Origin of the sequence: Adlercreutzia equolifaciens DSM 19450 (assembly GCF_000478885.1) — a bacterium.
Classification (GTDB): Bacteria; Actinomycetota; Coriobacteriia; order Coriobacteriales; family Eggerthellaceae; genus Adlercreutzia; species Adlercreutzia equolifaciens.
Window position 1 is genome coordinate 2,130,024 of record NC_022567.1, and the last position, 115,343, is coordinate 2,245,366.

General features: G+C 62.5%; 102 protein-coding genes and 1 riboswitch (2 of these 103 cut by a window edge). Of the genes, 42 read left to right on the forward strand and 60 right to left on the reverse strand.

The window, feature by feature from the left end; all coding sequences use genetic code 11:
- A protein-coding gene (locus AEQU_RS08480) for a DEAD/DEAH box helicase (protein ID WP_022740514.1) crosses the window boundary here: on the forward strand, positions 1-617 show its 3' end. 2,071 nt of this gene lie to the left of the window's left edge; the window shows 617 of its 2,688 coding nt (coding positions 2,072-2,688); the start codon falls outside the window, past its left edge; its stop codon occupies positions 615-617.
- Positions 618-770: 153 nt separating this feature from the next.
- Here AEQU_RS08480 and AEQU_RS08485 read toward each other — a convergent pair whose 3' ends face one another.
- Positions 771-2,447, reverse strand: a complete 1,677-nt coding sequence (locus AEQU_RS08485; protein WP_022740515.1) for an FAD-dependent oxidoreductase — start codon at positions 2,445-2,447, stop codon at positions 771-773.
- A 142-nt stretch (positions 2,448-2,589) separates the two neighbouring features.
- Here AEQU_RS08485 and AEQU_RS08490 point away from each other — a divergent pair, with 142 nt between their 5' ends.
- Positions 2,590-3,651 (forward strand): response regulator transcription factor, encoded by a 1,062-nt coding sequence (locus tag AEQU_RS08490; protein ID WP_022740516.1) that lies wholly within the window; start codon positions 2,590-2,592, stop codon positions 3,649-3,651.
- Positions 3,652-3,788: 137 nt separating this feature from the next.
- On the forward strand, positions 3,789-5,120 hold the full coding sequence (locus tag AEQU_RS08495; RefSeq protein ID WP_244874819.1) for an ATP-binding protein: 1,332 nt from the start codon (positions 3,789-3,791) through the stop codon (positions 5,118-5,120).
- A 2-nt stretch (positions 5,121-5,122) separates the two neighbouring features.
- On the opposite strand, the gene AEQU_RS08500 is transcribed toward AEQU_RS08495, so the two are convergent.
- The 14 genes from AEQU_RS08500 to AEQU_RS08565 form a co-directional block, all read right to left on the reverse strand.
- The gene (locus AEQU_RS08500) at positions 5,123-5,368 is read right to left on the reverse strand and encodes a hypothetical protein (RefSeq protein ID WP_022740518.1); all 246 of its coding nucleotides are present in this window, start codon (positions 5,366-5,368) and stop codon (positions 5,123-5,125) included.
- Between the two features lie 338 nt (positions 5,369-5,706).
- On the reverse strand, positions 5,707-6,498 hold the full coding sequence (locus AEQU_RS08505) for a PHP domain-containing protein (protein ID WP_022740519.1): 792 nt from the start codon (positions 6,496-6,498) through the stop codon (positions 5,707-5,709).
- Positions 6,498-7,196, reverse strand: coding sequence for a phosphonate C-P lyase system protein PhnL (locus AEQU_RS08510; protein ID WP_022740520.1), 699 nt, complete (start codon positions 7,194-7,196; stop codon positions 6,498-6,500). The genes AEQU_RS08505 and AEQU_RS08510 overlap by 1 nt, the downstream gene beginning before the upstream one ends.
- A gap of 1 nt (position 7,197) precedes the next feature.
- Positions 7,198-8,517 carry an alpha-D-ribose 1-methylphosphonate 5-triphosphate diphosphatase gene (locus AEQU_RS08515; RefSeq protein ID WP_022740521.1) on the reverse strand — a complete coding sequence of 440 codons (1,320 nt, stop codon included), beginning with the start codon at positions 8,515-8,517 and terminating at the stop codon, positions 7,198-7,200.
- Between the two features lie 49 nt (positions 8,518-8,566).
- Positions 8,567-9,451, reverse strand: a complete 885-nt coding sequence (locus AEQU_RS08520) for an ATP-binding cassette domain-containing protein (protein WP_022740522.1) — start codon at positions 9,449-9,451, stop codon at positions 8,567-8,569.
- A complete protein-coding gene (locus tag AEQU_RS08525) occupies positions 9,441-10,304 on the reverse strand; it encodes an alpha-D-ribose 1-methylphosphonate 5-phosphate C-P-lyase PhnJ (RefSeq protein ID WP_022740523.1) in 864 nt (287 codons plus the stop codon). Before AEQU_RS08525 ends, AEQU_RS08520 begins: the two co-directional genes overlap by 11 nt.
- Complete coding sequence (locus AEQU_RS08530) at positions 10,288-11,463, reverse strand: carbon-phosphorus lyase complex subunit PhnI (protein ID WP_022740524.1); 1,176 nt, start codon at positions 11,461-11,463, stop codon at positions 10,288-10,290. The genes AEQU_RS08525 and AEQU_RS08530 overlap by 17 nt, the downstream gene beginning before the upstream one ends.
- On the reverse strand, positions 11,451-12,074 hold the full coding sequence (gene phnH, locus AEQU_RS08535; RefSeq protein ID WP_084280595.1) for a phosphonate C-P lyase system protein PhnH: 624 nt from the start codon (positions 12,072-12,074) through the stop codon (positions 11,451-11,453). Before phnH ends, AEQU_RS08530 begins: the two co-directional genes overlap by 13 nt.
- A complete protein-coding gene (gene phnG, locus AEQU_RS08540) occupies positions 12,071-12,514 on the reverse strand; it encodes a phosphonate C-P lyase system protein PhnG (RefSeq protein WP_022740526.1) in 444 nt (147 codons plus the stop codon). Before phnG ends, phnH begins: the two co-directional genes overlap by 4 nt.
- An 83-nt stretch (positions 12,515-12,597) precedes the next feature.
- Positions 12,598-13,482, reverse strand: a complete 885-nt coding sequence (locus AEQU_RS08545) for a PhnE/PtxC family ABC transporter permease (RefSeq protein ID WP_022740527.1) — start codon at positions 13,480-13,482, stop codon at positions 12,598-12,600.
- Positions 13,479-14,273, reverse strand: a complete 795-nt coding sequence (locus AEQU_RS08550) for a PhnE/PtxC family ABC transporter permease (RefSeq protein WP_022740528.1) — start codon at positions 14,271-14,273, stop codon at positions 13,479-13,481. The genes AEQU_RS08545 and AEQU_RS08550 overlap by 4 nt, the downstream gene beginning before the upstream one ends.
- Positions 14,273-15,172 carry a phosphonate ABC transporter ATP-binding protein gene (gene phnC / locus AEQU_RS08555; RefSeq protein WP_084280597.1) on the reverse strand — a complete coding sequence of 300 codons (900 nt, stop codon included), beginning with the start codon at positions 15,170-15,172 and terminating at the stop codon, positions 14,273-14,275. The genes AEQU_RS08550 and phnC overlap by 1 nt, the downstream gene beginning before the upstream one ends.
- Positions 15,172-16,332, reverse strand: coding sequence for a phosphate/phosphite/phosphonate ABC transporter substrate-binding protein (locus AEQU_RS08560; RefSeq protein ID WP_022740530.1), 1,161 nt, complete (start codon positions 16,330-16,332; stop codon positions 15,172-15,174). Before AEQU_RS08560 ends, phnC begins: the two co-directional genes overlap by 1 nt.
- A 547-nt stretch (positions 16,333-16,879) precedes the next feature.
- A complete protein-coding gene (locus tag AEQU_RS08565) occupies positions 16,880-17,089 on the reverse strand; it encodes a hypothetical protein (RefSeq protein WP_022740531.1) in 210 nt (69 codons plus the stop codon).
- Positions 17,090-17,356: 267 nt separating this feature from the next.
- Positions 17,357-17,466, forward strand: a riboswitch (glycine riboswitch).
- A gap of 63 nt (positions 17,467-17,529) precedes the next feature.
- On the opposite strand from AEQU_RS08565, the gene AEQU_RS08570 reads away from it, so the two are divergent.
- Positions 17,530-19,005: an alanine/glycine:cation symporter family protein gene (locus tag AEQU_RS08570; protein WP_022740532.1), complete on the forward strand. Its 1,476-nt coding sequence runs from the start codon at positions 17,530-17,532 to the stop codon at positions 19,003-19,005.
- Between the two features lie 267 nt (positions 19,006-19,272).
- Here AEQU_RS08570 and AEQU_RS08575 read toward each other — a convergent pair whose 3' ends face one another.
- The 3 genes from AEQU_RS08575 to AEQU_RS08585 all read right to left on the reverse strand — a co-directional run bounded on the left by AEQU_RS08575 (position 19,273) and on the right by AEQU_RS08585 (position 27,390).
- Positions 19,273-22,764 carry a DEAD/DEAH box helicase gene (locus tag AEQU_RS08575; protein ID WP_022740533.1) on the reverse strand — a complete coding sequence of 1,164 codons (3,492 nt, stop codon included), beginning with the start codon at positions 22,762-22,764 and terminating at the stop codon, positions 19,273-19,275.
- A gap of 74 nt (positions 22,765-22,838) precedes the next feature.
- The gene (locus tag AEQU_RS08580; protein ID WP_022740534.1) at positions 22,839-23,297 is read right to left on the reverse strand and encodes a hypothetical protein; all 459 of its coding nucleotides are present in this window, start codon (positions 23,295-23,297) and stop codon (positions 22,839-22,841) included.
- Positions 23,298-23,457: 160 nt separating this feature from the next.
- Positions 23,458-27,390, reverse strand: coding sequence for an efflux RND transporter permease subunit (locus AEQU_RS08585; protein WP_022740535.1), 3,933 nt, complete (start codon positions 27,388-27,390; stop codon positions 23,458-23,460).
- A 202-nt stretch (positions 27,391-27,592) separates the two neighbouring features.
- Here AEQU_RS08585 and AEQU_RS11930 point away from each other — a divergent pair, with 202 nt between their 5' ends.
- Both AEQU_RS11930 and AEQU_RS08595 read left to right on the forward strand, forming a co-directional pair.
- Positions 27,593-28,234, forward strand: coding sequence for a MarR family winged helix-turn-helix transcriptional regulator (locus AEQU_RS11930; protein ID WP_022740536.1), 642 nt, complete (start codon positions 27,593-27,595; stop codon positions 28,232-28,234).
- 135 nt (positions 28,235-28,369) lie between these two features.
- A complete protein-coding gene (locus AEQU_RS08595) occupies positions 28,370-28,870 on the forward strand; it encodes a hypothetical protein (RefSeq protein WP_022740537.1) in 501 nt (166 codons plus the stop codon).
- A 9-nt stretch (positions 28,871-28,879) separates the two neighbouring features.
- Here the strand turns inward: AEQU_RS08595 and AEQU_RS08600 are convergent, their stop codons facing one another.
- From AEQU_RS08600 to AEQU_RS08610, 3 genes are read right to left on the reverse strand one after another with little or no spacing between them, the layout of a single operon-like run.
- Positions 28,880-30,664, reverse strand: a complete 1,785-nt coding sequence (locus AEQU_RS08600; protein ID WP_022740538.1) for an ABC transporter ATP-binding protein — start codon at positions 30,662-30,664, stop codon at positions 28,880-28,882.
- Positions 30,665-30,666: 2 nt separating this feature from the next.
- On the reverse strand, positions 30,667-32,952 hold the full coding sequence (locus AEQU_RS08605) for a HelD family protein (protein ID WP_022740539.1): 2,286 nt from the start codon (positions 32,950-32,952) through the stop codon (positions 30,667-30,669).
- Positions 32,945-33,364: a peptide deformylase gene (locus AEQU_RS08610; RefSeq protein WP_022740540.1), complete on the reverse strand. Its 420-nt coding sequence runs from the start codon at positions 33,362-33,364 to the stop codon at positions 32,945-32,947. Before AEQU_RS08610 ends, AEQU_RS08605 begins: the two co-directional genes overlap by 8 nt.
- Positions 33,365-33,605: 241 nt before the next feature.
- Between AEQU_RS08610 and AEQU_RS08615 the strand changes: the two genes are divergently transcribed.
- Positions 33,606-34,598 (forward strand): hypothetical protein, encoded by a 993-nt coding sequence (locus tag AEQU_RS08615; protein ID WP_022740541.1) that lies wholly within the window; start codon positions 33,606-33,608, stop codon positions 34,596-34,598.
- Positions 34,599-34,603: 5 nt separating this feature from the next.
- Here AEQU_RS08615 and AEQU_RS08620 read toward each other — a convergent pair whose 3' ends face one another.
- Complete coding sequence (locus AEQU_RS08620) at positions 34,604-35,413, reverse strand: MBL fold metallo-hydrolase (protein ID WP_022740542.1); 810 nt, start codon at positions 35,411-35,413, stop codon at positions 34,604-34,606.
- A 434-nt stretch (positions 35,414-35,847) separates the two neighbouring features.
- Between AEQU_RS08620 and AEQU_RS08625 the strand changes: the two genes are divergently transcribed.
- Positions 35,848-37,110, forward strand: coding sequence for a RidA family protein (locus AEQU_RS08625; RefSeq protein ID WP_022740543.1), 1,263 nt, complete (start codon positions 35,848-35,850; stop codon positions 37,108-37,110).
- A 61-nt stretch (positions 37,111-37,171) separates the two neighbouring features.
- Here AEQU_RS08625 and AEQU_RS11935 read toward each other — a convergent pair whose 3' ends face one another.
- The gene (locus AEQU_RS11935) at positions 37,172-39,487 is read right to left on the reverse strand and encodes an ATP-binding response regulator (RefSeq protein WP_022740544.1); all 2,316 of its coding nucleotides are present in this window, start codon (positions 39,485-39,487) and stop codon (positions 37,172-37,174) included.
- Positions 39,488-39,705: 218 nt separating this feature from the next.
- Positions 39,706-40,161 (reverse strand): hypothetical protein, encoded by a 456-nt coding sequence (locus AEQU_RS08635; protein ID WP_022740545.1) that lies wholly within the window; start codon positions 40,159-40,161, stop codon positions 39,706-39,708.
- 403 nt (positions 40,162-40,564) lie between these two features.
- On the opposite strand from AEQU_RS08635, the gene AEQU_RS08640 reads away from it, so the two are divergent.
- Both AEQU_RS08640 and AEQU_RS08645 read left to right on the forward strand, forming a co-directional pair.
- Complete coding sequence (locus AEQU_RS08640) at positions 40,565-41,035, forward strand: MGMT family protein (protein WP_022740546.1); 471 nt, start codon at positions 40,565-40,567, stop codon at positions 41,033-41,035.
- A 207-nt stretch (positions 41,036-41,242) separates the two neighbouring features.
- A complete protein-coding gene (locus tag AEQU_RS08645) occupies positions 41,243-41,560 on the forward strand; it encodes a hypothetical protein (RefSeq protein WP_022740547.1) in 318 nt (105 codons plus the stop codon).
- Between the two features lie 67 nt (positions 41,561-41,627).
- On the opposite strand, the gene AEQU_RS08650 is transcribed toward AEQU_RS08645, so the two are convergent.
- Complete coding sequence (locus tag AEQU_RS08650; protein ID WP_022740548.1) at positions 41,628-41,861, reverse strand: hypothetical protein; 234 nt, start codon at positions 41,859-41,861, stop codon at positions 41,628-41,630.
- 10 nt (positions 41,862-41,871) lie between these two features.
- Positions 41,872-42,552 carry a hydrogenase nickel incorporation protein HypB gene (hypB, locus tag AEQU_RS08655; protein WP_041714656.1) on the reverse strand — a complete coding sequence of 227 codons (681 nt, stop codon included), beginning with the start codon at positions 42,550-42,552 and terminating at the stop codon, positions 41,872-41,874.
- 468 nt (positions 42,553-43,020) lie between these two features.
- Here hypB and AEQU_RS08660 point away from each other — a divergent pair, with 468 nt between their 5' ends.
- Positions 43,021-43,569, forward strand: a complete 549-nt coding sequence (locus AEQU_RS08660) for a phosphatase PAP2 family protein (RefSeq protein WP_022740550.1) — start codon at positions 43,021-43,023, stop codon at positions 43,567-43,569.
- Positions 43,570-43,621: 52 nt separating this feature from the next.
- Here the strand turns inward: AEQU_RS08660 and AEQU_RS08665 are convergent, their stop codons facing one another.
- The 4 genes from AEQU_RS08665 to AEQU_RS08680 form a co-directional block, all read right to left on the reverse strand.
- A complete protein-coding gene (locus AEQU_RS08665; protein WP_022740551.1) occupies positions 43,622-44,077 on the reverse strand; it encodes a hypothetical protein in 456 nt (151 codons plus the stop codon).
- Between the two features lie 258 nt (positions 44,078-44,335).
- On the reverse strand, positions 44,336-45,532 hold the full coding sequence (locus AEQU_RS12135; protein WP_022740552.1) for a DNA-deoxyinosine glycosylase: 1,197 nt from the start codon (positions 45,530-45,532) through the stop codon (positions 44,336-44,338).
- Positions 45,533-45,600: 68 nt separating this feature from the next.
- Positions 45,601-46,728 (reverse strand): DUF1648 domain-containing protein, encoded by a 1,128-nt coding sequence (locus AEQU_RS08675; RefSeq protein ID WP_022740553.1) that lies wholly within the window; start codon positions 46,726-46,728, stop codon positions 45,601-45,603.
- On the reverse strand, positions 46,725-47,255 hold the full coding sequence (locus tag AEQU_RS08680) for a GntR family transcriptional regulator (RefSeq protein ID WP_022740554.1): 531 nt from the start codon (positions 47,253-47,255) through the stop codon (positions 46,725-46,727). Before AEQU_RS08680 ends, AEQU_RS08675 begins: the two co-directional genes overlap by 4 nt.
- A 233-nt stretch (positions 47,256-47,488) precedes the next feature.
- Here AEQU_RS08680 and AEQU_RS08685 point away from each other — a divergent pair, with 233 nt between their 5' ends.
- From AEQU_RS08685 to AEQU_RS08730, 9 genes are all read left to right on the forward strand, one after another.
- On the forward strand, positions 47,489-48,481 hold the full coding sequence (locus AEQU_RS08685; RefSeq protein WP_022740555.1) for a CPBP family intramembrane glutamic endopeptidase: 993 nt from the start codon (positions 47,489-47,491) through the stop codon (positions 48,479-48,481).
- An 88-nt stretch (positions 48,482-48,569) separates the two neighbouring features.
- Positions 48,570-48,950, forward strand: a complete 381-nt coding sequence (crcB, locus tag AEQU_RS08690) for a fluoride efflux transporter CrcB (protein WP_022740556.1) — start codon at positions 48,570-48,572, stop codon at positions 48,948-48,950.
- Positions 48,951-49,191: 241 nt separating this feature from the next.
- Positions 49,192-49,620, forward strand: coding sequence for an MOSC domain-containing protein (locus tag AEQU_RS08695; RefSeq protein ID WP_022740557.1), 429 nt, complete (start codon positions 49,192-49,194; stop codon positions 49,618-49,620).
- Between the two features lie 665 nt (positions 49,621-50,285).
- The gene (locus AEQU_RS08700; protein ID WP_022740558.1) at positions 50,286-51,041 is read left to right on the forward strand and encodes a carboxymuconolactone decarboxylase family protein; all 756 of its coding nucleotides are present in this window, start codon (positions 50,286-50,288) and stop codon (positions 51,039-51,041) included.
- 476 nt (positions 51,042-51,517) lie between these two features.
- Positions 51,518-52,693 carry an SLC13 family permease gene (locus AEQU_RS08705; RefSeq protein ID WP_022740559.1) on the forward strand — a complete coding sequence of 392 codons (1,176 nt, stop codon included), beginning with the start codon at positions 51,518-51,520 and terminating at the stop codon, positions 52,691-52,693.
- A gap of 186 nt (positions 52,694-52,879) precedes the next feature.
- Positions 52,880-53,098, forward strand: a complete 219-nt coding sequence (locus AEQU_RS08715; RefSeq protein ID WP_022740560.1) for a type II toxin-antitoxin system Y4mF family antitoxin — start codon at positions 52,880-52,882, stop codon at positions 53,096-53,098.
- 2 nt (positions 53,099-53,100) lie between these two features.
- On the forward strand, positions 53,101-54,375 hold the full coding sequence (locus AEQU_RS08720) for a HipA domain-containing protein (RefSeq protein ID WP_022740561.1): 1,275 nt from the start codon (positions 53,101-53,103) through the stop codon (positions 54,373-54,375).
- Positions 54,376-54,630: 255 nt separating this feature from the next.
- Positions 54,631-55,083: a hypothetical protein gene (locus AEQU_RS08725; RefSeq protein WP_022740562.1), complete on the forward strand. Its 453-nt coding sequence runs from the start codon at positions 54,631-54,633 to the stop codon at positions 55,081-55,083.
- A 148-nt stretch (positions 55,084-55,231) separates the two neighbouring features.
- Positions 55,232-55,984, forward strand: a complete 753-nt coding sequence (locus AEQU_RS08730) for an SDR family NAD(P)-dependent oxidoreductase (protein WP_022740563.1) — start codon at positions 55,232-55,234, stop codon at positions 55,982-55,984.
- A 263-nt stretch (positions 55,985-56,247) separates the two neighbouring features.
- Here the strand turns inward: AEQU_RS08730 and AEQU_RS08735 are convergent, their stop codons facing one another.
- A complete protein-coding gene (locus tag AEQU_RS08735) occupies positions 56,248-57,732 on the reverse strand; it encodes a S10 family peptidase (RefSeq protein ID WP_022740564.1) in 1,485 nt (494 codons plus the stop codon).
- A gap of 165 nt (positions 57,733-57,897) precedes the next feature.
- Positions 57,898-59,745, reverse strand: a complete 1,848-nt coding sequence (locus AEQU_RS08740) for a flavocytochrome c (RefSeq protein WP_022740565.1) — start codon at positions 59,743-59,745, stop codon at positions 57,898-57,900.
- Between the two features lie 348 nt (positions 59,746-60,093).
- On the opposite strand from AEQU_RS08740, the gene AEQU_RS08745 reads away from it, so the two are divergent.
- A complete protein-coding gene (locus tag AEQU_RS08745) occupies positions 60,094-61,791 on the forward strand; it encodes an FAD-dependent oxidoreductase (protein ID WP_022740566.1) in 1,698 nt (565 codons plus the stop codon).
- Positions 61,792-61,865: 74 nt separating this feature from the next.
- Here AEQU_RS08745 and AEQU_RS08750 read toward each other — a convergent pair whose 3' ends face one another.
- A complete protein-coding gene (locus tag AEQU_RS08750; RefSeq protein WP_022740567.1) occupies positions 61,866-62,660 on the reverse strand; it encodes a ZIP family metal transporter in 795 nt (264 codons plus the stop codon).
- Positions 62,661-62,893: 233 nt separating this feature from the next.
- On the opposite strand from AEQU_RS08750, the gene AEQU_RS12630 reads away from it, so the two are divergent.
- Positions 62,894-63,115 (forward strand): 4Fe-4S binding protein, encoded by a 222-nt coding sequence (locus AEQU_RS12630; protein WP_022740568.1) that lies wholly within the window; start codon positions 62,894-62,896, stop codon positions 63,113-63,115.
- Between the two features lie 177 nt (positions 63,116-63,292).
- Here the strand turns inward: AEQU_RS12630 and AEQU_RS08760 are convergent, their stop codons facing one another.
- Positions 63,293-64,336 carry a deoxyguanosinetriphosphate triphosphohydrolase gene (locus tag AEQU_RS08760; protein WP_022740569.1) on the reverse strand — a complete coding sequence of 348 codons (1,044 nt, stop codon included), beginning with the start codon at positions 64,334-64,336 and terminating at the stop codon, positions 63,293-63,295.
- 189 nt (positions 64,337-64,525) lie between these two features.
- Here AEQU_RS08760 and AEQU_RS08765 point away from each other — a divergent pair, with 189 nt between their 5' ends.
- The 3 genes from AEQU_RS08765 (at position 64,526) to AEQU_RS08775 (ending at position 68,989) form a co-directional block, all read left to right on the forward strand.
- Positions 64,526-65,176: a putative ABC transporter permease gene (locus tag AEQU_RS08765; RefSeq protein WP_022740570.1), complete on the forward strand. Its 651-nt coding sequence runs from the start codon at positions 64,526-64,528 to the stop codon at positions 65,174-65,176.
- A gap of 132 nt (positions 65,177-65,308) precedes the next feature.
- A complete protein-coding gene (locus tag AEQU_RS08770) occupies positions 65,309-67,219 on the forward strand; it encodes a fructose-bisphosphatase class III (protein WP_022740571.1) in 1,911 nt (636 codons plus the stop codon).
- Positions 67,220-67,561: 342 nt separating this feature from the next.
- Complete coding sequence (locus AEQU_RS08775) at positions 67,562-68,989, forward strand: APC family permease (protein ID WP_158318408.1); 1,428 nt, start codon at positions 67,562-67,564, stop codon at positions 68,987-68,989.
- Between the two features lie 29 nt (positions 68,990-69,018).
- On the opposite strand, the gene AEQU_RS08780 is transcribed toward AEQU_RS08775, so the two are convergent.
- Both AEQU_RS08780 and AEQU_RS08785 read right to left on the reverse strand, forming a co-directional pair.
- Entirely contained in the window at positions 69,019-69,546 is a 528-nt protein-coding gene (locus tag AEQU_RS08780; protein WP_022740573.1) for an adenine phosphoribosyltransferase, read from the reverse strand.
- Positions 69,547-69,676: 130 nt separating this feature from the next.
- Positions 69,677-69,997 carry a rhodanese-like domain-containing protein gene (locus AEQU_RS08785; protein WP_022740574.1) on the reverse strand — a complete coding sequence of 107 codons (321 nt, stop codon included), beginning with the start codon at positions 69,995-69,997 and terminating at the stop codon, positions 69,677-69,679.
- A 113-nt stretch (positions 69,998-70,110) separates the two neighbouring features.
- On the opposite strand from AEQU_RS08785, the gene AEQU_RS08790 reads away from it, so the two are divergent.
- Positions 70,111-70,464: a GIY-YIG nuclease family protein gene (locus AEQU_RS08790; RefSeq protein ID WP_041714664.1), complete on the forward strand. Its 354-nt coding sequence runs from the start codon at positions 70,111-70,113 to the stop codon at positions 70,462-70,464.
- A 156-nt stretch (positions 70,465-70,620) separates the two neighbouring features.
- Complete coding sequence (locus AEQU_RS08795; protein ID WP_022740576.1) at positions 70,621-72,387, forward strand: bifunctional aspartate transaminase/aspartate 4-decarboxylase; 1,767 nt, start codon at positions 70,621-70,623, stop codon at positions 72,385-72,387.
- A gap of 3 nt (positions 72,388-72,390) precedes the next feature.
- On the opposite strand, the gene arcC is transcribed toward AEQU_RS08795, so the two are convergent.
- Positions 72,391-73,356, reverse strand: a complete 966-nt coding sequence (gene arcC, locus AEQU_RS08800; protein WP_022740577.1) for a carbamate kinase — start codon at positions 73,354-73,356, stop codon at positions 72,391-72,393.
- 286 nt (positions 73,357-73,642) lie between these two features.
- Here arcC and AEQU_RS08805 point away from each other — a divergent pair, with 286 nt between their 5' ends.
- Positions 73,643-74,287 carry a GyrI-like domain-containing protein gene (locus tag AEQU_RS08805; protein WP_022740579.1) on the forward strand — a complete coding sequence of 215 codons (645 nt, stop codon included), beginning with the start codon at positions 73,643-73,645 and terminating at the stop codon, positions 74,285-74,287.
- A 67-nt stretch (positions 74,288-74,354) separates the two neighbouring features.
- Here AEQU_RS08805 and AEQU_RS08810 read toward each other — a convergent pair whose 3' ends face one another.
- Entirely contained in the window at positions 74,355-74,795 is a 441-nt protein-coding gene (locus AEQU_RS08810) for a GNAT family N-acetyltransferase (RefSeq protein ID WP_022740580.1), read from the reverse strand.
- 602 nt (positions 74,796-75,397) lie between these two features.
- Here AEQU_RS08810 and AEQU_RS12760 point away from each other — a divergent pair.
- The gene (locus AEQU_RS12760) at positions 75,398-75,613 is read left to right on the forward strand and encodes a helix-turn-helix transcriptional regulator (RefSeq protein ID WP_022740581.1); all 216 of its coding nucleotides are present in this window, start codon (positions 75,398-75,400) and stop codon (positions 75,611-75,613) included.
- Between the two features lie 141 nt (positions 75,614-75,754).
- Complete coding sequence (locus AEQU_RS08820) at positions 75,755-76,318, forward strand: hypothetical protein (protein WP_022740582.1); 564 nt, start codon at positions 75,755-75,757, stop codon at positions 76,316-76,318.
- Positions 76,319-76,391: 73 nt separating this feature from the next.
- On the opposite strand, the gene AEQU_RS08825 is transcribed toward AEQU_RS08820, so the two are convergent.
- The 4 genes from AEQU_RS08825 to AEQU_RS08840 form a co-directional block, all read right to left on the reverse strand.
- Complete coding sequence (locus AEQU_RS08825) at positions 76,392-78,476, reverse strand: SulP family inorganic anion transporter (protein ID WP_022740583.1); 2,085 nt, start codon at positions 78,474-78,476, stop codon at positions 76,392-76,394.
- A gap of 521 nt (positions 78,477-78,997) precedes the next feature.
- The gene (locus AEQU_RS08830; protein ID WP_022740584.1) at positions 78,998-80,722 is read right to left on the reverse strand and encodes an FAD-dependent oxidoreductase; all 1,725 of its coding nucleotides are present in this window, start codon (positions 80,720-80,722) and stop codon (positions 78,998-79,000) included.
- Positions 80,723-80,849: 127 nt separating this feature from the next.
- The gene (locus tag AEQU_RS08835; RefSeq protein WP_022740585.1) at positions 80,850-82,322 is read right to left on the reverse strand and encodes a helix-turn-helix transcriptional regulator; all 1,473 of its coding nucleotides are present in this window, start codon (positions 82,320-82,322) and stop codon (positions 80,850-80,852) included.
- A gap of 189 nt (positions 82,323-82,511) precedes the next feature.
- Positions 82,512-83,201, reverse strand: coding sequence for a hypothetical protein (locus AEQU_RS08840; protein WP_022740586.1), 690 nt, complete (start codon positions 83,199-83,201; stop codon positions 82,512-82,514).
- A gap of 271 nt (positions 83,202-83,472) precedes the next feature.
- Here AEQU_RS08840 and AEQU_RS12635 point away from each other — a divergent pair, with 271 nt between their 5' ends.
- The 4 genes from AEQU_RS12635 to AEQU_RS08860 are packed head-to-tail and all read left to right on the forward strand — an operon-like array spanning position 83,473 to position 86,879.
- Positions 83,473-83,904: an NAD-binding protein gene (locus tag AEQU_RS12635; protein WP_022740587.1), complete on the forward strand. Its 432-nt coding sequence runs from the start codon at positions 83,473-83,475 to the stop codon at positions 83,902-83,904.
- Positions 83,901-84,482: a potassium channel family protein gene (locus AEQU_RS08850; RefSeq protein WP_022740588.1), complete on the forward strand. Its 582-nt coding sequence runs from the start codon at positions 83,901-83,903 to the stop codon at positions 84,480-84,482. The genes AEQU_RS12635 and AEQU_RS08850 overlap by 4 nt, the downstream gene beginning before the upstream one ends.
- Before the next feature lie 5 nt (positions 84,483-84,487).
- Positions 84,488-86,023 (forward strand): TrkH family potassium uptake protein, encoded by a 1,536-nt coding sequence (locus tag AEQU_RS08855; RefSeq protein ID WP_244874846.1) that lies wholly within the window; start codon positions 84,488-84,490, stop codon positions 86,021-86,023.
- Positions 86,013-86,879 (forward strand): DUF4118 domain-containing protein, encoded by an 867-nt coding sequence (locus AEQU_RS08860; RefSeq protein WP_022740590.1) that lies wholly within the window; start codon positions 86,013-86,015, stop codon positions 86,877-86,879. The genes AEQU_RS08855 and AEQU_RS08860 overlap by 11 nt, the downstream gene beginning before the upstream one ends.
- Positions 86,880-86,935: 56 nt before the next feature.
- Here AEQU_RS08860 and AEQU_RS08865 read toward each other — a convergent pair whose 3' ends face one another.
- From AEQU_RS08865 to AEQU_RS08885, 5 genes are all read right to left on the reverse strand, one after another.
- Positions 86,936-87,229 carry a ferritin family protein gene (locus AEQU_RS08865; RefSeq protein WP_022740591.1) on the reverse strand — a complete coding sequence of 98 codons (294 nt, stop codon included), beginning with the start codon at positions 87,227-87,229 and terminating at the stop codon, positions 86,936-86,938.
- Positions 87,230-87,506: 277 nt separating this feature from the next.
- Entirely contained in the window at positions 87,507-87,983 is a 477-nt protein-coding gene (locus AEQU_RS08870) for a YbaN family protein (RefSeq protein WP_022740592.1), read from the reverse strand.
- Between the two features lie 319 nt (positions 87,984-88,302).
- Entirely contained in the window at positions 88,303-89,031 is a 729-nt protein-coding gene (gene nagB, locus AEQU_RS08875) for a glucosamine-6-phosphate deaminase (RefSeq protein ID WP_022740593.1), read from the reverse strand.
- A 76-nt stretch (positions 89,032-89,107) separates the two neighbouring features.
- Positions 89,108-90,808 (reverse strand): SulP family inorganic anion transporter, encoded by a 1,701-nt coding sequence (locus tag AEQU_RS08880; protein ID WP_022740594.1) that lies wholly within the window; start codon positions 90,806-90,808, stop codon positions 89,108-89,110.
- 206 nt (positions 90,809-91,014) lie between these two features.
- Positions 91,015-91,815 carry an SDR family NAD(P)-dependent oxidoreductase gene (locus AEQU_RS08885; protein ID WP_022740595.1) on the reverse strand — a complete coding sequence of 267 codons (801 nt, stop codon included), beginning with the start codon at positions 91,813-91,815 and terminating at the stop codon, positions 91,015-91,017.
- Positions 91,816-92,095: 280 nt separating this feature from the next.
- Between AEQU_RS08885 and amrS the strand changes: the two genes are divergently transcribed.
- The 3 genes from amrS (at position 92,096) to AEQU_RS13055 (ending at position 95,248) form a co-directional block, all read left to right on the forward strand.
- Positions 92,096-92,998 carry an AmmeMemoRadiSam system radical SAM enzyme gene (amrS, locus tag AEQU_RS08890; RefSeq protein ID WP_244874820.1) on the forward strand — a complete coding sequence of 301 codons (903 nt, stop codon included), beginning with the start codon at positions 92,096-92,098 and terminating at the stop codon, positions 92,996-92,998.
- A gap of 175 nt (positions 92,999-93,173) precedes the next feature.
- Positions 93,174-93,623, forward strand: a complete 450-nt coding sequence (locus AEQU_RS08895; protein WP_022740597.1) for a hypothetical protein — start codon at positions 93,174-93,176, stop codon at positions 93,621-93,623.
- A gap of 104 nt (positions 93,624-93,727) precedes the next feature.
- On the forward strand, positions 93,728-95,248 hold the full coding sequence (locus AEQU_RS13055; RefSeq protein WP_022740598.1) for an ATP-binding protein: 1,521 nt from the start codon (positions 93,728-93,730) through the stop codon (positions 95,246-95,248).
- Between the two features lie 201 nt (positions 95,249-95,449).
- On the opposite strand, the gene AEQU_RS08905 is transcribed toward AEQU_RS13055, so the two are convergent.
- Positions 95,450-96,421, reverse strand: coding sequence for a hypothetical protein (locus AEQU_RS08905; RefSeq protein ID WP_022740599.1), 972 nt, complete (start codon positions 96,419-96,421; stop codon positions 95,450-95,452).
- Between the two features lie 125 nt (positions 96,422-96,546).
- On the opposite strand from AEQU_RS08905, the gene AEQU_RS08910 reads away from it, so the two are divergent.
- Positions 96,547-97,002, forward strand: a complete 456-nt coding sequence (locus tag AEQU_RS08910) for a DUF6998 domain-containing protein (RefSeq protein ID WP_022740600.1) — start codon at positions 96,547-96,549, stop codon at positions 97,000-97,002.
- Positions 97,003-97,374: 372 nt separating this feature from the next.
- Complete coding sequence (locus tag AEQU_RS08915) at positions 97,375-97,707, forward strand: CdiA C-terminal domain-containing protein (protein WP_144079483.1); 333 nt, start codon at positions 97,375-97,377, stop codon at positions 97,705-97,707.
- A gap of 391 nt (positions 97,708-98,098) precedes the next feature.
- Here AEQU_RS08915 and AEQU_RS08920 read toward each other — a convergent pair whose 3' ends face one another.
- Entirely contained in the window at positions 98,099-98,605 is a 507-nt protein-coding gene (locus tag AEQU_RS08920) for a hypothetical protein (protein ID WP_022740602.1), read from the reverse strand.
- 146 nt (positions 98,606-98,751) lie between these two features.
- Positions 98,752-99,975, reverse strand: coding sequence for a hypothetical protein (locus tag AEQU_RS08925; RefSeq protein ID WP_022740603.1), 1,224 nt, complete (start codon positions 99,973-99,975; stop codon positions 98,752-98,754).
- A 171-nt stretch (positions 99,976-100,146) separates the two neighbouring features.
- Here AEQU_RS08925 and AEQU_RS08930 point away from each other — a divergent pair, with 171 nt between their 5' ends.
- Entirely contained in the window at positions 100,147-101,280 is a 1,134-nt protein-coding gene (locus AEQU_RS08930; RefSeq protein WP_022740604.1) for a hypothetical protein, read from the forward strand.
- A gap of 149 nt (positions 101,281-101,429) precedes the next feature.
- Here the strand turns inward: AEQU_RS08930 and AEQU_RS08935 are convergent, their stop codons facing one another.
- From AEQU_RS08935 to AEQU_RS08960, 6 genes are all read right to left on the reverse strand, one after another.
- On the reverse strand, positions 101,430-103,004 hold the full coding sequence (locus AEQU_RS08935) for an ImmA/IrrE family metallo-endopeptidase (protein ID WP_041714667.1): 1,575 nt from the start codon (positions 103,002-103,004) through the stop codon (positions 101,430-101,432).
- Positions 102,994-103,737, reverse strand: a complete 744-nt coding sequence (locus AEQU_RS08940) for a M48 family metallopeptidase (protein WP_022740606.1) — start codon at positions 103,735-103,737, stop codon at positions 102,994-102,996. Before AEQU_RS08940 ends, AEQU_RS08935 begins: the two co-directional genes overlap by 11 nt.
- Positions 103,727-106,858, reverse strand: coding sequence for a type I restriction endonuclease subunit R (locus AEQU_RS08945; RefSeq protein WP_022740607.1), 3,132 nt, complete (start codon positions 106,856-106,858; stop codon positions 103,727-103,729). Before AEQU_RS08945 ends, AEQU_RS08940 begins: the two co-directional genes overlap by 11 nt.
- A 1-nt stretch (position 106,859) precedes the next feature.
- Positions 106,860-108,068 carry a restriction endonuclease subunit S gene (locus AEQU_RS08950; protein WP_022740608.1) on the reverse strand — a complete coding sequence of 403 codons (1,209 nt, stop codon included), beginning with the start codon at positions 108,066-108,068 and terminating at the stop codon, positions 106,860-106,862.
- Entirely contained in the window at positions 108,062-110,575 is a 2,514-nt protein-coding gene (locus AEQU_RS08955) for an N-6 DNA methylase (RefSeq protein ID WP_022740609.1), read from the reverse strand. The genes AEQU_RS08950 and AEQU_RS08955 overlap by 7 nt, the downstream gene beginning before the upstream one ends.
- A gap of 67 nt (positions 110,576-110,642) precedes the next feature.
- Positions 110,643-110,855 (reverse strand): helix-turn-helix domain-containing protein, encoded by a 213-nt coding sequence (locus AEQU_RS08960; protein ID WP_022740610.1) that lies wholly within the window; start codon positions 110,853-110,855, stop codon positions 110,643-110,645.
- 551 nt (positions 110,856-111,406) lie between these two features.
- Here AEQU_RS08960 and AEQU_RS12505 point away from each other — a divergent pair.
- Entirely contained in the window at positions 111,407-111,742 is a 336-nt protein-coding gene (locus AEQU_RS12505) for a hypothetical protein (protein ID WP_144079484.1), read from the forward strand.
- A 16-nt stretch (positions 111,743-111,758) separates the two neighbouring features.
- Here the strand turns inward: AEQU_RS12505 and AEQU_RS08965 are convergent, their stop codons facing one another.
- The 4 genes from AEQU_RS08965 to AEQU_RS08975 form a co-directional block, all read right to left on the reverse strand.
- A complete protein-coding gene (locus tag AEQU_RS08965) occupies positions 111,759-111,971 on the reverse strand; it encodes a hypothetical protein (RefSeq protein ID WP_041714668.1) in 213 nt (70 codons plus the stop codon).
- Positions 111,972-112,041: 70 nt separating this feature from the next.
- Positions 112,042-112,182: a hypothetical protein gene (locus tag AEQU_RS12640; RefSeq protein ID WP_022740611.1), complete on the reverse strand. Its 141-nt coding sequence runs from the start codon at positions 112,180-112,182 to the stop codon at positions 112,042-112,044.
- Positions 112,183-112,227: 45 nt separating this feature from the next.
- Positions 112,228-113,388, reverse strand: coding sequence for an IS256 family transposase (locus AEQU_RS08970; protein WP_022740612.1), 1,161 nt, complete (start codon positions 113,386-113,388; stop codon positions 112,228-112,230).
- Between the two features lie 167 nt (positions 113,389-113,555).
- Complete coding sequence (locus tag AEQU_RS08975) at positions 113,556-114,920, reverse strand: KAP family P-loop NTPase fold protein (RefSeq protein ID WP_022740613.1); 1,365 nt, start codon at positions 114,918-114,920, stop codon at positions 113,556-113,558.
- 265 nt (positions 114,921-115,185) lie between these two features.
- On the opposite strand from AEQU_RS08975, the gene AEQU_RS08980 reads away from it, so the two are divergent.
- A protein-coding gene (locus tag AEQU_RS08980; RefSeq protein WP_041714669.1) for a hypothetical protein crosses the window boundary here: on the forward strand, positions 115,186-115,343 show its start. 391 nt of this gene lie beyond the right edge of the window; only the first 158 of its 549 coding nucleotides appear in the window; its start codon is at positions 115,186-115,188; its stop codon lies off the right edge, out of view.

Here is a 115,343-nt window from a genome sequence, read left to right on the forward strand (position 1 = left end):
ACGGCATCGCGAAGTCGGAGGGGACGCTTCTGCGCTACCTGTCCGACGCCTTCCGCGTGCTCGTGCGCACCCTGCCGCCCGATCGGCTGGACGACCGACTGCGCGATATCATCGCCTGGCTCGGCTTCATGGTGCGCACCACCGACTCGTCGCTGGTGGACGCGTGGGAGAGCGCCGGCGAGCTGCCCGAGGCCGGCGCGCCCCCGCAGGCAGCCGATGCCGTGGTGGCCGACCGTCACGGCATGGAGGTCATGGTGCGCAACGCGCTCTTCGCCCGCGTGCGCCTGGCCGCACTCGATCGCACTCGCGAGCTGGGCAACCTGGACGAGGACTGGGGCATGAGCGAGCGCGCGTGGAACGCGGCTTTGGACGACTACTTCGCCGAGCACAACGAGATCCGCCTCGACGGCGACGCGCGATCCGCCGCCTACCTGATGATCGATGAGGGTCCCGAGCAGGAATCGCACACCTGGCACGTCCGCCAGATATTCCTGGACGAGGAAGACGCCGGCGACTTCCGCATAGAAGCCGATGTCGACCTAGACGCCACCCAAGAGCAAGGCGAGGTAATCTTCCGCAACTACCGCGTCGGCTTCGTGGAGGATTTGGCGGAGTAAGCATATCGACAAGGAGCCAGACTCCGGACGGCGCGGCGCTGCCGCAACGCAAAGGGACCCTCGTCGAAACGAGGGCCCTAAGGGGAGGGCGTGATTCGCAACGAACAAAGCCCGGGCAGACAACCTTTGCGCAAACAACCCGCTGTCGCGCCGCTACGCTCCCAGGGCGCGGTCGGCAGCGAACTGGCCAGCGCGGCGACCGCCGGTGCAGGCGCGACCGTGGCTGACGCCCGAGATGGTGATGGGATAATCACCAAAGAAGAAGTTGCCGGAGCAGTTACCGGCGGCCCACAGGCCCTCGATGGGATGGGCATCGGCATCGATGACCTGCTGGTTCTCGTTGATCTTCAGGCCGCCCATGGTCACCAGAAGCGTCGTACCGGAATGCACGCCGTAGAAGGGAGGCTCCGTCAGCGAGCTTAGGCACTGCTTGCGCTTCCCGAAGTCCTCGTCGATGCCGGCGGCGCACAGCTCGTTGTAGCGCTCGATGGACGCCTTGGCCGTCTCCACATCGATGCCCTCCATCTTCGCCAGCAGGCCGTCGATGGTGTCGGCCGAAAGAATGGTGCCCTCCTCGATGAACTGCTGGATCTCCTCGGGGTTGTGCAGCGGCGAGCGGAAGTCCTTGCAGACCACCATGCCCATTGCCGGGCCGTCGGTCTCCCACTTGCTGTCCCAGAACACCCATTTCATGTGGCGCGGCTGGGCGTTGTGGGCGCGGCAGACGAAGGCGTAGGGCATGTCCTCGCTGCAGAAGCGCTCGCCCAAGTCGTTCAGGTACAGCCACGGCTGACGCGTCAGCGGGATGGAGGGCATGTACTCCAGGCCTTCCACGCCCTCGTCGAAGTACATGGGGCAGTGGGGCGCCTCGTCGATGGCACCGCCCACCCAGGCGCCCATGCGGATGCCGTCGCCGGTGTTGTGGGGCGGCGTCGAGATGTTGTGGACGTCCTCGGCATGGCCGGGAATGAAGGCATCCATCATCTCCTCGTCGTTGCCGTAGCCGCCGGTGGCGAGCACCACCGATTTCGCATTGATGCGCACGACGCCCGCATCGCCCTCGCAAACCACGCCGGCCACCGCGCCGACCTCGTCCCGCACAAGCTGTAGCGCCTCGGTGTTGAAGCGCACGTCGACGCCGAGCTCGCCCGCATAGGCAGTGAACGCCTTGGCCCAACCGATGGCGAAGGGGGGCTCGTAGCCGGCCTCGCCGCCCTCGGCCATAAGCGTGTCGTCGGGCACGATTTGGAAGGCGTCAGTGGCGTAGTGCTCGTACCAGGCATCGGGAATGACCTGCATCTCCATGGGCATAGGGGCGATGGTGATGCCGTGGCTCGTCAGCATGTCGGCAGCCCAATCGAGTGCCTCGGCGGAGTTGTCGACCCAGGCCTTTACCACGCGGTAGTCGCCCCGATGATCGCCCCAGCGCAGCACCTCCTGCAGCACGTCCTGCTTGCGGTCGCGCAAATCGATGCCGGCTTCCAGCTGGATCTTGCCGCCGATGGCGCCGTAGTCGATGCCGCGGAACTGGCCCGCGCCGGTCTTCTCCAGAAGCACCACCTTTGCGTCCTTCTCGGCCGCCGAGCAGGCCGCCGAGAAACCGGCCATGCCGCCGCCGATGACGACGACGTCGGCAGACTCGGTAGCATCTACCTCGGTGATGGGCTCGGGCGCAATCTCCCACGTATAGCCCTCAGGCTCGGCCGGCCCCGTCTCGGCCATGGTGCGGGGCGCGCAGCCCGCAAGCCCGGCCGCGGCTGCGGCAGCGGTGGCAGCGGCTCCCAGTCCCAAAAAGCCACGGCGGCTCAGCTTCATGTTCTCGGTAGTCATGATGTCCCTCCTTTTCGGTTGGTCGATGGCTCCCATCATGGGCCCGAAAAGCACTTCCGTCTATCGGTGCGAAACGAGTATTCCCACGTCAGGGCTATCGGTAAAAAGTGATGATTGACGGGAAAAGCCCCGATGTGACACTATGGCCCCGGAGGTGGTGGCCGTGTTCGCCCGCTGGTGGGACAACTTTCAGGAAAGCTGCGATGTGCGCTTGGCCGTCGGCTGCGGATGCGCCGTGGCCTGGGTGCTGCTCGTCGCCGTCTCGCCGGTGGTCTCCACCGCGTCCACGTTTCTCGAGGGCGGTCTCACCTGGCGAAGCGGCCTCGTCTACGGCGCCCTGTTCGTACTCGCCGGCCACGTCCTTCCCGAAATCGAGGGCACCTGGATGGCCTCCGCGCTGCCTGGGCTTGCCAACGTGGGCGCCTTCCTCGTTTCGGAGGTCGCCATCACGCTCTACATGGTGAAGCGCATTCGCCGCGAGAACCCGCGCGTCGCCTACCGACCCGCCACCATCCTCGTGGCCACAGGCTTCCTGCTGCTTCCCTTCATCGGCGAGGGCGGCGCCTTGCTCTGCATGGCCATCGCCTTCGCAGGCTTCGGCTGCTTCCTCGTCTATTTGTGGATCGTGTTGGGGAACCTCTGCCAACGCTGGGGCGCGCTGCCGCTGCCCACGGTCGCCTTCGGCTTCGCGCTGGTGTTCGCGGGCATCGTCGCCGGAGAGATGACCACATGGGCCTTCTATCGCGCGCCGATCGCCCTCGGATACCTGGCCACCGTCAGCATCGTGTCGCTGTTCGCGCTCGTCCTTCTGGCGTGGAACATGACCGACGGCTCCCGCTACGCCCAGGAGACCGTCGCCATGGGAGGCATCCCCGCCGACCACAGCGGCCCTAGCGGCCTCTGCGATCGCAGCGACGCGGACGGCTCCCGCAATGCCGACGCCGGCACGGGCCCCGATGACATCCCGACCACCGCCGATGACGCCAAGCTGCGTGCCGCCGCCGCAACTTACGGCCTGTCCCCGCGTGAGGTGGAGGTGGCAGCGCTCCTTCTGCGCGGCCGCTCCATTCCCTACATCTGCGACGAGCTGTTCATCGCCAAGAGCACTGCGCAAACCCATGTGCGCCACATCTACGCCAAAATGGATATCACCGGCGGCCGCCAGGAACTCATCGACCGTCTGGAGAGCGCGGAGTGCTCGTAGCGCCACTCACGCCGCCCACGTAGCGTTCGACCAGGCCGACGATTTCCTTGAAGCTATGGACGCAGCAACTTCGACAGACTTAATCGTCAAATACGCTTATCACCCTACCCCCTCTAATCGCATAGTGTAAACTACGATTGACACTTTTAGTTCCAGATATTAAAGTGACAAACGTAATTAGCACTAGGCAAAGGCAGCAAGCAATGAGAGAAATCGAAAACGGCCTCATTCCCCGACCGACCTACGACGCCCTTCTCGACTCGTATTTGGACACCGCGCCCATCAAGGTGCTCAGCGGCGTTCGGCGCTGCGGGAAGTCGTCGCTGCTGCGCATGCTCGCGAATCGACTGCGGGCGAAGGGCATCCCCGAAAGCAACATCCTCTACAAGAAACTCGACAGCTTCGATGTGCCACTCGAGCCGACGAGCGCTTGGCTCGACGATCTCCTTCGCCGCGCACTCGCGGATCGCGAGCAAGGCAGCCCCCTCTACGTTTTCCTCGACGAAGTACAGGAAGTGGCCGGCTGGGAGAAAGCGGTGCGCAGGTTGCATACCGAGCAGGCGGCGGACATCTATCTCACTGGCTCGAACGCGTTTCTACTCTCATCCGATCTCGTCACGTACCTCTCTGGCCGCTACATAGAAGTGCCCGTGTGGCCCCTATCCTTTCCCGAATATTTGGAGTTCTCGCGCGTCGCCGACCCTCGCTCGAGCGAGCTCTCGCGAGACGAGCTCTTCGCGCGCTTCGTTCGGTTCGGGGGAATGCCCGGCCTCTTCGACAAAACAAGTTTTAAAGAAGAGTTCGTCATGAAGGAGCTGACAGCCATCCGCGACACGGTCATCCTCAACGACGTCGCCAAGCGATTCGATCTGCGCAACATCGATCTTCTGGAAAAACTCGTCCGCTACGTATACTCGACATCGGGAAACCTCTTCTCGGCTCGCAAGATCGCCGACACCCTCACGAGCATGGGCCGAAAGACCAACCCCACCACCGTCGATACCTACCTGAGCGCGCTGCGCCGAGCCTTCCTCGTGCTGCAATGCGAGCAGGAGGGCATCGCGGGCAAGACTGTCCTCCAACCGCTACAGAAGCTGTACGCCCCCGACACCGGTCTGCGAAATCGCGAAATCGGATTCACCTCGCGTGATATCGGATACCAGCTGGAGAACATCGTGTTCTGCGAGCTGAAGCGACGCGGATACGATATCCACGTGGGCGCTGGTGCTTCTGGCGAAGTGGATTTCGTGGCCGATCGAAGCAGCGGGCGGCTCTATGTGCAAGTGAGCAGCAATGTCGTCGAAGGGGACACGCTCGAACGGGAGCTGAGAAGCCTTGAAGCCGTTCGCGACTCCTTTCCGAAGATCATTCTCACGCGCGACTCGCTCCATTGGGGAACCACGGGCACCGGTATTGAAATCGTCAGCCTCGTTGATTGGCTCTGCGCTGAGGAGCCAAAAGGTCGCTGAGCTCACCCCTCGGTGGCCGCGGCGCTTCCGGAAAGCGAGACGGGGTCGCCCAGAAACGTCGGGGACGGCTGCATGATCGCTGTGAGGAAATCCTTGTTCCGGGCCAGCACCTCGCGGGCCTCTTGCCCGGCGTAGGGGCGCAGGTCGGCGGACACTCCGTAGGCATCCAGCCCGAGGCGCTCCGCCACTGTGCCGAAAATGGCAATCATCAGAACGCCCAGCCCGATTCGCTTCAGCCACGTGCCCATGCCTCGTCCTCCTTTGCCGATTGAAACGAATATACCGTGCCCACGCGGCAAACGGAATCAAGTTAAGAGAAATGTAAGCAACCTCTGGGGCCCTTCCGGAAAACTTCCGCACCTCCTCTCAGCAGGAGATGGACCGCATAAGAAGCAGACGCCCAACTTCAGTAAATGAGAAAGGCCGTTTGCGCATGAGACCCCAGGGCCCGTCCGGACGAGCGAACACTCGCTTGGAAGCCGCCTGGGACGGGCGGGCGCCATCCTCGCGGGCGGCCTTCCGCCTCGGGAGCCGGCCGCCCGCCGCCAAAAAAGCCCTGCCCGCTTCCCGGCTGCGGAGCTGGAGGCTAAGCAGGTGCGGGAATCCCGTAGCCCAGGTGGGGAACGGATCCGAAGGCGCCGTGGTAATCGGAGCCGGACGTTCGCATGAGGCGGTAGCGGTCGGCTATATCGTCGCACCGTCGGCGATCAGAAGGCCCATGATCGGGGTGATCGCGCTCGATGCCCGACAAGCCGCAGGTCACCAGCTCGGGCACGATCCCGTAGCTGTTCAGCTGACCGGGATGGGCCAGCACCGCCCGCCCGCCGTCCTCCACGATGGCTGCCACCGCATCGCGGGCGTCCACGTAGGCGATATCGCGGGCGCAGATGCCGTCGCCTTTGAACAGCTGCCGGTAGAGCCCCTGGTACTCGGCGCTGCCGTAGGGGGCGTCGGTCAGAGCCGCCATGAGATGCTGCTTGTACAGGGCCGTCGAGGCCGCCGCAAGCTCCAGGGCCCGCTCCACGTCCACCGCAAAACCCGCCTCGAGCAGCCGGTCGAGCTGCCAGCGGGAGTTCGCGTCGCGGGCCGCGAGCGTGGGCGCGCACAGGGCGTTCACCGCCGGGGAGTCCTCGGAAAGGCCCAGGCCCAGTACGTGCACCTTGGCATTGCGCGTCGCGTCCCAAGCGCTTATCTCGATGCCGCCCACCACCTCCACACCGAAGGCGCGACCGGCCTCAACAGCCGCCGTGAGCCCCGCGGTGGTGTCGTGGTTCGTGACGGCCACCGAGGCGATGCCCTGATGCACGGCCTGGGCGAGCACTTCCCCCACGGTGCACGAGCCGTCCGAGATCGTCGTGTGCACATGCCAGTCGCGCATCAGGACATCGCCCCTTCCTGCATGTTGTACTCGCGATCGCACAGCCCCTCCATGAACTCCAGATCGTGGAAGATGCCGAGCATCGTGGTTCCCTCGGCCTTCAACTGCTCGATCAGCGATCGCACTTTGACCTTCGAGGCGTTGTCCAGCGAGGCCGTCGGCTCATCGAGCAGCAGCAGGCGCGGGCGCTTGATCATAGCCGCCGCTATATTCAGCCTGAGTTTCTCGCCGCCGGAGAAGGTGCGCGGGTACAGCTCCCAAAGGTTCTCGTCGATATCAAAGTGGCGCAGCATCGCCTCGCTGGCCCGCTCCGCCTCGCCGCGACGCTCCTCGCCGTAGGTTTCCAGAGCGCTCCTCATCACGATGTCGTAGGCAGTTTGGCGCGGCAGGGCGCTCAGGAACTGCGACACGTAGCCAAGCTCGCAGGTGCGCAAATACAGCATCTGGCGCTGCGTGGCGCGCGCCAGATCGAGGGTGCCGTAGCGCGCCGACTCGTACAGAATGCGGCCGTCCTGCGGCAAGTTCGTCCGCCAGATGCAGCGCAAGATAGTCGATTTGCCCGACCCGGAGCGTCCCGTGATGCCCACGAACTCGCCTGGATCGACGGCGAAGGATATGTCGCGGCAGCCCTGCACCCACCGGTTCACCCGGTGCAGGTAGAACGACTTGGAAAGGCCCTCGATCGTCAGCAGCGCCATGCTACGCCTCCTCTCCCGCGCCGGCGGCCGCGCGGGCACGGGCACGGCGCACGCGCAGCGTCTCGTGAAGGTCGCGCCCGTAGCCCAAGGGCTGGTCGGGATAGTGGGAGCGGAACACCGAATGGCCGCCCACGAACGCGCGCGTGACCACGGGCATCGTGCGCTCGGCGCAGGCGATTTCGCGCACGAGCAGCACATCGGCCCGCTTGCCCACTTCAAGGGATCCGACTTCTCCATCGATGCCCGCGGCCCGGGCCGGGTTCACTGTCACGAGGGCGAAGGCCTGCTCGATGGGCACCCCGCACTCGTCCCGCAGCGCGAAGACCGCGTCCAGCAGCGCCGCCGGGTAGTAGTCGCTGCACAGCATGTCCACCGCCCCGGCCGTCACCGCCTCGCGCGCCGACAGGTTGCCCGAATGGCTGTGCCCCAGCATGACGTTCGGCGCGCCGGCCAAGGTGTGCATCCCGCGCTCGCGCGCCCCGTGCGCCACCTCCAGCGAAATGGGGAACTCCGAAATGGAGGCGTCGAGCGCGGCCATGGCCTCCACTTTCCCAATGCTGTCGTCGTCGTGGGAGGCCACCGACACGCCCTGGGCGCGGGCGAGCGCCGCCAGAGCCGCCATCTGGGCGGCCGTGAGCTTGTCACTCTCCTGCTGCTGGCGGGCTATGCACGCCACCTCCTCGTCGGTCAGGTCGCGGTAGCCCTTCAGCGTTTCGCTGAACACCGCCATATCGCGGTACTGGCCCTGGCCCGGCGTGTGGTCCATGAACGACAGCAGATCGACCTTGCCCGAGCGCAGGCAGCGCTCAACATCGTCGTACAGATCCACCGAGTCCACTTCGACGCGCATATGGAGGCGGTGGCGGATGAGGTGGTCGCGCTCCTCGCCGCCGCGCAGGCGCGCGACCGCCTCGATGAGGGCGCTCACATTGGAGAAGTCGCGGATGGGCTTATGATCGAAGATGTGCGCACCGTACACGGAAAGCGAGTGGAAGATGGTGGTCACCCCGTGGGAGACCAGCTCGCGATCCGCCTTGTAGAGCGAGGCGTTCAGATCCATCACCACGCTGGGCCTGGGCGAGGCCACGTTCTCCACGTAGTCGGAATGCACGTCCACCATGCCCGGCGTCACGAAGGCTCCGCAGGCGTCCACGATGGGCAGCACGCCCGCCGAGGCGTTGGGCTCGCCGTCAAGCTCGCCGGCCGCCCGCGGCGCGATGGCCGCGATGCACCCGTCGATGACCACCACGTCGTGGTCGGGCAGCACCCGATCGGGGCACACCACCGTGCCGCCGCGGATAATGCAGGAATCGTTGTCCATTGGTTCTCAGTCCTTTCAAGGGCCCGCGAATAAGCGCGGGAAGCGGCAGTTACAGCAGGGAGTACACGAGCTGCTGGGTGTAGGCGTGCTGGGGGTCCTCCAGAATCTGATCGGTCAGGCCGCTTTCCACCACCTGTCCGTCCAGCATGACCAGGGTGCGGTCGGCCAGCATGCGGATGACCCCCAAATCGTGGCTCACTACCAGCATGCTCGCCCCCCATTCGCGGCGGATCTGCAAGATCAGGTCGAGCACGGCGGCCTGCACCGAAAGATCGAGCCCCGTGGTCACCTCGTCCAGCAAGAGCAGCGGAGGGTTGTTGGAGAGGGCCTTGGCTATCTGCACGCGCTGCTGCATGCCGCCCGAGAACAGCTTCGGCGCGTCGACGGCGCGCGAGAGCGGGATGCTCACCTTGCCGAGCAGCTCCTCGCCGCGCCCGCGCATGGCGGCCACTTCACGGCACGAGGCCGCGATCATCTGCTCCGCGATGTTGGACAGCGAGGAGAAATCCATGCGCAGGCCCAGGTAGGGGTTCTGGTACACCATGCCGAACACGTTGTTGCGCACGGCGCGGCGCTGCTGGGGCGACAACTCGAGCAGGTTGGCGACTCCCCCGTCGAAGGGGACGGCGCGCACATCGCCCTCGGTGGCCTCCTCGTCGAAGTACAGGCACTTCATGAACGTTGATTTGCCTGATCCCGACTCGCCCACGATGCCCACGATCTCGCCGGGATACACCTCCAGGCTCACGTCGCGCACCGCGTGCACGGTGCCGCATTCGGGGCAGATGTTGCGGTCGAGCACCGCCTGGGGCGCCAGGCACCGGGCGCACCCCTTCCCGTAGCGCTTGGAAACGTGGCTCGCCGCCAGCGCGGGCCGCTCGTCGTCGGCAAAACGCGCGGTTTTCGCGGCGGTCCCCCCAAAGCTACTCGTCATCGGGGCCTCCTTCCCTCATTTGGGCTTCGCGCCGGGCGGCGCACCATGCCGTGTCGTTGCACTGGTAGTACGTGCTCCCGCTCGCCTCGTCCACCAACTCGTCGAGGTAGACTTCCGTCGCGCCGCACAGCGCGCACTGCTTCCCTGTGAAATCCTCCACGGTGAAGGGGTAGTCCTCGAAATCGAGCGAGACGACGTCGGTGTAGGGCGGCACGGCGTAGATCTTCTTCTCGCGCCCGGCACCGAGCAGCGTCAGATGCTCGGCCTGGTTGAGCTTGCCGTTGTCGAAGCGCGGAATGGGAGAGGGCGCCATGACGTAGCGGCGGTTCACGAGCACCGGGTGATCGGCCCCGGTGGTGGCCACGCCGAAGCGGACGATCTGGTCGAACAGCTCCAGCCACGCGCCCGTGTAGTCGGCCTCGGCATGCAAACGGCGCGTCACCGTCTCGCTGGCCTCGAAGGTGCGCAAAGGCTCGGGAGTGGGCACTTGCAGCACGAGGATCTGGTCGGCGCGCAGCGCCTTCTCGGGAATGCGGTGGCGCGACTGGATGAGCGTGGCGGCCTCGGTCTCATCGGTGATGGGCACGTCGGTGGTATCGGCCACGAGCTTCTTGATGTTCACCGCGTTCACGCTGTCGTCGGATCCCTGGTCGATCACCTTGAGCACGTCCGAGCGGCCGATGAGCGAGAGCGTCAGCTGAAGGCCGCCGGTGCCCCACCCCCGCCCGATGGGCATCTCGCGGGAGGCGAAGGGGACTTGGTAGCCGGGAATACACACCCCCTTGATGGCGGCGCGCCGGATCTCCCGCTTCGATGCCTCGTCGAAAAAAGCGTAATTATAGCTGCGCTGCATGCGTTTCCTCCTTCGACTCCGCGGCCAGCTCGGCTTCGCCCCCGTCCCGCGTGGAGCGCACGCTCGAGAGCTTCGATTGGAACGTCACGTAGTGGGGCAGCTTCAAATGGGAGATGAAGCCCGACGCCTCCACGCCATCGACGTGGTAGAGCACGAACTCCTCGTCCTCGGTGGGATAGCGGACCTCGGGCGCGTCGAGGCAGCGGTCGAGCACGCTCATGGCAATGGCCTTGGTCTCGGCGCCGCCCATCACGCATCCGTAGCCGATGGCGAGCGAAAGCTCCCCGCCCGATGCGCCGTCGTCGGTGAAAACGCTCTCCACCTCCGTGATGGGGAGGGATCCCACGTAATAGGCGTCGTCCTTTCCCGCCCCGTCGGCGGCCGCCGGCGCGGCGTCCACCGCGATCGGCACGAGCCCGTGGCGCAGCTCGCCCACGGTGGGATGCGCCGGGCCGAAGCCGCGGATGGCCGCGTACCCCAAAGCCTCCACGGCCTGGGTCATGCCGCGGGCCAGCGTCTGCAGGCGCACCGAGCGCGGGGCGGGAAACGTCAGCGGCGCCATGGTGGCATCCACCGGGTCGCCGTCCTCCTCGGCCGCGTCGCGGGAACGCACCAGGCCCTGCTCCCGCAGGTAGTCGAGCACCCGCGGCAGCGTCATCGCGGCATCGGGCGCCCGATCGGGGGCCTGGTCGCGCGCAACCTCGTCGAAGTGGGCGGCGAGCGCCTCCCTCTTCTCGTCCAGGGCCCGCTGATCCTCGCATTCCAGATCGAAGGCGAGGAGCCGATGGCTGTAGTCCCGCGTGGCCCCCAGCACCTGACCGCCCGGCACGTCCTTGAACGCCGCCGAGATGCGCCGGTCCGCCCACATGGCCCCCGTGTCGACGGGCCGGGACACATAGGGGCGCTCCAGCGTCGAGCGGAAGGCGCGCAGGAGGAACACCGCCTCGTCGGGCAGCCCACGCGCCTGTTTGAGGGCGAGCGCGGCCAGGCGCGGGGCGTAGAGCGACGCCTCGCCCATCACTTGGTCGATCAGCTCGGGGAACGTGCCGGCGATCTGGTCGACGTCCAAGGGAGCCGAGGCGCTCACCCGGTCATATTCCAAAAGCCGCAAGCTCTCCTCGATGGCCGCCCCGCCTCCGCGAACTGCTACATAGCCCATGGTTCGCCCGCCTCCTTCCCGCATCGCACCTGGGACGTGCGGGGAAGCGCCACCACACGGGCCCCATCGTCCACCAGAAGCACATCTACGCCGCAAGGGAACTCGTCGCACCGGTCGTTGCGGGCGGCGAGCCATGCCACATCGTCGACGTAGAACCGGTTCTCGTCCCTGACGCCCGGGCCGCTCACCGAGCAGGAAACCAGTCCGTCGCCGGGGCCCTCGCTCACGCGTCCCGTCAAGATGATCACCGTCGCCCCCTTCTCGGGGGAAAGCGGCGTCCCGCCGCCAGCGCCGCGCACGGCCTCGGCGCTTGCGGCCGCACCACCGCTCGCGATGACGAAATCGGCCCGCGGCAGCGCCGTGGCCGCGGCGCGGGTGCCCGCCGCGAGGGCCTCCTCCGCCTGATCGGACCCATCGCCCGCAACGGCGAACGTCACCGCCTGGTCGACGAACAGCTCCACGGCGGCGGCGAGGGCGCCGCCCAGATGCGCGGCCGCCGGCCCATCGCCGGCAACCTCGATCTCGCGCACCGTGCCCGGGCGCGCAAAGGCGTCCAGCACCTTCCGAAACGCCCGCTGCGCACGGTGCAGCCGGGCCTCTTCCATACTCATGATTCCACCTTCATCGTCGAGAAGTCCACGCGCGTGGCACGCACGCGGGCCGCCTCCGCGGCCTTTGCGGCGGCCAGACGCGCCGCCTCCTGCGCCAGATGCGCGTCCCACCGTTTCTGCCAGGCCTCGCCGCACGCCCCGCCAAAGGCAGCGTCGATCACGGCCAAATCCCGCGCCCGATCAGGCTGGCTGCCCAGCACGAGACCCATTCCCGCGAAGCCCGCCGCACGCACGCGGCAGGTGGTCGCCAAAGCCTCTCCCAAATAGAATCGGCTGCCCCGGGCCGTCTCGCGCACCTGCACCATGACCAGGCACTCGCGCGGACCCTCAACCACGCTCACGGCCTCCTCGCCCATCTGGGCCAGCGCGTCGTCGGCCATCGCGCGGCCGATGCGGGCGTCGCCCTCGACAAGGATGCGCGTTCGCTCGTAACGTTTCACCTTCTTGTCTCTCCTTTTTCCTCGCATACCTACGGCATGCGCCCGTGCGGCCCCCTCGGGGCGGCGCGAGCGGATGCGCTTTTTTACCGGCTCACCGCGTTGCGGCGGCGCAGGGCCGTCGCAACCAGCTCGAGCACCACGGCAACGGCCAGGCACAAGTACACGATGAGCCCCACTTCATGGATGTTGCAGTAGAAGCTGCCCGCCAAAAACAGCTGGTAGCCGATGCCGCCGGCGCCCGCCACGGCACCCACGGCCACGGCGTTCACGAAGTTGATCTCGAACCGGATGAACGTCCACGACAGCATCTCGTTCACCGACTCGGGCACCACCCCGCGAAACACCACGGCCCAAAAGCCCGCGCCCGACGCCCGCAGAGCCTCCACGACGCCCTCATCCACTTCCTCGAAGCTCTCCGAGTAGGCCTTCACCAGATAGGCCACGCTGTGGAACAAAAGGCCGATGACGGCCGCTTCGGGCCCGAGGCCTATGGCCACCGAGAACACGAGCACCCACAGGATGGTCGGCACGGCGCGGGCCACCGACATGGCCACCTTGATGACGTTGCTGACCCCGCGCGTCGAGAGGTTCGAGGACGCCGCGAGCCCGAGTGCGAACGCGATAACGGCGCCGATAAGCGTGGTCAGCACCGCCAGGGCCAACGAGACAAACAGGCCGCTTATCACGTCCGCCCAGGTAAAGTGGCCGCCCAGCCCGGGTGTCGCCATCATGGCGATAAAGTCGGCACAGGCCGCCGCCGCAGCCTCGGGCAGCGACACGCGCCCGTAGTCCATGGTGGCCAGGCACACCACCGTCAGCGCCGCCAGCACAGCGACCGTGACGCCCAAGGCGCGCCTCGACGAGTCCCGCCCGCGCACGCGCAGCTTGCCCGACCGCGTTCTTGCGGCGGAGGGAAACAGCAGATCTTCGCCGCCGCCCGCCGCCAGCACCGATGCGTCGTTGCTCATAGGATGCGCCTCCTCACGAAGTTCGATGTCGCCTCGCAGGCGATGACGACGGCGATGATCGCCAAAAGCACCAGGCCCGCCGCGTCATAGCGAAAGCTCTTGTAGTACACGTCGAACACGAATCCGATGCCCGTGCCCGTAAGCAGGCCCACCAGCGTCGCGTCGCGGATGTTCGTCTCAATCATGTACAGGACCCAGCTCATGACCGAGGTGATCGTGAGCGGGATCACCGCCCGCACCACAATGGCCCAGAAGCCCGCGCCCGTCGCCCGCAGCGCCTCCACCGGGCCCTCGCTCGTCTCGTCGATGCTCTCCAAGAAGCAGCGCGTCAGATAGCCGAAGCTCGTGAGGAACAGGGCCAGAAAGCCCGTGAAATCGCTCTGCTTGAACGAGAACAGCAAGATAAACGCCCAGGCCACCATCGGGATGTTCCGGAACAGCGACGCCACGGCGCGCACAAGGGCACCGGCCGGGCCGCCCGGGCCCACCGCGCGCGAGCCCACCACCGCGAAGGCGAAGGCTGCAATCGCGGCGAAGCAGCTGGCCGCCACCGATACGAGCACCGTGGAGGCCAGGGCGGGCAGGATGGTGCCGAGCCGCTCGAGCGAGGACGGCGAGGGGCAGAAGCTCACCACCATCCACACCAGGCCACTCGGAATGTCGATGAGCGCCTGCGGGAGATCGAACCCGACATAGGCACCGGACAGCGCCCCCAAAAGGAGCAGTCCCGCCGCCGCGGCCGCCGTCGTCAGCGTGCGACGCGCGAAGAAGCGCTTTCCCTCAGTGTCCATCAGGCCACCCCGGCCTCGAGCACGGCCTCGACCGGGCAGGATCCCGCGTTGCGGCAGGGCGCCGCGGCGGCCTCCACCGACTCCGCCGACTCCGTCGGCCCCACTGCCCCGCGCGGCTCCGCCTCGCCGTAGATCTCGGCGATGGTCGCCGAAGTCAAGCGATCCGGGGCGCCGTCGAAGACCACCTCGCCCGCCTTCAGCGCCACAACCCGATCGGAGAACTCGAGCGCGAAGTCAACCTGGTGCAAGTTGACCAGGCAGCCCACGCGAAGCTCGGTGGCGATCCAGCGCAGAAGCTCCATCACCGTGCGCGACGATTTCGGGTCGAGGCTCGCGATGGGCTCGTCGGCGAGCATGAGCGCCGGCTCCTGCAGCAAGGCCCTCGCAATGCCCACGCGCTGCTTCTGGCCGCCGGAGAGCTGGTCGGCGCGCTTGTAGGCGAACGGGGCCATGCCCACGCGATCGAGTGCCTCGAAGGCCCGGCGCTTCTCGTCCTCGCTGTAGCGCCCCAGCATGCCGGCAACAGCCGACTTGTAGCCCAAACGGCCCTGCAGCACGTTCTCGATGGCCGTGGCGCGGTACACCAGGTTGTAGTGCTGGAAGATCATGGCGATGCGCCGGCGGGCATGGCGCAATTCACGGCCGCGCGCCCGCGCGATGTCGCGCCCCTCGAAGAGGATCTCGCCCTCCGTGCAGTCGATGAGCTTGTTCACGCAGCGCAGCAGCGTCGACTTCCCCGCTCCCGAGCTGCCGATGACGGCCACCAGCTCGCCGGGCGCCACCTTCAGGCTCACCTCGGAAAGCGCCCGTCCGCGGCCGTCGTAGCGCTTCGATACCGAGCGCATCTCGAGGAGGGGCACATCCCCCGCCAAAGACGCGTGCGCCGAATGCCCGTCCATTAGGCAGCACCGCCCAGCTCGCGGATCGGATCGTACCAGGCGTCGTCCACCTCGACGAAGCACTTCGCCGGCGACTCCTTCTCCCAGATTCCCTTGGCGTTCTCGTCCTCCGGGTCCATGAAGATGGCCGGGTCGTTGGCCACCTCGTCGGAGCAGAAGTAGGCGACGATCTTCTCGCGGTCGGCCGCCGGCAGCGCCTCCTCGTTGAAGCAGATAGGGGCGTTGAGCACCGGGGCGATGCCGATGATGACGAACTCCTTCCCGTGCACGGCCTCGAACGGATCGCCGGCATCGTCTCGCACCCGGTAGCGGGCGCCCACCGTGTTGGCCTCGCCCTCCACGAGATCGAAGTACATGTCCACGTCGACGTCGTCGAAAGCCGCCGCATCCGCATCGCCGGAGAGAAGGTTCACCGCCGAGCCCTGGTGGGAGTTGCCGAAGAGCACCTCGGAGAAGAACGATCCGGATTCCAGCAGCTCATCGGAGCTTTCCAAACCGAACTTCTCGACGATGGTGGCCGAGGGCACCGCGAAGCCCGAGGTCGAGGTGGCGGACACGAAGGAGAACGATGCACCGCGAATGTTGTCGATGGAGTACGTGGCGCCCGAGCGGTACTGATCGGCGTTCTCAGCGAGCACCGCGATGCGGCTGTAGTAGCAGGCGCCGTCCAAGCCGCCCTCTTCGTCGCTTTCCGTGAAGGCCGCCTGCACCGCCGGGTTCTTCCGGTTGGCCTGCACGTAACCCTCGGATCCCAGATAGGCTATCTGCGCCTTGCCCGTGGCGATGGCCTCGATGGTCACGTTGTAGTCCACCGTCGTGAGCATCTCGGCGGGACGGCCGCACGCCTTCGTGATGGCGGCGGCGATCACCTCGCGCGCGCCGCTCAGATCGGCCGAGGAGTTATCCGGCAGCCACACCATGACGATCGGCTCGCCCGCATCGGCGGCGCCGTCGCCGGTCGCGCCATCGCCGGTCGCCGCCAAGCCGGTGGCGGATCCCGTCGGGGAGGAGCAACCACTCAGGGCCCCCGAGAACGCCAGAGCGCCCAGGATGGCGCTGCCCGCCAGGAAGGAGCGCCGGCTCATGCGGAGGTCGCCCGCATCGGAGGCGACAGGTCGGTTCAGGCTGTTGCGCTGCGGGTCAAAGAATTGCTGGGTCATAAACCTTTCCTCTCATCATCTTCTTGCCTCTTTGACACGACGGCCGCCCCGGCGAAGCGAGAAGAGCGCTCTGCCAGATCTCCGCGATCGGCTGAGCAGACGAGGAGGGGGTTCGCGCGGCGGCAGCCGACGTGCAAGAGCTATCCTAGGGATGCTCGGTAAAAGAGCCGTCAGCGCTTCGTAAAAGACTGGGGCGCATTCTGTAAAATGATGGAGACGCAGCCGCCCCGAAACTGTGGCAAAACAACCGGGTTTGGTGTCTCGCCAGGGAACCAAACCGGTAGATTCGGCCGGCACCCGCGCGGGACTTCCACCAAACACAAGACCATGCCCGAACGAAAAAACAGATGCGTCATCTCGGTCAACGAAAGGGGCTGTTTTTGCATGAGATTGCCGTTTATGAGCGTCTCGAGGCGAGAAATCTCGTCATATTTAACGAGATTCAATAATATTGGTTACGAATTCTCTTTTTTGACGCTCATAAACGGCAATCTCATGCGCAGAGCGGCATCTTCGTTGACCAAACGGACAACAGGACGGTTGAAACCTATTCCGTCAGCCGGTGAAAATGAACGGTTTTCTGCTTCATGGATACCTTGCCCACTTCCCAGCCGTGGGGCACGAGCTCTTTCTTGTAGTTGAGAAATGAGTGATCCAGCGGGATGCCGGCGATAGTGCCAATCTCGTCGAAAGTGAGCGTCAGCTCGTCGCCCTCTTGATTTTCCACGTATTTCCACAGCTTATCGTACTTGCCCATGGCAATCACTTTCTTTGGCTTTGTCACTCTCTTTAGTCATTCTCTTTTGTCACTCTCTTTGCCGTCAGTCTAGCACGGGCGTCGCGCCTTTTGCGGGCATTTCGAAGGCATTGCGGGGACAACGCGTAACGTTGAGCAAAATAGTTGTTGATCGACAGCGTGTCAGGGCGTATAGTGGCCGAGTCGATATTTCTGTGATGTCTTCGGGATGCCCGAGCGACCACGTACCGAAAGGCGCGGCGCGAACGCAAGGGGCAAACCGGGGGCGGAGAAAACTCTGGAGAACTCTTAAGTGAGTGCCGAAGGTGCAAGGCTTGCGCGCGGACGACCTCCGCAGGCAAGCTGAATCTCTCAGGCAAACGGACAGAGCGATGACGCGACTTCTTCGGCCGCCCACGCATGAGTTCCCCCGAGTTTTCTCGAGAGAAGAAGGGAATGCCGTGGAAGAGGCGCTGCTTGGTATCGTTACCACCATCAACAACTACCTATCCAACTACATCCTGATCATCCTGCTGCTCGGCATGGGCATCTGGTTCACCGTGCGCACCAAGGCGATCCAGTTCCGCTGCTTCGGAGAGGGCTGGCGCCGCGTGTTCGGCGACTTCAGCCTGCGCGGCGGTAACCAAGGCGGCGGCATGACGTCGTTCCAGGCGCTCTCTACCGCCATCGCGGCCCAGGTGGGCACGGGCAACATCGTGGGTGCCTGCGGCGCCATCATCGTGGGTGGCCCGGGCGCCATCTTCTGGATGTGGATCATCGCCCTGCTCGGCATGGCCACCAACTACGCCGAGGCGGTCATGGCCCAGAAGACCCGCGTAGTCGACGAGGACGGTACCGTGCACGGCGGCCCAGTCTACTACATCACCACGGCCTTCAAGGGCAACGGGGGCAAGTTCCTCGCCGGATTCTTCGCCGTGGCCATCATTCTGGCGCTCGGCTTCATGGGCTGCATGGTGCAAAGCAACTCCATCGCCGAGACCATGAACACCGCCTTCGGCATCCCCACCTGGGTCATGGGCCTCATCGTGGTCATCCTGGCCGGTACCGTGTTCATCGGCGGCGTGTCCCGCCTGGCCGCCGTTACCGAGAAGATCGTGCCCATCATGGCCGTGCTCTACGTGCTCGGATCGCTCGTCGTGCTCATCATGAACGCCGCTAACATTCCGGCCACCTTCGCGCTCATCTTCGAGTGCGCCTTCAACCCCGACGCCACCGTGGGCGGCGCCACCTTCGGCATCATCGCCGCCATCAGCCAGGGCGCCAAGCGCGGCCTGTTCTCCAACGAGGCCGGCATGGGCTCCACTCCGCACGCTCACGCGCTCGCTGAGGTGAAGGATCCGCACGAGCAGGGCGTCGTGGCCATGATCGGCGTGTTCGTGGACACCATCATCGTCGTCACCATGACCGCGCTCGTGGTGCTGTCGGTGCTCTACGTGGGCGACGGCACGCTGGCCACCGGCGACTACGCGACGCTGACCGCCGAGACCATCACCAAGACCAACATCGCTCAGCTGGCCTTCGGGCAGTTCTTCGGCGCGAATGTGGGCGCCTGGTTCGTGGCCATCTGCCTGCTGTTCTTCGCCTTCTCTACCATCCTTTCGTGGAACCTCTTCGCGAAGCTGAACGTGGAATGGCTCTTCGGCAAGAAGGCGGTGCTGCCCTTCACCATCATCGCGCTGGCCTTCATCTTCATGGGCTCGCTGCTCTCCAACGACCTGGTGTGGGAGCTCGCCGACATGTTCAACCAGCTGATGGTCATTCCCAATGCCATCGCCTTGTTTGCGCTGTCCGGCGCGGTGCTCGCCATCGCCAACGCCAAGCACGACAAGCGCGCGCTGGACGCGGCCGAGGAGCGCCTGGAGGACCAGGAGCGCGCCGCCATCAATGCCATGGTGGAAGAGGACAAGCGCAAGTAGCGCTTTCCCGGCTGGCGCTTAGCCGAGACAAGGGATCTCATCCACACGGGGCGGCCTTCGGGCCGCCCCTTCTGGTTTGGCGGGCGCGAGGCGGCCGAGTGCGAGATGGCCAGACGCAAGTCGGCCGAACCTGCCAGAACGTGCAGGATTTTTCGATAGGGAGAGTCTTCGTGCTGGAATGGTGCAGGATTTTCCGATTGAGAGAGTCGTTCTCGGGCTTTCCGAGCGAGCAGGCTCTCCCAATCGGAAAATCCTGCACGAAACCCGCTAGTCCGCCTCCCCGAGAAGCTCCGCGAGGCGCTCGCGGGTGAGGCCGGCGAGCGCCTCGCCGGCCGTGGCGGCGATCACGGAATCGGCCAGGTCGCGCTTGGCCTCCTGCAAGGCGACGATGCGCTCCTCGATGGTTCCCTTCGCCACCACCTTGTACACGTCCACCTCGCGGTTCTGCCCGATGCGGTGGGCACGGTCGGTCGCCTGGTCGGTGGCGGCCGCGTTCCACCAGGGGTCGGCGTGCACCACCACCGAAGCGCCCGTGAGGTTCAGCCCCGTGCCGCCGGCCTTCAGCGACACAAGGAACACGGGTGTCTCGTCGTTATTGAACTGCCGCACAAGACGCACGCGCTCGCGCTTCGGCGTGGCGCCCGTTATGGCGAAATGCCCGATACCGCGACGGTCAAGCTCGGCGGAAAGCACGTCCAAATAGCTCGTGAACTGCGAGAAAATGAGCACCTTGCGCCCAGCTTCCATGGCCTCGTCCACCAATTCCATGATGGCGCCCAGCTTCTCGGCGCCGCCCTTGTAGTTCTCGAACACGAGCGCCGGGTCGAGCGCGATCTGGCGCAGGCGCGTCAGTTCGGCCAGCACCTCGACGGCGCTCTTCTCCGCATCGGGAATGTGCCCGCGGCGATTGGCCCGCGAGGCGTTCTGCCGCTTCTGGGCGTTCAGATCCTCGCGCAGGCGCTGCTCGGCGCCGTCGTAGAGCCGACGCTGCTCGCGGCCGAGCGGCACATAGCGGATACTCTCGAGCTTGGCGGGCAGATCAGTGAGCACGTCGGCCTTGCGGCGGCGCAGCACAAACGGCTCGATGAGCGCGCGCAGGCGAGCCGCCGCCTCTTCATCCTCGCCGATAATGCCCAGCTCGTAACGCTCGCGGAACCGCTCGTAGCTGCCGAGGAACCCCGGCATGAGGAAGTCGAAGATGCTCCAGAGCTCCGAGAGGCGGTTCTCCACCGGCGTGCCCGTGAGCGCGAAGCGCAAGGGCGCCCGCAAGCGCTTCACGGCCCGGGTGGTCTTGGTGGCGTGGTTCTTGATGTACTGGGCCTCGTCGAGCACCACCAAGCCCCATTCGACACGCGCGAGCTGCGCGCCATCGATGCGCACGCAGTCGTAGGAGGCCACGATCACGCACGGGACATCGGCGCTCGAAGCGCCAGCGATTCGCTCGCCAGCCGTTCGCGCGTCCTCGCCCGCATCGTCCCCGCACCCGAGAACGCGCCCTTCGTCTATCCCCTGCGTCGCACGGAATAGTAGCGCCTCGCGGTGCGCTCGGGAGCCCTCTAAGGCGCAAACCGGCACGTCGGGCGCGAACCGGGCGAACTCGTCGGCCCAGTTGAACACGAGCGAGGCGGGGCAGGCCACGAGCACCGGGCCACCCAGCTGCCCCGAATCGCGCAAGCTCTTCACCAGGGCAATCATCTGCAGCGTCTTGCCGAGGCCCATCTCGTCGGCCAGAATGCCGCCGAAGCCGAGCGATGCCAGGCGCGCCAGCCAGCGGAAACCCTCTACCTGGTAGGGCCGCAGCGTACCCGCGAGAGATGCGGGCGCCGCCACAAGCTCGCCCGGCTCGTCCAAACAGCGCAGGTAGTCTTCGAAGGCGCGGTCGCGCACGGCGTCGCCATATTCCCGATCTAGGTAGAACGCCTGGTAGGTCGGCAACTCGGCGCCGCCCTCGAGCAACGCGTCGGCCGACACGCCCAAGTCGCGCATCATGTCGCCGAGCGCCGCCACGTCCCCCTCGCCCAAAGCGGCGATGCGCCCGTCGCTCATGCGGTGGAAGCGCTTGCGGCGCCGGTAGGCAGAAAGCATCGCCCGCAGCTCATCGGCGGAAAGATCGCTCTCGCGCACGTCCATCTGAATGAGGTTCGCGCGCAGGGAGAGGCCCAGCGACACCCGCGGCGGCCGTTCCATGATAAGCCGGTCGAAGGCGGGAGTGGTGAACACCTCGCCGACGGCCCGAAACTGCGAAAGGCCGCCGTAGAGCAGCTCGCCGGCCAGCTCGGTCTGACGCAGGGGCAGCGTGCACGAGCCGTCGAAGAACTGCGCCGCCGCGGCCACCCCCGCATCTTCCAAATCCTGATCGCGGAAGGCCTGGCTCGAGGCCGGCCGCAGCTCCGGCTCCTCGGCGGAATCGGCGGGGCTTTCCAGCACCACCTCGCGCTCGCCGTAGAACGCCTTCACCGTGAGGCGAATGAGCGCGGCCTCCTTCTTCCCCGTCACGTCGAAGTAGAAGGCGAGCGTGCCGGCCACGGGGCGCAGAGCCTCCCATGCTTCCGGCAGCTCCACCGAAAGCGTCTCTTCTAGCACCGGCAGCGCGCACCGGCAGAACGCCTCGGCATCGCGCTCGGCGATGAAGACTGCCCCCTCCCCTGCAGCGCCGTCGGCGGTCAGGCCCGCCTCGCGCAACCAGGCAAAGGCCCGCGCGTCGGCGCCCGTCGCTCGCGCGGCCACGCCGTCGGACAGCACGAAGGCCTCCTCCAGCCCGCGCACCACGAGCACCCGTTCGGAAAGCGCCAGCTCAAAGCCGCCCTCGGCAGGGACGAACCGCAGTGTCAGCGCCGGAACATCCCTGGTGACAACCCAAAGGCCGTCTCCGTTGCCCTGCTTCTCATCGCCCTCACGCGCCCCCGGCGCCGCCGCGCCCCGGCTCGCAGCCGCTGGTGGCGCGTCCCATCCCCCAAACGTGAATTCAGCGCCCTCCCCCATGGCCGTCAAAAGGTCGGCCAGCTCTGCCTCGCGCAGGCGCACCGCGCGCTTGCTTCCCGCCGCGCGAAACATCGAGCCGCCGAACAGGCGCTCGTCGGGAAACAGCTCCGCCACCTTACGGGCCACGGCCCGGGAAGGCCCGTCGAAGGCCTCGAGCCGATGGGCAAAGGCGAGCTTCTTTCCATAGGAGAAATGCTCCCCGCGCTGCACGCGATGGGCAAAGGCCTCAAGGTCGCGCACTACATAGGTTCCGCGAGGGCCTTCCACGGTCAGATCCATCGACCAGAAGCGCCTATCGTAGGCAAGATGCACGGCGAGATGCACGGTGCCCGCAGCTGCGTCCGCGGCGAGCGCGCCGACGCGCACGGGTGTCGCGTCGGATCGAGCCGCCAGGCACTGCGCCAGCGCCTCGCTCGTCGTCCGGCCCGGCGAAACGGCGGCACGGCCATCGCCTATCTCCTCGAAAGACTTGGGCTGCGCGAAGTAGGCGACCGTCAGCGCCACGCAGTGCTTGCACATGCCTTCGAAGCGCGCGGCGGCGGGGCAATCGCAATCATAGTCGACGATGCGAGACTCGAAATCGGCGAACACGACATCGACGTTGAAGTAATCCGCAACGCCCGAAGCCGAGGCCACCCGACCGGTAATCACCGACGCATCATCGCGTCGCCGCACCCGCCGATCTGCGATCGACGCGGCATGGGCGGCGATGCCCACGCCCCGCGACACGGCGCGTGGGTCAGCGTATTCCGCCAGCTTGATACCACCCAGGCCCACAGCGCCCCCTTCCCGATCAAAATAAGTGTCTCGCACTCTACCCCCAAAGCGGGGTCAGGCGAAGGAGCGACCGGTCATTTCCCGCCTTTATCCAATTTTGAGGCCTTCGATGGGGAAAGCGCCGGACCGCGTCCCCGGCGGGCAGCGATGAGGGTGACGCCCGTAAGGGCGAGCGCCGTGCCGAGGCCCGGGTAGAAGCTGCCGATGAACTCAAGCGGCACGAGGTTGAAGGCGCGCAGGGCGATGCCGCCGCCCATCATGATGGCGATGATGAGGTAGCCTTTGGCGTCGAAGGTGCGGATGAAGCTCACCCGATCGCGCGGGTGCGCCATGATGCGCGCGGCGTGCTTGCGCGACACCTTCCGGAACATCAGCCCGAATGCGACGAACACGACCGCCATGACGGCGAGCATCCAGGGCCATGCCCCCACCTCCACCGAGAAGAAGCTGCGCACGCCGATGCCGGCCACGTTCACACCGGCGAACAGCCAGAACAGCCCCGCAATCACGAGCAGGTTCTCGCGCTTTACCACGCAGCGCTCTCCTCCTTCCGATACCGATCGTCGAGATGGCGCGGCACAAAGGCCGGAGCCGAACCGCGCATCGGCAAACTTTAGCAATGTGGCCTTCCCTTGACAACCGAGAAAGCCGCGACGTTGCCCAGGGATTGCTCGGTTTTCACGAGCCGTCCTCCTACGCCGGCAGCGAGCCTCCTTCCACGCGGGCGTGCTTGCCGCGCAGCTCTTCCAGATAGGCCTGGGCGTCGCCCGGGTCGTCATCGATGGACTCGTCGCCCAGATCGACCTCCGTGGGCACCTTGCGGTAGAGCAAATCGTACAGCACCGGCACGATGTAGAGGGTCATGAGCGTGGCGTAGGCGAGGCCTCCCACCACCACAAGGGCCATGCCGCGCTCCATGGAGGCGCCGATTTCCTGGCTGAACACGAGCGGCAGCATGGCTAAGATGGTGGTGAGCGCCGTCATGAGGATGGGCCGCATGCGGGTGCGGCCGGCCGCCTCCAGCGCGTCGCGCTTCTCTAGGCCGCCGCGGCGCAGCTGGTTCACGTAGTCGACGAACACGATGCCGTTGTTCACCACGGTGCCCATGAGCACGGCGAAACCCATGAGCGACATCATGGTCAGCTGCTCGCCGGCCGCCCACAGCGCCGCGAAGCCGCCGGTGAAGGCGAGGGGCACCGTCATCATGACGATGAAGGGCGACAGCAGGCTCTGGAACTGGGCCACTATCACGAGGTAGATGAGCACGAAGCCCACGATGAGCAGAAGCATCATCTGCTCCAACATGGTGTCGATGTTCTGCAGCTCGCCGCCGAAGCTCATGGAGTAGCCGTCGGGCAGCTCAAGGCCGTCCAGCTTCTGCTGGAGCTCGCGGGAGAGCAGGGCGTTGTTGTAGCCGTCGGCCACCTCGGCGGTCACGGTGATGGTCTTCTGGGAGTTCTCGTGGGCGATGGTGGCCGGCGCCTCGCTCTCCTCCAAGGTGGCGAACTCGCCGATGGCCACCTCCTTCGACTCGCCGTCGCGCCCGGCGAGGGTCACTTTCTCGTCCAAGATGTTCTCGCGGGTGAGCACGTGGGTCTCGTCCACGATGGTCACCTGGGCCTTCGAGCCATCCATCGCAAGCTTGGTGGAGTCGGCCTCGGAGGACAGCGCGCCGGCCAAGTACTCGTAGAGCTGGGCCACCGTCCAACCCTCGCGGGTGAGCGCGTCCTCGTCGATGACGAGGTTGAGCTCGCGGTCGGCGTCTTCCATGCCGTTGGCGATCTCGGTGTAGCCCTCCACTTCCCCGACGACGGCCATGACCTCCTCGGACAGCTCGGTGAGCTTCTCCGGGTCCTCGCCGGTGATGGTGAGCGACAGCCCGCTGCCCATCATGGAGGACATCGACGAGTCCGACGAGGCGTTGGAGGCCACCTCGCAGGGCAGGTCCTCCGTGCGGGCCACCACCTCGTCCACCACGGCGTGCACCTGGGCGTCCGTGGTCACGCTGTCGTCCATTTCCAGATAGAACATGAACTGGTCGAAGCTCTCGGCGCCGGTGTCGGCCGCCGCCGAGGAGACCACCGACACCGTGGCCGTGCCGTCGATGGCCGCCACGGTGCCCACGCCCTCCACGGAAAGCGCCCGCTCCATGATCTGGTCGGCCACGGCGAAGGCTTCGTCCTTCTCGGTGTCCTCGGGCAGCGTGACGGCCAAGGAGACCGTCTTGGAGGCCATGGACGGAATCATGGAGATGCCCATGTTCACCACGCCGACCACGGCGGCCACGAGAAGCCCCACGGCCACGGCGAGCGGCAGCACCTTGTGGCGCAGGGCGAACTGCAGCGAGCGACCGTAGGCGCCCTTCACCTTCTCGAAGAGGCCGTCGCGGCGCGGGCGGTAGCGGCGGAACACGAACCGCGAGAGCGCCGGCACGAGGGTGAGCGCCACCACGAGCGAGGCGGTGAGCACGTAGGTGAGGGTGAGCGCGAAGGGCATCATCATCTGGTTGACCATGCCCGTGGTAAACGCGATGGGCGCGAAGACGCAGACCGTGGTGAGCGTGGAAGCCACCACCGCGCCCGAGATCTGCTTGGCGCCCTGGACCGCCGCCCGGGCCGGGCTGATGCCGCGCCCGCGCAGGCGGTAGATGTTCTCGAGCACCACCACGGAGTTGTCCACGAGCATGCCGATGGCGAGCGACAGGCCGCCGAGCGACATGATGTTCACGGACACGCCGGTGAAGTACATGAGCAGCAGCGCCAGCAGCACCGAGAACGGAATGGAGACGGCCACGAGCACCGTGGGCTTCCAGTCGCGCAGAAACAGCGCCAGCACCACCACGGCGAGCAGGCCGCCCAGAAGCAGCGAGTTCACAATGGAGGAGATGAACATGTCGATGAGCTTGCCCTGGTCGGACACGACGCGCAGATCGAGACTGGGGAATTCCTCGGACAGCTCCGCCACGGCCTCACGGCAGGCGGCGGACACCTGGTTGGTGGAGGCGGTGGAGGACTTGTACACCGACAGCAGCACGCCGTCGCCGCCGTTCAGGGACATGTAGGCGTCGCCCACGTTGTCCACCACGGTGATGTCGGCCACATCGCGCAGGCGCACGTCGCCCACGTCATCGATGGCCACGAGCAGCAGGTCTTCCAAGGCCTCTAGGCTCTCGATGTTGTCGCCCACGTGCAGCAGCCACTGGTTGTCCTCGTCGGCGTTGCCGAGATACCCCGCCGGCATGGAGAAATCCTGGGCGCGGATGAGGTTCGCGAGCGTCGTCTTGTCCACGAGGGCGTCCACGTTGGCCTGCTCGATGGCGCTTTCCCGGGCGTCCTCGTACTGCTCGCGGGCCTGGTCGAGTTGCGCGCGGCTCTGCTCGATGGTGGCGCTCGCGCTGGCCAGCTGGGCGCTGCCGCTGCCGAACTGGGCCGCGGCGGTCAGGCTGCCGGACTCCACCTGGGCCAGCTGCTTCTGGTAGCCCTCCAGCTCGGCGGTGGCCGCTTCCAGCTGCTTTTGCAAGTCGGCCGCCTTCTCGGGCATGGCCTTCAAGGTCTCGCCCACCTCGCCGAGGCGCGTGCCAATATCGGTCAGCTCGCCGGCCGCGGTCTGCAGCTCGTCGGTCGTGGCCTTCAGCGACTGCGCCAGGGCCGCGGCCTCTTCCAGAGAGCCCGCCGCCGTCGCCGCCTCCATCTGGGCCTGCAGCGCGGCCGCCTGGGCCTGCAGCTCGGCCACGCGCCCTTGCAGCTCCTCGGCGCGGACCTGCTTGTCGGCCAGCTCGCCCTGCAGCGACTCGCCCTCGGCCGCGAGCGACTGCAGCTGGGCCCCGAGCGAGGACACCTTCGTCATGGTGGAGGAAATGGCCAGCGTCAGCCCCGAGGAAGCCTGGCCCAGCTGGTCGCCCGTCTCCTTCTCCTTGTCGGCGAGAGTCTTCTGCTGGGATGCTATCTCGTCCTCGGCCGCTTCCAGGTCGGCCTCGCCGTCATCGATCTCCTGCTTCGCATCGGCCAGCTCGTCGTTCACGCTGGCCAGGATGCGATTGTTCACGTCCTCTATCTTGTCGTCGGAAAGCCGCACTTCCACGGTCTGCTGCACCGTGCCGGCCAGCGATACGTCGGCCACGCCGTCGACCCGCTCCAGGCGCGGCGCCAGCGTGTCGGCGGCGAAGTCGGACAGCTCGTAGATGTTCTTCTCGCTGTCGGCGGCGGCCACGTACATGGTGGCCATCATGTCCATGGAGATCTCCATGATGTTGGGGGTGCCGGCGGTCTCGGGCAGCGTGCTCTCCACCTGGTTGATGGCCGAGGACACCTTCACCATGGCCGAGTCCATATCGGTGCCGTCCTCGAATTCCAGGAACACCATGGCGTAGTTGTTGGCCGACTGGCTCATCACGGAAGAGACGCCGCTCACCGTGGACAGCGCGCTTTCCAGCACGTCGGTCACCTCGGCCTCCACCTTCTCGGCCGAAGCGCCCGGGTCGGTGGCGATGACGGCCAGGTAGGGAATGTCCATGTCGGGCATGAGGTCGGTCTTCATCTTCGTGAGCGACACGCCGCCCAGAATGAGGCAGATGATGACCGCCACCACGATGAGATAGGGATGCTTGACGCTGAATCGTGAGAGCATAACGCCCGCTTTCGTCGAATGCCGTCGGGGCGCAGGGGCAGACCGGAGAAGACGCTCTGCTATACTGAGCCTCGCAGGGCCTCTCCGACCGTCGCGTGCGCGTGGCCGTCATTTTACAACAGGTACCTTCTGTATATGGAAGACCCTGCATTTTCTCCGCAAGCGGAAGCCAGAAGACGAGGATATCGGGAAGGGGGCGGCCATGGATCACTTCGAATGCTGCGATATGGCGCAGGCGCGGGACCGCGCGAGGGCCGCCGACCTCGATGCGGCCACGGGCGAGGCGCTCGATCAGGCCGTCACCATGGAGTTCATCCTGCTGTACCACCGGCTGGCCCAGCGCTACCTGCGGCAGTTCCTCGGCCACGGCCCCTCACCCCTGCACAACCCCCTGCGCGGCCAGGGCCAGGTGATCGCCGCGCTCAAGAAGCGCGACGGCATCTCCACCAAGGAGCTGGCGGCGATGCTGGACATTCGCACGGCATCGCTAAACGAGCTGCTGGTAAAGCTGGAGGCCAAGGGGCTCATCGAGCGCAGCCGGTCGGCGAGCGACGGGCGCGTCATCGTCGTTCGGCTCACCGAGGCGGGGCGCGCCGTGGAGCAGGCACCCATCGACGAGCTGTCACTGTTCTACGAGGAGCTTTCCGACGATGATAAACGCCAGCTGGTGCGGGCGCTCGACTCCATCAGCAGCGCGGTGAAGCGGGCCGAGGAGTCCGACGGGCAGACGGAGGGCGACCCCTGCGCAAAGGGCCCCGAGGAACTCAAGCGCCTGCGCCAGAACATCCTGCGCAAGCTCATCGAGGCCCAAAGGGCCGATGTCGCCGGCGGCCGTGGGGAGTAGCGGGAAATCTGGCGAGCCGAGGGGCTTCGGGGCCCAACGACCACGGGAGACTTCGGGAGGGGTTTAACGCGCCCGGAACACTCGGGAAGTTATGCTAGACTGCGGACATTGTTCCCCGAAGCAAGGAGTGCTCCCATGATCCACTGCGCCGCCCCTTCCTCCGAAGTCGTCCCGGCAGAGAAGAAAGCGCCGACAACCGCGCGTCTTCGCCCTCGCCGCCACGACCGCTGGCTGCGCGTCGCCCTCGCCGGGTGCCTGGGGCTGGGGGTCTTGGGACTTGCCGGCTGCGCGTCGGGCCATCCGGTCACGAAGTCCGGCGAGCAGTGCTCCTCCTGTCACAGCGACGGCCGCGCCGCCGTAGAGGGGACGGGCTCGGCCAGCGCCACGGAAACGGGCCTCACCTTCGCTGTGGAAAGCGGCGCCGACGAGGTCTACCTCTGCACCGCCGCCGTCGCCGAGGACGGCACCGTCATCCCCTCCCGCGACCGCACGCTTTCCGCCGACGAGCTGGGCTCCGTTACGGTGAGCCGCCCGGGCCTCTACGCCCTGTGCACCGGGGACATCGCCTCCCCTTCCGTCACGGTTCTCGTGAGCGCCACCGAGTCCGGCCCCGCCGACGCCGTCGTGAAGCTGTAGGTTCTGCGCCTACTCCCCCGCGAAGGCGCCGGTTTGGCGGTTCCAGAGTTTGGCGTAGTCGCCGCCCTTGGCCACCAGTTCGGCATGGGGGCCGTCTTCCACGATCCGGCCCTGGGACAGCACGACGATGCGGTCGAGGCTCGCCACGGTGGACAGGCGATGGGCCACCACGATGGCAGTACGGCCTTCCATAAGGCGGCCAAGCGCCTCCTGCACTGCCGCCTCGCTTTCCGAATCCAGGGCGCTTGTGGCCTCGTCCAACACGAGAATGGGGCAGTCGGCCAGCATGGCGCGAGCAATGGCGATTCTCTGGCGCTGGCCGCCCGACAGCTTCACACCGCGCTCGCCGGTCACGGTGTCGAAGCCCTGGGGCAGCGCCTCGATGAACTCGAGCGCATTGGCCGCCCGGGCCGCCTCGCGAATCTCCTCCATGGTGGCGTCGGGCCGCCCGTAGGCGATGTTCTCGGCGATGGAGCGATGAAACAGCAGCGCCTCCTGGGGCACGTAAGCGATCTGACGGCGAAGGCTCTGCTGGGTCACGTCGGCCACGTTCTGGCCGTCCACCAAAATCTCGCCCTCCTGGATGTCGGCCAAGCGCAGAAGCAGCTTCGTGAGCGTGGTCTTCCCCGCGCCCGACATGCCCACGAGACCCACGCGCTGCCCGGCGGGAATGCGCAGGTTGAAGTCGTCGAACACCTGGGTCCTCACGTCGCCGTCGGTGTACCAGAAGTTGATGTCCTTGAAATCGATGTCGCCGAGCTCCACATCAAGGGGCTGGGCGCCGGGATTATCGGCCACGAGCCGCGGCTCGTCGAGCACCGCTGTCATGCCGCTCGCATCGCCCAGGGCCTGGTTGATGCGCTGCAGCCCCGTGTTGATGAAGTTGAACTGGTTGGTCACCGTGTTCGTGTAGGTGAACATGAGGATGACCGTGCCCGGCGTGATGCCGAACCAGGCGTTGCCGCCGGAGATGAACACCGTCACCACGGACATGATGACCACGGTGATGGCCGCCGTGGTGATGCCGCGGGCGAGAGAGGCCCGCATGCGCTTGGAATCGCGCGCCACCACTTCCCGATTCGCCGTGTCGAACAGGCTGCGCTCGTAGTCCTCGCGCCCGTAGGTCTTCACGGCCAGGATGTTGGCCACCGCGTCCGACAGCTCGCCCGACAGCTGGTTCTGGGCGCTGGCGGCCTTCTCGTTCAGATGCAGGATGCGCTTGTACATGAGGTAGCTCACGGTCGCGTACACCGCGAGCATGATCAGAAGCACCGTCGCGTAGGCCGGCACCGCCGGGAAGAGGATGAGGCAGGTGAAGGTGATGGAGCAGAGAATCGGCAGGAACGGGAAGTTCATAGTGCTGATCAGCTGGGTGTAGCCGGCCATGAACTTCGAGGTCTGGCTGACGAGCGTGCCGCCGAAGCGGTTGGAATGGAACGCCAGCGACTGGTTGCACAGACAATCGAAGGCCGTGGTGGCCAAGTCGTAGTTCACGGCGATCTGGAGCTTCCACAGCGTGTAGTCCTGCAGCTTGGAGCAGGTCTGCCCCGCCAAGTTGATGCCGATGAGCGCCGCGATGTAAGGACCGAACACGTCGAATACGGCCTCGGGCGCCACCGGGTCGGCGCTGATGCGGTCGACGATGAGGCTCATCACGTAGGGGTTGCCGTAGGTGAGAAAACCGCAGAACCCGATCGTCGAGGCGACGAGCGCCACGAACAGCCCCAGGTGATTGCGAGTCGCCAGCCAATAGTAGTGCAAACTGCGCATCGTAAGCGATTGCTTCTTCGGCATAGCTATCCTAAAAGTTCCGTCAGGTCGCCGTTGGACAGGATGGTGAGGTGGCGGGTGGCGCGGCTGATGGTGGTGTAGAGGCGCCGGCGGGCGATGTCGCTGTTCGGGAAGGCGCGGATCGAGGCGTCGGGGATGATGACGCGGTCGAACTCGAGCCCCTTGGCGAGCTTCAGCGGCACCACCACGATACCCTCCTCCGGCAGGCTGTCGCCCTCGCCGAGCACCGTGACGCCCTGCCCCGCATCGGATTCGCTTGCGGCCGAGGGGCGACCAAGGTCGCCCCCTACGGGGGATTGACCGCCCTCTGCGATTGCCCCGCCTGGCGCGGGGAGCTCGCTCAGCGCTTTGGCGAGGCGTTTGGCGTCGTTCTTCCAGGGGACGATCACCGCGGTGAGGCCGCCGGCTTCGCGGGCGACGCGCAGGGCGCGGCCCAGGGCCGCCTTCCACTCGTCGGCGCTCTCGCACGCCACGATTTCCGGAGCCGGCGCCTCGCGCTGCACCGAGGCCACTTCCATGGCCTCGCCCGCGGGCAGAAGCTGGGCGAACAGGTCGGTGATGGCCGGCGTGGAGCGGTAGCTCGTCATGAGGCGGCACTGCGACACGGCGCCGCGCATCTCTTCGAAGACGGCGCGCATCTCGTCCCATGTGGCCGTGCCCTCGAAAATGGCCTGGTTCGGGTCGCCCAGAAGCAGGAAGTGCGCCCGGCGGAAGTAGCGGGCGAGCACCGCCAGCTGGCCCTGGGAGTAGTCCTGAGCCTCGTCGATCATGACGTATTTCGCCTCGGGGTTGCCCAGGCCGGTCAGCGCCATCTTCAGGTAGACCCACTCCACCGAGGTGAGCCCCTCGCGGCCGAGCAGGCGCACAGCCACCCGGTCGATGTCCAGCCAGTCTGTGGCCTCCATGGCCCGCAGCGCGTCGGCGTGCTTCTCTTCCAAGTACGTGAGGGCGAGTGCGCGGGCCTCCTCGTCGCTTTGGGGATCGAAGACCTCGCCGAACAGCCGCAGCTGCTCGTCCACGGGAAGCGACGCGATCTCGTCGTGGGTGTCCTCCTGGGCCGCCAGCGATTTCAGCCGGCCGGTAAGGCGGCTTGTCAGCTCCTCGTTCATGAGCGTCACGCGGTGCGGACCGGCCGGCAGGTTCGCGAACTTCGCCGACACCTTCTCCACCGCGTCCCCGCCGAGCAAGCGCACGCCGGCGCTTACGATGTCGCGGAAGTCGCTGCGGGCGAACTCGAAGGATGCCACGGCCGCATCGATGGCGTGCAGACGCTCAAGCGGCACGTCATTTTCGCCCGCGCCGCGACCGGCGGGCAAAAGCGGCATCAGGAACTCCTCCCAGGTGAGGATTTCCGGGTTGCGCTCGCCGAGATCGGGCAGCACGCGGTCGATGTAGCGGCCGAACACCGGGTTCGGCGAGATGAGGAATACCTGGGTGGGATCCAGCGCGCCGCGATGCTGGTAGAACAGATACGCGATGCGCTGCATGAGCACCGAAGTCTTGCCCGACCCGGCGATGCCCGCCACCTGCAGCACCGGCACGTCCTCGTGGCGCACCACGGCGTTCTGCTCGCGCTGGATGGTGGCTGTGATGGCCTGCATGTGGGCCGAGCGCCCGCGGGAAAGCGAGGCGAGCAGCAGCTTGTCCTCGATGGCCACGTCCGAGTCGAAGTAGGTGATGAGGCGGTCTCCCTCGATTTCGAACTGGCGGCGCAGCTTGAGATCCACATGGATGGTGCGCCCGTCGGCCACATAGGAGGTAGGGCCCATGGTCTGGTTGTAGTACACCTCGGCCACGGGGCTGCGCCAATCCACGACCAGGCGCCGGTAGTTCTCGTCCGAAATGCCCGCCGAACCGATATAAAGCTCCTTGGCCGGAGCGCCCTCCTTGAACTGCAGGGCGATCTTCGCGAAGTAGGGCTCGCGAAGCAGCACCTCCACCGCGCGCAGACGCTCGGCCTGCACGGAGTTGGCCATATCGTGGGCCTCGATGATGTTGTTCATGGCCACGATATCGGCGTGGGTCTCCAAGATATCGTCCCAGGTGGCGAAGTTCACGGCCAGCTCCTCGGCCATGTTCTTCTTGTCCTCGGCGGCCTGGGCCGCCACAGCTTCCATGGCGGCCAGCGCATCGCGACCGATCTTCTCCAGCTTGCCGTAGGTCTCACTCAGGTGCGCCTGCTCGGCGGCGAAGACGGGATCGTCGGAAGCTGCCTCACTCGCGGCCGAGGGGCGACCAAGGTCGCCCCCTACGGAAGGGGCGTCGGCGCTCTGTTGCTCTTCCCTAGACAAGGACGCCCTCGCAGTGGTCGATCATGTGCTGTACGGCCTGGGCGGCGTTGCCCTCGAGCTTCTTCTTGCGCTCGATGAGCTTGCCATCGGCCAGCACCTCGTAGCTCACGCGCACCCAATCGTAGCGCGTGACGGCCGTCGGCTCCTCGCGCGAGAGGCAGGCCTCGACAGCCGTGTAGGGCTTCAGCTTCTGCGCGATGCGCGGGTTGTACATGACCTGCGGCCGACCGGCATCGTTCAGATAGGCGATGATGCGGCGCGTCTCGCCGATCTGGTTGGCGGCCAGGCACATGGCCTCATCGCTGGCGAGCAGCGTCTCCACCAAATCGTCGGCGATGGCGGCGTCCTCGGCCGTGGCGGCCTCGCAGGGCTTCGACAGGATTTCCTCGTCGGTGACAATCTCTCTGATCACAGGGGCTCCTTTGTGTTTGCGGAAGCGCGAACCCAAGTGTTCGAGCCGCCGCGCTCGTGAAAAATGCGACTAAAGAGTATACACCACTGACGGCACTTCAGGGCAACCATCGGCCCAGCGAAGCGAACTGAAACAAACTCATGACGTAGCGCCCACGAGCCAGCGCCCGAAGCGCGAGCACGGGTATGCTGAAGTCGAGCCATCGTCGCTCGCCGAACCGCCAACGCTTAAGGAGGTCGCCATGGCCGCGAAAAGCCATCGGGCGCTGAAAATCACCGGCATCGTCATCGGCGTCATCGTCGGCATCGCGCTTATCGCGATGGTCGCCCTCAACATTTACATGCGCGTCGCCTTCGCCCCCTTCTTCGACCGCGCGGAATCCCCCTTCGACATCCCCGGCATCAACACCGGCTTCGTCCCCCAGGACCTCGACCACGTGGAAGCCGACGATTCGTGGCTGTTCAGCGGGTACATGGCCGACCATTCCCCCTCGCCCATCTACCGCCGCGCTGCCGACGGCACCATCACGAAGTTCTACGTCGCCCTGCCCGACGGCTCCCCTTACGACGGCCACGGCTCGGCCATCACCACCAATGAGCAGTACGCCTATCTGGCCTGCGAGGAGGGCTATCTCGTCCTCCCCATGGACGACCTGCTGTTCGCCGAGGACGGCGCCTCCGTGCAGGCCACCGAGAAGGTGGATGTCGACTTCTCCCCCGCCTTCATGAACATCGAGCAGGGCCAGCTTCTGCTCGGGAACTTCTACTACCCGAACGACTACGAGACGCCGGAGAACCACCACATCACCACGCCGGACGGCACCGAGAACCCCGCCGTCATGTACGCTTTCGCCGCCGATCCTGCAGAGCCGGGCCGTTTCCTCACCGTGCCCGACAACGTGTTCTCCATTCCCGGCATGGTCCAGGGCACCTGTATCACCGACGACGGACGCATCGTGCTGTCGGTCTCCTATGGCATCGCGCCCTCGCACCTGCTCGCCTACAACGTGAACCTCGCCGCGCCCGACGGCACCTTCACCACCGGCTCCGGCGACGAGGTGGAGCTGTTCTGCCTCGATTCCCGCAACCTGACGGAAGATCTGGTCGGACCGCCCATGCAAGAGGGCATCGAATCCCATGACGGGCACGTCTACACTACCGACGAGTCGGCTTCCAACAAGTACATCTTCGGCAAGCTCTGCGGCGCCGGCCGCGTGTACGCCGTGCAGCTGTAGAGCCGCTACCCAATGGTCACGAGGCGATTTTGGAAGGCGACAGAGACCGTCGTGGGAAGGCCGCGCTCGGCGATGACGGCCTCGAAGGTGTCGCGCGGGAGCCGGTAGGTATTGTTCTCCTGGGAAACGTGCATGGCCGCCACCGCGCGCAAGTTTTCGTGAGCCAAGTTATCCAGGGCCTCGCGCGCCTGGTCGTTGGACAGATGCCCGCGCGCCGATGCGATGCGCTGCTTGATGACGTAGGGATAGGGGCCCATCTGAAGCATGCGCGCATCGTGGTTGCTCTCCAGAGCCAGCAGGTGCACGCCGGAAAGCGCCTCCCAGGCCGCATCGGTCACGACACCGGTGTCGGTCATGTAGCCGAGGGAGTCGCAACCGCTTCCGCGCTCTTCGAACCGAAACCCGTAGGAATCGGCCGCATCGTGGGAAGTGCGGAAGGGACGCACGGCCAGGCCGGCCAAATCGAGCCGATCGCCTCCGTCGAAGGGCTCGAACTCAGCCCCCACGCTGGCTACCGCATCCCGCAAAGGCAACGAAGCCGCGAACACCGCCTCACTGGCGCACACCGCAGGATGCGCCCCCGCCTTCGCCAGCCCGCGCAGAACCACGCCCAGCCCCTTCGTATGGTCGCCATGGTCGTGGGTGATCACGACGGCCCGCAGCTTCTCCAAATTGAACCCGGCCTCCTCGGCCCGGGCGAAGAAGTCCCGCTTGCAGATGCCGCAATCGACAAGTACCCCCTCGCCCGTCACCGCGTTCTCCACAATGGCAGCGTTCCCGCCGCTGCCGCTGGCCAGTATGTGCAGTCGAAGCATTAAGAATTTCTTTCATTTGAATTGCCATTGAAATGAAGAATAATTCTAAACATCCCCTTTATCCAGTTCAAGGACTCAGCCCAAAACGCCTTTTGCCCCAAACGCCCCGTCTTTAAAACCTAGCCTCAAATCAACGGTTTTACCTTAAACTTCGCCGATTTGCGGCTACCACCTCAACGCGAGTCGAAATTAAGGTGCCATCGACGCGACTTCATCGCCAAAAACCCACAAATGGCGTATTTTTGTTCATGTGCTCAAATTTTATAGACATGACCTGAGCATTTGAAGAAGTTTTATTTGTCAAGATCATTCCATTTTCCCATCGACGCCATAGCAATAAGCTTTCCTCATTGACAACGACTCTTTTCGTCATGTTTAATGCACTTGCACAATTTGTGCGTCGCTGCTGATTCTTACCTTTGAAAGGGGTACCAATGAGCGATCCGAACGTGGTAGTGGCCCGCAACACCGACAAGGCGCCCGTGAGCGACCTGTATTCCCAGACGGTGGCGTTCTCCCACTACAACAACCTCTCTGCCCAGCTGCCCATCGACCCGGCGACGGGTGCCATCGTGACGGGCGGCGCCGCCGAGCAGGCCGAGCAGTGCTTCAAGAACCTGCAGGCTATCGTGGAGAGCATCGGCCACGACATGAACGACATCATCCGCGTGTCCATCTTTTTGGCCGACATCATGGATCTGAACGCGGTGGAGAAGGTGCAGGCCTCCTTCTTCCCCACCTACCAGCCCGCCCGCACCGTGGCGGCCGTCGACGCCCTGCCCCAGGACGCGCTCGTGTTCATCGAGGCCCTCGTCGATAACGGCGAGGGCACCCAGTCGGTGCCGCAGGCCGGCGACCTGGTGAAGCTCACCAACAACACCCACACCGCCCCCTACGACGCCGGCTCCACCCAGACCGTGGCGTTCTCCCACTACAACAACATCACCATGCAGCTGCCGCTCGATCCCGGCACGGGCCGTCCCATCCTGGGCGACGTGGCCGCGCAGACCGCGCAGTGCCTCACGAACGTGAAGGCCATCCTCACCTCCGTGGACGTGCCCTTCGACGACATCGTGAAGGTGACCATTTTCGTGAAGAACCTTGCCGATGCGAGCGTGGTGGACGACGTGTACAAGACGTTCTTCCCCGATTCCGGCATCGCGCGCGCCGTGAACTACCTGCCGGCCCGTACCGTGGTGCCGGTGAAGGATCTGCCCTACCACTGCGACGTGGCCGTCGAGGCCGTGGTCTCCCATGGCGACGGCACCCCGCCCCAGGCCATCGAGGATCGTCACGGCCTCATCATCGAGGCGTGCAACACCGACGCCGCTCCGAAGTGCCCGCTTGCCACCCAGTCCGTGGCCTTCTCGCACTACAACAACATCTCCGCCCAGCTGCCGCTCGATCTGTCCGGCAAGCTCATCGACGGCACCGTCGCCGAGCAGACCGCCCAGTGCCTCGCCTATGTGAAGGCCATCGTCGAATCGGTCGACCACGTGGTGGAAGACATCGTGAAGGTGAACGTGTATTTGGCCGACATCGCCGACCTCGCCGCCATGAACGAGGCCTACGCCGCCTTCTTCGGCGACCACAAGCCGGCCCGCAAGGTCGTGGGATGCGGTGAGCTGCCCTTCGGCGCCCGCGTCATGATCGACGCCATCGCCGGCAACTGGGAGGGCACCCCGCCGGTGGCCTAAGAGCGCACCTCTTCGAACCGTCGATGCAAGAACGCGCGGGCCGCTCGTGGCCCGCGCGTTTCTATTTCTCTGGAATGTACTCGGCCAGAAGCGCTACCAGCTCGTGGATGTTCAGCGGCTTGGTAGTCAGCGCCGTCATGCCGGCGTCGCGGGCGCGGCGCTGGCCCTCCTCGAAGGCGTCGGCCGTCTCGGCGATGATGGGCAGCGTGGCGGCGTCTGGCCGATCCAGGGCGCGAATCTCACGCGTGGCCTCGTCGCCGTCCATGCGGGGCATGCGCATGTCCATGAGCACGGCGTCGTAGTAGAACGGCTCCACGGAGGCCACCTTGCGCACGGCCGCATCGCCGTCGCGCGCCTCTTCGGGCTTAAAGCCGTAGTCCTTCAGAATCTCCACCAGAATCTCGCGGGACAGATCGTCGTCGTCCACCACGAGCACCTTGCAGCCGGTAAAATCGCGCTGGCACCGCTCGGCCGCCACCGCCTTCTCGCGGGCCTCGGCCAGCTCGTCGGCGTCGGCCGCGCGCAGCGGCAGCGTGATGGCGAACGTCGAGCCGCGGCCCACGACGCTTTCCACCGCTATCTCGCCGCCCATAAGGTCGACGAGGCTCTTGGTGATGGTCATGCCCAGCCCCGTGCCCTCGGTCTTGTTGGCGTACCCGAGGCCATCGCGCTCGAAGGGCAGAAAGATGCGATCGAGGAACTCCGGCGTCATGCCGCAGCCGGTGTCGCTCACGGTCAAGCGATAAGCGCCGAAGCCGCGGGGCGCGTCGGAAAGCTCAGTGAGCGCCACGGTGACAAGCCCCCCGGAGGGCGTGAACTTCACCGCGTTACCCACGGTGTTCACGAGGATCTGGTTCAGGCGCAAGGGATCGGTGACCACTTGGGGATGGGCCACGTTGTCCACATCGATCGTCAGATCGACGCCGCTGGCCGCCGCCTTCTCGCCGAACATGCCCTGCACCTCGATCACGGCATCCGGCAGGCTGACGATGTCCTCGTTGAAGGACATCTTGCCGCTCTCGATGCGGCTCACATCCAAAATGTCGTTCACCAGGCTCAGCAAGTGATCGCTGGACAGCATGATCTTGCGCAGGCAGTCGCGCACACGATCGGTGTCGTTCAGGTGGTCCAGCGCGATGGACGCGAAGCCCGAGATGGAGTTCATAGGCGTACGGAAGTCGTGGGACATGTTGGTGAGGAAGGTCGACTTCGCCTGGCTCGCATGCTCGGCCAAATCGAGCGCGTTCTGCAACGCCACCTTCTGGCGCAACTGCTCGCGCATTTCGCCGGTGACGTTGCGGGCCGCTAAAATGACCTTCGAATCGCGCTGGGGCAGGCGGATGATGCGCAGTTCCACGTACTGCTCTTCATCGCCGAACAGGCGCCGATAGCCCACGGAGAAATCGGTCTCCCCCGCCTCGAGACGGCGCCACAGGGCCTCAGCGCCAATTTCCGCCCGCACCCGGGAGCGGTCTTCGGCCACCACGAAGGTGTCGATGTATCGCTCCATGGCAGCGGGATAATCGCCCTCTTCCGCACTGGCCAAGGCGAATTCCGCCGTCGTATCCTCGCCACGCCGGTACACCTCGAGTTCCTGAGTTTCCAAATCGACCAGGTACAGCGCGAAGTTCTCCGCTCCCAGGCTGTCGATGATGTCGATGTACTGCTCGCTGCGCTCCTCCGCCAGCTTCGTGCGTGTGAAATCCTCCAGAAAGCCGAAGGCGAATCGCTCGGAGCGGTCGGTGTGATCGAGGCTCATGCGCAGCCACCGGCCGTTGGGAAGGCGTCCCTCCTGGTAGAAGGCCTCGCGTCGCTCGAGGAAGGCCTTCATCTTCTGACGCACCTCTTCGCTTAAGGTGCTGCCGAAGGTGAGGTTGATGAACTCGGTCAGGCTGATATAGTTGCTGTCCACGCCGCTTTGCTCGCGGGCCTGCTCCGTCAGAAGCATCTGACGGTAGCGCATATCGTAGAAGAACAGACCGGCGGCCGCCTTCTCCATGGAGCGCTGGGCGGGCAGAATCCAGTCCGTCACGTCGTGGATGGTGAATCCGCACAGCCCCTCGGAAATGGGGAACACCTCGGCGCGGAAGAACTGCTGGAGCATCTCGGAGGGCGCCTCGAACTCCGAGGCGCGGCCCTCGTAGGCCGCCTCGTAGAAGTGGTCGAGCCAGATGGGATCGCCGCCCCACAGGGCGTAGGCCTCCTCGCCGAGCAGATCCTCCGCCACATGGCCGGTCAGAGCGGCCGCCGCGGCGTTGATATAGCGATAGGCGAAATCATAGGGACGCCCCCGATCGTCAAGCAGCACTTCGGCGACACCGAAAGGCAGCGTGCTGCAGCCAAATGTCGTCTCCCAGGCTCTCAACAGTTCATCCACGGCAAAACTCCCCTTGACAGGTTTGTTGAAAAAATCCCATACGTTGCACTATTACAGTGTACCACTTTCTGAGCCAAAAGGTCATTTTATACTAAACCTTACCCGTATAAGGATGGTTTCGCAAAATGCCTGTTCTTTGGTCGCTTGCACAAAAAGACCCGCCGTCACAAGGCGGCGGGCTGCACAAAATGTTATTGACAATCGTTTCAGCAGGTCGCCTAGGCTTCCGGCTCGGCCGCCTGGTTCTCATCGCGCTGAACTTCGCTGGCCACAGGCGGAATCTCGCCGCGCTTGAAGCGCATGACATCGCCGTCCTGCTGCATCACGAGCTCCTCGCCCTCGAGCGTCGCCTCTGCCGAGCTGCCGTCGAAGGTGAGCTCGACCGTGGTGGCGTCCTTAGCCGTCCACGAGCCATCCATGTTCGTGCCGAGCACGCTGAGCACGGCGCTGCCGCCCTCGTTCAGCTGCAGGTAGACGGAAAGCCCCATCTCCTGGGCCTGGGCCATGGTCTCCTCGGTTGCCTCCTGACCATCGACCGTGCCGCTCGATAAAATCCAATCCCCCTGGAAGTTCGCGGCGTCATTGCCCGCCGGCGCGCTGGCGCACCCTGCCAGCGCCACGCACAGCGCGAAGGCGCATGCCGCCACTCCGATGATCTTCGTCCTCAGCTTCATTCCCGCTCCTTTGATCGCATTCTTCGACGCCTGTCGCGTCCCATGCACTTCGACGCCCATCGCGTCCCTTGCAGCCAGCGCGGTCATCTTATACGTAAGCGTCGTCCTCAGCAATACTCATCTCCCATACGTTGGGCAACTGAGAAGAAGGGCTTTCCCGCCGCGCGCGGCACCGTGTAGCAGCCACCCTGCAGGCTTTTGGGCTCTTCGTGTGGAAAAAAGTGCGATTGTGCGAGTAATTCCATGCACTATCGTTCTATTGTGCAGACTTTTTAACGATCGAGCGAGTTTTAGACAACTTGGGACTCGCACAATCGCACTTTTCTCTGCAGAAGCGCCCAATTTTTCGCTTCCATCTGCTATGGTGGCCCCAATCAGCGAAGAGCGCACCGAAGGAGATCTCATGGGAGACTATGCCAACCGGGTGTTCGCCGTCGTGCGGCGCATACCGCGCGGAAAGGTGGCCACCTACGGCCAGGTGGCGCGGCTCATCGGCGCCCCGCGCACGGCGCGCTACGTCGGCTACGCCCTGCACGCCAACCCCGAGCCTGGCACCGATCCGGGCTGCATCCCCTGCCATCGGGTCGTTTTCAAGGACGGACGCATGGCCACCGGTTTCGCCTTCGGAGGCCCCGACGAGCAGCGGGGGATGCTCGCCGCGGAGGGTGTGGCCTTCGACGAAGAGGGCCGCGTGATCATGGAAGAGTTCCAGTGGGACGGCCGTCCGGAAAGCACCGCGTCCGGCGAGGGCGACGTGCCCACCGGCCCGCCCCCGGACTTCGACTGGGAAGCCGAGCTGGCCGAGCACCCACTGCACCACTGCGAGACCTGCGCCGCGCCGCGCCCCGACTGCCAGAAGAAACGCCGCACCTAGGCCCCCTTCGTTCCGAGGCAGGCGCCGGTGCGCACGTTCGCCATTTGGCAACGGGTCTCCCCTGACTCGATGACCGTTTCCTGCCAAAAGGAGACGCCGCGTCCGGCGCGGATTACCATGGGTTTTCGGAACCGTCGACCCCTTCGCCTTCCCGAAAGAGCCGACGACATCCCGTCATAGGACCTAACGCACCAAGGAGGCACCATCATGGAAGATAAAGAGCTGCTCGAGAAAATCATCGCGAAGCAGAACCTCATCATTCCGGCCATGGAAAAGACCGGCGAGACGAAGGACATTCCCGAAAAGCTGCGCCACGCCATGGCCGCGGCCGAGGAATGGGCTGACGTCATCGAGAAGAAAGAGGGCCGCGACAAGGAAGCGCGCCGCTGGCCGGTAAAGCAGCTCGCCGAAGAGGCTCACGAGCATATCGCCCTGTTCGACCACGAGACGCGCCAGCAAATCCAGGAGTACTGCGAGCTGGTAGCCCGTCTCCCCTACGATGACGACGCCCCGCTCGGAGTGTAACCGCGCAGCTTTGGCTATTGTCGAGGAGGCCACTCGATATCGAGCGGCCTCCTTGTATTCTGCACCTTTACGGATCCAGCCAATCCTCTTCCTCTTCCCAATCAATAAGAGCGAAGTCGTCGATGTCCTGCCGCGTGTGAGAGACGTTCAGACCCGCATAAAGCCGCTCGATCCTTTCGTCAAGGGCCGCTTGGGAAATAGCCCCCTTGCAATACTCCTCTTCTATCTCCGACTCACGAAGCTTCTGAGCGTATCGCTCATGTTGTCTCAACTTTTCGCTTTCAATGAGATCGATCACCATGAAAGCTACCCTAGGCCTGCACCTTTTCGGCGCGCTGGGACTGCATCCAGTCGGCGAGCTCGCCGATGCCCTCGCCGGTGCGAGCGCTCGTGACGAAGATCTCCAGGTTGGGGTTCAACATGCGCGCCTGCGCCTTCAGGCGATCCATGTCGAAGTCCTCGTTCAAGGGCAGGTAATCGCATTTCGTGACGATGAGCGCGTCCACGGCGGCGAACATGGGCGGGTACTTCATGACCTTGTCCCAGCCCTCAGGAACCGAGAGCAGCATGACGCGGGTGTGGGCACCGGTGTCGAAGTCGGCCGGGCATACGAGGTTGCCGATGTTCTCGAGGAACAGGTAGTCGAAGCGGTCACCATCGAAGGCCTCGAAGGCCATGGTCACCATGCCCATCTCCACGTGGCATACCCCGCGGGTGTTCAGCTCCACGGAGGCGACGCCGGCCTCCTTGATCTTCTGCGCGTCCACGTCGGACTCGAGGTCGGCCTCGATGACGCCAAGGGCCTCGACGCCGCGGGCGCGCAGCTCGCGGATGAGCGCGAGCAGAAGCGTCGTCTTGCCGGCGCCCGGGCTCGCCATGACGTCCACGAAGAACGTGCCCTCCTGGGCGCGCTCGGCGCGGAAGGCGTCGGCCGCCTCGTCGTTGGCCGCCAGGATGTTCTTCTTCACTTCGATGACGCGCGTCTGATCCATGATGCCTCCTTCGTCGGCGCCGAGCCCTGCCACCCGGCACCTTCCAAATACTGCTTAGCTCCATAGTAACGGGCGCGGCGGCATTTGGGCAATGCAGAAAGGGAATCGGCTATGCGGATTGCCGAATGCGCACGGTCGCGTTCGCAAATGCGCAAGTCCGCGTGCGAATTGCTTTGGAAATCGCGGGTAGCGTAGTCTCCGAAGCGCGGCGGCGCCTAGCAACTTTTCGCGACCTGGGAAAATACCGCACCCGTCGCGCGGCGACCGCATAAGAGCCCATCGAAAACTATGCTACCCGTGATTTCTAAAGCAATTCAGCGATTCGAAATGCGCGGCGCGACGTTTTTGAGAGTGCGACGGGTTGCCCGTTGGCGCTGGTTCCTGTAGCCTTGTGGCCGAAAGGAGCGCGGGGCGAGCCTTTTCCCGAGACCTTCCCAAAACCTTCCCGAAACGCTTGCCTCCCCTACCGTGAACGAACTTGCCATCCTCGATGCCATCCAGCTTATCCACACACCGTGGCTCGACACGATTGTCGCCGCATACACGAGCACAAGCGACGCGGGTCAAATCTGGATCCTGCTCGGCATCGTGCTCGCTATCATTCCGAAGACGCGCAAGCTGGGCGCGGCCGTCCTCATCGCCGTGCTTCTGGGCGCCATTGTCACCAGTGGCATTCTAAAACCCCTGATCATGCGCCCGCGACCGTGCGACGTGAACCCGCTCGTGCCCATGATCGTCGATCGGCCCCACGGCTCGTCGTTCCCCTCGGGACATGCCACCGCCGCTTTCGCCGCGTTCGGGGCGCTGCTTTTCTCGAAGGGGCCCAAGCCCCTCGTCATCGTCGTCGGCATCGGCGCGGTGCTCATGGCGCTCACGCGACTGTACTGCTACGTGCACTATCCCACCGACGTGCTGGCGGGTACCATCGTCGGCCTGCTCGCGGGATTCGCCGCCGCCAAAATCGTCGAAGCGGCAAGCCGCAAACTTCAGGAACGGCGATCGCAATCGCATATTTAGGCGCTAGCGCCCGAATCGAGCACGCAAGCCGCCACCCTGAGGCCGAAGGCTCCTATCCTTCGCGCACCTTCCCCGTCACCGGACAGGTGATGTACCCGTCGCGGCGGAGGTAGTGCACGAGAAAGCCCACGCCGGCAAGCGCGAGCGCGATGCCGAGGCCGGTGTAGAAGAAGGCGATGAACCAGCCCGGCACCAGATGGAATGAGCGCAGGGCGATACCGCCGCCCATCATGACGGCCATGATGAGGTAGCCCCGCACATCGAAGAACTTCAGCACGTGCATCTTCTCCTCGCCGTAGCCGCGGATGCGGGCGGCGTGCTTGCCCACCAGCTTGGAGAACATCATATGGAAGACGACGAAGGTGGCGGGGATGCCGATGAGCAGAAGCCACAGGTTGCCGTTGCCGGCCGCGATGGCCTCGATGCCCATGCGGGCGACCTGGCTTCCGGCGATGAGCCACACGGCGGCCGCGATGAGCAGCAGGTATTTCGAGCGAACTTTGAACATGGCGAGCTTTCCTTTGATTGAATGCCGCCGCGGCGCGTTCGCCCCTTTTGGGGAGGGTGCCGCGCGGTCACTAGTTTTTCCTGGGCACCATAGCACCCTCGCCCGCCCACTTCCATAAGGCACATGGTCTCGACAGCAAAATTTCAACTTGCGGAAACCTTATAGGGGCCGCACGCATCCGCATCTGCCCCAGCGCAATGCGGGGCAGCAGTTCGGCCCGAGCCCCGCGTATTCTGCGATGGTTAATCCTGGCAAGTTCTAGACAAGCGGCTCGATGTAGGCGATCGGGGCGACCACGACGCGTCCGCAGTGTGCGGCACCGTCTTTGGCGGCAAGACCCGGCTTCGGCACGATCATCGTGACGGTGAGGTCGGCGCGCACGGCATCTTTCGCCGCGCGGCCCGTCTGGGCCGAAAGTCCGCTCGGCACGTCGGCGGCCACCACGAGCGTTCCCTGGTCGTGAGCGACGTTGAGGACGCGGATCCAGCCGTCGAAGGGCGCCTTCACCGTATCGTGGGCGAACCCGGTGCCCAAAAGGGCGTCGATGGCGAGCGGCGCGCCGTCGAGTAAGGCCGTCACCTCCGCGTTCGACGGCGCGAGAACCACCTGGCTGCGCTCGCCCAGGGATGCCGCCGCCTGCAGGGCCGCCGCGCGAGCCGGCTCGGCCGTCAGCTCCTCGGGGGCCTTCGCCGTAACGACCCGCACGGGAATGCCCCAGCGGTCCAGGTACTCCCCGGCCACCCAGCCGTCGCCGCCGTTGTTGCCGTTTCCGCAAAAGATGACTATTTCCTTCGCGCCTTCCATCCCTTCCAAGGCCTTGCGTGCCTCGAAGGCAAGGAAGCGGCCGGCGCGGCGCATGAGAACGTCGAGCGGCGTGCCCGCCTCGGCGATGGCCCGCTCGAGCGCCACCACTCGGGGCACCTCGAGCACGGGAGGCTTGAAGGGAGTCACGGCCTCGGCCACAGGGCGATAGGCTTCCACGAGCCGCGGCAGCGACCAGGCCGCGTTGGCCGGACTCGGCGAGGGCAGCACATCGGCGGGCAAGCCGCTGGCAGCTTCGCACAGCCTTGCGTAGTAGCGCCCCGCCGCCGCACCCGTGCAGAACACCCGGCGCACCGGCGCCTTTTCCAAAACGCGCGACAGATCGTTGGGGTGGGGGTTGGCGATGGAGGCGTCCGAAGCGCCCCGGATGTCGCAGCTTTCCAGCACGTCCCACAGCGCGATGTGATGGCGCAGCAGCAGATCGGCGCGCTCGGCGTTGTCCTCAGGCACCGGCTCGTCGAACAGCGCAGCGAGCACGCGCCAGAACCGGTTCTGCGGATGCCCGTAGAAAAACGCCGCCTCGCGCGATTTCGGCGAGGGCATCGTGCCCAGCACGAGCGCCTCCGAGCGCTCGTCGAACACCGGCGGAATACCGTGCTCGATATGCTGCAGTGGCTGGGCGCAATCTTTCATGGCAGCCTCCCTTTGCTCCTCGCGCGATGGCCCCGGCGGGACGCGAACGGCCGCTTGCGCCCGACCCCTTAGGTGAGCAGAAGCGACGCCGCGATGAATCCCGCGATCACCAGAGCGAAGCCTACCACAAAAGCCCACGCTGCGGGGCGCCCCAAATTGATCGTCCAACCGATACCGAAGCGTTCGGGCAGAAACAGCGCCGGGTCGTCGGGGTTCACGTAGAAGATGCCGCCCTTCCAATATCGGTCGTTGTCGCGCGGCATGGCGCCGCCGCGCCCGTCGGCGCTCACCCGGGCGAGCAGGCGGCTGCCGTTCTGGCCGTACACGAGACTCACCGCGGTGCTCGCCACCAGTATGACCGCCACCACGACCCCAATGGGCACCAAGGCCTGGGCCATGGAAAGCACGCCGAGAAACGTCAGCTGGATGACGGGTCCCAGCAAGCTCACGAGCAGACCCATGCCGATGAGCATCACGCTCTGAGAGCGGGCGAACATGCCGTAGGCCCAGGCGCTCGCCGCCGGCATGGCGGGGTCGCTGCCCTTTTTCGATCGCAGAATCACCCAATGAGCCACGGTGAGGCATACGGCGATGAGCGCCACGAACAGCACGGGAAACGCGACGATGCCCGGCGACTTGTCGGCCCACTCGGTCACCTTCCCCGCCAAATCCATGTGCAGGGGCACCTTGTCGGGCATGGCGGGATAGCCCACGATGCCCATGGCCAGCGTAATGAGGATCACGGGCACGTACAGCAGATCCCAGGAGAGAGACAAAGGCTTCGGGAAGGGCTCGTCGCCGATAAATCCCGCGCTGCGGCACTCCTCGGCCACCCAGCCCTGAGCCTTTTTGTAGCACTGCACCTTCGCGCGGAAATACAGCATGAGGGCGTAGCCGCCCACGCACAGGACGAGGGCGGCCACGACCAGCGTCGCGACGAAGGCGTGCTCGGGATCGAGCGCAAGGGCTGCCGCGCACGCAATCGTTGCCGCCGCCGCAAGCGCCAGCATGATCGCAAGATAGGTGCGTTTCAGGCGGCGCAGATAAGGATCGCGCGCCGCATCGTCGGGCACCGTGACGGCAAAGCACTCGCGCTTCGGCATGAGGTAGGGCGTGAGCGCCATGAGCACGCCCATGAGGGGAACGACGAGGGTCAAAAGCCCGAGAAGAGGAATTGCGGGAGACGTCACGCTCATTGGGGCACCACCGCCTCGCCCGCGGCTGCAGCCGCACCTGCCACCGACGACGCGCCTGCACCCGCGGCCGCCACCGACGACCCACCGGCAGCCTTCTTCTTCCGCGTCGGGCGCGGGGCGGCCTCGGCATCTTCCATCACCCCGTAGGCGCGGGCGGCCTGAGCGGCGGCCGCTTCCAGAAACTGGCCGCGCGCGCCGCCCCGGGCTCGGAAGGCCAAGGCCAGCTTGAAGAGGTCATCCTCCATCTTCACTTGGGCCGATGCATCGGCGTCAGCGCGATCGGCGGCGGCCGGATCGGCGATCACCGCCCCGGCGCGACCGCGCATGCGCACGTAGCCCTCGTCGCGCAGCACCGCGTAGGCCTTGTTCACCGTGTGTAGGTTGATGCCCAAGTCGCTCGCCAGAGAGCGCACCGAAGGCAGCGACTGGCCCGGCTCCAGCTGCCCGGTGGCGATGCCGGCCACAATCTGGTTGCGTATCTGCAGGTAGAGCGGCTCTGGGGCCGCAGCATCGATGGTGATGAGCATGGGGCGTCCTTTCCGGCAAGAGGCGTCTGCGGCACCGAGCGAACCGACAGAGGCCCCGCGCCCCGCTCGCTGCTGAGCACGATGACAGCCGTCGACGCAATCCCCTTGCCGCAACCTCCATCGCATGGGAGACTTGCCTAACGGTTGACTTCTTGTTCTATTCGAAGTATAACATAAACTGTTCTAGTTGTCATAGAACAAAATCCCACAGCACCGACGAAAGGACTCCCCTCATGAAACGCGCCCTTGTCTTTCTCGCCATCACCTTCGGCATCACCTACGCCTACGACTTTCTCGTGGTGTACCCCATCGCCCAAGGCACCGCCCCCTACGCGAGCGAGTTCCTCTCGCCCGACCTCGCCTACATGGTCGCCGTGGCGCTCACCATGTTCTTCCCCGCCCTGGGCGTGGTGCTCACGCGCCTGGTGACGCGCGAGGGGTTCCGCAACTGCGTGCTGAAACCTCGGCCATGGCGACAATCGCTGCCCTGGTTCGCTGTGGCGTGGTTCGGCCCGCTTCTGTTCGTGATCGCTGGGGCCGTCGTGTACTTCCTCGCCTTCCCCGACGACTTCGACCCGAACATGACCTCCTTCTTCGCCGCCCAACGCGAGGCCGCCGCCGCAAGCGGTGCCGACGGGGCCACCCTGGCCGCCGTCGATGCATCGGCCGCCAACCCGCCCCTGTTCGCCCTCATCCTGCTCGGCCAGTGCGCCATCGCGCCGGCGCTCAACCTCGTCACCACCTTCGGCGAGGAATGGGGCTGGCGCGGCTACTTGATGCCGAAGCTGGCCACGCGACTTTCCATTGTGCCGACGATGCTGGTCACCGGCATTATTTGGGGACTGTGGCACGCGCCCGTGGTGGCCCTCGGGCACAACTATGGCACGGGGTACCCTGGCGAGCCTTTCGGCGGCATTGCGGCCATGTGCGCCTGGTGCACCGTGCTCGCCATCTTCCTCAGCTACGTGACCATCCGCACCGGCTCCACGTTTGCCGCGGCCATCGGGCACGGGGCCGTGAACGGCACGACTAACGGCGTGACGCTGTTCTCGCTTTCGGGCGGCAACCCCTTCGTGGGGCCCTTGTGCACGGGTATCGTGGGCGGCCTTCCGCTTCTGGTCGTAGCCGCGGCCATGCTGTGGAACATGCGCCGCCGCGAGAAAGCCGGAACGCTGCACATCCCCGAAGCCGGCCTCCCCGACGGCATGCGCCGGAGCCGTCGCTAGAGGGGCGCGCGCTCCCCCAATGGCGCAGCGCGTTCTTCCCCGATGGCGTATACTGGGCGCGCGACAGACTGGGAAAGGAGAGCGAGCAATGACGGGGCTTCTATGCGTGGGAGCGGGCGGCGCGCTGGGTGCCATGGGACGCTACAGCCTGGGACTCATCCCGCTGGGAGGCGAGCTACCGCTCATGACGCTGCTCATCAACTTCCTGGGGTCGGTGGCCATAGGGGCCATCGTGGAGACCTCCGAGCTGGCCGCCGGCGCCCTTTCCCGCGAGGCGGTGCTGTTTTTGAAGGTGGGCCTATGCGGCGGATTCACGACGTTCTCCACCTTCTCGCTGGAGACCCTCGAGCTCATCGAGGGCGGCCAATACGCCATCGCCGGCGCCTACGCCCTGGTCAGCGTCGTTTTGTGCGTCGCCGGCGTGCTGGTCGGAAAGGTGCTCGCTCGCGCGCTCATGCCGACAGGCTAGACGCCAGAAGAGCCGCGTCGGGGGCCTTGGCTAAGACTGCTAAAAATTCTAAAGGCTCTAAAACTGGTAAAGGAGCATTCGCTTCTTACTATCCCCGCTTGCAAATAGTCTAGGGGTTCGCTAGAATTTGGGCGCGCCGGCATTCCCCCTTCAGCGTCGTGCAGCGGGTCGGGGGCCAAGTCCTATGCACCGGGTGGGTCGAGAGTGGCGCACGACCCATCGCCAGCGAGAAAGGTGCATCATGGGCGTGATCAAAGCCGTATGCACGAGCGATATCAAGGGAATCCAGAAAACCGAGCAAGCCGCCATCGAGCTTAGGCCCAACTGGGGCATCGAGGGCGACGCCCACGCTGCCCCGTGGCACCGCCAGGTGAGCCTTCTGTCCTTTGAGCAGATCGAGGCATTCAAGAATCGGGGCGCCGAAGTGGGCAACGGGGCGTTCGGCGAGAACATCATCGTCGAGGGCTTCGACCTGAAGAGCCTTCCTGTCGGCACGCGCTTCACCTGCAACGACGTGGTGCTGGAGCTGACCCAAATCGGCAAACAGTGCCACGCCCATTGCGCCATCTACCACCAGATGGGCGACTGCATCATGCCCCGGGAGGGCGTCTTTTGCAAAGTGCTCGCCGGCGGCACCATCGCCCCCGGCGACCTTATCGAGATCGCATAGCAGGTCGCGAAGAGGCAGACAGCGGGGACGCGCAGAATCTAACGTCCCCGTAACTGGCCAAGTAACTCTGCCAGTTTTTCAATAATTGGCAAAGCAACTTGACCAGTTTTGTGAAGGTTAAACTGCGCGGCTACTCGGCGTAGGGGGTAACGAACTCGTCGATGGCCTCTTCCGAGACGCCTGCTTCGAAGCGGCGGCCGGCCCGCCGCTTTCCGCATCGTTTTCCCTATTGTCGCGGGCACTCTCGTCAAAAGCAACTGCGTGTTCGTCATGGCCCATAAAAGATAGGCATAAGAGCACTCACTCACGTTCTCGGTCGACGAACCACCTCGAAATTGCAGCAAATCACCGGTTATGAGCGTCTGGAGGCGCTAACCGAATACAGATTTGAAAGAGCCGTATCACATACAGTCTGTTGACCTGGAGTTTTGCCAAGGGCCTTTTGCGCTGAACTCCTTCGCGCGAGAACCAGACGCTCATAACCGTCAATCTCATGCAAAAACAGGGGGATTCAACGACCGGCAGAAACTTCTTCGCTCTCGCAATTGTGCCTTGACTTTGAGCTTACTCGAAGGTTTAGGGTAACGAGAAATCAAGTGCGCAAAACTTGAAGGCGCGCAATGAGCAGTAGCGTCGGAAACACCCCAAAAGAATCGAGGAACCTCATGCCCAAAGTAGTACAGACCGCCGGCCGCGATGCGCTCGGCACCTTCGCGCCCCAATTTGCCGCCTTGAACGACGATGTGCTGTTCGGCGAGGTGTGGAGCAACGACGACCTCACCCTGAAGATGCGCTCCATCCTCACTGTGACCACGCTCGTCGCCAAGGGAATGGCCGACACGTCCTTCGAGCACCACGTGGCCAACGCCAAGAAGAACGGCGTTTCGGCCCGCGAGATGGCCGCCATCCTCACCCACGTGGCCTTCTACGCCGGCTGGCCCAACGCCTGGGCCGCCTTCCGCGTGGTGCTGAAAGTGTACGCCGAAGACCCGCTGGATCTTGAGAACCCCGAAGCCCACGGCGGTATCTTCGGCCTGGGCAATCCCAACGACGCCTACGCGCAGTACTTCACGGGTCAGTCCTACCTGAACCCGTTGACCGACCCGGAAAAGACCCAATTCATCGCCAACGTCACCTTCGAGCCGAGCTGCCGTAACAACTGGCACATCCACCACGCGGCCGAAGGCGGCGGCCAAATTCTGCTCGTCACCGACGGCGAGGGCTGGTACCAGGAGTGGGGACAGCCCGCCCGCAAGATCGTCGCGGGTGATGTGGTGTACATCCCGGTCAACGTGAAGCACTGGCACGGTGCCACCGCCGACCGTTGGATGAGCCACGTGGCCTTCGAGGCCCCGGGCACCGACTGTTCCAACGAGTGGTGCGAGCCCGTCACCGACGAAGAGTACGCCGCCCTTTCGTAACAGCACGCACGAGTGGCCGCCCAAGTGTCTCGCAAATCGCTGGCACCCTAAACGGCTCGGCTCCGACGCCATCGAAGTAGGAGCCGAGCCGTTCCGCATACTTGCATCGCATTCAAGCATGCGTCAAATATCGAGTTATAAGCGCCTCGCCGCCTCTCGGTCAACGAACCGTTCGGAAAATGCATGAGATCTTGAGTTATAAGTGTCTTGGGAGACATATCCTTCAGTGACCCGGAATAGTCTCGATGCGCGCGAAGCTTTGACCAGGTGTTTTCCAAAAACTTCTTCCGAAGACCGAACGCAACGCAGAGTTCAGACGCTTATAACTCGAGATCTCATGCAAAAAAGGCCTCCCTCGAGAGCAAAACCCTTCCCGGGTGGCTCGGGGCTACTGCTCATCCCGGCAACGGCGCTCTTTGTTTGTGCGACGTTGGGGTACACTACGGGCACTGTCCCGTTTCGAGAAAGAGCGTCCCTTGCGTATCTCCGCCACCACTCCTGCTGCCTTTCTACGCGAGCACGCCGTGCTCGTCGTGGCGGCGGTGGCGGCTGCGGCTTCCGCCCTGGCGGTACCGCCCGACGAGGCTTATCTGGGGTATTTCGATTGGAAGACACTTGGATGCCTGTTCTGCGTGCTGGCCGTGGCGAGCGCCCTGCGGCTCATGGGCGCCTTCGACCGGGCGGCCCGCGCCGTCATCGCACGGTTTCGCAGGCCTGGGCCCCTCGCGCTGGCCCTCGTGCTCACGACGGCCGCGCTCTCGTGCGTGGCAACCAACGACATGGCCCTCATCATGATGCTGCCGCTTTCGGCGGCCACCCTTATGGGCGCGAACCTCCCCCGTCTCGTGACTCCCGTGTTCGTGCTGCAGAGCCTGGCTGCGAACCTCTGCGGCATGATCGTTCCCTTCGGCAACCCGCAGAACCTCTACCTCTATTCCTATTACGGGCTCGGCCTCGGCGATTTCCTGGCCGCTATGGCACTGCCCTTCGCGCTGTCGACCGCCGGCATCGTCGCTTGCACCTGGTGGCTGTGCGGTCAGTCGAACGGCGGCAGTGACCGAGACGATACGCGCAGTCTCGCCGCGCCGATGCCGCTCAGCCGACGGCGCCTGGCAATCTACGGAGCGCTTGTCGCCCTCACTTTGCTGGCCGTATTCCGCATCGTGCCCGTCGCCGCCGCCGTCGCCGTCGTAGCCGCCGCGCTCGCCGCCCTCGACCGGCGCGCCTTGGCCGCCGTGGACTGGGGCCTGCTCGCCACCTTCGCCTGCTTCTTCGTATTCGCGGGCAACATGGCGCGCGTGCCGGAGGTGTCCGCATGGCTCTCGCCCCTCATGGCCGATCACGGCCTGCTCGTGAGCGCCGGCTTAAGCCAGATCATCAGCAACGTGCCCGCCGCTGTGCTGCTCTCCCACTTCACGGGCGCATGGCAGCCCCTGCTCGTCGGCGTGAACATCGGAGGCGCCGGCACGCTCGTCGGCTCACTTGCGAGCCTCATCACGCTGCAGCACTTCACCAGCGTGCGCAAAATCTTCCCTCGAGCGGCCGCACTGCCCGAGCTATCCACCGGTCGCTTTCTCGTCCTGTTCAGCGTGTTGAACTTCGCCTTCCTGGCCCTTCTCTTGATCGCTTGCGGAATGACCTTCTCTTTCTAGCTGCTCCTTTCCGCTTCCGAAGAGCGCACCAATGCGACGGCCACGAGGACGTAAGACGCCAGATAAAGCATAGTCAATTTCTGCGTACGCACGAATTTTGGGATTTCTGCAAACTTTTTCTGCGTACGCATGAATTTGACCGGTCTCTGCCATAATCTCGGCGTACGCAGAAATGAGAGGAGCACCATGAGCCTCGTCTTCACCTCAAAGGATGTCGGCGCAGCCATTCGAGCCGAGCGCAAACGTCAAAAGCTCACGCAAACCGAGCTGGCGGATTTGTGCGCCGTCAGCCTGTCGTTCGTCTCTAACCTTGAGAACGGCAAGGCGACGACCGAACTGGAGAAGACCCTCAAGGTGCTCAACACCCTGGGGCTCGACGTCATGATCGCGAAGCGAGGGGAATAGCCATGGAATTGACCGTTTACCGCGACTTTCCCGAAGGCCCTCTTCCCTTGGGAACCCTCGCGCGAACCGAAGGCGAGATCAGCTTCCGTTATCGCGAGAATTATCTTACCTCCCCAGCTGCCGCCCCACTCTCTCTTTCCCTCCCCTTGCGCACTGAGCCCTATGCAGAGGCAGAACTCACCCCCTATTTCCGAGGCCTCTTGCCCGAAGGGGCGGCCCTGGAAAATCTCTGCCGCAGCCTGGGCATTCCCCAGGACGACTATTTCGCCATGCTTGCCACTTGCGGGCTCGATTGCCTAGGAGACGTCATCATCAATCCCGCTGTCTATACCGAAATGCGCTCCTACGAAGCGGTGTCACTCAACCAAATCAAAGAAATGGCGGGCAAGCCGAGCAAGATCGACGAGTCCTTAGAAACTGCCCGGCTCTCCCTCACGGGAACCCAAAACAAATGCGGCCTCTTTCACGACCCGTCGGCTCCGATCACCGAGGGATGGTACCAGCCCGTCGGAGGCGCGCCGTCGAACTACATCGTCAAATTTGCCCGAGAAGATCTCATTGACCTCATGCAGGTAGAGCACCTTTCCATGACCTGCGCGGCAGCATGCGGGCTCGATGCGGCTCAAACCGCTCTCATCAGTCCGTTGAAGCCTGTCATTTGCGTCGAGCGCTACGACCGTCGGCTTGCCTCGAACGAGACTATCAACGGACTGGCCGCTCCGCTGCGGCGCCATCAGGAAGACCTCACTCAAGCGTTCGGGCTCTTGCCCCACGCGAAGTACCGCGAACTGAAGCCCAGCAGCGTACAGGTTATCGCCGACTTCCTCCGTCGCCGCTCCGCCCAACCGGCCCGAGATCTTCGCGCCTTCGCGAGCCTCATCCTCTTCAATTACCTGATCGGCAACTGCGACAATCACCTGAAGAACCTGTCCATCCTCTACGCTCCCGATTGGCGATCTTTCACCCTTGCTCCCGCCTACGACCTGGTAAGCACGACCTACTTCGCCCGATTCTCCCGCGAAATGGGCATGGCCATTGGCGAACACAGCGACATAGACGAGGTGACGACTGCGGATTTTGCGATTCTGGCCGAACAGCTGGGTGTCGGCATGAAGGTGCTTCGCAGCGTAGCGGATGTCTTTGCAGGGCGCGCCATCTCCGCCCTTCGCAACGAAGGCGCGCGTCTCGGCGGCGAGGGCTATGGCGCTGCCCCTTACATTGCCGACGACATCGAGGAGGACATCGCTCCACGCTTGGAAGTGCTTGCCAGTCTCTAGGGGCATTTCCCAGGCACGCGCAAGCGTGCCTGAGATCTTTCAGCCCCGAAACCCAAGGTCAAAAATCTTGCGATTGCGAAAGATTTTCCAGAGAAACCAATTTGAGGAAAAATCTTTCGCGGTGTGGTGCGTCGATGAGGCTTTGCGCCATACATCCATAAAATGACTTTCAACCCCCGGCCCGCGCTTTCGCCTCCAACGTGCTATAGTGGGCACGTGGCTTCAAACATAGCTGAAACGACAAAAGGGGCCCTCATGATTACCACTGAAGTGGCATTCGCCCGTTCCACATGGCGCAAGTCCAAGGAATTCAGCGCCGGCCTGCACGATCTCGCCCAACGCATGCCCATGGAGCTCGTGCGCCTCTACGTGACCGAAGGCGTGCGCACGCCACGGGTGCGCATCGATTACTACGACCGCATCGACGAACTGCGCGCCCTGCGCCGCGAGGCGCTGCTGGCCGAGATGCGCCATGTGGAAGCCCAGGCCGAGTGCTGGCTGGAAGAGCACCCCGACGAGGCGGCCCGCATCGCCGCCGAGCACCGCCGCACCCAGGCCACGCCGGAGATGCTTTTGGGCACCGCCGTCGTCAACGGCGACAGCCCCGCATTCGGCTTCACGCCCGAGACCTACCTGATCGCCCCCAGCCTTCGCGTTTACGAGCTGTTCATGTGGTACGACGAGAACGAGCGCTGGACGCGGAATTAGCAGCTGCCGACTTGCGCCCCGCCCCTGCCCTCGCCCCTCTCTGCCCCAGCTTCCGCTCCGAGCCTCTCGCTTTGTAACCGCCCCGAAACCAACGGGGCGGTCCCCCCGCGGTATGATTATGCGAGTTTACCCAAGAGAAAGGACGCCCATGGGCATCGTAGAAGGCAAGGTGGCCATCGTCACCGGCGGCACACGTGGCATCGGATTCACCATCGTGCGCGAGTTTTTGAAGAACGGCGCAAAGGTGGCGCTGGCCGGATCGCGCCAGGAGACCGTGGATGCGGCGCTCGCCAAGCTCGCCGAGGAGGGCTTCACCGACAACGTCATGGGCATCGCGCCCGCACTGACCGATCCCGACTCCGTGGCGGCGGCCTTCGCGTCGGTGGTCGATCGCTTCGGGCGCTTGGACGTGCTGTGCAACAACGCCGGCGTCAGCTCCCGCACACCGCTGGTCGATTACACCCTGGAGGAGTTCAACAAGGTCATGTCCATCAACGTGACCGCCGTGTTCGTGTGCACCCAGGCGGCGGCCCGCATCATGATCGAGCAGGGCGAGGGCGGCGCCATCGTGAACACGAGCTCCATGGTGGGCAAGTACGGCCAACCCTCCGGCTTCGCCTACCCCACGAGCAAGTTCGCCGTAAACGGGCTCACGCTGTCGCTCGCCCGCGAGCTTGCCAAGCACAAGATCCGCGTGAACGCCGTGGCCCCGGGCGTCACCCACACCGACATGGTGGACGCGCTGCCCGACTCGGTCATCAAGCCGCTCATCGAGTCCATCCCGCTGGGTCGCATGGGCGAGCCGGAGGACATTGCCTGCGCCTGCCTGTACCTGGCCAGCGACATGTCCAGCTACGTTTCGGGCGCCGTGCTTCCCGTCGACGGCCTGTCGCGCCCGTAAGCATTTCGCAGCCCGATTGCCCCGCAGCCCAACCGCGGCCACCCGCGAAAAACGGCCACCGCGCAAGCAACAGCCCCGAATTCTGGCAAGTTTTTCGAAGTTTTCGACATCAGAATTCCCGGCACCCCGAGCGCAGGCAACAAAAGGGCCGGAAACCATCCCAAAAAGAGTGGTTTCCGGCCCTTTCTCATGCCTCTAAATCGTTGCAATCAGCGTTGCATGTCAAAACCCTCGAAAAACTTGCCAGAAAATGGGCTTCTTCCCTACGCCTCGTGGCGCTTCTCGTAGAAGGCGGCCAGCTCCGGGGCCATCTTCTCCAGAGTGGGCAGGTCCTCGTAGGCCATATGCCCGTTCTCGTGCACCTTGTACTCGATGCGGCTCGTGATGGACTCGGGCAAAAACATCTTCGAGATGGAGTGCTTCACGTTCCAGAACGGCGTGGCCGCATCGTGGATGCCGCCGAAGAACAGCACGCGGCAGAACGGGTTGCGGCGCAGGGCCGTGCCCATATCGTAGGCGGTGTTCGGGCACACGGGGCTGCCCATGGTGCCGGGCGCCTGGTGCGTCCAGTTCCACTCCTCGTTCACCTTCATGGAAAGCAGCATGTTGATCGGCGAGCCCTTAAAGCCCGTCTCCTGGACGAGCTTCATCCAGGCGGACTGGTCCGGCGTCATGATGGCGTCGCCGGAGGGATCCTCGCCGGCGAAGAACTCGTTGTCGCCCTGCACATCCATGTAGGCCGGCTCGGTGAAGCGCGTATCGTAGCGGCCGGTGAACAGGCCCTCGTCGGCCATGATGGTCTTGCGGAAGGTGTCCAGCTCGATGCGCAGGTGCTTGCCCTCGATGAACTCGGCCGGAAGCCCGATGAGCTCGCTCATCTCGACGGCCAGCTCGTGCTCCTCTTCCGGAGTGATGGAGTCGCTCGCGATGAGGGCGCGACCGTACTTCTCATCGACGAACTTCCAGGCGCGGTCGAACCACTCGAACTGGTCGACGCCGGCGCCGGCCTTGCCGAAGTAGTTGGCCGTGGCGGCGTAGACCGGCAGCATGCCCATGTAGTACAGGTCGTTGCCCGAAAGCGTCGGCGCGTAATCGAGAATGGTGGACTGCTCGATGACGCCGGTCAGCGCGATGCCGCGCTCGCCGAGCACGCGCATGAGCACCGAGTTGCGCATGGTGCCGTAGGACTCGCCGTACAGGTACAGAGGCGTATTCCAACGCTCGTGAGTGGTGAGCCACTGGGCGATGCCGCGCATGAAGGCGTCAGCGTCGCCGTCGACGCCCCAGACCTTCTTCGGGTCGTACCCCTCGGCCACCTTCGAGTAGCCGGTGCCCATGGCGTCCAGGTACACCAGGTCGGTCGTGGGCAGAAGCGAGTAGGGATTGTCCTCGGGCTTCGTGGGGCAGGGCAGCTGCTTGATGGTGTTGATGGGCACGCGGCGCGGACCCAAGCCGCCGATGTTCACCATGGCCGACGAGCCGCCCGGGCCGCCGTTCCAGCAGAAGGTGACGGGGCGATCGGACTTGTCGGCCGCATCGCTTACGTAGGAGAGGGCGAACATGTACCCGATGAGCGTGCCGTCGTCGGTGTGCAACGGCAGCATCTCGGCAGTGGCGGTGTATTTGATGGTCTGCTTGCCGTCAGTCCAGGTCATATCCTTGCTGGCCGGCTCAGGAACGGGCTGCTCCGGTTTGGCGCTCTTCCCGTCGTTCATGGTGACGGTGAAGGAGGGGCTTGTCTCTGCCATAATGGCTCCTTACTCGCGTTGAGGCGCCCGGCCGCAGGGTCGCGCGCACGACTAACAACGCTGAGCCTACACGCATCGCCGATGCAGAAAGGCCACGGTCGCCCCCTGTCACGAAACGCGGGGGCAGCCGTGGCCGAATCGTGAACTGACCGGACAGTCAGCTCTTTAGGCGGCGTAGTCGGCGGCGTTCTTGCCGGCGATGCGGCCGAAGGTGTAGATATCGGTCATAGAGCAAGAGCCCAGACGGTTCGTGCCCATCTTGTGGCCGGCCACCTCTCCGGCGGCATACAGGCCGGCGATGGGCGTGCCCTCTACGGTGAGCACCTCCGCCTCGGGCGTGATGTGCAAACCACCCATGGTGTAGTGCACGGCGGGCTTGCAGGCCATGAGGTAGTAAGGGCCGTCTCCGATGACGTTCATCTCGGCGCTGTAGCCGAAATCCGGATCCTTCCCGTCGGCGCAGTACTGGTTCCACTTCTCGACGGTCTTCTGCAGCTCAGCGGCATCGACGCCTTGGGCCTTCGCCACGTCCTCCAGCGTATCGCCTTTCACGATAACGCCGCGAGCCTCGCTGTTCTCGTACTCGTCGGCATGCTGCTTGAGCAGCCCCGTCTCATCGGCGGCCGCCTGATCGAACAGGAGGAAGGCCACGCCGTCGGTCTGGTTCTTGATGCCGTTGGAAATGACGTCGCGGCGATCGAGCTCTTGCACGAAGCGGTCGCCCTCCCTGTTCACGAGGATGCCATGGTTCTCCAGGCGCACGTCGCCGACGTACAGCAGCGCGCCCGTTTCGGGATCGCACACCGGATAGGTCTGGATGTACTCCATATCAATGGTGTCGGCGCCGATCTTCTCGGCCATCACGATGCCGTCGCCCTGGGCGGCCACCGAGTCGGTGGAGAGGATCTTGTCGTCCATCTCGGGGTTGTACTTCACGCGCATATCGACGTTGGAGCCGAAGCCTCCCGTCGCCAGCACCACGGCCTTGCATTTCACCTCGGACGTATCGCCCGTCACGGGATTCTCCACTTTCACGCCCGTTACGGCGCCCGCATCGTCGGTGACCAGCTCGACGGCCTTGGTGTTGTCGATGAGCACGATGTCGTCCATGCCGTTGACACGGTTGGTCAGCTTCGTGGTCATCTCCGACCCGGAATGGGTGATGGGGATGATGGAGCGCTTGATGTTGTGGCCGCCGAACTGCATGAGGTCGTGCTTCCAGGAGACGCCGCCCTCGTAGGTGAGCCAGTTGGCGGAATCGAGCGCGCCGTTGGCGATGATGGCCACCAGCTCCGGATCGCCCTTGTTGTCGCCGCCGACGAGCATGTCGGACACGAGGTTCTCGGGGCTGTCCTCTATGCCCTGCGTCACCTGGATCCAGTTGCCGGGCACCGCCATTTCGCCTCCCGAGAGGGCCGTATCGCCGCCGAAGACACCCATCTTGTCCATGAGCACGACGCTCTTGCCCTCATTGGCCGCCGTAATGGCCGCCGCGAAGCCGGCACCGCCCGCGCCTATGACCACGACGTCCGCCTCTTCCGGGAGCTCAACGTCGCTCACCCAAGCGGCTGGCTCGCGATTCTTCCAATCGTCCGCGCTCTCCCCCATCGCATCCAGGGCGCTGCCCACGGCGGTGAGGAAGGCCATCGAGGTAAGCGTGGCGCCACTGATGGTGTCTACCGCAAGCGTCTGATTGTCGATGATCGCTTGGGTCATCTTCTCCATGGCCACATCGCCCATACCCGGCGTCTCACGGGAATCGAGCACGGTGATGCGATCGATAGCGCCGTCTTTGGCCGATACCTCTACCGTGAACTCGCCATGCTTGCCCATACCGGTGCCGATAGCCGTTACCTCGCCATCGGCGTTCTTGTCGTTGCCGGCAGCGGCCTCCCTCTTCTTGGCCGCAGCCTCTTCATGGCTCATGGGCGCACAGCCGGCCAGAGCCAGCGTGCCTCCCAGCGCGGCAAGAGCGCTTCCTGTGAGAAATTGTCGACGAGAACAACCTGACATAATAACCTCCCTAGGTCGAACTTCGAGCGAGCGTGCTGGTACGTCACCTGCTTCTTGGGGATTTCACCGATTTGGTACCAAAAACGTATCAACATTGACGGTTTTTCATCGTTTTCGCTCCCTTCGATGGCTCCATCATAGACCCATCACACGAGCTTGCGGCGAAGTACCGCCATCCTCTACCGACCCGTTGCCACCCTGCATCCAAGCGTTGCCGCTTCTCCACCGGCCCGTTACCTGCCCGTAAAAAGACCCACCGCGCCACGGGCAATCGCCGAGGCGAGAACGCTGCCCGCAGCGAGGCTCTGCTATGCTACGGGCAAGAGAAAACGCGAGAAGGGAACTTCCATGAAAGTTGTTATCGTAGGAGGCGTGGCCGGCGGCGCCACGGCGGCGGCCCGGCTTCGGCGCCTCGATGAGGCGGCCGAGATCGTCGTATTCGAGCGTTCCGGCTACATCTCGTACGCCAACTGCGGCCTGCCCTACTACATCGGCGGCACCATCGCCGACAAGAGCGCCCTCACCCTGCAGACCCCCGAAAGCTTCCGCGCCCGCTTCAACGTGGACATGCGCGTACGCCACGAAGTGGAGGCCATCGACGCGGCGCGCCATGTGGTGACCGTGCGCAATCTGGAAACCGACGAGGTGTTCGAAGAGCCCTACGACAAGCTCATCCTCTCACCCGGCGCCCGCCCCACGCGCCCGGCCCTTCCCGGCGTGGGGCTCGACCGCCTGTTCACGCTGCGCACCGTGGAGGACACCTTCGCGATGAGGGAGTTTATCGATGCAGAAAGCCCGCGTTCGGCCGTGGTGTGCGGCGGCGGTTTCATCGGCCTGGAAGTGGCCGAGAACCTGCGCGAGCTGGGGCTGGACGTGACCATCGTGCAGCGCCCGCGCCACCTTATGAACCCCTTCGACGCCGATGCGGCCGCCCTCATCCACCAGGAGATGCGCGCTCACGGCGTACATCTGGCACTGGGCCGTTCCGTGGAGGGATTCGAAGAGCGCGACGGGGGCATCGACGTTCTTGTGGCCGGCGAAGAGCCGTTGCACACCGACATGGTGGTGCTCGCCATCGGCGTCACGCCCGATACGGCCCTCGCCGAGGCAACCGGACTTGAAACCGGCATCAAGGGCAGCATCGTCGTGAACGATCGCATGGAAACCGGCATCGAGGACATCTACGCCGTGGGCGACGCCGTGCAGATAAGCCACCTCGTCACCGGCGACGACGCGCTCATCTCGCTTGCCGGGCCGGCCAACAAGCAGGGGCGCGTGGCAGCCGACGTCATTTGCGGGCTGAACAGCCGCTTCGCCGGCGCCCAGGGCACCTCGGTCATCAAGGTGTTCGATCTCACGGCCGCTGCCACCGGGCTTTCCGAGGCCGCTTGCGAGCGCGCCGGCATCGCGCACGACGCCGTGGTGCTCTCCCCTATGAGCCATGCCGGCTACTACCCCGGCGGCAAGGTCATGACGCTGAAGGTGGTGTTCGAGCGCGAGACCTATCGCCTGCTCGGCGCCCAGGCCATCGGCTACGAGGGCGTCGACAAGCGCATCGACGTTCTGGCCACGGCCCTGTTCGCGGGACTCTCCGCGATTCAGCTGAAGGATCTCGACCTCGCCTACGCGCCGCCCTACTCTTCCGCGAAAGACCCGGTGAACATGGCCGGCTTCATGGTGGAGAACCTCGCCTTGGGGCTTGTGTCCCAGTATCACTGGGACGAGGTGGCCGACCTGCCGCGCGACGGGTCGGTGCAGCTCATCGACATCCGCACGCCTGCCGAGTTCGAGCGCAGCGCCCTGCCCGGCTTCCGCAACATCCCCCTGGACGAGCTGCGCGAGCGCTTAGGCGAGCTGGATCCCGCGCTGCCCGTGCGCCTCGTCTGCCAAAGCGGCCTGCGCAGCTACGTGGCCGCCCGCATGTTGGCGGGCCATGGGTTCGCCGACGTGAGCCATTTGGCCGGAGGCCTGCGCTTCCACGACATCGTGACAGGCGACGCGCGCCTCATCGAGCACGCCACCCCCTGCGGGGCCGACGCCCGCTAGAGGCGCGCGCACGTGCCGCTTTCTGCCAATGCGAGAACCCGTTTAGGGGATGTGCGGCGGCGCGCATCCCCTTTCTACCCCAGCGCCACATCGAGCACCATCATGAGCACGAAGCCGAAGGCGACGCCGATGGTGCCGATGTTGGTGTGGTGACCTTGCTGCGTTTGGGGAATGAGCTCCTCGGTGACCACATACATCATGGCGCCGGCGGCAAAGGCCAGAACCACGGGAAGAAGCGGGGTCACGAGCCCCGTGATGGCCACCATGATCGCCGCGCCCAGTGGCTCCACGGCGCCGCACAGCGTGCCCGCCAGAAACGCGCGCGGCCGCGAGAGGCCGTTAGTGGCCAAGGGCAGCGACACGATGGCGCCTTCCGGCACGTTCTGAATGGCGATGCCGACGGAAAGCGCCGTCACCGAGGCCAGGGTGATGGTGGGGTCTCCCGCCAGAAAGCCCGCGAGCACCACGCCCACGGCCATGCCCTCGGGCAGGTTGTGAATGGCCAGCGCCGCCAGCATCATCGTGGGCTTCTTCAGCGTGGAAGCCGGGCCCTCCGGTTCATCGGATCCTACGTGCAGATGGGGTGTGAAGTGGTCGATGGCCAGAAGCAGGAACATGCCGCCGAGAAAGCCCGCGCCCACGGGCAGCCACGAGGGCACCGCACCGCCCTCGGCCGCCTCGAGCGCCGGCACGATGAGGCTCCACACGCTGGCGGCGATCATGACGCCGGCGGCGAAACCCAAGAGCGCCTTGGTGAAGCGCTCGGACATGCCATGGCGCGCGAAGAGCACGAGCGCCGCGCCCAGCGTGTTTCCCAGAAATGGCACAACAAGCGCCACGAGCACACCTGCGACCACGGGATTTTCCATCGTTGCATCCTTTCCAACCCTTTTGACAGCCCTCTCGGCGCTGCCGCGGAACAAGCATAGCGCACCACCGCCGAGGCGGCGGCATCAACCTTCATGCGTTGTTGCCCCGTAGAGAACCAGGCGTGCGACCTGCTACACTGGCATCGGCGCCCAAGGGGGACATCCTGCGACATGGCGTCAACACGATTCGGGGCCAGCCGACGACAGCCGCAACGAGGAGCGAAGGAGAGACGGTGCGCCAGACCTACTACGTCATAGACAGTCGCCTGTGCTGTCGATGCGGGGCCTGCCAGAAGGTGTGCCCCCACGGCGCGCTCACGACGGCCGCCACCGTGCCCGTCATCGACCAGGCGCTCTGCCGCCACTGCGGCATGTGCTTCCGCGCCTGCCGCCTCGGCGCCGTCACGCGCCCCTACGAGCTGTACCACCTGAAGAAGGGCCGCCGCCTTCCCTAGCATGTTTCGCAGCGTTTTGAACCCCCTCCGTAGGGGCTGACCTTGGTCAGCCCTCCCGAGCGGAACAACCGCGCGCAACAAAACAGGGGCGACCGAGGTCGCCCCCTACGGAATAGCTGGCTAACAGGACCGCGAAAGCGAAGTCATCGTGCTTCTGGCCGAGGTCGCCCCTACGGGCTAATACGAAAGGGCGTGGGGGATGAACAGGCGCTGGTAGGTGGCGGTGGCGTAGCGGTCGGTCATGCCGGCGATGTAGTCGGTGACGGCACGCAGATCGTCGCCCTCGGAGATGGCACGGTAATCCTCGGGCACCTCGTCGATGTGCGCGGCGTAGTAGTCGAACAGATCCGCCAGCAAGTGCTTCGCCTTCTCCACCTCGGCCATGACCGAAGGCGCCGTGTACACATTTTGGAACAGAAACGCGCGCAGCTCCATCATGGCGTCCCACACCTCGGGGCTCATGGCGATGTCCCCGGTTTCCGCCGAGGTGCGCACCATATCGGTGACCAGCGTCTCGATGCGAGCGGAGTGGTTGGCGCCGAGCACCCGGTGGGTCGTATCCGGCAGATCGGCCTCGCGCAGGATCCCCGCGCGAATGGCGTCGTCGATGTCGTGGTTCACGTACGCGATGCGATCGGCGGTGCCCACGATGCGCCCCTCGCAGGTTTCGGCCTGCAAGTCGCCCGTGTGGTTCAGGATGCCGTCGCGCACCTCGAAGGTGAGGTTCAGGCCCGCGCCGCCGTTCTCGATGCGCTCCACCACGCGCACCGACTGCTCGTTGTGGCGGTAGAGCGCCGCGGCCTCGGGCGTGCCGGGGGCGACTCCCTTATGGCGCGCGAGGCACTCAGCCAAAGCGGCCTCGCCAGTGTGGCCGAAGGGCGTGTGCCCCAAATCATGGCCAAGCGAGATGGCCTCAGTCAAATCCTCGTTCAGCCCGAGCGCCCGCGTGATGGTGCGGGCGATCTGCGCCACCTCGAGCGTATGGGTGAGGCGCGTGCGGAAGTGGTCGCCCTCGGAAGCGAGGAACACCTGGGTCTTGTGGGAAAGCCGCCGAAACGACTTCGAGTGCAGAATCTTGTCCCGGTCGCGCTGGAAGTCGGTGCGCAGCGCGTCCGGCGCGCTGGAGGAGCGGCGCCCCTCGGTGCCGTCGGCGAAGGCGGCCTCCTCGGAGAGCACCTCGTGCTCCCGCTGCTGCTGGTCTTCCCGATACACAACGCGCATACATCCTCCCTTCCACGGATGTTCCCAGTGTAGCAAATTCCAGAAAGCGCGTTCGGCAACAGGCAAGCAACGTTGAGTCAAAAGCTGAACGATGGAAGCCGATCGCGGCGTCGCGCGGGCGTTTCAGGGAGTACCCTTGAGCTATCGACCGTCCGAAGGGGTCGAAGGAGCCGAAGAGAAGAAGCAGCCATGGCGTTTCTCAGGATACATAAACTGACCGAGAAAGACGAGATAGGCTACTTCGCGCCGCGCACCGGGGATTTCTGGCGCGCCCTCATCGTGTGCTTCTGCCTGTGCTGCATTTTGGGGCATTGGCTCGAGATGCCCTACTGCTGGCTCATGGATCGCCTTTTCGGCATCGTGGCCGACGACTACGCCGTGTGGACCGACCCGTGGTATCACCCCTACTGGGTCTACGGATTCGGCGCGGTGTTCATGACGCTGCTCATCGAGCCTTTGAAAGAGCGGCTGATCCTGCACCGCAAAACGCTGTGGGGCGCGTTTCTGGAATCGCTCGTTATTGCTATTCTCGCGGCCATGGTGCTGGAGCTGGTCATGGGCTGGCTCATCAACCAGCCCGACCCCACGACCGGCGAATACCCCTTCTGGGACAACTCCCAACTGCCGGGCAACGTGTTCGGCCAGGCGTGGCTCGTGAACGACTTCTTCATCGGACTGGCGGCCATGATATATGTATGGGTCATCTTCCCGCTCGTCTGCGAGGGCTTCTCGCGGCTCTCCCCCAAAGCGGCCAACGTCGCCTTCGCCCTCATCATCGTCGGCTTCGCCGCCTGCGTGACCGCCTCGTACCTGGAGCTGAAGCTTTGGGAGAAGTACTAGGGGGCAATGCGGCTCGCCCGCCCTCTCGCATTCCGAAGCGCCAATTTTGCGCGCCCGCGCTGCACAGGCACGCCCAAGCAGATACAATAGGGCGATGCAACTGACACGGGGCATGGGCGCAAGGAGGCGTTTATGGAAGCAAGCGGGCAGGCGTACACGGAGGCACTTTCCGAGCTGTACCCGACACGAGCCGACGTGGCGGCGGAAATCGCGGAGCTGGAGGGGCGCCTTGCGCTGCCGCGCTCAACCGAGCTGTTCGCCTCGGACATCCATGGCGAGTACAACGCCTTCTCCCATGTGCTGCGCGGTGGATCAGGCGCGGTGCGCGCGCTCGTCGAGGACGTTTTCGGCAGCACGCTGAACGACGACGAGAAAGCCGCGCTGCTCGCACTCGCCTGCTATCCGGCCGAACATTGCGCCTACGCCTTGGAGCACGTCGAAGATGCCGACGCATGGCTTGACGAAGCCGCCGCGCGCCTGGCCAAAATCGCCCGTCGGGCCGCCGGCGACCGCACCATCGACGAGGTGCGCGCGCTTCTGCCTGACGACCTCGCCATCGCCGAGGAACTCGTCGCCGGGCGCAGCACGCCGGCCCGGCAGCCCTATCGCGAGGCGATCATCGAAAGTCTCGTCGCCTCCGGCGAGGGCCCGGCCCTCCTGGAGACCCTGGGCACGCTCATCCAGCACCTCGTCGTCGACCAGCTCCACCTCATCGGCGACGTGTACGACCGCGGGCCGGCGCCCCAGCTCATCATGGACGAGCTCCTTTCCTGCCCCAACGTCGATGTGCAGTGGGGCAACCACGACATCCTGTGGATGGGCGCCGCCGCCGGCAGCCCCGGCAGCGTGGCCAACGTCGTGCGCATCTGCGCCCGCTACGGCAACCTGTCCATTCTGGAGGACGCCTACGGCATCAACCTGCGCCCCTTGGCCACCTTCGCCGCCGACGCCTACGCGAACGACCCCTGCACCGCCTTCGCCCTGAAGGGCAACCCCGGGCTTTCCGAGGCCGAGACGCGCCTCACCGAGAAGATCCAGAAGGCCATGGCCGTCATCCAGTTCAAGGTAGAGGCGGCGCTCATCGCCGAGAACCCCTCGTTCGGCCTGGACGACCGTAACCTTCTGCACCTGATCGACCGCGAACGCGGAACGGTCATGGTGGACGGCGTCGAATACGAGCTTCTGGACACGACCTTCCCCACGGTCGATTGGGACGACCCCTACCGCCTCACCGAGGACGAGGCCGCTGTCATCGAGCAGCTGTGCGCCGCGTTCACTGGCAGCGAGCGCCTGCAGCGCCACATGCGCTTTTTCCTGGATCGGGGCAGCCTGTACAAGATAGAGAACGGCAACCTCATGCTGCACGCCTGCGTGCCCCTGGCCGCCGACGGGTCGCTTCTGGAAGTGACCCTGTTCGGCGAGACCTACCGGGGCCGCGCCCTCTACGACATGGTGGACGCCTCGGTGCGCGCGGCGTTCTCGGCCACCGACGAGGCAGAGCGCAAGCGCGGGCTCGACATGCTGTGGTACCTGTGGCTCGGCCCCGGCTCTCCCCTGTTCGCCAAGAGCAAGATGGCGACCTTCGAGCTGTACCTCATCGCCGACAAAGCGGCCCGCAAAGAGGTGAAGAACCCGTTCTACTCGCTGCTCGATGACGAAGCAGTCGTCGACGGCATCTTCCGCGACTTCGGCATGGACCCGGCCACCTCGCGCATCATCTGCGGGCACGTGCCGGTGAAGGTGAAAGACGGCGAGGATCCCGTGAAGGCGAACGGACGGGTGCTGTGCATCGACGGGGGCTTCTCGGCGGCCTATCAGAAGACGACAGGTCTGGCGGGCTTCACGCTCGTTTCGAACGCCGAGGGGCTGTTCCTCGACGCCAACGAGCCGCTCGCTTCCCGTGCCGCAGCCGTGGAGGGCACCGCCGACATTCGCGCGGAACGTCGGGTGCTCGCCGCCTATGACACGCCGCGCACCGTGGCCGACACCGACGAGGGCGCGCGCATTCGCGAACGCATCGCGCTTTTGCGCACCTTGCTCTAATTGCCCGCGCGCCGGCTCCAATTGGCCCACTCTCGGGCAATTGGAGCCGGCACTGCGGCGCTGTCCCAGAAACGCCAAGACGCCGATCGCTTCGCGCAAATAGCCGCCATCGCCGCGAAGCAGCCGTTTGTGCGCATGCACGAAATGCCCCTCGCTAATCCACCCCCAATGGGCTACACTTCGTCCTTGTCGCATTTCTCATACAACGATTGGGGTGGTTTGAGCTTGTCTGCCAAAGATGCGCTCCCTCCGGGCAGCGAAGACTTTTTTCCGCCGACTCCTCCTGACGGGACGATCGGCAACCTCCGCAAGAGCAAGATCAGCGCTCTTGGCATTGCGTTCATGCTCTTCTGCCTGGTATCGGCCGGTGCCTTCGGCATCGAGGAGATCATTCCCTCCGCAGGTCCCGGCCTCACCCTTATCATTCTCATCGTGCTGCCCTTCGTTTGGGCGCGCCCCATCAGCCGCCTTGTGGCCGAAGCCAACGCCATCCTGCCGCGCGAGGGCGGCATCTACGCCTGGGCCAAGGAGACCTTCGGGGAATTCTGGGGCTTTCAGGCCGGCTGGTGGACCTCTATGGACACCTACATCTCATCGGGCGCCTACATCGCCATGGTCGGCGGCTACACCTCGCAGCTGCTCTCGTTGGACGATGCAGGCACCTTCGGCGTGAAGCTGCTCGTCGTGGCGAGTTTCACCGTTATCAACCTGGTGGGACTCGTGGAAGTTGAGCGCATCAGCTCGTTTTTCTCGGTGCTCATTATCCTCGTGTTCGGCATGGCCGTCGTGTTCGGCCTCGTCAACTGGCAAACCAACCCCTTCGACCCCATCTTCGCCACGCCGGAAGCGCCCATGAGCTGCTTGGTGGACTCGCTTTCCATCGGCATCTGGATGTACTGCGGCTACGAGTGCATCGCCGCCATGTCCGGCGAATACGAGGACTCGTCCCGCAATGTGGCGAAGGGCTTCCGCATCGCGCTGCCGCTCATTGCCTTGTCTTACGTGCTGCCCACCCTTGCCTGCCTTGCGGCTTACCCGGCCGGCTCTTGGACCCAATGGGGCATCGACGGCGGCTTTTCGTCCGACGTACTGGGCTACGGCACGATCTTCTCGACGGTGCTCGGGCACTCCGGCGTCGTGCTGTTCCTCGTTATCGCCATTATGAGCCAGTGCACAATTTACAACACGTATCTGGCAAGCGGGTCGCGCAGCTTCTGGGTGCTCTCGGAGGACAATCTGTTCCCTCGCTTCATCCGCAAAGTCGATCGCGCGGGTCGCAGCCCTTATATCGGCGTGCTCACCATTGCCATCTCATCGCTCATCTTCTCGCAGTTCGATTTCACCACCATCATCGAGATGAATATCATCTTCATCTTGGCGCGCTACATGTTCCTCGGCTTCATCGTCCTGAAGCTGCGGAGAATGTACCCCGTACAGGATCGTCCTGCCGACATGTTCGTTATCGGCGGCGGCAAGGTGGGCGTGCGTCTGTACTCGGCGCTGGCTTTCAGCATCGCCACGTTCGCTCTGTGCCTGAACCCCGTCGGGAGCTTCTTCGCCACCGTGGCGTTCCTCGCCTCGGGCGTGGTGGCCTACATCATCTTCAAGAAGATCTACGGAGGCCTTACCGTGGAGAACCCGGTGGCCTACCCGCAGGATCCGCGCACGGGCCTCGCTGTGGGCGATACGCGCCGCATCGGGCTGTTCGCCCTCATCATTGCCGGCCTGTTTGTGCTGAACCTGCTGATCAACCTGCTGTTTTTAGGGTAGAGTCCAAGAAGCGCGACCGTCCGAGGCGGCTACTCGACGGCGACCAGCGAGAACACCTCGGCGTCGGTCTCGGCGGCGATGGCAGCGCGGGGGTTCAGAAAGGCGAGCTCCATGACGAAGCCGAGGCCCGCCAGACGCGCGCCGCTTGCGCGAACGAGTCGCACCATGGCCGTCGTGGTGCCGCCCGTGGCCACCAGATCGTCCACGATGAGCACCACATCGTCGGAGGTGAGCGCGTCGGCGTGAATTTCCAGCACGTCGGTGCCGTATTCCAGCGCATAGGACTCGCGCAGCACCGTGCGCGGCAGCTTGCCCGGCTTGCGGCAGGGAACGAACCCGGCTCCCAGCCGCAGCGCCACGGCCGCGCCCACGATGAACCCGCGGGCCTCGGCGCCCACCACCTTGGTAATGCCGCGATCGGCGAAATGGGCCGCCAGATCGTCTACCATGGCGGCGAAGGCGTCGGCGTCGGCGAAGGCCGGTGTGAGGTCTTTGAACACGACCCCGGGCTTCGGGTAGTTCGGAATGTCGAAGATAAGTTCCTCGTAGGGGCGCATGGGGCATCCTTTCTCGCACCACCTATTTTCGCTGAGACGCACTCGCCTGGCGAGGTTGCGGCCAACTTCGAAGCTTCGCTGTAACCGTCGCGGTCCTCTCCTGTGGGGGCCGTGAGACGACCGACGCCCCCTAGCGCTCCACGTCCCCGCGCCAGCTGCCGATGCCGCCGATGTTGCGCGCGTCGGTGTAGCCCGTCTGCTTGAGGGCGCCGACCGCCTGCTGGCTGCGCGCCCCGCTCATGCAGTACACGAACAGCGGCGTGCTCTTGTCGGGCACCTCGCTCGCGATGGCGCCGATCTGCTGCAGCGGCACGTTCACCGCGCCGGGAATGTGGCCGCCCGCGTATTCCCCCGGCGTGCGCACGTCGACCAATCGCGCGCCGGGCGTCGCGCGGAACTCCTCCACGCCGGCGTTGATATCGGCCGGTTTCAGAAAATCCATCAGTCCCATCGCTGCATCCTCCTTGTGAAGCTGCTCTTGCTTGCTGCCACTTGTGCTACTCTGCATTCTCGCATATTCGCACGCCCTTTCGGACACCAGACTTCAACAGACAGGAAGCATCTATGGATAGCCAGCGCAAACGCGAACTGAAGGAAGCGTATCGCACCAGTCGGCCGCCTATGGGCGTGCTGTCGTTTCGCTGCGTGCCCACGGGAGAGAGCTTTCTTCTGGCATCGCGCAACATCCCCGGCGACACCAACGGCGTGACGTTCAAGCTGAACTCGGACTACCACCCCAACCGGCATCTGCTGGAGCTCTGGCGACGCTACGGTGAGGAGAACTTCCAGGTGGAAGTGCTGGAAGAGCTCGACTACCGCGACGAGTCGGACGATCCCGCCGACTACAAGGAGGAGCTGGAGCAGCTGCGCGATTTGTGCCTCGAGCGCGACGAGAGCGCCTCGCTTCTGTGGAAGTAACCGACTGCACGCGGCTGAACGAGCGACTTCGCGCAAGGTAAACAGCTGCGCCAAAACGAACCTTCGAGGTTCTCACTTTCCTTACAGGTGATGGCACGTGAGGGGCATCAGCGCTCGCGCGCGGCACAATGGGGCCAACGCGAGAAAGGACGCCCCATGAGCACTTCCACCCCTTCGACTTCCCACGGTGCCGGCACCGTCAGCACCGCTTTTCCTGCCAGCGGCTCGGCCAGCCCGGTTGCCACCGCTAATGCCGCCGACGCCGCCACCGACTCCCCCGCCGCCATCGAGGCCGGCATCAAGGCCAACGACGATCGCACCTTCGAGGAATCCCTCGGGGCCATGTCGCCCTTCGAGGTGAAAAACCTCCTGGTGAAGATGGCCAAGAAGGGCGATGAGGGCACCACGCGCACCCTGCTGAACGCCGGGCGCGGCAACCCGAACTGGATAACCACGCTGCCCCGCGAGGCCTTCTTCCTGCTGGGAAGTTTCGCCATGGAAGAAGCGCGCCGCACCATGGACGAGCCGGACTACGACCTGGCCGGCATGCCCGCCGCCGACGGGGCCGCCGCGCGCTTCCTCGCCTTCCTCGACGAGCACGACCGCGAGAGGCCGGCGCAGTTCCTCAAGCGCGCCTGGGACTACCTGGATGCCGAGGGCCTGGCCGGCGACGAGCTCGTGCACGAGTGGACCGGCGGCATCGTCGGAGACGAGTACCCCATGCCCGACCGCATCCTGCGCTACACCCAAGAGATCGTCAACCGTTACCTGGTGAAGGCCCTGGACGACGGCCACGCGCCCGCGACCCCCTACGACCTGTTCGCCACCGAGGGCGGCACGGCGGCCATGTGCTACCTGTTCTACAGCCTGAAGTGCAACTTCCTCGTGAAGCCCGGCGACCGCATCGCGCTTATGACCCCCATCTTCACGCCGTACCTAAACATCCCCACGCTGAACGATTACGATCTGGACGTCACCTATATCCAGGCGAACACCATCGATGCGGATGGGCTGCACACTTGGCAGTACCCCGACAGCGAGCTGGAGAAACTACGCGACCCGTCCATTAAGCTGTTGTGTCTCGTGAACCCGTCCAACCCGCCGTCGGTGGCCTTGGACGATGCCTCGCGGGCCAAGCTCGTCAGCCTCGTGAAGAACGAGCGGCCCGACCTCATCATCATCAGCGACGACGTCTACGGCACCTTCGTCCCCCACTATCGGTCGCTTCTGGACGATCTGCCCTACAACACCGCCTGCGTGTACTCGTTCTCGAAGTACTTCGGAGCCACCGGCTGGCGGCTGGCCGTCATTGCCACGGCGCAGAAAAACGTGTTCGACGACCTCATCGCGAAGCTGCCCGACGACAAGAAGCGGGCGCTCGCGAACCGTTATGCGTGCCTCACCGACCATATCGAGAAGGTGAAGTTCACCGACCGCATGGTGGCCGACTCGCGACTGGTGGCCTTAAACGGCACGGCGGGGCTCGGCACACCCCAGCAGGTGATGATGTCGCTGTTCGCGCTGTACTGCCTGCTGGACGATGCCGACGTGTACCGCACGAAGATGCAGCAGCTCGTGCAGCACCGTCTAGGCCTTCTATGGAAGAGCCTCGGCTGGACGCTGGAGCCCGACCCCGAGCGCGCCGGCTACTACTCGGTGATCGACCTGGGAATCTGGGCCACGCGCCTGTACGGTGCCGACTTCTTCACGTGGCTGAAGAAGAACTACGACTCGCTGGACATCGTAGTGCGACTCGCCCAGGACACCGGCGTCGTGCTCATGGACGGCCACGGCTTCGACGCCCCGGAATGGTCGGTGCGCGTATCGCTGGCGAACCTGAACGCCGACGACTACATCGCCATCGGCCAGCGCCTCTCGGCCATGCTGGCCGACTACGCCGAGGTATGGAAGACGGAGAAGTAGCCGCTACTTCTCGTCAGCCACGATAAGCGTGCCGGTTTCGCCGCGCAGGCCGGCGGCGGCGTGGTCGAGCGAGGTGATGACGGCGCGGCCGCCCGGGTGCGCCTCGACGAACTTCACGCAGGCCTGCACCTTCGGCAGCATGGAGCCGGGCGCAAACTGCCCCTGCTCCATATAGGCGCGGGCCTCGGAGACGGTCATGGCGTCGAGGGCCTTCTGCGTCGGCTTCCCGAAATCGAGGTAGACCTTCTCCACCGCCGTCAGAATGACGAGGATGTCGGCCCGCACGCGCCAGGCGAGAATCGCACTCGTGAGGTCCTTGTCCACAATGGCGTCCACGGCGGTATGCACCCCGTCGCGCACCGTAACGGGGATGCCGCCGCCCCCAGCCGCGATCACCACGCAGCCGTCTTCCATAAGGTCGCGGACGGTTTCCAGCTCCACGATATCCTGGGGCACGGGGCTCGGCACCACGCGCCGCCAGCCGCGGCCGGAGTCCTCGCGCACCTGGTATCCCGTGGCCTTCGCGAAGGCGCGGGCCTCGGATTCGGTCATGAAGGCGCCGATGGGCTTCTCGTAATCCTTGAAGGCGGGGTCATCGGCGTCGACCACCACATGGGTCGGCACGTTGGCCACCTCGCGCATGATGTCCTGCCGGTGAAACTCGTTGCGCAGCGCGCAGGAGAGCTGAGCGCCGATGTATCCCTGGCTCATGGCGTTGCAATCGGAAAGCGGCATAGGCGGCACCTGGGCGTCCTTGTCCTTCGACGCCACTTCGAACGCCTCGTCGATGATGCCGACCTGCGGGCCGTTGCCGTGAGTCACCACAACGTTGATGCCCTCTTTCACCATGCGGGCGAGATTCTTCGATGCGCCCTCCAACAGCTTCAGCTGCTCGCCCGGCGCATCCCCCAGGGCATTGCCGCCGAGGGCCACCACCACGCGCTTGCCGTCCAGTTCGCTCTGCAGCATGTTCGCAACTCCCTCCTCAGGTTTCGCTCCACCGTAGCAAAGGCGAGGCAGAAGACGCTTTGCGAACGGCAAGCTGGCACGGGGCCGTTGCCGATTGCGCCGATGGGAGGGACGCCGCCACGCGATCGCCTAGGCCGCCGCCTCGATCGTCGGAGGAGGTCGACGCGAACGGCGCGCGAAGACGCGAGGCGCGCCGAAGCCGCACGCCCTTGGCGAGTATCCGACCCGCAGCCTGTGGTAGCATAGCGCTATCCGCCAATGCACCCTTACATCGGAAGGAGCTTCCGTGGCGTTCGATTTCAAGAAGGAATACAAGGAGTTCTACCTGCCGAAACGCACGCCGGAACTGGTGAGCGTGCCGCCGATGACCTTTGTGGCCGTGCGCGGCGAGGGCGATCCCAACGTGGAGGGCGGCGCCTACAAGGAGGCTGTCGGCGTGCTGTACGCCATCGCCTACACTATCAAGATGTCGAAGATGGGCGATCGCCGCATCGACGGCTACTACGATTTCGTGGTGCCCCCGTTGGAGGGCTTCTGGTGGCAGCCGGGCGTGGAAGGCGTCGACTTCGCGCATAAGGCGACGTTTCACTGGATTGCCGCCATCCGCCTGCCCGACTTCGTGACGCCCGAGGAGTTCTCGTGGGCGAAGGAGGAGGCGGCCCGCAAAAAGGGGCTGGACACAACGGCCGCCGAGCTGCTGACCATCGAAGAAGGCCTGTGCGCCCAGATCATGCACCTGGGCCCCTACGACGACGAACCGGCCACGGTGGCGCTGCTGGACGCGTTCATCGCCGAGCAGGGGCTCGAGAACGATATGTCGGACACGGAGGCGGGGCGCCACCACCACGAGATCTATCTGTCAGATCCGCGCCGCACCGCGCCCGAGAAGCTGAAGACGGTTCTGCGGCATCCGGTGCGGCCGCGAGGCTAGCGCCCGAGCGCGAGCGCCGCGGCCTGCGAGTGGCAGTGAGCGCGGGACAGCCCGGGCGCGGCTTTCGCTAACGCATGAGCCTCATCTCGATGTGCATGACGCCGCCGTCGTCGAACTCGTCGGAGGTCTGCACGAAGCCGAGCTTCTCGTAGAACCCGCGTGCCTGCACCTGGGCCTCGATGGTGATGACGTCGGCGTCCAGCTCCTCCTGGGCCACGCGGATGGCCTCCTCCATGATGCGCCGCCCCGCGCCGCACCCGCGCTCCACGGCGATGACGCGCCCGATGGAGGCCGTCGGGTGCGTGACGCCGGCCGGCAGCACCCGCGCGTAGGCGGCAAGCGCCCCCTCATCGTTGCGGAAGTACAGGTGGATGGCCTCCTTGTCGGCATCGTCCACCTCCTGGTAGGGACTCTGTTGCTCCACGAGAAACACCGCGCAACGCAGCTTCAAAAGCTCGTGGTACTCGTCCAGGCTCAATTCGTTGAAACGTTTCGCCACCAATTCCATGCCAGCCTCTTTCCTGATCGGACAACCGCAGAGCCCACTGGAACAAGCGCAGATTCCACGGTTGCCACGTTCTTGCTCATGGGGCTATTGTATCGTGCCTATTCGCGAGAAGCCGCGACACTCCATCGATCGCTCCCGACAATCATCCGAGGTTGTCTGGGCAAGAATTTCGACTTGTTAGACTTCCGCCCAAACGATTGCAAGACTTTGCCTGATCGCCCCTTCCCGGAATATAGCGCGATCAGGCATTTCTTCAGTCGTCTTTTACGCAGCTCCCTCCGAGGCCGACGCGCGGCCGCAGGAAATGTCTAACAACTCGGAATTTTGTCCTGTGCAAAACACTTCTCTTGTCTCCAAGGGTCACCTCACCTCTTGACAACTCAGGAATGCAATATATAATTTGCAAATGGAAGATATATCTTGCATTACCCAAGAAGCGCGAGAGGGATCCAAGAGAGCACCCATTCAAGCGCAACATGGTAGCCAGCGATCCCGACGGAATGGTCAGCGATCCCGACGGGATGGTCAAGGCGCTCGGATCCAGAGACGCGCCATCCAAGCGCAACCTGGTAGAGGGCGCGCAGAAAGGAGCAAGGCATTTCGTGAACGAAGAGAAAAACCTGCGGATGAGGGACGCCCGCACGCGGCTCGGCCTTTCCCAGACTGACCTGGCCGAGCGCGTGGGCGCCACGCGGCAGACGATCGGACTTATCGAGGCGGGGCGCTACAACCCAAGCCTCAAGCTTTGCACGGCCATCTGCAAAACCCTGGGCGTCACCCTGAACGACCTGTTTTGGGACGAGGATGCCGCCTCGTAGGCAGCGCTTGCGCCCGGAACAAAACCACATCGCATTGGCAAGACCGGCGAGCGCAAAGTCACTTCGCCGCACAATCAACTGTCATTCGACGTGGAGTTATCCCCCTGCAACGGCACAACTTTGGAACGAGGAGGCTCCGTCATGAAAATCATCGACCGCTGGAACGAGTTCATGGGCCCGAAAGACGAGCGCCTGGCTGCGGAATCAAACCGCTGCGCCGCCGTGGGCTACACCATTCTCATCATCGGCTCGGCCCTGTGCCTGTACTACGGCATCATGTTGAACCAGGTGGCCGAGACGACCGGCCATCCCCTGCTCACACCTTTGGGACAGTCCGTCTTCCCCGTGGACACGGCCCTACTTATCATCATTCTCGCCTCGGGGCTCATCTCCACGTACTTGCAGGTGCGCAGCGGCACCTTCGACACCCATACGCGCATCGCCCAAGCGGATCGCATTCCCTGGGACTACGTGGCCTTGGTGTCGCTTCTGTGCGGCCTCGGCCTGGGCGTCACGACGACGGCCATGCGCATTCTCGCGGAAGTGCAGATCGTCGGCGTCGAGAACGTGACCTGGGGCGGCGACATCGCCATCGGCGTCGTCTACTTCACTCTGGCGTTCTTTTTGGCCTTCGGCCTGTTTGCCGCCACCTTCCACAGCGCCATCGACCGCCGTCGCCAGCTGGAGCGAGAGCTGGAAGAGTAGCCGGAGGCGCGCACCCGGGAACGCACACTCGGCACTCCCGGAAGCATCCCCACCGCCCGCTTAGGCGTGACGCTCACTGCGCCAGGGCGAACTCGCGGATGGTGCGGTCGATGGGCTCCATGAGGGCCACGGCCACCGCCTCGTCGCGGCAGATTCGCATAGCGCCGCCGCGGTAGTCGAGTACCACCTCGCCGGTCACCTCGTCCCACAAAAGCAGCTTCGAGAAGAAGTGCCCGTTCTCGTCGGCCCGCCCGCGCGCGGCCCCTTCCAAATAGTCGGCGGCGAACTGGAAGGCGCGGCGGGACTGCAGAAACGACAGCTTGCCGCGAATATCCTCCAGGAAGGGAGCGCCGTCGGAGTCCACGACGTCGCCGGCGTGGTTGCGCAAGCCGGCGATGGCCACCACCGGGCGATCGCCATCAATGATGGAAATCTCAGCCTTCACCTTCCGCAACCGGCGCGGCGCCGGCGCATCGGCGAGCCAGGTGTCGGGGCGTTGGGGCTCCATGCCGGCCGCATACTCCTCGGCCAGCGAGTGCATGGCCGTGCGCACCGACGGGTAGAACTTGAAGTCCTGCATGAGCCGGCGCAGCTCGTAGCGGGTATAGTGGTCGCTCGTCTCCTTGATGGGTCGCACGAGCTTCACGTGCACGCCGCGCGCCATGAGGGAATCCAGCGTCTCGTCCAGCTTGTCGGCGGCGGTCGTGTCGATGGTGTCGAGCTTCGACAGCTTCAGGATGAGGGCCTCGTTGCCGGCGGCGGCCGCCTCTATCTCCTCCTGGGCCTTCGCGATGTTCATGAAGGACAAGTCGCCCGAGAGCTTCACCGTGCCGAGCGCGTAGCCCACCTCGATGTCCTTCTTCGCCGGCAGGTCGTCGGGCTTGTAGGGCACCGCGCCCAGAAGCTCGGGGCCGGAGGTGTCGATCTTCTCGCGGCCGGCACGCAGGGCGAGCGCCAAAATGAAGCCGCCCAGAATGCCCGCCACGGCGCCGAGCAAAACGACGAGGGCCGCCGAGGCGGCAAAGACCATGAACTCACGGCGCGTTTTGAAGGCGTAAGTGGTGATCTTCCCGAAGTCGACGATGTCGAGCAGGGCCACCACGACGATGGCCGACAAAGCGCAGCGGGGCAGAAAGCCCATAAACGAGCCGGCAGCGAAGGCGACCACGGCCACGATGAGGGCCGAGAACACGCTCGCCATCTGGGAGAGGGAGCCCGAGGCGATGCCGGCGGCCGTGCGCGACATGGAGGCCGAGCACGGCGGGCAGCCGATGAGGCCCACGAACGCGTTGGCCAGACCGAAGGTGCGCATCTCGCCGTCGGGGGACGGCGCGGGGGCGTCGCCCGCCGAGAACGCCTCGACGCACAGCAGGGATTCCAGCGACACCACCACCGCGATGGCGAAGGCGGCCAGGAGCAGCGCCACGATGTCGAGACCCTCGGGCAGCACCGTCGCGATATGGGGAAGCGTGCCCGACACCTGCAGGAGAAAGACGATGGGAAGCCCCGCCGCCGCAAGCCCGTTGCACAGCAGAGCGGCCGCGACGAGCACCACGATGGCCGAGGGCACTTTCGGGAAGAAGCGCTTCAGGAGGTACATGCCGGCGATGCACAAGGCCGACACCACCGCGCAGGCCCACGAGGCGCCCGGCAGGCACGAGGCAATGGCGGCGACCTTCGACACAATGGTGCCGGAGGTGTCGGCCGTCGTGCCCAGAAGCAGCGGGATCTGGCCGATGACCACCGTGATCGCGATGCCGAATATGAACCCGTGCATGACCGGCAGCGGCATGCGGCGGATGAGTCGCCCTGCCCCCGCCCAGCCAAGCAGCAGAAGGAACAGCGCCGTGAGAAGCGTGAGCAGGGGCATGGCGGCGGCGATGGCGTCCTGGCCGACGATGCCGGCAGCGGCGAGCATCGAGGCGGTCATAGCGGCGGCGGCCGAATCCATGCCGAAGACCACGCGGCGCGTGCCGGTGAGCAGCCCGAAGGCGAGCGGCGCCACGATGGAGGCCCACAGGCCATAGATGGCCGGCAGCCCCACCACCTCCGCATAGCCCATAGCAATGGGGATGGAAAGCGCGGCGATAACCAGGCCCGCGACGGCGTCCTTCGGCAGATCGGCCGCTCGATAGCCCTTCATGGCCTCAACAATCATCGCCCCACCTCGCTTTCCGTCTTCCCGCCTCGCGCTTCACGCTCCGCCCATGCGCCCCGCATGGCTGTCGCACGTGGCCTTTTACCCCACACAGCCGTCCAACACCCGACGCCACCTCTCCGCCGACTTTCGGCAATCCTCGCATCATGGGGCGCCCGTCTTCCAGAAAGGCGAGATTGTACCAGATAAATGCCGAGATCGCAGCGCTTATTCCAACGACATCCACGCCCAGGACGAAACCATGACCACACGACCACAGCAAAACCGACACGGTAGCCCGCTCGCTCCATATTTGAGAGAATCGCCCATCGCTGGCGCAGCACCTCGCAACCTGAATCGTCAATGCAACGGCCTACAACCATGCAGTAACTGCAGCGCAGAGGGTCATACGGAACGATTCAATCGTTCTAACCCGCTTAGCCGGACCGATCGCGGCACCACTCTCGCACTAGTCCGCAAAAGCAATCGTGGCGCGGCAGAAGGCCGCGCCACGGGGGGGGGAGGGAAGCTGAAAAGCGAAACTAAGCAGCTAGAAGATCCTGAACAGCTAGATAGGCGAAGGTGATGGCAGCAGCCCAATCACCGCCATAGACATGATGGGTGTACATACCGCCAGCCCACAGACCACCGGCGCATTCGCCAATCGCGTAGAGACCGGGAATGACATCTCCCTCGGGCGTGACAACTCGGGCGACCTCGTCGGTATGCAGGCCGCTACACGTGCTGAGCAGCGTCGAGCCCTCGTGGATAGCGTAGAACGGCGGCGTATCGAGCGGATAGAGGAACTCCTTCTCGAACAGCGTGTCGACGCCGCTCGCTGCATCGCGCGTGGTGCGCTCGAACGTTTCCTTCAGAGTCGCAGCGTCGACGCCCATCTTCTCCGCGAGCTCCTCCACCGTGTCGGCCTGAATCAAAGCGCCCTCCTCGATCATCTGCCCGATCACCGCCACCGACCCATCGGCGATAGTTGGATCGTTGGACAGATAGGCCGTTTTGAGCTGTGCGGCCGCTTGGGGATAATTGGCATCGAGAACCGTCCAGCAACGTCCGTGGGTCTGGTTGATAATGGCGCCACCGAGCATGCTGACGGGCACCTCCTCGTTCACGAAACGGCGACCTTGTTCGTTCACGCGAATCCAGGGAATGAAGAGGGCCGGGATGCCCATCATATGCGCATCGACTATACCGTAGCTGTTGAGTAGGGCCGAATGGGGCGCGTCGTCTTCCGCGGCTCCTACCGCAAGGCCCATCTCGTGCCCGTCGCCGGTCACACCGACGTTGGCGAATTGCACGGCGGCAATCGTGGCGTAATCGCGCGGGCGCATGTACTTCTTCATGCGCTCCATGTTCGCCGCATAGCCGCCCGTCGCCAACAGGACTCCCTTCGACGCGTTAAGCTGCGTATACGCGCCGTCGCTCCCCTTCACGACAACACCGGTCACTGCGCCGTTCCCGTCTTGCACAAGCTGCACGGCAGGCGTGTCGAAGCGAATCTCTGCACCTTGGGCCAAAGCGAGGTCGGCAATGGATTTGTGGACGTCAGCCTGCCGCTGGTTGCGTCCCCCAACCCACGTGATGTTGGCGTTGACGCAGCGCGTCCAACCCTCCATCATGATCCCGGGGAAGGCGGGGAACGTCGGCTCGGCCTCGATGCCCGCCGGCACCAGCGCGTTGTCGTAGAGCCAGTCGAACGCCTCTCCGCTGTGATGATAGAGCGCCGCGAGCTTTGGCCCGTTGGCCCGATAGGCACTCGAGGTCATGAGGGCCTCCATGAAGTCCTTGAAGGTCGGACAGGGAAACTGGTGCTGCTCCTGAACCTTCGAGTTGATAACGAAAATATCCCCGGGATTGGCAGCAGGGACGCTCATCTTCTCCACCACCAGCGTCTTAAGCCCGTTTGCAGACGCATAGGCTGCGGCGGCCGAACCAGCCGCCCCCATGCCGACGATAACCACATCCCAGTCTTCCGTCTGGGCGATGTCAGTCACGGGCTCGGACTCGAACGCCACCTCACCTTGGGGTGGCAACCAGCACTCGTACTCGGCCGTCGGATCCACGGCGCCCGTATCGGGCATGTCCGCAGTCTCGGCCTCTTCCTGCTTCATCCCTTCCTGCTTAGCAGCATTCGGCGCACAGCCGAACATACCCGCGGCACCCAAAAGGGCCGCTGCCGTCATCGATCCTTTCAGGAACGTCCGCCGCTCCATATTCGCCTCATCGATGCCATGCACGTGCGTCTCACTCATGTCGATTCCTCCTCTCCTTCTCGCCCTCCGTAACGGGCGATCCGATCATTCCCGATTCACCGGGCTGACGGAAGCATACGAGGAGGAATCTGACGCGTCATCGCTTGCGCTAGGGGAAATCGACGTATCACCCAGATTTGGGGAGAAGGCTCTCATCAGGCATTTTAATGATTTCGACCAAATCATCGCGGGAATGGATGCCGATCTTGGCATAGATGTGCTTTACATGGGTGCGCACGGTATCCTGCGAGACCATCAGGCGCTGAGCCGCCGCGGGAATGCTCCACCCTTCGCTCAAGCAAGTAAGAACCTCGGTCTCCCGATCGGTCAGCTGGTAGACATCCGCTATGGCCTGACAGCGTCCATGGAGCTCATTCTCGAGGGAGTTAGCCAAAAGCGGCGTCACGGCAATACGCTTCACAGCGAGTGCCTGGGGCTTCTGGAACGACCACGATTCACGAAAGCAGACGATAAAGAACAGGTACGAGCAGAGCGAGAGAACCACGAACCGATCGATGTCCCTGTCACCCGACGCATGTATCGCCATCGACGCGAGGGCAATTCCGAGAAAAAACGCGAGGAACACGAGAAGCGCCGCACCCCAGAATCGCAGAGACCGCGCACGGGGATCGCCAAGGCACTGGCTGAGCACATAAAACATCATGCTCACGTTGACCGTAAACGCGCCTAGCAGTACAGCGGCAGTCGCCCCCACCAAGGCATCGCCGGCAAATACCAGAAAGCAGTAAGCCAATGCCGACAGGACAGCGCAGACCTTCGCGTAAGAATAGATGCTCCGTAGGCATCCAAGAGCTGGGGTAATCGTCAAGATGATGGTCAGCGAGAGCAGCGAAAGAATATAGAGCATCGTATAGCTCGCACTCGCCAAACTCGTGGGATTCATCACAATGGGGCAGATCATTCCACCGGCGAACAACAGCGCGGTCGTCGATCCCAGCACCATGGGAAGCCGACGTCGATCCTCGGCTCCCTCTGGCAATACCGTCTCGTATTCCGTCAAAGAGGAAGAGAGACGTCGATGCGCGATGTACCACACGAGGGAAACCAGGCAGCAGAGAGCGGAACCAACGAGAGGGAACCTCTCAATGGGAAAGAACACCACAAAGGCGGCGATAAGAGATCCGGGGACGGCATGCTTCCAGAAATCGGTCTCGGAAGTGGCCCGACAGTAATCGACAATGTACAGGAACCCCATAGCCGATGCGACAGATAGGAGCGCGGCGGAGGGAATGGTCTCAATGAGCCAGAATCCACCCAAAGCTGGCACAATGGCATGGGCAGCGAAATACCACGCGATACCGGCAAGGAACAGGACGCACATGCGCAATGGCGAAGCCCAGTTCTCCATGGAAAGCGGCCGCATGACCGCAAATTGCGAGGCCATGCCCAGAACAACGAGCACTGCAACTTGGACGATCGCCCAAACGATGAAGACCTGCCCGTCTGGCTGCGCGTTGATCCGAGCAGGAATGAACGTGAAACCCGTAAGGATAATGGTCAGATTGGCGCACCAATGGAGAATAACCCAGCCATTCCCCAGCTTATAGGAAGCCGAAGGCTCCTCACGACCATCAGTCATGGCATACCTTCCTCACTGCAACGTTGTCGAAATGCCGCTCTGAATCGCAAAAGTCCAGACAGCGAAAACCTCTTCTCCCATGCAAGACGAGATGCCCGACGAGCGGACGGCAAGCAGCGTCTACGGCGAAGAGCGCCTCCCATCATACACGATGTGAACCAGCTTCGCGCTCGGGGCGCGGCATCCCGCTTATTCCAGCGGCTTGTCCGTGCCGGGGACGTCCTGGATGGTGCGCAGGCCGTTTGACGGCGGCTCGCCGAGGGGGAACCAGTACTTCCACGCCTCGAAGGGGTGGGCGCCCTCCACCCGGTCCACGTCCCTAAAGGCGTCCTTGGGGACGATGGTGTGCAGCTCGCGGCCGCTTTCCGTGAGCAGGTGGATGCCGCCGGCCGCCAGCGCCTCGTCGCAGAAGGTGAGGCAGTTGTAGGTGATGAGGTTGTAGGTGCCGGTATGCGCGCGGCGGTCCTCGGCGCAGGCCTGCACGGCGCGGAAGGTCGCCTCATCGCACCACAGGGCGATGGCGCAGTTCACGTGCTCGTTCCACCAGTTCCCCGGCTGGCCGTGCACGATCCAGCCCGAGCGCTCCCGCAGCTCGGCGAAGGTCATGGGCTCCTTGAGGTCGGCCATGATGCCCGGCGCCTCCAGCTGGCTGCTGTGGCGGTAGTAGGAGTAGGTCTGCAAGGGGCCGCCCACCGGGCCCAGCGCCAGGATGCAGTGGCCCTCGTCCCACGCCGCCTCCAGGTTGAACAGCAGGAACACGTTGTACGAGTTCGCCGGCGGCTTCGTCCATGCCGCGGGAAGCAGCGCCTCGCGCTGCTGGTTAGCGTGGCAGCGGCGAAGGGTCTCCCTCGTCTCCGCCTCCTTGAGGGAATGCACCATGGCTCTCGCTCCTCCTCTTTCGGCGGCCCCCGCCCTCCGTATCGGCGGGTGGCCGGTCGACGTCCATTATAGGGAGCGCCCCTCGGGCCCGCGCGGGCCGACCGCCATCCGTTACCGTTTCATAGGCTCTACCGCGACCTCGCCATTCGGGCGCCCTCCCAGTCCTCGGCCCCGTCACTGCTTGGTGACAGTTCGTCCTTCTCGCCTTCCTCCGCCGTTGCAATCATTAGCATTTTCCTGTGAAAAGACCTGCGCGAAGGAGGAACAAGCAGTGGCGAAGAGGGCCCGCATTATCGTGGTCGGATGCAGCCTGTTCGGGTGCGCCGTGGCCCAGGCGCTCTCGGCGGCCGGCCACGACGTCATCGTGGTGGACATGCAGGAGGACGCCCTGGACGGGCTGGGGCCCGATTTCGACGGCGAGACGCTCACCGGCGACGGCAAGAGCGCCCTGGTGCTGGAGGAGTGCGGCGTGCGCCGGGCCACCCACCTGGTGGCCGCCACGGGCGACGATGCCTCCAACCTGCTCATCGCCGAGCTGGCCAGCGAGATCTTCGGCGTGCCCCACGTGCTGCCCCTCGTGGACGACGACGCTTTGGCGGACATCCTCGACGACATGGGCATCGCCCCCATCTGCCCCCATCGCATCTGCGAGGACGAGTTCTTCCGCCTCACCGGGCTGACGCGGAAGGAGGCCGACCTATGAGGGTGGTGATCGTGGGCGGCCGCTCCCGGGCCGACTACCTGATGGGCGCCTTAGCTGAAACCGTCGACACCGTCGTGGCCATCAACGACGACCGCCGCTTCTGCGAGTACCTCTCCAGCCGCCATGACGGCACGGTGATCTGGGGCAACGGCATGAAGCTGGCCGTGCTCGAGGAGGCCGGCATCGCCGGGTTCGACGCCATCGTGGCCCTCACCGGCCTCGACGCCGACAATTTGGCCATCTGCCAGGTGGCCAAGAAGTTCCTCGGCATCCGCATCCAGCTGTGCATCGTGTCCAACCCCGAGAACACGGCCATCTTCCGCCAGCTGGGTGTCACGGCCGCCATCAGCGCCACGGCCACCTTGGCCCAGGCCATTCGCGGGGCCCTGGAGCTTCCCGACCCCGTCGGCGCGAAGGCCCGGGCCGCCACGGCGGCGGCCGTCGCTGCGGCCGAGGCCGGCAACGGCGAAGGGGACGGCGCCGATAGCACCGCCGACGACGAGGAAGACCCCGGTGCCCCCTCGCCCTTCCGCTCGATTCTGGGCTCGTGGCACCACTTGGGGAAAGAGCGCCGGTGACCGTCATGGGAAAGACGCGCGGCGACAACCTTGCGCCGGCCATCGCCCTGGGCGAGCCGGGCGGCGAGCGCTCCGGCCCCGGGCCCCTGCTCGCGCGCTACGTGGGCGTGGCCGTCATGTTCGTCGGCCTGGCGGGCTTGGCACCCCTGGCGGTGCTGCCGGCCTACCCCGACGAGGTGGCCCTCGCGCCGTGCTTCATCTTCCCCGGGATCGGCGCGGCCATGGCGGGCTACCTCGTGTACTTCGCCTCGCCCGACCCCGCCCCGGGCGCCCGCCTTACCCGCGGGCAGGCCGCCGCGTGCACGGTGCTGGTCTGGGTTCTCGCCATCGCCGTCTACGCGCTGCCCTACGTGGCCGCGGGGCTGCTCTCCCCCGTCCAGGCCGTCTTCGAGTCCACCAGCGGGCTGACCACCACGGGCTTAAGCGTGGTGGACGTGGACGCCTGCCCGGCCATCTTCCTGTTCCACCGCAGCCTCACCTGCTACCTCGGCGGTGTGGGGCTCGTGCTCATCCTCACCTGCGTGGTGACCCAGACCGGCGGCCTGGGCGTGTACAACGCCGAGGGCCACACCGACCACTTGCTGCCGAGCGCCGCCAAGACCGCCCGCGTGATCCTGCTCATCTACAACGGGCTCATCATCGCCGGCGCCGTGGCCTACTGGGCGGCCGGCATGACCCCCTTCGACGCCATCAACATCTCCATGTGCGCCGTGCCCACCGGCGGGTTCGCCACCCACGGCGAGAGTATCGCCTACTGGAACAGCCCGGTCATCGAGGCCATCACCATCGTGCTCATGGTGGCCGGCGGCACGAACTTCCTTCTGCTGTTCCTGCTGCTGCGCGGCAAGCTCAAGGCGTTCCTCACCCATATCGAGACGCCGCTGTACTTCGGCACCATCGCCGTCATGGCCCTGGTGGTGGCCGGTTTCTTCCTAGGCCAGGGCGTCAGCGGCGACGGGGCCGAGGCGCTGCGGCAGGGCACGTTCCAGGTCGTGTCGATCCTGACCTCCACGGGGTTTCAGACCATCCCCTCCTTCGCCGATCTGGGGCCGGCGCTCCTGTTCCTGTTCGGCCTGCTCATGCTCGTCGGGGCCGAGGCGCGCTCCACCTCCGGCGGTATCAAGCTCTACCGCGTCGCCGTCGCCTCGCTGGGGCTCGGCCACGATTTGCACGAGCGCTACGGTAACAAGCGCCATGTGACGAGCATCAAGATCAACCGTTTCGGGAAGCGCTCGGTGCTCACCGAGGTGGACGTGGCCGAGGCCCAGACCTACGTGGTGCTGTACCTGCTGCTGTGCGCGGCCGGTGCGTTCGCGCTCATACTCTGCGGAGCCACCCTGCAGGAGGCGGTGTTCGACTTCATCTCGTGCCTCGGCAGCACCGGCGTGGGCACGGGCTTCCTCGGCGCGGAAAGCGGCCCCGCGCCGCTGCTGATTGGGAGCGCCGGGATGCTTCTGGGCCGTCTCGAGATCATCCCCCTGTTCATGGGGGTGGGCACCTTGGCGTCGCTGATTCGGAAAGGAGTTCGCCATGGCCGCTAGCAGTCGCAGATTCCCGCTGAGAAGCTCCCTCTCGGCACGGCGCGTCCTGCGCAACTTGGTCGCCTTCGCCCTGCTCTACGGGGCCGGCTTGGCCGCCGTGTGGGGCTTCTCGCTCTTGGGGGTGAGCACGCTTGTGGCCTTCCCCGTCTTCGTGCTGGGCGTGCTCATCGCCAGCCTGGAGACCGACTCGGGGCTGTGGGGCGCCGCGCTGGGAGTGGCCTACCTGCTCTCCTACGACTTCCTGTTCACCGCGCCCCTCTTCACGCTGAAGGTGCTCAGCCGCACCGACGTGGCGGCGCTCGTCATCTTCCTCGTCGTGTCGCTCATCATGGGCGTGATAACCCACCGCATGAGCCGCCAGGTGCAGGCGGCCGAGCGCACGGCCTGCGCGCTGGGGCGGCTGAACCGGCTGAGCGTCGGGTTGCTGGAGAGCTCCACCCCGCAGGCGGCCTGCAGCTTCGCCCAGGAGTTCCTGACCCGGGTGCTGAGGCGGCCGGTGACCATCACCTTGGGGGAGCCGCCGGTCGCGGGCAGCGCGGCGGCCCGCGACTGCTACGAGCGTCGCTCGCCCACCGGCTACGGCGAGCCGGGCTGGCGGGATGCGACGGAGAAGTACCTGCCGCTCGGCATGAAGGGGCGCCTGTACGGGGTGGTGGCCATCGACTGCTCCTCGGGGGATGTGGATAGCGGCAGCCTCTCCCTCGTCAACGCCGTGGTGGCCCAGACCCTCGTGGCCGTGGAGCGCAACGAGCTGGCGGAAAGCGAGCCCGACGGTGCCGGCGTCCCAGCGGCCATATCGGCCCCGTCCAACGACAAGAGCGCTGCCGAACCGATACGTCCGACAGCGCTCTCATAGACTGATCGCGATATCCCAAGGCCAATCGCGGCGGGCCGTTCTCGGCTCCAGGCGCGCTACTTGTCCAGCATCTCGCGCACTTCGCCGCGGCCCTCGTCGTGCAGGGCCTTCTCGTCGGGCGCCAGGCGCTCCAAAAGCTCCAGCAGCTCGCCCATATGCTCGCGCTCCTCGTCGCGGATGTCGGAGAGCACCTTCTTCGCATCCTCGTTATCCGTCGCCTGGACGTGGGCGTCGTACTCGTGGATAGCCTCAAGCTCCCCGATGATGTCCTGGCGAATGGCGTTGACGAGCTCCTCGTCAGTCAGCTTGCGCGGCACTTCCATCACGAACGGATTCGAAATTGTGGCCATGACGGTTCCTTTCTCGCAGCTTCTAAAAGGCCCGCGCCTGCAACGCCTGCGATAGCGCGACGGCAAGCGCGAGGGTCTGTGGGCCATCCTAGGCGATTGGGTTGGAGCCGCAGCCCAGGCCGCCTTGTTGCCACCGACCTGTAGACACTGCGACAAGAAGCGTTGGATTAGACGGCAACGGCTCGCCCAGTCCAGGGCGTAGCGCGCCGCCGTCACCGACGTGCCGTTGGAATGCACGCTCAGATCGTCCATCACAAACGCGATCCTCATGAGGCCCTTACTCCTCGGCCGCCAGGGCGAGACCCTCGGCGGCGGGAGCGGCCGGGACAGTCTGGTCGCGCTTCGCCTCGGCGACGCGGGCTTTGCCGCGGGCGCGGGCCTCTTCCACCGAGACCGTTTCGATGCGGGCGATGAAGTACCAGATCTCGAACACCGTCAGCCCGATGAGAATGGCCTTCAGCCACCACTGCGGGACCACCAGCGCGAGCATCGGCATGGCGGTCACGCCGGGGGCAGCGCACAGGATTTTGGCCCGCAGTGTGAGCGAGCGCGTTTCCATGAAGTTGGCGATGAAGCGCTTGTACATGCGGGTTCCCTCGAACCACGTGTTCAGACGCTCGGAGCTGCGCAGGAAGAAGTACGAGGTCAGCAGCAGAAACGGCGTGGTAGGGATAATGGGAATGATGACGCCTATGCCCCCTAGCCCCAAGAACAGCAGTCCCAACCCCGCATACAGATAGCGCTTGATCGTCATTGCATCTCCCGTTTCATCCACCGACCCGATGGGCCGTCATTTCGATAGCTCGCCGTCCCAAAGGCGCAGCGTGCACCACAGTAGAGACATCTTAGCGACCAGCGCCCGGCCGCCGCATCACCCGAATGAGCTATATAGGGGAACGCGACAAGGCCCCCGCCAGCCGCGGCCATCCCATCAGCTGCGGTCGCCTTGCCTCGCAGGGGCCCGACGCGCGCTACGTGACGGCCAACGCAAAACGCCCCGCATCTTGCAGCGCGACAAAACGGCAACGTGCAAGAGCGGGGCGATTCGATCAGCCGAGAGCTGGGATCCGGCACTACTGGCAGAGGGCGCCTGCTTCCTTATCCACCACAACGGTGACGTTCGGATGGAACTGCAGGATGGAGGCGGGCACCTCGGGCGTGACCGGCCCGAAGAAGGCGCGGCGAACGATATCGGCCTTGTCGGAGCCGTTGGCGACCACGAGGATCTCCTTGGCCGCCATGATGGTACCGATGCCCATGGTGTACGCCTCGCGGGGCACGTCGTCAATGGAATCGAACAGGCGGGAGTTGGCGTTGATGGTGCTCTCCGTCAGCTCGACGCAGTGCGTTTCCTTGGGGAACTCAGGCGCGGGCTCGTTGAAGCCGATGTGGCCGTTGTGGCCCAGGCCCAGAAGCTGCAGGCCCAAACCGCCGGCCTCGGCGATGCTCTGCTCGTAAGCGGCGCATGCGGCAGCGGCGTCGGGGCAGGCGCCGTCCGGCACATGGGTGCGAGCCGGATCGATATCGACATGGGAGAACAGGTTGTGCTCCATGAAGTAACGGTAGCTCTGGTCGTGCTGCGGATCAAGGCCTCGGTACTCGTCCAAGTTGAAGCTGGTCACGTCCTTGAAGGACAGCGCGCCGGCCTCGTAGTCCTCAACCAGGCAGCGGTACAGGCCGATAGGGGTCGAGCCGGTGGCCAGACCCAGCACGCAATCGGGGTGCGAGGAAACATAGCCGCTTATCACGCGCGCGGCAGTGCGCGACATGGCCTCGTAATCTTCGGTGACGATGAACTTCATGGGAAGCCTCTCTCTTGGAGCCGCTAGAAAAAAATATGTGCGCTCATGCTAAACCATGTCCTCCCTGCAGCGGAGGTCAGCCGCGAGTTTTCATCAGGTTTTCAGTGTCTTCCTCCGCCACCAGCAGCTCGCGGGCATGGGCGATGGCGTCGTCAATGCAGCTTCGGAAGTGCTCCTCCCCCACCAGATCGACGAATCCAGCGCGGCGCATGGTCTTCATCGGCTGCTCGTTCACGTGGGAGAAGATGAGGCTCACCCCGTTCGCGCTGCAGTAGTCGTAGAGGTTCTCCAGCGCGTTCATGCCCGTCGCGTCCAGCGAGGGCACGCCGCGCATGCGGATGATCAGGTAACGCGTGAAGTCCTTCACCGAGATGTCGGCGATGCGCTCGGTCATGCCGAAGAACATCGGCCCGTTGATCTCGTACACGCGCACACTCTTCGGCAGCTCGCGCAAATGCGTGACCTCGGAATTCTCGTCGCAGTAGTACTTCCAGCCCTTGACCTCGGTCTCCTCGCTCACCATCTTCATGAACAGCACCACCGTGATGAGCATGCCCACCCCGATGGCCACCACCAGATCGAACACGATGGTCAGCACGAAGGTGAGCACGAGCGTGGCAACGGCTCCCTTCGACGCCGTCTGGCACAGGTGCGCGAAGTTGCGCCAGCCCGACATGCCGTAGGCGACGTACAGCAGAATGGCGGCGATGGTGGGCATGGGAATGAGCGCCGCATAGGGCATGAGGAACGCGAGCACGGCGATGAGCACGAGCGCATGCACCATGCCGGCGATGGGCGTTCGGCCGCCGGCCTTCACGTTGGCGGCGGTGCGCGCGATGGCGCCGGTGGCGGGAATGCCGCCGAAGAGCACCGAGGCGATGTTGCCGACGCCCTGGGCCACCAGCTCCATGTTGGCGCGATGGTGCCCGCTGATCATAGAGTCGGCCACCACGCAGGACAGCAGCGACTCGATGGCGGCCAGAATGGCGATGGTGACGCCGTTGGCGAACTGGTCGCGGAACAGCTCCAAGCTGAAGTGGGGCATATGGAAGGTGGGCAGGGCGCTGTCGATGACGTAGAGGTCGCCGATGGTGCTGACGTCAAGGCCGAGACCGCTCACCAGCGCGATGCCCGCGAGCAGGGCCATAAGCGAGCTGGGCACGCGCTCGGTCACACGCGGCCAGAGGAACAGCACCGCCAGGCAAACGACGCCCACCAGGCACGCCTGCCCGTTCACCGTGGACAAGTTGCCCGCGAGGGCGGCCAGCTTCTCCGTCGTCTCCACCGTGGCGGTGCCGGGCGGATACGTGAGGCCGAAGAAATCCTTCAGCTGGCCGATGGTCAGAGTGACGGCGATGCCCGCGGTGAACCCAGTCGTGATAGTGAAGGGCACGAAGCGGATGAGGGCGCCCAACTTGAACAGGCCCATGAAAATGAGCATGATACCCGCGATAATGGTGGCGGCGATGAGTCCTTCCATGCCATCGGTGGCCACAATGCCAGCAACGATGGTGGCGAATGCCGCCGTGGGGCCGGATATCTGCACGCGGCTGCCGCCGAGGAACGCGATGAGGAACCCAGCGACGATGGCGGTGTAGAGGCCCTGTTCCGGCGACACTCCCGAGGCGATGCCCAGCGCGATGGAAAGCGGCAGCGCCACCACGGCCACCACGACGCCCGCCACAATGTCCTTGGGAATCTGCTCCTTCAGCTCCTCTTTGCTGGAATGCTTGATGATGCTGAAAAGGATCGGCTTTAACTTATCGCGCTGCTGCATGGCGGGAAAACTCGGCTCCTTCGATCGTCGCGGGTGAAAAGACACGAGGCCGCATTCTATCGCCGACCAAAACACCCATCAATGCAAAACCCGCGTTCGGCAGAAAGTCGCCCTTCGGCGCATGAAAAACGGCCCCGCATATGGTGCGAGGCCGTCGGGCGCCGGATGCGCTCAGCTGCTCTGCTGCCGCTCGCTCGCTCGCTCTGCTACCAGGTGCGGGAGGCCATGGCGCGGAACTGGGCCACGGTGGAGACGTGGGAGTTCAGGCCGCCGTCCACCGTCACCACCTGGCCGGTGAAGTACGAACTCTCGTCGGAGGCCAGATAGACGCACATGGCGGCGATGTCCTCGGGCGTGCCGTAGCGGGCCACCTCGATGTTGTCCAGGAAGATGTCCTTCAGCGCCTGGGGCACCTTCGCCTCATTCTGCGGCGTGACGATGAGGCCGGGACGCACGCAGTTGCAGCGGATGTTTTGCTTGCCGTACTGCAGCGCCGTGTACTGGGTCAGCATGTCGACGCCGGCCTTGGCGCAGGCGTAGGCCGTCGAGCCCAAGTCGCCGCCGCAAGAGGCCATGGAGCCGATGTTGATGATGGAACCCGCGCCCTGCTCCTGCATGAAGGGCAGCACGGTCTTGGTGCAGTAGAACGTGGAGCGCACGTCGCTCGCGAACACGGCGTCCCAGTCCTCCAGGGAGATCTCGTCCACGCGGCCGTCCTTGAGCGCCATGCCAGCGGCGTTGTTCACCAGCACGTCGATGGAGCCCCAGTGCGCCTTAGTGTCGGCGAACAGGGCGTCCACCGTTTCAGGCCGGGTAATGTCCAGCTTGTGGAACCAGGCGGTGCCGCCCGCCTCGGCGATGGCGTCCACGACGGCCGCGCCGCGCTCCTCATTGCGGCCGCAGACCACCACGCGCGCGCCCTCGGCCCCGAACATCTTCGCGATGCCCGTGCCGATGCCGCTGGTGGAACCGGTGACGATGGCGACTTTGTCCTTCAAACGATCCATGGTTTCCCTCTTTCTACGCAATATGGCCAGCCAGCATCGATGATTCTAGCAGTAATGGAATGCGACGGTGCGCCCCGTCCGGCCCGCGCGCCCGATCTCCCTTGGCAATGGCGCGCAACCGGGCCGGCTTAGCTCCGGGCGAACTTCTGCGCCCCCACGCCGCGGGAAATCGGGGACGTCGGTATCGGATTGGCGGCGCATGCGAGCCGCCAAAGCCAGCGGACCGCCCTTGCGCTACTATGGCAACGAGACAGCCGAAGCAGACGAGAAAAGAGGCGCCGTGGAAGATACCGAAGGCAGAGTCGCAGCGCAGGATTTTTCAGGGGAAGAGCCCCGCGGCCTTAGCGCAGACCGCGCTGTGTGCCCGATCTGCCCGCACGCCTGCGCGCTGGCCGAGGGGCAGACGGGGCTCTGCCGTGCGCGTGTCGCCGAGGGCGGACAGGTGATGGATGCCAACTACGGGCGCATCACATCGCTGGCGCTCGATCCCATCGAGAAGAAGCCGCTGGCCCGCTTTCGCCCTGGAAGCAAGGTTCTCTCCGTAGGTTCCTACGGCTGCAACCTGCGCTGCCCGTTCTGCCAGAACGCCTCCATCGCCTGCGCCGGCGAGCGCGACGTGCCCTGGCGCGAGGTGACGCCGGCCGAGCTGGTGGATGCGGCCGCATCGCTTGCGCCCGAGGGCAACATCGGGCTCGCCTTCACCTACAACGAGCCGCTCGTGGGCCTCGAGTTCGTTCGTGACACCGCACGCCTCGCCCTCGAGCGCGGCCTGGCCAACGTGCTGGTGTCCAACGGCTACGTGAACGACGGTCCGCTACATGAGGTGGCGCCGCTCATCGACGCCGCCAATATCGACCTGAAGGGCTTCACCCAGAGCTTCTACGACCTTGTCGGCGGCGACTTGGACACCGTAAAGCACACCATAGAAGTGCTGGCCGCCACCCCCACCTGCCACCTGGAAGTGACGACGCTCGTCATCCCCGGCCTGAACGACAGCGATCAGGAAATCGCCGAGGCCGCCCAATGGCTCGCCTCCCTGGATCCGACGATCCCCTACCACCTGACCCGCTTCTTTCCCTGCCACCGCCTGACCGACCGCCCCGCCACCCCACCCGAAACCGTCCATCGCCTAGCCGACATAGCAAAGCGCTACCTGAAGCACGTCTACGTAGGGAATTGCTAACGACCAACCTTCCCTCTTGCGCGGTTGGCCCTTCTGCTGTTAGACTGCATTTCCGTCAGCGAAGGCGCTGGCGCATTTTATCCAGAGTCGGGGTAGAGAGTTGGCTCGACGATCCCGGCACCAACCGGCCGCGCGGCACGGTGGTCCCGCCAACATCGATGAAAGGAGTCCGGCTATGGACAACGTCTCTGTGCGCGATGCGCGCGAATTTCTCAACCTGAGCGTCGAGCGGCCGAGGATGCACCTCCTCGATGAGCCCACGGGCTACATTTCGGCCATGGGAAAATCCAACTTGGGCCACCAGATGCGCTACAGCGTGGAGCGTCTGGAAGCCGAGCTGGCCGACGACGGCGAGCCGCGCGTGCTCCAGTTGGTCTGCGAAGGCGACGAGCGCGAGCCCCAGTCGTGGACGCTCTATGCCGACGGCCTCAAGTGCGCCCGCGGAACCGGCGAGTTCGCCCGCGCGTGCTTCTGCGAGGCGGCCGATACGTTCATGGGCGTATGCCGAGAAGCCGTGCCCGCCGCCGCCCTCCCCTCCCGCAGCGCGCACGACTACGATCTGCTGCGCACCGCCCGAAGGATAGCAGCCGTGGAAGCGGACGCCTCTCGTCCAGCAAATCGATAACGACCGATAACGACCGATAACGACCGATAACGACCGATAACGACCGATAACGACCGATAACGACCGATAATGCCATCGGAACTCTAACGATGAGATGGGGCAACATGAGAGACACCGCCGTGAAAACATTGCGCGAGAATGGCCAACTGGAAGCAAAACGCGCCAAAGGCGGTGTGCCCGAGAGCGTCTGGGAAACCTACTCCGCTTTCGCGAATACCAACGGCGGGCTCATCATCCTCGGGGCGGAAGAAAGTCCCAAGGGAGAGGTCGAATACGTCGGAGTCCCAAACCCCGAACAGCTCGTTAAGAAATTTTGGGACGGGGTGCATAATCCCTCGAAAGTCAGCGCCAACATTCTCACGGATGATTCGATCACCATTGAGACGATTAACGACTGCGACATTATCCGCATCCAAGTTCCTCGCGCTAATCGTCATTTGAAACCCATCTACATCGGCAGCAATCGGGAAAAGGGGACTTATCGCCGAGATGGCGAGGGAGATTATCGCTGCTCATCCGAAGAAATCGTTGCCATGATTCGCGATGCGAGCAATGAACCACTCGATGACGCCGTGCTTGAAGAGTTCCCGTTAGATGCCCTTTCGTGGGACACGGTAAGCCGATATCGAGCCGTGGTATCAGCTGTCCGACCGAATCATCCGTGGCTCAAGCTTGACAACGAGGAATTCCTCGTGAAGTTGAATGCCATTGGACGAACAAACGGCGAGGGAGAATTTCATCCAACACGTGCCGGCCTTCTCATGTTCGGTTTCGAGCACGAAATCGTAAAGGAATACGCAAACTACTTCCTAGACTATCGCGAAGCAGACCATGAACGCCGATGGGCAGACCGCATCGCATCGCAAGACGGAACGTGGACGGGAAACCTTTTCGATTTTTGGACGGAAGCACTGCCGCGACTGACGGGCGGCCTTAAGAAGCCTTTTGCCCTCGACAGCAATCTCCAGCGCATCGAAGACACCGAGATGCACGCCGCAATAAGGGAGGCGCTCGCGAACGCACTCGTTCATTCGGACTACTATGGAAGAAGAGGCATTGTCGCTCTGAGATATTCTGACCGAATCGAAATAGGCAATCCCGGCAATTCACGCGTGGCGCTCGATGTGGTGAGAGCGGGCGGAATTTCAGATGCGCGCAATCCGACTCTGATGCGAATGTTCGGGCTTATCAGCGCTTGTGAGCGAATGGGAAGCGGATTCGACGTTATGAGCAACGCTGCGAAAGCGGCAAGCGCTCCCCCACCCGAAATCGAGGAGCTTTTCAACCCAGACCGCGTAATGGTAAAAGTCTACACGGGAAAGCTGTCTGCATTCCACCTTGACACCGACGCACCCAGCGATAGCTCTCCCTCCGAGACAAACCACACGCCGGCTTCTTCCAGCTCTGCCCAGCCATCCGTGCCCGCTCCACAACTTGCCCTTTCCCACGACCTCGCAAAAATCGTAGAAGTCGCCCAAGAAAAGGGAAGTTTTACCCGTAGAGATGTGGAATCCGCATTAAACTGCGGGCCGACCAAGGCCAAGGGGCTCATTACCGAATTGCTAGGCATGGGCATTATCGCGTCCGAAGGCTCGGCGCGCGGAACAAGATACCGCTTGCGCTAGAACAAGGGGCGATTCGGCCGCCCCTACAACTCGACGCGGTTGAATTTGGCTAGGATCTCACTGGCCTCTGCGAGCTGCTTGCAGGAAATGATGCCTATGACCGTGCTTCAGCATCGCGGCGGCCTCACGGGGAGGCGCCCGAAGCTTTCAATCTGCGACGGAAGTGGGTAGAAGCAATGAAGCGTCACGCCAACAGCAAAGCTACCTCTGCTGTACCTGCTTCCTCACCGAGGAAGAGATGCGACGTCCCCTAGTGCGGGCAGCGCCCATGACGGCCGACACACCACCAAAATCGAGGCCGGTAATTATCTTGACAACCTGCAAGAAAACCATCAGCACAATAAGCGGTATAAGGCAGGAGGTCACAACCATCACGGCCACCGTGTCTATCATGTTGTTCAGCTGTTGCCCCAGATTGTCCAACGCGTCTTGAACGCCCTGCGTTATCGCGGTGAACCCATCTTGCATCGCGTCAGCGATTCCCTCCAGGAGGCCCTTATCCTCTTGCGTGTCCTCTTGGACGCTTTCTTCGAGTTCCTGAGTCGCTTGTTGCGCTGCCGCATTAGAAGCGGCGATGGATTCATCGAAGGTCTTGTCGATGTTGTCCGTGAGCCAAACACTCGCTGGCACCACCAGCGCCAGCGCCAAACCGAACGCCGTGAGCTTCGTGCCCAGTCGCTGAAGGTTCACTTTTGCCAAAGTGCCTCGTCTCAAGAAAACGGCTATGGCAAAAAGCACGCATGCCATCGGTATCAGTATCCCGAACGCCAGGAACCCAAAGGTCGTCAAAAGGAACTTCTCGAGGTAGATCACCGAAAGGATAACCACGAAATAAGAAGCGAAATCGGCAAGCTTGTTAGCAATTGCGGAGCCAGTATCATCGGGGAGCACAGAAATGGCAGCCGAAGCTGCCGTGGTAGTAGCCGCAAGCCCCATAACGTTGAGCTTCTTTTCATCCAGCGTCTCGTACATGCCCGAATACGTCGATGGCGATGAGGCGATGTTGGCCAGCAGCAGAAGGGAGATCAAAGCGGCCACCACCAAAACGCCCGCATTGATCACTTTGCTCTTAAGCGGTCGCTCCTCCAAATCCCGCTCTTCCCCTAGCTCCACGCGTTCGAAAACCAATTCGCTGCCGCCGTTTTCATCGATCGGCCGAATACCGTCATCCATTGCTATCCTTCCTCTATACTTGGCCTGTTCAGTATAGACAGCATTGCAAGCATCGACTTCGCTGGTCGGACGATTGGCCATTAGACGGAGCGCAAACGATAACCACGAAACTTGCAGGAGAACAAATGCCCGAAGACGAGAAGCTGAGCGAAACTATCCGCGAGCTGTACGCCATCGTCAACCAGCTCGAACGCGATTACAACAAGCATGATCGTCGCTTCACGCTCGACGGGCACCTCCTCGGAAGCATCGGTGAAGTTTACGCGGCTGAGCGCTATGGCATCGAACTAGCGAAATCATCGTCCGAGCGCCACGACGGCACCACTACGGATGAGCGCAAGCGGGACGTTCAAATTAAGGTAACCCAAAGAAGCTCTATCGGGCTCAGCTCAGAGCCCGCATACCTGCTCGTCCTGAAAATCGACGAAAACGGCTCGTTCAAAGAAGTGTTCAATGGCCCCGGCAATATTGTCTGGGAGCTAGTCAAAAACAAGAGACCTCCAAAGAACGGCCAGTATCAGATCTCGCTGAGCAAGCTACGCACGTTGAACGACAATATCGCCCCCGATGACAGGATCTGAATCTGCCGGACAAGAAGCGCAGGCATCAACTCATTAGCATGGTCTGGCGACAGTATTCCCGTTTCTGCTAAGCCTTCGCAGAAATGATGCCTATGACCGTGCTTCGGCATCGCGGGCGGCCTCACGGGAAGGCGCCCGAAGCTTTCGATCTGCAGCGGAATGGGTGGAAGCCGGGACTCCCGGCAAGACGCCAGCGCTCAAACCGCACGGCACTCCCGACAACGGACTACCCGACAACCCCAACGCGAAACCGCAACGTCTACAGAAGGATCGAGGGTTTGCAAGCTAATGTTGTACGGCTACAATTGCCCCATGAATTCAAAACGAGGACAGATAATCATTCAGTCGGGAGCCAACGTATGGCCACACGAGATGAAAACGGCAGAAGCGCTTGCGGCAGCCGGCCGCACCGTAGAATTCATTCGGCGAAGCGAGGAGCAGCGCACAACATCAGCCGATGCGATAATCGACGGCATCGTCTGGGAGATGAAAGCGCCAAAAGCATCGAACCTAAAGGCCATTGAGAAGAACCTTCGCAAAGCGCTCGACCAATCCAATTGCGTTATTCTCGATTCCCGCAGGATGAAGGGAATACCCGACCATGCTATCGAGCGCGAACTTCAAGCGTGCGCGGCCGGACGCATCAAGAATCTCAAGCGTCTGTTGTTCGTGAATCGTAAGGCGCAGGTCATTGACATCAAGTGAGTTTGGTGTAACATTCAAAACGCAAAGCGCCCGAACGGTGAGCCATCACCTGCCTCCGGCGCTTTACTTTTTACGATGCTCCGAATATCCCGAATACCAGAGCCCAGGTTTCTCCCGATTTCACCCTGCGAAAGCGAATATGCCAACTAGACACTTAACAAAGTGATGCCTATAACCGTGCTTCGGCATCGTGGACGGCCTCGCGGGGAGGTGCCCGAAGCTTTCGATCTGCGGCGGAAATGGGTGGAAGTCAGAACTCCCGGCAAGATGCCAACGCTCAAACCGCACGGCACTGCCAACAACGAACTACCCAACAACCCCAACGCGAAACCGCAACGTTCCAAAGTATCCTTTGCGGGGAAAGCCACAGATCCGGAAAGCAAGCGAGCCCTTACAGCTCGACCGAGAAGACCTCCGTCTGGTTGACCAGATCCAGCTCAAGCTGCAGCGCGGCGATCTCGTCCGCCACGGCGCGGTAGTCCGCCTCCGCCCGGGCGACGTCGTAGTTCGCGTACCGGTACTCGATGGGCCCGCTGCCGCCGCCGAAGTACCGGTCTCCCAGCCGCTCCTTGGGTTGCCGCGAGGCGAGCCCGTTCAGGCGCTCCTTGCGCCCCGACAGCTGCGCGAGCAGGATGAGGGCCTCGTCGATGGTGATGCCCCGCTCGGGCAGCACCGTCTGCATGTTGAACCGGTGCAGGGCGTGGCGAATGGCCCGCGCCTGCCCGTCGATCTGCGCGACCTTCTCGCGCACGGCCCCGTAGTCGTAGGCGGGAGGTTCGGCCGCCTCGCCCTCCGCGAGCACGTAGGTGCTCACCTCCTGTTCGGTCCGCAGGAGCCGATCCTTCTCATCCTGCAACCTCCGCAGGTACTTGTTGGCACTAGCCGATGTGAATTCCACGCGACCACCTCTTCCACACGCCGACCATTCGATGGCCTCCACCATACCAGGTGCCAGCAGCCGCATTCAACAGTCCCACTAGTCCGATTTGAGATTGATACTTTTGCGTTTGCTGAAACACGTCACGAATCAGCAACGACACACGCTTACGAAAGAGGGAGCAGGTAAACGTTCTCCCCGTCCGCAGCCAACTGGTACGGATGGTTGTGCAAGTCGTTCACCGCCTCCAAGCTTTGCTTGAACGGAAGAACGTTGGGGGTTTTCGCGTGCCACGGTTTCTCCATGAGACTACGCGTTTGACCCTCGTTGAAACTGCCGACCCCCCTACCCACCTTTTCAAGAGCCTCATCGACGGAAGTCCGTTCGCCCAGCGGCGTCTGCTTGACGAAAGCGCCAAGCCCAGCAAATGCCGCTGACGCACCCCTGAGCGCTACCGAGTCAGCCGCCCCCTTCGAGCTTTCCTCGATGGCGTTATAGCATTCGGTGTATAGCTTGCGGTATTCATTCCCGTGATCGCTGATCTTCTCCGCTATCGCATTCAGGTTTGCCTCATCGAAATTCTCACTCAGCATGGGCTCCAGGAAGGCTGCGAACGAATACGTATAAGTCGCCAATTGGTACTCTTTCAGCCGGTCAAGCACTTTATCGAGCCGGCCGCCCACGGCAAAGCGCAACTCCACCGGCCCTCTCTCGCCCATCTTGGTTCTTATCTGCGCACGTAAATGAATGATGGCCTTCTCGGATTCCTGCTTGATGTCAACGACTTTCATATGGGCATTCTTGCGCCAGATAACGTTGTTCCAGTTATAGCGATATGCCTCAAGCACGTCTTCAAGCGTCTTAACGTTGCCTCGCAGCTCGGCCTTATCTTTTTGACGCATGTACTCGAACATCTCGTTGACGGTATCCTGGATAGCATCAAGCTTTTGGTTGATCTGCGCAAGCGCAGCCGCCATGAAGAGCATCGTCGGATCATAGGGCATCGTGGCCACAGACTGGATCGTACCGGGATCTACTTGATGGAATCGAGCCTGTCCAAAGCCAGTAGCTGCATCTCTAAAAGAGCCGAGCATTCCCGAACCATCGTTGAATCTCTGCAGCACAGACGGGTCGAGAGGATTGCCAAGCTTGTCCGTGGCCTGCAGCAAAGTTGGCGCGTTGATCGTTGTCGTGACGGAACGGAACATAGTTGGAAGGGAAGCGAGCCCAACGCCCAAAGCCGCCGCCTGATCGAGCGGAAGCTTGAAAGAGTCGCCAGCATCGACTTTGATATCCGTCGTAGCAAGATGGATTTCCATATTTCCCAGCTGCTCACGAATCTGGAACATGCTCGTATCGTCTACGCCCGATTGGTCTTCAGAAATACCCATTTGTCGTCCTCCAGACTCGGCAAACCGACCGTTTACTTATTATAGAGCGAAGGAAGCCGAGCGTCCGCCAGACATGGCACAAGCCCGACAGCTTTCTATTCACGCTTTGATCTTGAAGTTTTTCTCGCCTTATACGACATGGAGTCCGTCACAACAACAATGGGGTTCTTAATGGACGAAAAGAAGCAGAATGAACTTGCAATCCTCAAAGAAGCGCTGCAAAGAGCCCGGTCGAACGGGGGTGAGGCCCGCAGGAATGCAGACAAATTAGCCGGCGAAATCCACCCCTTCGAAAGGCTGGATTTTGCTATCTCGTCAAAAACCGGCAAGGTCATAGGAATCGAGCATTTTCGGGTGGACCATTTCGTTCGCCAAGACAAAAGCGTCCAGTCTGCCGCTGCAACTTTCGTGAATAGCTGCGAAGACAAACGAAGGCAAATGCTATCGAATGGCGCACCCAACCATTTCACTGACGGAATGCTTGGACAAATCGGCGAAATGATCAGCCAGCAAATTCACCTCTCGAATAATGCCAGCGTTGACGATATAAAGCGATCTCTTGAGGCGCGACTATTCGGAGCCAGGGGTCACATATCGAAGATTGAGTCCTATCGGGCCAATCTGCAAAGCTTCAACTCGGCAAGAGCAATCGAAATGGGATTTCTTATCGAGATTCATTCTGACCTTCGGAATCTCTTTCTGAATGACGCCCATGTTGCCCACAAGATCCAGCTTGGAGAGCTGCCTCTCTTTGAAGACGCTTACGATCTTTTAGCTAAGGCCGCATCAACTCTTGACTGGATAATCCTTGCTTTCTACGGCGCCACAGACAACGAAATCCACAATGCCGTCATTATCAACTGCGCTAATGGCAACTTTTCACATAGTGCCAGCATGCAGGGCATTTGCGCCATTCCTTATCTAGGCTTAGACAAGACAGCGCCGAAAGCACGCCAGTATCGCCGAGGTAAAGCAGAATTCACTGTTGGCGAAGAAGACATAACCTATTTAGTCGAAAGAACGTCGCCGCCCATCGATCCCGAACAACTTTGGCAGAGAGCAATCACTGACGGAGCGATAGCGCTTACGAAAGCCAGAGAGGGCAAGCCCTTTGTAGCAACTCTGCCCGTTCAAATGCTGTATGAAATGCTTCTCGACAAAGTAAAACACCGTCAAGGCCCGGTCACCTGCAACACTACGGAAAAGCTGCTATGCTCAATGAACGCAGCTGAGCGCGATCTGCGCATCCAGCGCTTTGCAGATAAGTGGGGATTTCCAAGCCTTAATTCGAGACCCAACTTCTAATTTGTTGATTCACAACGAAATCAAACGCAATCCTGATGCGATGCGGACGTCGGCCTGCAAAATATCTGACGCATCAACCTTCGGACCACAATCAATATTCATATGGCGCCAAGCATGATGAATGAAAGAAGAAATTATTCGGTGAAAGTCTAGCCTCTGATTTTGCTTCCAAGTTCAGGAAGACCACGTGCAACCAAAGCACCGTTAAAATCCGCTATTGAGAGACCGGGCATCTTATCGATTATCTTCAAACATGTTTTGTAGGGTTCCTCGTTCTCTTTCAGGTTGTGATCGGATTTTGCGAATAGCTTGATTACCGTTCTTGTGCCAAGTTTCAATCCTACGCAAACTGCCATTAAGTGGTCTTTACCGATAGTGTTGTAATCGTCTTTCCTGATTCTTCCGAAGTAGTTTTCATTAAGCATAGTCGCTTCCATGAATATTTTTGCAGAGCCTATGCCTTTGCGTTCCATTAGATACGAGAGGCATTCACAAAGCGATACGGATTGGGTTGTGAGCATATCTTGAAAAGTATCATCATCTTCAATATCGAAGAGCTGATCTGCAAATGCTTTGTAAACCTCGTCAGGCTCATGAGGCAAATCACGCTGGTCGGCTGGCAGGAACGCCAGCAAACGTTGGTCGGCTTCCGTGATGGAACGAAGGAGGAAACCTGCTCCGTCCAAATCTTTCTTGAAGTTTGCGTAACTGCGAACGTTATACGCCCTGATATTCAGTGCGCATCGAGCTAGGTTCTTCTTGGCTTTATTAGTGAGCTTAAGGTCTACTCCGTCCTGCATGACCCAATCGTGGCTTGCGAGGACGAAATAGCCTTCGACAAAGAGGTAATGGTTCTCTTTGAGCCATGAAGCAAGTACGGAGCTTTGGTCGATAAGCTCGTATGCTTCGGTGGGAGTAAGCGCGACGAAATCATCCTTATGGTTTATGTCGCTAAAAACGCTTTCGTAATCAGGAAGCTTCGATAGCTCGTGTTCCAAGCCGACCTCAAGCAAGCGGTACTTTACAGATTCGCGCGATACGATGAAGAAGTCGCTTAGAGCCTGTACGAGATCGTCGCATGTGATACCGTTTGATTCAGGCTCTTCGTGCAGCAGTTCTTCGGCTTTCAGCTTGAACGTATGCGCAGGCATAAGAACACGCGGAGCAAGGCGGTGCGCCTGCCATTCGAGCCAGTCAAAGTTGTTCTTTGCTGATTGTTGGGCGTTGGGCTTGCGACGACTTCCCGAGCTTCTGCACAGGAAGGCGTTAGCATCGGTACGTGTTGCGTTCTCGCGCATGGCCTTTATCTGAAAGTACTTGCGGTCCTTCTCCCAATGCAAAGCTTCATGGATGAGGGTATTGCGCATGGCTCCAACGCTACGGCGGCATTCAGAATCCGGGTCAATGAGGATGGTGCCAGCTTTATAGAACTTCGATGTTGCGTTACCAGTAGCAGGGTCGATGATTGGGATTTCACTATCGAACAGAACGCAGCAGCCGAACACGTCCCCATTGCGCGAGAGTTTTGCCTCAACGACGTTCAGGCTTTCGTCCTCTATGATCTTTTCCACGGGAAGCGCCATGGGAGATTTGAGGACTTCGGGGCATCGCTTGGTCAGATACTTAGTGGCATAGTCGTCAAGCCGCCTGCTGCCTATAATCAAGGCACCAGTGCGCTTGTCAACGTCGAGTATTTCAGACCAGTCGTGACTTTTAATCGGCATCTGTTGCACCTATGTTGCCGTCTATGTGATCCAAGGGCATCGAGTTGAGCAGAGCCTTAGCTTCTTGCCAGGTAGGATAGAACTCTTCGACGAGGGATTGGAAGCGGTTGGTATGGTTGCTTTCGAGCAGATGAACCAGCTCGTGAACCAATACGTAATCCAAACACTCAGGCGGCTTCTTGACAAGCTGGAGGTTGACCCATATGCGGCGCTCTTCGATGTTGCAGGTGCCCCATTTGGTCTTCATGTTCTTGATGCGGAATTCGTTAGCTGCTATGCCCGTACGCTGTTCGCAACGCTTTGCGACGATGTTAAGGACGCTTTTCAGCTCGGCTCTGTACCATTCGGTCATGAGACGCTTGCGCTCGGTCTCTGAGGCACCATCAGGCACGTACATGACGAGCTTTGCGCCTTCTTTGTTTACGCGAGGCTTTGATGCACCATAGACAATCTGGAGCTTGTAGGGTTTGCCCCAAAGATAATGGGCTTCGCCCGTAATATAGCTACGCTTGGTCTGCCTTGGCTGAGACGCCATGCGCTCTTTGGCCTTTGAGACTTCAGGCAGCTTCTTCAAGAGGAACAGTTCTATTTCTGATGTGGTAACGTCAAGCGGCGCCTTGACGGACACGGTGCCTTCAGGCGGGTCAACATGGATATAGAGGTTCTTCAAGTTGGCCTTCCTGAAGATGCCTACTGAGATACCACCGATGAAAAGTGTTTCTTTAGATGTCATAGTCTGGCTGCTTCTGGACAACGAATTCGAATAAGTGTTCGACATCGGCAACGGCGGCATCATCAGACCATCCATCGGCTAGAAGAGCCTTGTATATGGCTTGTTTGATGAGTTGCTGGACTTGCTGATTGCTTTTCCAACTGGGTCTTATGGCATCGCGAACTGCTTTATCAACACTCAGAGCCAAAGCGGCTTTGCCTACTCCTTCGAAATAGTCATAGAAGACCATAGCGGGCTGGTTGCCGTTGATCCCTTCTGGGTATTCGTCTTCATCATAGGGATTGACGATTGAGCGAGCCAGTTCTTCGACCTGACGTAGATATTCCTCGTAGGCCATGGCCTCAATCCTTCTCTGCAGGATGATCTGCTGAAGCTTTTCGGATAGCTTGCCGTAGTAGACCGGATTGGAATCGATGCGACGTACTATCTCGAATTGAAGGTTGTTCTCGATGATCTCTGCCTTCGCATTGTGACTACCTGTGAGACCATCGAAAATTTCACTAGGGCTTGTTGTGGGGCTATTCAGCAATAGCTCCACGATGGACATGTCGCCGAGCTTGCTGATGGTTGTGGACTCTTTGGCGCGGATGTAGGTATCAAGAATGTAGCGCATATCGGCTTCATAGGGCTTCAGGTCTATGTAGTCACAACTGGCAAGGCGGATCATGTCTTTGATCTTGCTATAGTTGCTAACCTTGGTGCGAACGTCTTCTACATCGGTTTCTGTGTATCCATAATCGGAAACGAGCCTGTCACAGCAGGCGGCAAAGGAGCGGGATAGCGAGGCAACGAGCGCATAGAGCGTATCGCGCTTGGCGCGTCTTTCGCGCTCTTCGCTCTCAACGTAGTCGTCGCCGCAGAAGAACTGGATGCAAGACGAGTCGTCATTCTTATTGGGAACTTGTTGGAAGAGCGAATCGAGGGAAGCAAGTGCTGCCTCCATTTCGGCCTTTGCTTCGTCATAGCGATTCTTGACCAGCCCTTCGATGTCCTCTTTGTCGTATCCTGAGAACGCATCGGATGTGTAGTCGTTGATGGCCACCTGCACATTTCTGAACAGGTCTTTGTAGTCAACGATGTAGCCATAGTCCTTGTCTTCTCCATCAGGGCGGTTCACGCGACAGATGGCTTGGAAGAGGTCATGGTCGCGCATCGATTTGTCAATATAGAGATAGGTGGCAGACGGGGCATCGAAGCCCGTCAAGAGCTTGTCCACGACGATCAGAAGCTTCATGTCGGCAGGCTCTTCTTTGAAACGCTTTTTGGCAACGTCTTCGAATTCTGTGACTTTCATGTCGCCGATCATGCGCTCGTAGATGGACTTCTTGTATTCCTCTTCGCTTTCGGTGGTGAGGTCGATGGTGGCAGTGCGGACGCTTTGGGCGGTTGGCTCATACGAAGTCACGACAGCGCACTTGGTAAAGCCCATGGAATTGAAGATTTCCCAATATTTGCATGCTTCGAAGATGCTGTTCGCGACAAGCATTGCAGTTCCTCGGTCGTCTTTGAGGCGAGGGCGCATGTTCATGTCAAAGATGATGTCAGAGGCAATCTTTTCAAGGCGATCCCTTGAGCTGTAGACGCGATTGAGGGTTGCCCAGCTTTGCTTCAGTTGTTGCTTGGCATTCTCTGTAAGGCCTCTTGTCTTCTCCTCGAACCACAGATCGACCTTCTCCTTGCTGGTGAGGTCCTGGTCAACGTCACGTGCTTCATAGCGGAGGTCGAGGATTACGCCGTCTTCGACTCCTTCATCGAACTTGTAGGTGTGGATGTAGGTGCCGAAGGTCTCTAATGTGGTTTGCTTGTCGGTCTTGAGCAGTGGAGTGCCCGTGAAGCCGATGAGCGTAGCCTCGGGCATGAGTGTTCGCACGGCAGCATGGAGCTTGCCTGAATTCGTACGATGGCATTCGTCGATGAATGCGACGATGTTGCCCTTTGGCGAATAGTCCGACTCTAGGCCTGCGATGAGCTCTTTGCGATACTTCTCTATGTCTAAGTCTTTGCCAGCGTTGTGGCCATACTTGTGCATGAGCGAGCAGACGATGGCGTCTTGATCGGTATTCAGCACGTTGCGCAGGTCTTTTCCGCTTTTCGCCCTGCGGATGCTCATATCGACGTCGTAGAAGAGGCTCTCTATCTGGTCATCGAGTTCGTCGCGATCCGTGATGACGACCACGCGCCCATTTGGGATAAGGGGTGCCTCCACGATCCATTGGGCGAGCCATGCCATGATGAGGGACTTGCCAGAGCCTTGGGTGTTCCAGATGATGCCGCCTTCGCCATCGAGGATGCGCTTGCGCGCGGCGATGTTCGCGAAGTACTGGTTGTGGCGTGCAACCTTCTTCTTGCCAGCATCGAAGATTATGAAATCGTGGACGAGGGACAGGAAGCGATCTTTCTGGCAGAGGGAGATAACGCCGTCATGGAGCCTGTTCGTTTGCTCGGCTTGCATGGCTGCGATTGCAGCTGAGAGATCGTCTTTGGCGTTCTTGTCCTCCTTCCATTGGACATAGAACTTCTGCGGCGTCTTGATGGTGCCGTAATACAAGCCTTCGGATTCGTTGCCAGCGAAGAGCAGCTGTTCTGTTGCGAAGAAGGATTTGATGTTCTCGTCCTTCTGATTCTGGAGAAGCTGGCGGATGCCCTCGCCAGCACTAATGCTGGAACGTTTCAGCTCGAACATTCCGAGAGCTATGCCGTTTATGTATATCACCAAGTCTGGACGCTTGCGGGATTCACCGTCAGACCTGAGAACGGTGACCTCTTCCGCGACATAGAAGTCGTTGTTATCAGGATTGTCCCAGTCGATATACCAAAGCGTGGGACGCGTATTGTTTTCGCCCTTCACGTCAACGCCATAACGCAGCAGGTGATAAACATCCTTGTTCACTTGATAGAGCGAATCGACCTGATTGCTCGCTGCGCGGGTCAGCTTGGATATGGCGTTGCCTATCTGCTCTTTGGTGTAACCGCGCTTTTCAAGGTTTTTCCGTAGATACCTGGGCTTGATGGGCGTGTTGTCTTGCTCTTTAAGATTGCCCATATAGATATAGCGAAGATTATCAACTAGCCAATCGATGACACGACCTTGAGCTTTGATTTCGCCATCAACAGAAGGCATGCTACACCTCCCAATCCTTCAAGCGCACGCGACCTGTTAGAAGGTCATCCATTGCGCCATCACGTATCTGCTTCCATTTATCGCGTTCGGCTTCAAGGGCTGAGATTTCGTTATCTAAGGCACCAAGTGTATCAGCGATAGCAAGTTGTTCAGAAACGCTGCTTGGCATATTAAACGCAAAGCGTTTCAAATCTTTTTGATAGAGATGTTTGATGGTGGAACCCGCAGAAAGAGCGTCAATAAAGTCCTTAAAAACAGAAGATGACAAAACACGATATAGAAACTTTGGATGAAGCCCACGTTTAGTTCTAAAAACGAATACCCCACTATTTAACGTTGCGGGATGGTTAAGTTTTTGAACGATAGCAACTTTGCCAACAGTGCCATCTTTGGTTACTAGTATGTCGTCTTCGGTTACTTGAATGTTCTCGTCAAGGTCGTATCTCTCTTTAGATACATAGTTAATCCCGACGAGCCTGATGTGACCATCGGAAAAGTCTGTGCCACCTATTAAATAGCTATATCCTTGAGTAAGGTATTCATCCTTTTTGAGACCTTGCCATCCGATTCTCGCCTTTGGGGTAATAACTTCATCAAATGAAACCATTTTCCAATCATCTGAGAATCCATCTAAACGTGATTTCCCAGTCGTTAAATCATCAAGGGCGGCTTCGCGGATGTTGTGCTTCTTTTCGATGAGGGCGTCAAGGGATGAAACCATGTCATCGAATTGAGTTAGGGTTTCAGCGATGGCGCGTTGTTCTTTCAGGGGCGGCAAAAGAATTGGCGTGTTGAGAATAATGTTATTATAGAGCCTGCTTATCGTGGTTCCTTCCAAGGCACGCCAAGGGAAGGATCGATAGAACCAGTAAAGGTAATCTTGGTCAACTTTCGTTCTGTCGACATCCAGCCAAACGATATTTGAATCTTGGAAATATGAGTCTTTGCCATCAAAGACAACTGCTTTACCAACTGTTCCTGCTGCGGAAATCAGAATATCGCCAGGAGAAGGGTACGAGTATTGCGCTTTATAGGCTTCAAATAAGGATTTGTTGATATACGCATCTGCAGTATCGCCAAATGTACCGATTTTATAGAAAGGTATATCGCCTATTGGTGTGGTTTGATATTGAAAAATGCGACGACACATCTTGATGCGCCCAATATCACCAAGGTTGCATGTATTCCAATCTGCAGGATAAGTCACCATGCGTAACCCATCCTTTCAAGTGCGGCAAACGATGCTTGACGTGTTGCATCTACCTCTCTATCAATCTCTGAAAGCGTGTGTTCGTAACGGTTAGCGATCAGTAGCAGCTGGGAAGAAAGCATGTGAACGTTCGCGTTGACTACATCACATATTCTGGTTTGGATGCTTGGCATCCATTTCATATCAAGGAGAAGGGTCTTGATTTCTTCGATAGTTAGCTCGCCGTATTTCTCTGTGACCTTTTCGTCGAGTTCTTCACGGAGTTGCTTGGCTTCCTTATCAAGCTTTTCCTTCTCTGCCAGCTTGTCTTTATAGGCAATCAAAGCATCGTATTCGTCTTTGTCTGAACTTGAGACGACAGCGCCTTTTGAAGGCTTCAATGCTTTGATGCGGTTGTTCAGGTTGCCTTTTGGGATGGCATCGCCCTTTTCATTCAGAACCCCCAGAAGAAGGCCGTCATCACCCGACTCCTCTTCGCGCATCTCGTCCAATTCGGTATCAAGCACGGAAGCTGCATCATGGAGAGCATTGATGGCAGCCAATTCGGGCGCAAAGTAAACGCTCTCGATGATGTCGCGCGGGATAAGCGAGCCTTCGAAGGATTTGACCTTTGACGTGTCGGGAACGGTAATGGTGTCGCCTGCGGCATTTTTGGATTTCTTGGTCTTGTATTCGTAGTCGATGAGGCGAGCGGCTTCATACCCATTGGCCTTTATCATGTACACATCGTCTTGGAGCTTTTCGTTCCAGTAGTTAAGAAGGCAATCGTAGGCATCGTAGGCGTCAATCAAGACGGCGCTTTCATACGTGTCGATGAGCAAGCTTGAGAGATGACGAATGAACATCTTGGGGTCTGTGTCAGATGAAATGTTGAGCAAGTCTGGCTTTACGGATTCAGCCCAAGATACGAACAGCGTTTCGCATTCATATTCGGTTTCCGATTGGATGTTGCCATCTTCCCTGATTGTAGCCTCTATATCCACGGACGGAAGAGCAAGGTGGTATGTCTCATGAACGGTGTCGAGCGGAGAGAACACGATGCCTTTCAGATTCGGGGACACTTCCCAGAGCGTTTCCAACGTGTCGATGTCGACATTAGGAATGCCGCCGTTCAGGTGAGCTGCGATGTTTTGGGGAAGCACGTTTGAAGGGCGTTGGATGTAGCGAGAGATGTTGAGGTTTCCATCGTTTTGCTCCACAACGTCTGTGTATGTGACATAACGCGAGAACCCAGGCACTTCTTCGCGCGAGAGGTAGGTACGAACGATCTTCTCTATGTCCTGCTCGCGCAAGCGGTTCTTGGCACCGTCCTTCTTGAAGCCTTGGCTCGCGTCGATCAGGAACACGCCATCGCGCTGGTCTGCGCCTTTCTTGTCGAGAATGATGATGCAGGCGGGAATTCCCGTTCCATAGAACAGGTTTGGCGGCAGGCTGATGATGCCTTCGATGCAGTGCTTCTCTATGACGTGCTTTCTGATAGTGGCTTCCGCATCGCCTCTGAAGAGAACGCCGTGAGGGAGGATGATGCCAGCACGGCCTTCTGAGTTGAGGGACTTGATGACGTGAAGCATCCACGCGTAATCGCCCTTCTTGGCAGGCGGAATGCCATATCCATCAAAACGGTCGTACTTGTCGTCTGCGGGGTTGACGCCATCGCTCCACGACTTGTCCGAGAAGGGCGGGTTCATGACGATAAAGTCGAACTGCCTGAGCTTTTCGTGATTGAGATACTGGGGGTTGGAGAGCGTGTTGCCTCGCTTGATGACGCCTTCACCCTTTTGGTGAAGCACGAGGTTCATCTTCGCGAGGCCGGCAGTGGAGTTGTCTTTTTCCTGCGCGAATATGGTGACAATGGACTTGCCATTGGCGTCTTTTGGAGCTTCGTCCGCTGCGCGAATGAGAAGGCTGCCGCTGCCTGCAGCTGGGTCGTAGAGCGTGTAATACCTCTTTGTTTGGGAGTACTGGATGTCGCCGATGCCTATGAGGCGAGCGATAACGCGGGAGACCTCGCTTGGGGTGTAAAACTGACCTTTGCTCTTGCCTGAGTCCTGAGCGAACTTCATCATGAAGTACTCGTAGGCATCGCCGATAATGTCGTCGCCGCTTGCGCGGTTTGCCTTGAAGTCAATGGCTGGGCTCTCGAAGACGCCTATGAGGCCAGATACCTTATCGACGAGTTCTTTGCCGCTGCCGAGCTCGTCATGGTTGTTGAATGAGACTTCAGGCAAAGAGCCTTGCAGGCCATTTGCAGCGAGGAACTTGGAGATGATGATGTCGGTTTTTTCGCCGACATCGGGAGTGTTCTTGATAGCGATAAGGTCGTCGAACGAGGCACCTTCTTCAACTTGGAATTCGCCGAAGGTCTCGCCTTTGTATCTGTCAGATACGTATTTGAAGAAGAGCAAAATAAGGACGTAGTCCTTGTAACGGGCGGGCTCAACGCCACCACGGAGTTTGTTGCATGCTTCGAAGAGCATGGAGTAGAGTTCAGATTTCTTCACGGCCATAGTCCTTGTTCGGCTCCTTATATATAGAACAACTTCATTGAGATGAGGGCAGCTTGAGGGCGCGGCGTTAGTCCTCTGAGGGCTTGTCCATCGCGCTTCTGCCGCTGGATACCCAATCATCGAGTTCGCTGCGTTTGAAGCGCCAGAGCTTGCCGATGCGGTATGCAGGTAGATCGTCTTTCTTCTTGATCCAGCTGCGGAGGGTGACGGGCTTGACGCCCAGATACTCCGCTGCATCTTCGATGCCGATGTAGGCTTCTTCTGCTGATGGCTCTGTCATGAGTCTGCTTCCCTTAGTCGTTTGCTCAGAAGTGTAATCGTATGCATCAGATTGTAAGGGACATTGAATGACATTACATGATATTTGCTGACATTTGGTGCGGTTTGTGCGCATGGGTTGGTGAGGCGGTTTGGTGCGGTGTGTCGATGTTGGACGGTACGAAGTCGCGGAGTTTGAAAAGTCTTCAACTTGGGAAGTTGGGGGGTTTGCTGCGTGAACGATGCGCAGTGATTGAAGTTGTGAGAAGTGTCCTGTTTTTGAACTGGGGAGTTGCTGATTTCTGGTTCCGAGAGTCCCAACTTCTGAAGTTGAGCGGTATTTGCGACATTACTTCAGAATGAAAGCGGAAACAGAAAGTGTACAAGCACAGGCGTTTCTGACAGACGTTCTGAAGTTCTAGGCGTTTTCGGTTCAGGCTGTCTGTCACATACAAGCAAACAGCTTACCAACCGAAATGGGAGCTGCAACCAAGATGGAGTACGCCTAGGTTGCTGCGCTTTGCGCAAGCTGCTTACCCGAACGTCCTCCTTCCTTAGAGGAGTAGAGCAATTATGGATGCGAACGCAAACCAGGCTGACGAAACGAACGGACAAGCAAGTCAAATTTGGACAAAAACCGTCTACGGATGGCAGCAAAAAGGATTCAGAGCCATGCGCGAAAAGCAAAGTTGCTTGCAAAAAGTTAAACGCATCAAATGCCCAAAAGGCAACAAGCAGACTTGCGATTTAGGCTGCGCTCGATATCCACGCCAAAATAAAGCCCGCGACGAGCAGGCAGCTGAATCATTGCTTCGTATCGGCGATTTGATAGCCAAATTTCTTAACAGCTTGCTGACCAATCTCATAGTGCAATTGCTAATCGATTTTCTCAGAGCTTCTTGCAGTTAGCGAGGACAAGAGCAGCCTATCGCACCGCCACCGGACGCTGGAACCTCACACAAGAGCGTTTCAGCGCGAAAAGCTCGATTAGGCGCCCTACGCTGCGAAAGCGGTAGGGCGCCCCGATCATCATCTCGATCTTGTTACCGACGGCCTCGAAACAGGCATTGCTGACGTCGGATTCGACGGCGGCGAGGACATCTTCCTTGCGTCTGCACACCCTCTTTTCCACCACCACCTAGACAGTCCCCTCGACAATTACTCCCCCATCTCCAAAGCGCTCATGGAGAAGCGCTTTTCGAAACGGATTAGCTTTCGCCGCCCGTACTAAACACCGCCATACACTCAGCCTTCGCCTCGGGCAGGAGGCACAGCATGGCGCCCAGGCCCTCGCAGTCGCCGCGCACCAGCAGATCTATGTAGGCAGCCCCTCCTCCAGGTACTGTCAATAATCTTGCGCACTTTGACTGAACGCCCCATGCGCTTCGGCATGATCACTCGTCAAGCAGCGATACGTCCAGATACCTTCTCGATCCCCATTCGCTGTCGGCCACGTACTTGAGCCTGGCCGTCACCAGCATGAGCGCGCTCTTGCCGTCGGGGAACGTGCCCACGACCCGCGTCCGGCGGCGGATCTCGCGGTTCAGCCGCTCTATGGCGTTGTTCGTGCGGATGCGCCGCCAGTGCCGCATGGGGAAGCGCGTGTAGGTCAGCGTCTCGGCGGCGCCCTCGCGCACGCACTTGGCGGCTGCCGCCAGCCTCATCTCGTCCAGCGACGCCGCCACCGCCGCGGCCTTCTCCATGCTGGCGTCGAGCGACTCCTGGGCGTGGATCGCCTTCAGCATGGCCGCCACTCGGCTCCGCCTGGACTTCGGTACCTTGGACAGGACGTTGCGATAGAAGTGCACCGTGCAGCGCTGGCAGGCCGCTCCCGGGAACACCTCGGCGATGGCGCCGGTCATGGCGGCGGCCTTGTCGCCGGTGAACATGCGCACGCCGGCAAGCCCGCGGGCCCTCGGCCACGAGAGGAACTCCCTCCAGCACTCGGCGGACTCGGTGAACCCCTCGGCGGCGCCGATGACCTCGCGGTAGCCGTCGTCGTTGACGCCGATGGCCACCATCACGGCCACGTTCTCGAAGGAGCCGCCCCATGCGCGCTTCAGGTAGATGCCGTCGACGAAGACGTAGGGGTAGCCGCAGGTGAGCGGCCTGCTCCTCCACTCCTCGACCGCCTCGAACGCCTTGTCGTTGAGGTTGGAGACGGTGGCCGCCGAGACGGACGACCCCCACAGGATCTCGGAGACGTCCTCGATTCTCCTGGTGGACACGCCGGCCAGGTACATCTCGATCATGGCCTCCTCCACAGAGGTCTCGCGGCGCTTGTAGCGCTCGATGATCGCCGTGGCGAACCTCATGCCCTTGAGCTTGGGCATTCTGAGCGTGACCTGGCCCGAGGTGGTCGTGAGGCCTCGCTCGTAGTGGCCGGCGCGGTAGGCCTCGCGCCCTGCCGTCCTCTCGTAGCGGTCGGCGCCTATGAGGTCGTCGGCCTCCTCCTCGAGAAGCGCGTTCAGGGCGTCCTCGACCGTCTGGCGGACGAGTTCCTTGAGCTCGCCGCGCACGGCGGCCTCGTCGAATGTTACGATGGGATCGGACATGGCTCTGCCTCCTGGTTGATCGAATCTAGACAACTCAATCATACCAACGGCAGGCGCCATGTCTTCTGGTATCTAGACTGTGCTGCTGTCAAAGTGCGCAAGAGATTGTACGTTACCGGCTTGGTGGTCGCACAGCTCCAGCAATCAGCGTATTTATACTCGCAGGCTCATTGGTCGCCGTTGTATCGTCGGAAATCAAACGAGCACAGGGCGTCGACATCTATTGCCATCCAAAGCAAATGCCCTAGATCTTGATAGGCTTTTGCACGTCTTTCATCGGTGCTGCTTGAGTCGATGAAAATAAGACAACATAGATCCGTTATGTACTTTCTACGGATATCGTCATCAACGTCACCGATGTTAGGATAAGTAGAACGAATCGCTGAGTTGAGGAAATCGACAAACGCCGAGGACTTTGCCCCAAAGTCATACACCCTTTCGAACGACTGCGCCATACGTACCCTACGCCAAGTTTCGGGATCTTCGTGCTCCAAAAAGATGAGCACAGGCAGCAACCCCGCCTCAGCAAATACGACACCAAAATCAGCGCCAATGCGTGAGCGTTTCGCATATTTTTCTGCATCGCGAATGGTCATCTTGAGTCTATTTATATCCCTCATCGTACCGGACGTCGCCTGAAGCAACTCAGCCACGATGGCATCAAATCGTCCACTGTTGTACTGGGGGGCTGCGGTTTCGTTAAAGTAGTTCTGCTCTCTTACAGGAGTCATCTCGAAACGTTTATCGTAAAATCGCTCCAAGTATTTTCGAGTCGCAAAAGAGCCCCCATAAAAGCCTTCCAAGGCGTTTGCCAATTGCTCCAAGTCCATCGAGTACACAATGATGACTCTCTCGTTTTCAAAGAGGTTTTTGATATCACCTAGAAGACGAATTGCGTATTCAGGCCTGCACCGATCTAGCTCATCGATAAACAGCACCAGTTTTTCCGCCCTCTCCGCCAAGGTACTGTCGATGAACTCAGATATCTCCTCCTCCAACTTCCGCCTGTTCCGGTACTCGTCGATTAGCCGATTACCGCTGAATTCGTTTACTGCCGTAGATACGTTCGGGGCACGCCCCAATAAGCCACCAATCGAATCTAGGACAGCTGCCGCCTTCTGCAGCATTCCATTATTAGACACATCGCAATCAACTTCGCAATCTGCTGCCATCGACGCAATCACAGAGCCGAGCGGATTATCAAGCATATCATTCATCCACGCATTGAAGTAGACGGGGAGAAACCCCGAAGCCTCTGTTTTCATCGCACTCTCATCCACTGCCCAAGAAAGCGCATTTCTCCCACCATCAGAATCGACATTGGGATTCCTGGCCTCTAGAATCATGTGGACGGATTTCACAAACATTGTCTTTCCATCGCCCCAAGGCGCATCAATGCATAAGGAAAACGGCGGTTCTATTTCATCCAACAATGAAATGAAACGTTTGATATCTGCATTCCTAGACGTGATATCTTTGTCCAGGCACGCAAGGATATTTGCCTCCGTCGGTTCAAGATCCAGTCTTTTCATGATTGATCCTTCCGCATGTACTAACCTTAGGCGAATCGTCTTCTAATCTAAATTGCAAAAGCACGCATCAATATAGAATACCGCTTATTCACTAGCTATCGAGAGATTGGTCTTTTTCAAGATTCGAGCAGCCTCGCGAAAACCTTTTTACGCATATCCGAAAGTTCACTAGCAATTAGTATGATTACCCTATAGCATTAATAGCGACAGCAAAAAGAAGTCATGCGGAACCCTATATTATCGAACTTCTACAGAATGGATGTGAATGGACTTTCAGCCGTTAATCAATGCGCTGCCTACGCTTCTTGGCGCCATCATTGGCGCAATCGTCAGCATCGCCACCACAATGCTCAGCAATTGGCATAGCGAGAAAATCGAGACAAGGAAACGCGCCGACGACCATAAGCGCAAGATGGAAGAGCA

Bases quoted from the DNA above. Each gene is read 5' to 3' on its own strand.
- AEQU_RS08485 (WP_022740515.1), bottom strand. From the start codon at position 2,447: ATGACTACCGAGAACATGAAGCTGAGCCGCCGTGGCTTTTTGGGACTG.
- AEQU_RS08490 (WP_022740516.1), top strand. From the start codon at position 2,590: ATGGCCCCGGAGGTGGTGGCCGTGTTCGCCCGCTGGTGGGACAACTTT.
- AEQU_RS08500 (WP_022740518.1), bottom strand. From the start codon at position 5,368: ATGGGCACGTGGCTGAAGCGAATCGGGCTGGGCGTTCTGATGATTGCC.
- AEQU_RS08505 (WP_022740519.1), bottom strand. From the start codon at position 6,498: ATGCGCGACTGGCATGTGCACACGACGATCTCGGACGGCTCGTGCACC.
- AEQU_RS08510 (WP_022740520.1), bottom strand. From the start codon at position 7,196: ATGGCGCTGCTGACGATCGAGGGCCTTTCCAAGTCGTTCTACCTGCAC.
- AEQU_RS08515 (WP_022740521.1), bottom strand. From the start codon at position 8,517: ATGGACAACGATTCCTGCATTATCCGCGGCGGCACGGTGGTGTGCCCC.
- AEQU_RS08520 (WP_022740522.1), bottom strand. From the start codon at position 9,451: ATGACGAGTAGCTTTGGGGGGACCGCCGCGAAAACCGCGCGTTTTGCC.
- AEQU_RS08525 (WP_022740523.1), bottom strand. From the start codon at position 10,304: ATGCAGCGCAGCTATAATTACGCTTTTTTCGACGAGGCATCGAAGCGG.
- AEQU_RS08530 (WP_022740524.1), bottom strand. From the start codon at position 11,463: ATGGGCTATGTAGCAGTTCGCGGAGGCGGGGCGGCCATCGAGGAGAGC.
- phnH (WP_084280595.1), bottom strand. From the start codon at position 12,074: ATGAGTATGGAAGAGGCCCGGCTGCACCGTGCGCAGCGGGCGTTTCGG.
- AEQU_RS08545 (WP_022740527.1), bottom strand. From the start codon at position 13,482: ATGAGCAACGACGCATCGGTGCTGGCGGCGGGCGGCGGCGAAGATCTG.
- AEQU_RS08550 (WP_022740528.1), bottom strand. From the start codon at position 14,273: ATGGACACTGAGGGAAAGCGCTTCTTCGCGCGTCGCACGCTGACGACG.
- phnC (WP_084280597.1), bottom strand. From the start codon at position 15,172: ATGGACGGGCATTCGGCGCACGCGTCTTTGGCGGGGGATGTGCCCCTC.
- AEQU_RS08560 (WP_022740530.1), bottom strand. From the start codon at position 16,332: ATGACCCAGCAATTCTTTGACCCGCAGCGCAACAGCCTGAACCGACCT.
- AEQU_RS08565 (WP_022740531.1), bottom strand. From the start codon at position 17,089: ATGGGCAAGTACGATAAGCTGTGGAAATACGTGGAAAATCAAGAGGGC.
- AEQU_RS08585 (WP_022740535.1), bottom strand. From the start codon at position 27,390: ATGCTCTCACGATTCAGCGTCAAGCATCCCTATCTCATCGTGGTGGCG.
- AEQU_RS11930 (WP_022740536.1), top strand. From the start codon at position 27,593: ATGGATCACTTCGAATGCTGCGATATGGCGCAGGCGCGGGACCGCGCG.
- AEQU_RS08595 (WP_022740537.1), top strand. From the start codon at position 28,370: ATGATCCACTGCGCCGCCCCTTCCTCCGAAGTCGTCCCGGCAGAGAAG.
- AEQU_RS08600 (WP_022740538.1), bottom strand. From the start codon at position 30,664: ATGCCGAAGAAGCAATCGCTTACGATGCGCAGTTTGCACTACTATTGG.
- AEQU_RS08615 (WP_022740541.1), top strand. From the start codon at position 33,606: ATGGCCGCGAAAAGCCATCGGGCGCTGAAAATCACCGGCATCGTCATC.
- AEQU_RS08620 (WP_022740542.1), bottom strand. From the start codon at position 35,413: ATGCTTCGACTGCACATACTGGCCAGCGGCAGCGGCGGGAACGCTGCC.
- AEQU_RS08625 (WP_022740543.1), top strand. From the start codon at position 35,848: ATGAGCGATCCGAACGTGGTAGTGGCCCGCAACACCGACAAGGCGCCC.
- AEQU_RS08635 (WP_022740545.1), bottom strand. From the start codon at position 40,161: ATGAAGCTGAGGACGAAGATCATCGGAGTGGCGGCATGCGCCTTCGCG.
- AEQU_RS08640 (WP_022740546.1), top strand. From the start codon at position 40,565: ATGGGAGACTATGCCAACCGGGTGTTCGCCGTCGTGCGGCGCATACCG.
- AEQU_RS08645 (WP_022740547.1), top strand. From the start codon at position 41,243: ATGGAAGATAAAGAGCTGCTCGAGAAAATCATCGCGAAGCAGAACCTC.
- AEQU_RS08650 (WP_022740548.1), bottom strand. From the start codon at position 41,861: ATGGTGATCGATCTCATTGAAAGCGAAAAGTTGAGACAACATGAGCGA.
- hypB (WP_041714656.1), bottom strand. From the start codon at position 42,552: ATGGATCAGACGCGCGTCATCGAAGTGAAGAAGAACATCCTGGCGGCC.
- AEQU_RS08665 (WP_022740551.1), bottom strand. From the start codon at position 44,077: ATGTTCAAAGTTCGCTCGAAATACCTGCTGCTCATCGCGGCCGCCGTG.
- AEQU_RS12135 (WP_022740552.1), bottom strand. From the start codon at position 45,532: ATGAAAGATTGCGCCCAGCCACTGCAGCATATCGAGCACGGTATTCCG.
- AEQU_RS08675 (WP_022740553.1), bottom strand. From the start codon at position 46,728: ATGAGCGTGACGTCTCCCGCAATTCCTCTTCTCGGGCTTTTGACCCTC.
- AEQU_RS08680 (WP_022740554.1), bottom strand. From the start codon at position 47,255: ATGCTCATCACCATCGATGCTGCGGCCCCAGAGCCGCTCTACCTGCAG.
- AEQU_RS08685 (WP_022740555.1), top strand. From the start codon at position 47,489: ATGAAACGCGCCCTTGTCTTTCTCGCCATCACCTTCGGCATCACCTAC.
- crcB (WP_022740556.1), top strand. From the start codon at position 48,570: ATGACGGGGCTTCTATGCGTGGGAGCGGGCGGCGCGCTGGGTGCCATG.
- AEQU_RS08695 (WP_022740557.1), top strand. From the start codon at position 49,192: ATGGGCGTGATCAAAGCCGTATGCACGAGCGATATCAAGGGAATCCAG.
- AEQU_RS08700 (WP_022740558.1), top strand. From the start codon at position 50,286: ATGCCCAAAGTAGTACAGACCGCCGGCCGCGATGCGCTCGGCACCTTC.
- AEQU_RS08715 (WP_022740560.1), top strand. From the start codon at position 52,880: ATGAGCCTCGTCTTCACCTCAAAGGATGTCGGCGCAGCCATTCGAGCC.
- AEQU_RS08720 (WP_022740561.1), top strand. From the start codon at position 53,101: ATGGAATTGACCGTTTACCGCGACTTTCCCGAAGGCCCTCTTCCCTTG.
- AEQU_RS08725 (WP_022740562.1), top strand. From the start codon at position 54,631: ATGATTACCACTGAAGTGGCATTCGCCCGTTCCACATGGCGCAAGTCC.
- AEQU_RS08730 (WP_022740563.1), top strand. From the start codon at position 55,232: ATGGGCATCGTAGAAGGCAAGGTGGCCATCGTCACCGGCGGCACACGT.
- AEQU_RS08735 (WP_022740564.1), bottom strand. From the start codon at position 57,732: ATGGCAGAGACAAGCCCCTCCTTCACCGTCACCATGAACGACGGGAAG.
- AEQU_RS08740 (WP_022740565.1), bottom strand. From the start codon at position 59,745: ATGTCAGGTTGTTCTCGTCGACAATTTCTCACAGGAAGCGCTCTTGCC.
- AEQU_RS08745 (WP_022740566.1), top strand. From the start codon at position 60,094: ATGAAAGTTGTTATCGTAGGAGGCGTGGCCGGCGGCGCCACGGCGGCG.
- AEQU_RS08750 (WP_022740567.1), bottom strand. From the start codon at position 62,660: ATGGAAAATCCCGTGGTCGCAGGTGTGCTCGTGGCGCTTGTTGTGCCA.
- AEQU_RS08760 (WP_022740569.1), bottom strand. From the start codon at position 64,336: ATGCGCGTTGTGTATCGGGAAGACCAGCAGCAGCGGGAGCACGAGGTG.
- AEQU_RS08765 (WP_022740570.1), top strand. From the start codon at position 64,526: ATGGCGTTTCTCAGGATACATAAACTGACCGAGAAAGACGAGATAGGC.
- AEQU_RS08770 (WP_022740571.1), top strand. From the start codon at position 65,309: ATGGAAGCAAGCGGGCAGGCGTACACGGAGGCACTTTCCGAGCTGTAC.
- AEQU_RS08775 (WP_158318408.1), top strand. From the start codon at position 67,562: ATGCTCTTCTGCCTGGTATCGGCCGGTGCCTTCGGCATCGAGGAGATC.
- AEQU_RS08780 (WP_022740573.1), bottom strand. From the start codon at position 69,546: ATGCGCCCCTACGAGGAACTTATCTTCGACATTCCGAACTACCCGAAG.
- AEQU_RS08785 (WP_022740574.1), bottom strand. From the start codon at position 69,997: ATGGGACTGATGGATTTTCTGAAACCGGCCGATATCAACGCCGGCGTG.
- AEQU_RS08790 (WP_041714664.1), top strand. From the start codon at position 70,111: ATGGATAGCCAGCGCAAACGCGAACTGAAGGAAGCGTATCGCACCAGT.
- AEQU_RS08795 (WP_022740576.1), top strand. From the start codon at position 70,621: ATGAGCACTTCCACCCCTTCGACTTCCCACGGTGCCGGCACCGTCAGC.
- arcC (WP_022740577.1), bottom strand. From the start codon at position 73,356: ATGCTGCAGAGCGAACTGGACGGCAAGCGCGTGGTGGTGGCCCTCGGC.
- AEQU_RS08810 (WP_022740580.1), bottom strand. From the start codon at position 74,795: ATGGAATTGGTGGCGAAACGTTTCAACGAATTGAGCCTGGACGAGTAC.
- AEQU_RS08820 (WP_022740582.1), top strand. From the start codon at position 75,755: ATGAAAATCATCGACCGCTGGAACGAGTTCATGGGCCCGAAAGACGAG.
- AEQU_RS08825 (WP_022740583.1), bottom strand. From the start codon at position 78,476: ATGATTGTTGAGGCCATGAAGGGCTATCGAGCGGCCGATCTGCCGAAG.
- AEQU_RS08830 (WP_022740584.1), bottom strand. From the start codon at position 80,722: ATGAGTGAGACGCACGTGCATGGCATCGATGAGGCGAATATGGAGCGG.
- AEQU_RS08835 (WP_022740585.1), bottom strand. From the start codon at position 82,322: ATGACTGATGGTCGTGAGGAGCCTTCGGCTTCCTATAAGCTGGGGAAT.
- AEQU_RS08840 (WP_022740586.1), bottom strand. From the start codon at position 83,201: ATGGTGCATTCCCTCAAGGAGGCGGAGACGAGGGAGACCCTTCGCCGC.
- AEQU_RS08850 (WP_022740588.1), top strand. From the start codon at position 83,901: ATGAGGGTGGTGATCGTGGGCGGCCGCTCCCGGGCCGACTACCTGATG.
- AEQU_RS08855 (WP_244874846.1), top strand. From the start codon at position 84,488: ATGGGAAAGACGCGCGGCGACAACCTTGCGCCGGCCATCGCCCTGGGC.
- AEQU_RS08860 (WP_022740590.1), top strand. From the start codon at position 86,013: ATGGCCGCTAGCAGTCGCAGATTCCCGCTGAGAAGCTCCCTCTCGGCA.
- AEQU_RS08865 (WP_022740591.1), bottom strand. From the start codon at position 87,229: ATGGCCACAATTTCGAATCCGTTCGTGATGGAAGTGCCGCGCAAGCTG.
- AEQU_RS08870 (WP_022740592.1), bottom strand. From the start codon at position 87,983: ATGACGATCAAGCGCTATCTGTATGCGGGGTTGGGACTGCTGTTCTTG.
- nagB (WP_022740593.1), bottom strand. From the start codon at position 89,031: ATGAAGTTCATCGTCACCGAAGATTACGAGGCCATGTCGCGCACTGCC.
- AEQU_RS08880 (WP_022740594.1), bottom strand. From the start codon at position 90,808: ATGCAGCAGCGCGATAAGTTAAAGCCGATCCTTTTCAGCATCATCAAG.
- AEQU_RS08885 (WP_022740595.1), bottom strand. From the start codon at position 91,815: ATGGATCGTTTGAAGGACAAAGTCGCCATCGTCACCGGTTCCACCAGC.
- AEQU_RS08895 (WP_022740597.1), top strand. From the start codon at position 93,174: ATGGACAACGTCTCTGTGCGCGATGCGCGCGAATTTCTCAACCTGAGC.
- AEQU_RS13055 (WP_022740598.1), top strand. From the start codon at position 93,728: ATGAGAGACACCGCCGTGAAAACATTGCGCGAGAATGGCCAACTGGAA.
- AEQU_RS08905 (WP_022740599.1), bottom strand. From the start codon at position 96,421: ATGGATGACGGTATTCGGCCGATCGATGAAAACGGCGGCAGCGAATTG.
- AEQU_RS08910 (WP_022740600.1), top strand. From the start codon at position 96,547: ATGCCCGAAGACGAGAAGCTGAGCGAAACTATCCGCGAGCTGTACGCC.
- AEQU_RS08915 (WP_144079483.1), top strand. From the start codon at position 97,375: ATGAAAACGGCAGAAGCGCTTGCGGCAGCCGGCCGCACCGTAGAATTC.
- AEQU_RS08925 (WP_022740603.1), bottom strand. From the start codon at position 99,975: ATGGGTATTTCTGAAGACCAATCGGGCGTAGACGATACGAGCATGTTC.
- AEQU_RS08930 (WP_022740604.1), top strand. From the start codon at position 100,147: ATGGACGAAAAGAAGCAGAATGAACTTGCAATCCTCAAAGAAGCGCTG.
- AEQU_RS08935 (WP_041714667.1), bottom strand. From the start codon at position 103,004: ATGCCGATTAAAAGTCACGACTGGTCTGAAATACTCGACGTTGACAAG.
- AEQU_RS08940 (WP_022740606.1), bottom strand. From the start codon at position 103,737: ATGACATCTAAAGAAACACTTTTCATCGGTGGTATCTCAGTAGGCATC.
- AEQU_RS08945 (WP_022740607.1), bottom strand. From the start codon at position 106,858: ATGCCTTCTGTTGATGGCGAAATCAAAGCTCAAGGTCGTGTCATCGAT.
- AEQU_RS08950 (WP_022740608.1), bottom strand. From the start codon at position 108,068: ATGGTGACTTATCCTGCAGATTGGAATACATGCAACCTTGGTGATATT.
- AEQU_RS08955 (WP_022740609.1), bottom strand. From the start codon at position 110,575: ATGGCCGTGAAGAAATCTGAACTCTACTCCATGCTCTTCGAAGCATGC.
- AEQU_RS08960 (WP_022740610.1), bottom strand. From the start codon at position 110,855: ATGACAGAGCCATCAGCAGAAGAAGCCTACATCGGCATCGAAGATGCA.
- AEQU_RS12505 (WP_144079484.1), top strand. From the start codon at position 111,407: ATGGATGCGAACGCAAACCAGGCTGACGAAACGAACGGACAAGCAAGT.
- AEQU_RS08970 (WP_022740612.1), bottom strand. From the start codon at position 113,388: ATGTCCGATCCCATCGTAACATTCGACGAGGCCGCCGTGCGCGGCGAG.
- AEQU_RS08975 (WP_022740613.1), bottom strand. From the start codon at position 114,920: ATGAAAAGACTGGATCTTGAACCGACGGAGGCAAATATCCTTGCGTGC.